The sequence below is a fragment of the Thermoanaerobaculum aquaticum genome, from assembly GCF_000687145.1.
Classification (GTDB): Bacteria; Acidobacteriota; Thermoanaerobaculia; order Thermoanaerobaculales; family Thermoanaerobaculaceae; genus Thermoanaerobaculum; species Thermoanaerobaculum aquaticum.
Window position 1 is genome coordinate 1 of sequence record NZ_JMFG01000016.1, and the last position, 110,095, is coordinate 110,095.

Sequence of the window (110,095 nt, forward strand, 5' to 3'; positions counted from 1 at the left end):
CCCAGTCCCACCAGCAAGGATGCGGAAAAGCCCACCAGCGGCCTTTCCTCCCGCTGAACGTCGAGCTCTCGCAAAGCATTTTGAAGCAGCTTCGGGAAAACCAGCCCCTTGAGAGTGGCGGAAGCCAGTGCCAGCNNCGCCCAAACCCGCCAGGGGGAAGCAAAAAGGCCGCCGGTGGTGAGCACCAAAAAGCCCAAAAGCCAGCCCTGTATAGCGACCAAGCGGATCAGCGCGCGAAAACGAGCGCTCCCTAAAACCAGGAAGTTAACCAGGCAAATGGCCAGGAGAATGGGCTCGCTTTCCAGCATGCTAGCTCCTCACCAGAAGCAAGGCCGCCAAAGCCAACACCAGGCCACCGGCTAAAAGATGGGGCACGCGAACAAGTCGCAGGCGGGCCATGATGGATTCAACGACGCCTACGGCCACAGCCACCAGCAACAAACCCACGGCAAAAACAGCCGCTTTCCAAGCCCCGGGGAGGCTGGCCCAGGGAACCACGAGGTCCACCAGCAACGTGGCAAAAAGCGCCATCTTCACCGCGACTGCCGCTTCCACCAGCGCCAGCAGGGGTCCCGAGTGGTCCAGCACCATCACCTCGTGCACCATGGTGAGCTCCAAATGGGTGGTGGGGTCATCAAAGGGAACCCGCGCGTTTTCCGCAAGCGAAAGCAAAAACAGCACCGCGGCTAGCAAGACCAACGTGCTTCCCTGTTTGGACCAGAGCTCTCCGGAAACCCCACCCGTCATGGCGGAAAGCGATGTTGCCTTGGTGCTCACCGCCATGGCCAAAAGCGAAAGGAAAAACGGGGCCTCCGACAAACTGGAAATAAACCCTTCGCGGCTTGCCCCCATGCCCTCGAAGCTGGAGCCGGTGTCCCAAGCGGCCAGCATGGTGGCCACCCGACCCACCGCCAAAAGGGCCGCAAGCAGCAAAAAATCCCCGGGGAAAGCGATGGCTGCTTTTTCGCCGGCAATGGGCACGAGAAAAAACGCTGCTATTACCGCGGACAGGGAAAAGGCAGGTCCGGCAAAGAAAAACACCGTGGTGGTTTTGCTGAGAACCAAACCCTTGCGCACGAGCTTGGCCAAATCGAAGTAACGTTGGAGAAGCGGTGCTCCCCGGCGGCGACCCATCCACGCTTTCACACGGCCTACCAAGCCCAAAAGCAAAGGGGCCACCAGCAGCACCAGCAACAGCCTGCCCAGCGAGGTCAGCGTCACCACAGAAAGACCTCCAGGAAAAGCAGCGCCACCAGCGTGAGCGCCACAAAAAGCACGTACAGCGAAACCTTCCCGGGTTTTCCCAGGGGGATGCGGGGCACCAGCTGCCAAGCCGTTTGCCGTAAGGTTGCCAAACTTTGCACCACGGGATCCCGGTAGCTCAGCGCCAAAGTGCGGGCGGTGGGGAAAAGCGTGCGGCTGGGGCGAGGGGGATCGGCGGGGACCAAAGGCTGCAAGAAGCGGAGCAAAGGTTGGCTGGAGGCGGTGGAGGTGTACTGCATCCGCGGCGAGGGCGCCAGGTAGCCGCACCCCCACGTGGCGGTCAAAACGGCCCGGCGCCGGAGGCCCAAGAACAACGCCCCAGTGGCTACGATCCCCACCAGCATGGCCGCCCCTGCCGTCAAAACCAAGGTGGAAAACAGGTGAAACAGCGAGGCGCTCACTCCTTCCACAGAAACGGATGTGGCAGCCTGCACGATGGGTGAAAACGCCTTTACCAGCCAGGGAGAGGCCAGTCCAAGAATGACCGCCAGCAACGCAAGCAGCAAAGTTGGCGCTTCCATGCTGGAGGGAAGGCTGTGGGGGCTGTGGCTCTTCTCGCTTCGCGGCTCACCGAGAAAGGTGGCGGCGTAAAGCTTGGCAAAGGCAAACGCGGCAACTCCGGCGGTGAGGGCCACCGAGCCCACCACCCACGTGCCCGAAAGCGTGCCACCGCTCAACACCGCCTGGACGCCGGCGTAAAGCAACAGGAACTCGCTGAAAAACGCCAAACTTGGCGGCAACCCGCTCATGGCCGTAGCCGCAAGCATCGCTGCCGTAGCTGTCGTCCCCAACGGTCGCCCCAGGCCTCCGAGCAGGTCGGGGTTACGGGTGCCTGTGGCGTGATCCAGGCAGCCGGCCAACAGGAAGAACGAGCCCTTGGCAAGGGCGTGGGAGAGAAGGTGGATCAAAACGGCAAAAAGTGCCATTGCGGCAATTTCGCGCTGGTCCGCCGCCGTTCCCCACACCCAAAGCCCCAACCCCAAGCTGGCCAGGCCCATGTTTTCCACCGAGGAGTAGGCCAAAGCCCGCTTCCAGTCGTCCTGGCCGTGAGCTTGGAGGATGGCAAAGAAGGCCGAAAAACCGCCTAAGGTCAGCAGTACCCAGGCCCACCAAGGGGCTGGCATTGAAAGCCAAGGGAGCGTGCGCAGCAAACCGTAGATGCCGAGCTTAATCATGAGGCCAGAAAGCAAGGCCGACCCGTGAGACGGGGCTTCTGGATGCGCTTGCGGGAGCCAAAAGTGGCCGGGCACCAGACCAGCCTTTAAGCCAAAGCCCAAAAGCGCCAGGAAGAACGCTAAATTCTTGGTTGTTTCGGGCAAGGTTTGGGAGGCCAGCAGGGCAAAATCCAAGCTGGAGGCTTCCTGGCCCACCACAAAGAAAAAGCCCACCAGCGCTGCGCCGCTCACGTGCGATGCCACCAAAAAGCTCCAGGAGGCCGCTTGGGACTTTTCGCTGCCGGTGCTGCGCACCAGGAAAAACGCCGAAAGCGACATCAGCTCCCAGCCCAGGAGGAAAAGCACGCCGTTGGCGGCCAGCATGACCAGGCCCATGGCCACCACCAACCCGGTAAAGCACGCCCAGATTTGGCGCTTTTGGGTTTCGTGCTGGTGTTGGGTGTACCCATAGCCGTACCAAGCGGCTAAAGCACTCAGGAGGAAAAGCAGTACGAGAAAAAAGCAAGCCAGTGGGTCAAGCGCCAGCGACAAAGAGGCAAACGGCAAGCCCCAGGGCCACCGCAAGGTGAGCGTTTCTCCCTCGATCCAATACCTGATGCTGACCGCCAAGCCAAAAAGCGCCGCAAGTTCGAACAAAGCTAAGCCCAAGCGCCGATTGGGCAACGCAACCATCACGGTGCCGGCGAGCAGAATCCCCAAAAGCGCGAGGAGAACCTCGCTCACGCTGCACCCCCTTGGCGGGACCGCAAGGTGGCGTCAATTTCTGCCGCTTGCGCGAGGATTTCCTGCCTGCCGGCGGCCGCCTGAATGAGCGACCGGAAGGCGTCCTGCTTGAGGGCGAAGGCAAGCTTTGCCAAGAGCTTCAGGTGTGTGGCCGAGGATGGCGCCAAGATGGCAAAAAGCGCAAACACGGGTTTGCCGTCCAAGGCCCCAAAATCCACGGGGTTTTGTAGGAAGGCCAGCGTCACCTGGGGCGGCGCTCCCGCCGCCAGGATTGGCGTTCGCGGGTGAGGTAGGGCAATGCCGTCGCCAATGCTGGTGGAAGCCAGAGCTTCCCGGGCTACCAGAACCTGGTACAGGAACTCCCGGTCAAGCCCTGGGGGAAGCGGCATGGCCGCCACCAGCTCCCGGAGCACTGCGGTTTTTTCGTGCCCCTGCAAGCGGTAGAGGATTCCGCCCTGTTGCAGCGCTTGCGCCAGCGATACTTCCTGGGCGGGAGAAGCCTCACCAAGCGCTTCCGGAGCGACCGTGAGCCGCTGGGCCTGCGCCCACTCTAAAACTTCGGCTTTGGAAAAGCGGTACTGGTCATGGAGGCGGTAGGCGGGGATTTTGCGCTCGGCAAGCCAACGGTAAATGGTCTTTTCGGAGACCCCCAAAAGCTTGGCCACATCCCGAACTTTGAGCTCCATCCCTCCGCCCGGCGGCAAGGGTAGGCCTATTGTCCAAAAATGTCAAACGATGGGTAGGGATGTCCAAAAAAAGAGGGCGGCACTGAGTGCCGCCCGGTTGTGGTCTTAGCTTGGGGACGTCAGATGACGCGGGCGTTTGCCGCCTGCAGCCCCTTGGGGCCGCGCACCACGTCGAACTCCACCCTTGCGCCTTCGCGCAACGTGCGGAACCCGTCACCCTGAATCGCCGAGTAGTGAATGAACACATCCTCGCCGCTTTCCTGGGTGATGAAACCAAAACCCTTAGACTCGTTAAACCACTTCACCGTACCTTTAGCCATGCTGCTCTCCTTGCCGGCCTTCTTCGGCCGTGCTGCTTGCTGGGGCCTCCCAGCCTTTCACCAAAACCCCGGATGCGCTTTACCACCCGCGGTGTTCTACGCGCTCCAACCAATTTTGAAGCGGGCATCGCTTTTCGGCGAGGCACACCTAGCTTGACAGGTTTTTGGGGTTTGTCAAGTCCTGGGGTTTGCGTACGGTTTTCGGCCTGGGATACGGATGGGGCCGTCTTGATAGCCTTCAACCCCTCCCGCCGGCCTTGTCCGGTACCATTTTCTGCCACGGAGGAACGGAATGCCAGGGGAGGTGAGATGACGAACAAGCCACTGCCAACTTGGATTAGTGAGGGGTTCGAGGGCTTCTATCGGCGCTTCGTGTCGGGAGAAGATTCGAGCTTCAGGGAAGCGGTCCAGCACGGGCAAAAGCCCAGGGCCATGGTGATTGCCTGCGCCGACTCGCGGGTGGATCCGGCTTTGCTCTTTTCCGCTCGCCCTGGTGAGCTCTTCGTGGTGCGGAACGTAGCCGCGCTGGTTCCGCCGCCGGAAGAGGATTCGGGTCATCACGGTGTTAGTGCCGCCCTGGAGTTCGGCATCGTGACCCTGCAAGTCCCCCAGGTGCTCGTGGTTGGCCACGGTCTTTGCGGCGGAATTCGCGGCTTCATGGCCCAAAAAGCGCCAAACGCAAGCTCATACCTTGGCCGATGGCTGGAGCTCTTGCGTCCGCTGGACGAGCAGTTCCCGGAGCTTGCCACAGCGGACGAAAAGCAGGTCGGTCGCGCCGCGGTGAGGTTGTCGCTCCAGCGCTTGGCAACGTTTCCGTTTGTGGCGGAAAGGCTAGCTTGCGGGAAGCTCTCGGTCTTCGGGCTTTACTTTGAGCTGGCACCCCCAACTCTTGAGCTGGTGGAAACACTTCCGTAACCACGGACACCCGGAAAAGCACGCTCTGGCTGGAGTTCTGCTCCTCCGGAAAGCTCTTAGGGCTCGCACTGGCTGTGGTTTTGAAAGACCGACCGGACCTCGCGCTGGCTCCAGTTATTGGGCCTGCGGCTACCCGCAGGCCCACAATTCCCCACCTGGTGTTGCCGCCCACCTGAGGGTTCCCGTGCCGTACAATGCCGCCGGGAGGCAACGATGCAGGACGCGGAAATTCGACAGCTCCCCGAGCTGGTGGGACAAGAGGTGAGGGTTCGAGGGTGGCTTTTTAACAAGCGCTCTTCGGGCAAGCTGCAGTTCCTGATCGTGCGGGATGGCACGGGCTTCTTGCAGGCCGTGGTTTTCAAACCCGAGGTACCCCAAAAGGTTTGGGAGGACGCGGAAAAGCTCGGCCAGGAGTCCTCCCTTTGGGTGGTGGGAACGGTGCGGGAAGACAAACGGGCCCCCGGGGGCGTGGAGCTCACGGTGAAAGAGCTGGAGATTTACCAGCTTTGCCAGGATTACCCCATTACCCCCAAAGAACACGGGGTGGCCTTCCTCATGGACAACCGCCACCTCTGGCTGCGCTCCCGCCGCCAGCACGCGATCATGCGGGTGCGCAACGAGCTGTGCTTTGCCATCCGCGAGTTCTTCTACAAGCGCGGTTTCGTGCTGATTGACTCGCCCATCCTCACGCCGGCCGCCTGCGAGGGCACCTCCACGCTTTTTCAAACCGACTACTTTGGGGAAAAGGCCTACCTTTCACAGTCCGGGCAGCTTTACCTGGAACCGGCTGCTGCTGCCCACGGCAAGGTGTACTGCTTTGGTCCTACTTTCCGCGCCGAGAAATCCAAGACCCGCCGCCATCTCATGGAGTTTTGGATGGTGGAGCCGGAAGTGGCATGGATGCGCTTTCCCGAGCTTCTGGATTTGGCGGAGGAGTTCGTCTCGGAGCTGGTGGCGCGGGTTTTGGATCGCTGTCAGGAGGAGCTGAAGCGCCTGGAGCGGGATACCTCCAAGCTGGAACCGGCCACCCGCAGGCCCTACCCACGTATTGACTACGCCGACGCCATCGCCAAGCTGCAGGCCAAGGGGTTTTCCGTGCAGTTTGGAGATGATTTCGGCGGCGACGAGGAAACCGCCCTGGCCGATGAGTCGGGAAAGCCGGTGATGATCACCCGTTACCCCGCGCACATCAAGGCGTTTTACATGGAGCCGGACCCCCAGGACCCCACCCGTGCCCTGGCGGTGGACATGATTGCCCCCGAAGGCTACGGCGAAATCATCGGCGGCAGCGAGCGGATTTCCTCCTACGAGCTTTTGGAGCAGCGCATCCGCGAGCACAACCTGCCCCGGGAAGCCTTCGAATGGTACCTGGACATCCGCCGCTACGGGGCCTTCCCCCATTCCGGCTTTGGCATGGGCATCGAACGGGTAGTGGCGTGGCTTTGCGGCCTGGACCACGTGCGCGAAACCATCCCCTACCCCCGCATGCTCTACCGGCTGTATCCGTAGCTTCAACAAGGAAGCGGTTGCCCGCCCTCGCTCGGTTTGCGCACCCGGGTAGCTCCCTTTGTTCGGCAGCCCCGGTCTGGCTCCGGAAGGGTTTTCGTTGATACCGGAAAAGGTGCAAGCGCAGATGCTCAAGGGGTGGCACGAAAAGCGGCCAACGGTGAGGTAAGATGAGACCGTGAAAGCACGGCCAAGCCCGGTGGCGGAAAGTTTAAAAAAGCAAAAGCAGGCAGGTGAGGACGCTATCGCCGAGCTGCTGCGGATCTGGGAGGCAGCCAAGGTGTTGGGTTTCGACGACGAACGCCTAAGGGAGGTCCGGCGCCAGAGGCAGCTGGGGCGGCGGCGGAGCCCATGTCTCGAGGCGTTGGATCGCTAGCGCTTTTGGCCGATGCTGTGGGTTGGCTTACCCGGCGCAGGGTCAAATGCGGGCTTTTCGGCGCCTTCGCTATGGCCACGTACGGGATTGCTCGGTTTACCGGCGATGCGGACCTCCTGGTGGTGGATGGGGGAATACTTTCCTCCGCTTTTTGGCGCGGTTTCCCGGGGGAGGCGCGGCTTGTTTGGGGCAACGGCGAGGACCCCTTTGCCGGTGCGGTGCAGCTTTCAAGGTCCCAGTGCATCACAGTGGACATCGTGATAGGGCGGTTTCCGTGGCAGTGCCGCCTGCTGGAGCGGGCCCAATGGCGCCAACTTGGGGGCTTGCGCCTTCAGGTCCTCCAGCTCCCCGATTTGATCTTGACCAAGCTCTTTGCCGGCGGGGTTCAGGACCGGGCGGATGTGCTGCTGCTGATGGGTGCCTTGGACGCTCGCCAGCGTCGGCAGCTGGCGGCCCGGATGCGGGTTTTACCCGAGGATGCCCGTAAGCTTTACCGGGAGCTCGTGGCGCTGGCGGCCTCCCGCCAACGGGTTTAGCGGCACTGCGGGGGGTGAGGGGGCGGTTCAGCTAGAATAGCCCGTTATGGCGGGGAGGAGCCGTCCGCTGAAAGTAGGGGTTGTTTCCCTGGGCTGCGCCAAGAATTTGGTGGACAGCGAGGTTATGCTCGGGTTTCTGGTGCAGCAGGGTGCCCAACTCACCCCCAACGCCGAAGAAGCCGATGTGGTCATTGTGAACACCTGCGGGTTTGTGGAGGATGCCAAGCGGGAGTCCATCGAAACCATCCTGGAGATGGCTCAGCTCAAGGAAACAGGACAGCTCAAGCGGCTGGTGGTGGCGGGCTGCATGGTGCAGCGGTACGCCCAGGAGCTGGCGGCGGAAATTCCGGAAATTGACGCCTTTGTGGGCTTGGACGAGCTGGAAAGAGCGCCAGAAGCGGTGTTTGGCAAGCTTTCCCGGGAGCACCTTCCCGATCAGGTGGCCTCCATGCGGCTTTACGACCACCGCGTTCCCAGACTTTTGGCCACCGGCGGGGTGTATGCCTACCTGAAGGTTGCCGAGGGCTGCAACAACCCCTGTGCTTTTTGCCACATTCCCCGGATGCGCGGGGCTTTCCGCTCCCGTCCGGTGGATTCGCTGGTGGCGGAAGCCCAGGCACTGGAGCGCAGCGGTGTGCGGGAGCTCATCCTCATCGCCCAGGACACCACCCGCTACGGTGAGGATTTGGGTTTGGGGCGCCTGGGGTTGCGCCAGCTCCTCAAGCGTTTGCTTTCGGAAACCGATTTCCCCTGGATTCGGGTCCTTTACGCCTACCCGGCCACCTTGGACGAGGGGATCTTCCAGCTCATGGCGGAAAACCCCCGGCTTGTGCCGTACCTGGACATTCCCCTCCAGCACGCCTCCCGCAAGGTGCTCAAGCTCATGAAGCGAGGGGGGGATGGGGAAAGCTACCGGAACCTCATTGCCCACGCCCGGCAGGTGGTGCCGGGCCTGGCGGTGCGCACCACGTTCATCGTGGGCTTCCCCGGGGAAGGGGAGGAGGAGTTCGCCGAGCTTTGTCGCTTTGTGGAGGAAGTGGGCTTCGACCATTTGGGGGTCTTTGCCTACTCCTTCCAGGAGGAAAACCCCGGAGCCCATTTGGGAGACCCCATCCCGCAGGAGGTCAAAGAAGCCCGGAGAGATAAGCTCCTTTCCTTGCAGCGACGGCTTTCCCGTCGGCGGCTTCGGGCTTTTGTGGGGCGCGAGGCCACGGTGCTGGTGGACGGACCCTCCCCCGAGCACCCCTGGGTGATGCAGGGGCGGCTGGCCACCCAGGCGCCGGAAGTGGACGGCGTGGTGGTGCTTTCCGGCGGCCCGGCGGCCCCCGGCGATTTCGTGCGGGTGAGGATCACCTCCAGCGCCGATTACGACCTGGTGGGCGAGGTGCTGGAGGTGGTGGAGGGCAGAGCCCAAAAGCCGAGCCCCCGCCTGCCCGTGGTGGCCCGCTAGCCTATGGAGGTCATCCGCGATCCCTCGCCGTGGACCGAGCTTCCCCAGGGCGGGGTGGTGAGCATCGGCAACTTCGATGGTGTGCACCGCGGCCACCAGTTGCTCCTGACCACCGCGGTGGCCCGCGCTAGGCAGTTGGGTGTCCCGGCTCTAGGCGTGACCTTTTGGCCCCATCCGGAAAAGGTGCTGCGCCCGGATTCCGGCATGAAGCTTTTGACCACCCGGGAGCAAAAACTACAGCTTCTCGCGCAAACCGGCCTTGATGTGCTGGTGGAGCTCACGTTCACCAGGGAGTTTGCCGCCACCTCCGCGGATCGCTTTGCGCGTGGTTTCCTTTATGACCGCCTTCACCCCCGGGAGGTCCACCTGGGCTTTAACTTCCGGTTTGGCCAGGGACGGGAAGGGGATGTGGCGTTTCTGCAAGCGGTGGGTGGAGAGTTGGGCTTTTCTGTGGTGGGGATGCCGCCGGTGGAGGATGCCAAGGGCCCCATTTCCTCTTCGCGGGTGCGCCGGGTGGTGGCGGAAGGGGCGGTGGAGGAAGCCAGGGAGCTTTTGGGGCGCTACCACTTTGTGGATGGCAAGGTCTCGGTGGGCAAGAGGCTAGGACGCAGGCTTGGGTTCCCCACCTTGAATTTGGAGCCGGAAAACGAGCTTTTGCCGGGCAAAGGGGTGTACGTCACCGCCACCTACATTGCCTCTTTTTCCCGCCTTTTCCCCGGGGTTACCAACGTGGGGGTGCGGCCCACGCTTTACGAAAACCACAGATTGATGGTTGAAACGCACCTTTTGGATTTCACCGCCGACGTTTACCGTGAACCGGTGCGGCTTTATTTTCTCAAAAGGCTTCGGGATGAGCAGCGTTTTCCCGATGTTCTGGCGTTGACCGCCCAGGTTCGTGCCGATATTGAACAGGCCCGTGCTTTTTTTGCTTCCGGTTTTGCCAAGGAGCTTTGCCTTTTGCCATGAGCCAAGGATTTTCGCTGGTTTTGCCGTTTACGATCTTCCTTTTGGTGCTTCTGCTTTGCTTTTGGGAGCGCCGAGAAGCTGGGGATTTGGGCCCGCTGTGGTTGGGTTTGGCTGCCGGAGGCGTGGCGGGGGCTGCTGCCTTAGGGGCAGGGCGGCTTGCAAGCCTTGCGCCGCTTTTTTCCCGCTGGCCCTGGGCGGGAGGGGCTTTGAGCTCGCTTTTGAGCTTAGTGGTGCTTTGGCTTTTGGCCCGCTGGCCCCGGGTGGAAACCCCTTTGGACGCGGCGTGGATGGGCCTGGCCGTGGGTTCCGGTGTGGGGATGGTGGCGGGCCTGGGTGTCCTGCGCGGGCTTGCTGAACCCTGGTTGCCGATGGCTGGGCTTACGGCCGGGGCTGTGTTGGGAAGCCTTTTGGGACTGAGGTGGCTTTGGCCGGGGTTCGGGGGAAGGCTGGCTTCTGGTGCTCTTTCCCTGGGCCTGGCGCTGCCCTGGGCCTGGGGGTGGATGGCGGTTTTTGCGCAGGTGGGTTTGCTCTGGGTGCTTTGGCTTTTGGCCACCAGCGTGGTGCTTTTGGCTTTAGCGTTAGCCTTGTGGGTGGAGCAAAAGGTTTTGCAGCCGCAGCTTACGGAAGAAGTGGGTTTTGGGCTTTTGCCCGCGTGGGTGGCCGAGGCGGGAGCGCGCTTCTGGCGGAGGTTTTCCCGGAGGTGGGCTTCTCGGCGGGATGAACGCAAGGCCATGGTGAGGCTGGTGGTGCGGCTCGCGGCGTGCAAAGCGTACCTGCAAGGAAAAGGCAAACACCGCAGCACCGCGGCGGTGGAACTGGGGCGCTTGCGGGAGCGGGCCCGCCGGCTTTTTGACGAAACCGGGTCGGGGTTAGAATCTTAGGTCCGGAAGTGAGGTTTTCCTGGAAGGAGGAACCACATGAACGCTCACGGGATTCACGTTTTCACCTCAGAGTCGGTGACCGAAGGTCACCCGGATAAGGTTTGTGATCAAATTTCCGACGCGGTTTTGGATGAGGTCTTAAAGTTCGACAACGCTTACGAAGCTGAGCATCCAGGGGAAGACCCATGGAAAACCCGCTCCCGGGTGGCCTGTGAGACCTTCATCACCGTGGGCTTGGTCATAGTCGGAGGGGAAATCACCACCAAGGCCTGGGTGGATGTGCAGGACCTGGTGCGGCAGGTGATTCGGGAAATTGGCTACACCGACGCCAAGTACGGTTTCAACTACTCAACTTGCGGCATCCTCAACGCCATTGGGCGTCAGTCTCCCGACATTGCCCAGGGGGTGGACCAGGGGGGCGCCGGGGACCAGGGCCTTATGGTGGGCTACGCCTGCGATGAAACCCCCGAGCTCATGCCCACCCCCATCGCCCTGGCCCATGCGCTCACCAAGAGGCTTGCGGAGGTGCGGCGCAAGCAAATCCTCCCGTACCTGGGGCCCGACGGCAAGACGCAGGTGACCGTGGAGTACCGGGAAGGGCGTCCCTACCGGCTGGACACCGTGGTGATTTCCTGCCAGCACACCGAGGACATCCTGGGTCCTGACGGTAAGCATATAACCGAGGAGGCAAGGCAGGAAATCATTGAAAAGGTGGGCCGGGCGGTGCTCCCCAAAGAGCTTTTAGATGTGGAAAAGCCCACCCTCTTTTACGTGAACCCCACGGGCAAGTTCGTGGTGGGCGGTCCTCAGTCCGACACCGGTATGACCGGGCGCAAGATCATCGTGGACACCTACGGAGGCTGGGCGCCCCACGGCGGTGGTGCGTTTTCGGGGAAGGACCCCACCAAGGTGGACCGTTCCGCCACCTACATGGCCCGCCACATCGCCAAGAACATCGTTGCTGCGGGTCTTGCCCGCCAGGCGCTGGTGCAGCTGGCTTACGCCATCGGAATTTGTAAGCCGGTGTCAGTCATGGTGGACACCTTCGGTAGTGGCGTGATTCCCGATGAGCAGCTGACCAAGGTCGTCAAGGAGGTTTTCGACCTTACCCCCCGCGGCATTATCAAAGAGCTGGACCTGTGGCGGCCCATTTACCGTAAGACCGCTGCGTACGGTCACTTCGGCCGCACGGAACCGGAGTTCACCTGGGAAAGCACGCACCACGTGGAGGATCTCAAAAGAGAAGCGAAGCGTTTGGCTTAGTCAGGCCAAGAAGCGAGCCTAAAGGTCCAGCGTCAGAACCGCTGCAAGCCCCCCTTTGCCTCTTGCCTGCGGCCGCAGCGCGTGAAAGGTTACCGCTTTGATCTCGAAGTGCGGGGTGGAACGGGGGCTCAAGGGGCGAAGGTGCAGCTCCGCGTCCTGGCCTTCCAGCCTCACGTCCACAGTAACCTGCCCTTTGGCAAAGAGCCAGAAGACCACCTCGTTGCCCACCCGCACAAGGCGCGCTGCTAAGTCGTCCTGGGGCAGGGGAAAATGGTGGGAGGATTTGGGTGGTCCCTGAGGGGTGCGCCCCAGCACCAGGTGGCCGATGCCCAAGGCCAGGTGGCGCATGAGCTCTTCCTCGTTTTGCCCGTAAACCGCCAGCCGCACATCGGCGGTGTGAGGTAACTGCCGGAACCGCACGGCTCCCATGCGCCTAAGTGTAAACTCAGGCCCAGAATGCGGGTGGCTCGCTGGAAGCTGGCGCTGGGGTTGGCAGTTCTCGCGGGGGTGGGGGCTTTCTTGTATACCCTCCAGGTCAACCGCCCTCACCGCCAGCCGGCCACCCTGGTGCCGCTGGCCACGCGTTTTTCGGAAGAGCTTGGCTTCCCGCCGGGTCCCGTTGGCGATACCGTGTACCAAACCAGCCAGGGCCTCCTTTGGGCTTGGGACTGGGCCACCCAGGGTCTGGAGCGCTTTCGCCCCCGGGAGCCGGTGGCCACGGTGCGCTTCCTTGGTGGCGGCGAGGTGGCCGTGGAAGGGGAAAAGCTGGTGCGGTTCCGCCGCCCGTTGCCCACGGATCCGGGTTTGGCCATCCCGCCGGCCCTGGTGGAGGAGCACCTTCGGCGAAAGCTTTCCCCGGTCATCCCGGAGTTTTACGCCTTTTCCCTGCGACGTTTGGCCTCCCGAGTGGACGCTGGAATCACCTGGCACCGGGCGCACTGGGTAGTGCGTGGGGAGCCTCTACCCCCGGGGTGGCAGGAGGAGCTGGAGGTGGAGGTGGCGGGAAGCACGGTGGTGGCGCTTTCCCGGAGGTTGATCCCGGATCCCGACCCCATGGGCGTGGTGGTGGGGAGGGTGGCGGAGCTCCAGCGGGCCCGGTGGCTTGCTTTTTTTGCTGCCGCGTTGAGCGTTCTGGGGCTTTTCGTGGCCACCGCCGAGGCGTTCTGGTTTCGCTTGCGTTTGCCCTGGCTTTCGGCTTTTGTGCTGGCTATCGGCTGCTGGGCTTTGGGCAGGAGCACCGCTCATTCCCTTCCCGTTTCCGGTTTTTGGGCCGTTTCGGTTTTCTTTTCGGTGTTGGTTTTGGGAGGCTTGGCGCCCAGGGCCTCCGGGGGGAGGAGGGCCTATGCAGTTTTGGGCCTCTTTCTGGCTTCCTGGAGCCTGCTGTGGCCGGAGCTGGTGCGAGCCGCCGGCGGCTGGCTTCCCAGGACCGGCACGGTCCTCAACGAGCCTTGGCCTTTGGTCCTGGCCGAAGCGGGCTTTCGGGCGCTGGGCGAAGAGCCCCTGCTGCGCGGCGGGATCCCCTGGCTTTTGCGGCCCTTTCTGGGCCCTGGAGCGGCCTATGTGCTTGCCGCAGCGGTGGGCAGCTTGCTGCACCCGTTGCCGGCCGTGCCGCTTCCCGCTGGGGTTTTGGGGGAGCTTTCCGCCCAATCGGTTTTGGGGTGGTTGGCGTGGCGTTACGGTTGGGGTTGGGCGGTGGGGAGCCGGTTGGTCTGGGAGCTGGTGCGGCTTGGCTACTTTGCCCCTCAGTTTCCCTGGGGTGAGGCTTGGAATGTGCTGTTTCTCTGGGCTTTCGGGAGCCTCTTGTGGCCTGGCAAAGGGCGGTAAAGGTCGCCGTTGTGGTTGCCCCCATGGTGGTGGCTGGTTTTGTTGTTCCCACCAGGGAACCGGCCGGGCCACCGGCCTGGGCGGTGCAGCGGGCGGAAAGCCAGGGTCCGTCTTTGGGTGTGCTGTGGGGCAAGCTGCGGGCGTTTTCCCGGGAAGCCCAGGGCTGGCGGCTTTTTTACCAACCCGCCCATGGGGCCTGGGTGGTTACCGTGCGCGTGCCGGATTTGCAAAGGCCGGAAAGGCCTTCGCTGGAGGCTGCCTCATGGCTGCCCGGGGGGCGGCTTTCGGTAAGCGCGGTCCGGCGTCTTTCCGGCGAGGAGCCGCTGGGTTTTGTGGAGGGTTTAGCCCGCCGGGACTGGTGGCTGCGGGAGGGCATGGTGGTGGGCACGCTTCTCGTGGGTAAACCCCCAGCTCGCAAGGCCCTGGCGCCGGCGGTTTCCTGGCCGCTGGAAGTGGCCGCGGGCCTGCTTTTGGCCGGGGCGGTGGCCCGCCGCATCCGCCCTCAGCCCCGGGCTTTGGGTTTGCGGCGGGCGGTGATGCTGGGCTGTGTTTTTCTGGTGTTTGCGGTTATGGGCGCCAGCCGGTGGGCCTGGCCGGTTTTTGCACCGGGGGTCCGCCCCTTTGTCAGCTTGCTGCTCTTTCAAGCCTTTGCCACCCTGGTGCTGGCCACGGTGGCTGCTTCCGCCTTTGTTCTTCCAGCTTTTGCCCACAAGCCGAGCTGGTGGTCGCTGGGCTTGGGGTTCTGCGGGGGGTGGGTGATGGGTCTTTGGACCGCTCCTCACTGGGCGGTGGTGGCCGCCGCCGTGCCTTCCCGCTGGATCCTGATGCTGGCAGCGCCGGTGGTGGCCGGCTACCTGGCCGATCTTGCGGCCGCCGGGGGCCGCCTGCTCCTTTCGCCCCTGCGAAGGCTTGCGCCCTGGATGGCGGTGGTGGCCGCCGGGGCCGGCCTGGCGGTGGGCGGCTGGGGTGCAGCGTTGGCCGCCCTGTTGCTGGTCACCGCGTGGCCGCCGGCCCAGGCTTTCTGGTTTGCCACGGCGCTGGTTTTTGGCTTTTTGCCGGGAGCGTGGTGGGGCAGCGTGGGGTGGTGGGGCCCGCTGCGGGACAGCGTGTTGCTTTCGCTTTTGGTTTGGGCTGGGCTGTTAGTTTGGGCGCTAGCCGAGCGGCGGTCAGCCAGTGCCAAGGCTACAATCGCCGGGTGCGCGTGACCTGGCTCTTGGCCTTTCGCTTTTTGCGCCGGCGGTCAAGCCCGCTTCTTGCGGCCTCTTCCCGGGCAGCGTTGGTGGCGGTGGCTTTGGGCGTGGCTGCGCTGGTGGTGGTGCTGGCGCTCATGTCCGGCTACCGGGCGGCCTTAACCCAGGGCATCTTGGCCGCCAGCGGTCATGTGCTGGTGGTTCCCGCTCCCGGTGAGTCCGAGGAGGAGCTGGCGCGCCTGTTTTCTTCGCGCCAGGGGGTGGCGGCTGTGGGGAGGACGCTGTTCGTTCCCGGTCTTGCGGCAACCTCCCCCCAGGCCCAGGGCGAGGTGATCACGCTGAAAGCCGCTGACCAGCTGCCGCCGTTCGTACCCGAGCTTTCGCCGAGTGGCGCGGGTCCTATGCCGGTGGCGGTGGGGGAGGGGCTTTCGGCCAGGCTCAAGGTAAAGGTTGGGGACGTGGTTTTTCTGCAGCTGGCGCAGCCCTCGGGGCGGCTTGCTTACGTTCCGGCGCGGGTGGCAGCGGTTTTTTCCACGGGGTTTTCCGAGTTTCGGGACAGTTGGCTTTTCTGCCGTTTTCAGGAGATGACGAAGCACGGACGCGGGTGGGGGAGCGCCCTGGTGGAGGTTTACCTCAAAAACCCCGATGATGCCGAGCGCTTTGCCGAGGCGTGGGGGCAGGAGCTGGGCCCAAGGGCGTTGCTGCGCAGCTGGTCAGAGATGAACCGGGAGCTGTTTGCCGCGCTGCGCTGGCAAAAGATCACGCTGGCGCTGGTTTTGTCGCTCATCGTTGGGGTGGGCGCCTTTGAGGTGGCTTCGGCGTTAGTGGTGCTGATCACCGAAAAGCGCCGTGAGTTGGGCATCCTTTTGGCCATGGGCGCTTCTCCCTCCCTGGTGCGCCGCACGGTGGTCGCGGCCGGGGGGCTTTTGGGGGTTGGTGGGGTGGTGGTGGGGACCGTGTTTGGGCTCGGGCTGGTGGGGGTGCTGGCTGCCTTGGGGATTCCCCGCTTTTCCTCTGAGCTGGCCAGCATTTACATGGTCAGCCGCATCCCCTGGCAGGTGCGGCTGGGGGATGTGCTGTGGGTGGTGGCGGCCGGGGCTTTTGAGGTCCTTTTGGCGAGCGTAGCGGCGGCGCGGCCGCTGGCTTCCCGCCAGCCGGCGGAGGTGCTCCGGTGGGTGTAGGGAGCGAGCCGCTCTGGGAGGTGCAGTGGCACGGCTGGCGGGGAGGAAAAGTGCGCCGCTTTTACCTCACCCGCCGGCGCCTCTGGCAGCTCCGGGTCGTGACGGTTTTGCTTGTGCTACTGGTTCTGGCGGTGCTGGGCGCGTTGCCGGTGGGGGTGCGGGGCTACCTGGAAAAGTTCACGGTGAAGACGGCCAAGCAGGAAAACAAGCGCCTGAAACAGGCTCGCGAAAGCCTCTGGGAGCAAGCACGGGAGCTCACCCTGGAGCTTGCCGCCCGGGCCAACCGCGGCTCGCGCCTGGCCTGGATGCTGGGCGTGCCGGCAGCGTCTTTTGACCCACCCCCCGCCGCTGAAGCGGGAGCGGAAGAAACCCTCCAGTGGCTCTTGCGGGAAAGCGGGAAGCTCGTGGAGCTCGGTGGCGCTTTGGCCAACGCGCCGCAACCTCCCTGTCCTTTGGGTAACTTACCCACCGGTATGCCGTTGGATTTGCGGCAAGCGGTCCCGGTGGGGCTTTTTGGGATTCGCATTTCGCCGTTCACCGGAAGGGAGGAGCCACACCTGGGCTTGACCTGGGCTGCCCCGGCGGGGACGCGGGTGCTGGCCGCCGGCAGCGGCCTGGTGGCCTTTGCCGGCACCCCCAGGGAACGCAAAACCAACCTCTGGACCCGCCTGGGAACCATCGTGGTCTTGGATCACGGCGGAGGCGTGTGGAGCCTTTACGGGCATTTGGGCAGCGTGCAGGTGCGCCCCGGGCAGAGGGTGCTGCGGTCGCAACCCCTGGGTACCGTAGGGACCAGCGGCTGGACGCGGGTTTCCGCTCTGTACTTTGAGGTCCGCTGGCCCTACCAGGGCGTGAGTCGGCCGGTGGACCCGCTTTTGGTGCAGCTATCGCTGCTTTTGCCCGAGCTTGACCAGCGCCTGGCGAATCCTTCTGCCAGCCTCGAGGCCCACGCGGTGCCTTTGACCACGCTTGCCGGTGTCAAGGGCGGGCGGGAGGCCTTTTAGCGTGATTGTCATTTTTCCGGGAAAAGTGATAGCCTTCACAACCGGCGCCGGGAGCGCCAGGAGGAGTGTATGACACCCACTCCAGCGAAGAAAACCCCGCTTTACCCCGTGCACCTCGAGGCTGGCGCCAAGATGGTGGAGTTCGCCGGTTGGGAAATGCCGGTGCAGTACAAGGGGGTTTTGGAGGAGCACCGGGCGGTGCGCACCCGCGTGGGCCTTTTTGACGTTTCCCACATGGGAGAGCTGGAGGTCGTGGGGAAAAGGGCGCTGGATTTCGTGCAGTACGTCACCTGCAACGATGCGTCTCGCCTGACCCCGGGTCGCGCTCAGTACTCGGGGCTCATGACCCCTCGCGGCACCTTCGTGGACGATCTTTTGGTACACATGCTTTCGCCGGAGCGCTTCCTCTTGGTGGTAAACGCCGCCAACAAAGATAAGGACTACGCCTACCTCTGCGCCCAGGCCCCCGCTTTTGACGACGTGGACGTTTTCGACCGCTCAGCCCATTACGCGCAGCTGGCCATCCAGGGTCCGCTGGCGGAAAAGGTGCTGCAAAAGCTCACCGCTGAAAACCTTTCGGAGATCAAGTACTACCGGTTTGTGCAAGGAGAGGTGGCGGGAGTGCCGGCCATTATTGCCCGCACCGGCTACACCGGGGAAGACGGCTTCGAGGTGTACATCGCCCCGGATGCCGCGGGGAAGCTGTGGCGGTCCATTATGGAGGCAGGCGCCGAGTTTGAAATTCAGCCCTGCGGTCTGGGAGCCCGGGACACCCTGCGGTTTGAAGCGTGCATGCCGCTTTACGGCAACGACATTGACGACAGCACCACGCCCTTCGAGGCCGGTCTGGATTGGATTGTGAAGTTCGAAAAGGGACCCTTCCTGGGTCGCGATGCCCTGCTCCACCAGAGGGCTGCCGGCATCAAGCGCAAGCTGGTGGGGTTCGAAATGGTGGGGAAGGGGATCCCGCGCCACGGCTACCCCATCTTTGACGCCACCAGGGAGGTGGGGTTTGTGACCTCGGGGACCATGTCGCCCACCCTGGGCAAACCCTTAGGGTTGGGGTATGTCCCGGTGGAGCTTTCGGCGGAGGGCAGCGAAATTTTTGTGGACATCCGCGGCCAGAAGGTCCCGGCGCGGGTGATACCAACGCCGTTTTACCGGCGGGCGAAGTAAGAAAAAGGGAGGTAAGAATGGCACGACCGGAAAACCTTCTCTACAGCAAGACCCACGAATGGGTGCGGGTAGATGGGGACATCGCCACGGTGGGGATTACCGACTACGCCCAGGAGCAGCTGGGCGACGTGGTGATGGTGGATTTCCCCGCCGTGGGCAAGGCGGTGCAAGCCGGGCAGGAAATGGGCACGGTGGAGTCGGTAAAGGCGGTTTCCGAGGTGTTTTCGCCGGTTTCGGGGGAAGTGGTGGAGGTCAACGGCGAACTGGAAGCGCACCCCGAGCTGGTCAACCAGGACCCCTTTGGCTCCGGATGGCTGGTCAAGATTAAGGTGAGCCAGGTCCCTTCGGACCTCATGGATGCCAAAGCCTACGAGCAGTTTGTCCAGGAGGAAGGGGGTCATTGATGCACCGGTACCAGCCGGGGGCGGGGGATCGCCAGCGCATCCTTCAGTTTCTTGGCTTGAAATCCCCGGAAGAGCTCTTCGCGGCCATTCCCCAGGAGGTCAGAGTTGGCGAGCTGCCCTTGCCTTTGGGCATGGCGGAGGAGGAAGTCCGCAGGGTTTTCCGGGAGTGGGCGGCAGCCAACGTCACCGCCGAAGAGAAGGTGAGCTTCCTGGGCGCCGGGGTTTACCGGCACGTGGTGCCGGCGGTGATGGACGCGGTGCTTTCCCGGGCTGAGTTCTTCACGGCGTACACCCCTTACCAGCCCGAGGTCAGCCAGGGCACGCTGCAGGCCATTTTCGAGTTTCAAACCTACGTGTGTTTGCTCACCGAAATGCCGGTGGCCAACGCTTCCCTTTACGACGGTGCCACCGCCGTGGTGGAAGCCGTGCTCATGGCCGCCCGCCTGCGGCCGGAAAAGCGCAAGGTTTTTGTTTCCCGGCTTATCCACCCCGATTACCTGGCCACCCTGCGCACCTACGCGGAAGCGGCGGAGCTGGAGCTTTTAGAGCTTCCCTGGGATGGGGCCGGTCGCACTGACCTGAGCCAGATTCATCCTGAAGAAGCGGTGGCGGTGGTGGTGCAGTCCCCCAACGTTTTGGGGGTCGTTGAGGATCTGGCGGCGGTGAAGAAGGCTTCCGGTGAGGCGCTTTCGGTGCAGGTGGTGGCGGAAGCCACCTCCCTGGGGCTTTTGGCCCCCGGCGGCCGCTTTGGTTTTGACGTGGTTTGTGGGGACATGCAGGCCTTTGGGCTGCCTCCCTCCTTTGGTGGCCCCCATGTGGGCTTTTTTGCCACCCGTAAAGAGTACCTCCGGCAAATGCCGGGAAGGCTGGTAGGGCAGACCGTGGACGCCGACGGACAGAGGGCGTTTGTGCTCACGCTTTCCACCCGCGAGCAACACATCCGCCGCGCCAAGGCCACCTCAAACATCTGCACGAACCATTCCCTCATGGCCCTGGGGGTTACGGTGGTGCTTTCGCTTCTGGGCAAAAAGGGGGTCCGCGAGCTGGCGTTGGCCTCCCACGCCAAGGCCGAGTACCTGAAGAAGCGCCTGGCCTCGCTGGCCCCCAAGGTGCAGCTGGCCTTCCCTGAAAGCCCCACGTACAACGAGTTTTTGCTCCTCCATGGGGAGCCGGAAAAGCTTTTGGCGCGGCTTTCCGAGGAAGGGATCCTGGGGGGCGTGGCCACCAGCCGGCTGGCTTCCTACCTGCCCCCGGGTGTCTTGGTGGCCGTCACCGAAAAGAACACCAGGGAGGAGTGCGATCGTTTGGTGGACGCATTGGGGAGGCTGGCATGAAGGGGAAATCCTTGCGGGCCCGGGAAGCCCTGATCTTTGAGCGTTCCACGCCGGGAACCGTGGGTTACCAGCTTCCGGCCTTCGACGTGGAGCCGGTGGACCCCGCCAAGACGCTAGGTGCCGAGCTGGTGCGCGGGGAAATTGCAGACCTCCCCGAAGTTTCGGAGGTGGAGGTGGTCCGTCACTTCCACCGCCTCTCCCAGTGGAACTACGCCGTGGATGAGGGACTTTACCCCCTGGGCTCCTGCACCATGAAGTACAACCCCCGCATCAACGAGGAGCTGGCCCGGCTTTCCGGCTTTGCCCAGGTGCACCCCCTGCAACCGGAAAGCGAGGTGCAGGGTGCCTTGCGGCTCATGTGGGAGCTGGAGCAGGCGCTCATTGGCATAACCGGCATGGCCCGGGTCACCCTGCAGCCAGCAGCCGGTGCTCACGGTGAGCTCGCCGGCATGCTCATGATCCGCAAGGCGCTGGAAGACCGGGGTGAGGGCCGGCGCACGGTGCTGATCCCCGACTCCGCCCACGGCACCAACCCCGCTTCGGCGGTTTTTGCCGGGTTCAAGGTCAAAGAAATTGCCTCCACTTCAGCGGGAACTCTGGATGTGGACGCCCTGAGGCGGGAGCTGGAAAGCGGGGACGTAGCGGCGCTCATGATTACGGTGCCCAACACGTTGGGGGTTTTTGAGCCGGAAATTGCCAAAGCTGCCGCCATGCTGCACGAAAAGGGCGCCTTTCTTTACATGGATGGTGCCAACCTCAACGCCTTCGTGGGGGTTGCTTCCCCAGGGAAAATGGGCGCTGACGCCCTGCACATTAATCTGCACAAGACCTTTTCCACCCCTCACGGTGGAGGGGGGCCGGGAGCGGGACCGGTGGCGGTTTCCCGCCTTTTGGAGCCGTACCTGCCGGTACCGGTGGTGGAAAAGCGCCAGGGCGTGTTCACCCTGGACTACGACCGCCCCAAGAGCATTGGCAAGGTTCGCTCCTTTTACGGCAACTTCGGCATCATGGTGCGGGCCCTGGCCTATATCCTCTCCCTGGGGCGGAACGGGCTTAAGGCCATGACCGAAGCGGCGGTCCTGAACGCCAACTACCTGCGGCGGGCCCTTGCGGAGCACTACCACCTGCCCTACCAAAGCCCCACCTTGCACGAAGTGGTGTTTGACGACTCCCGGCAAAAGCCCTTCGGTGTTTCCAACATTGACATTGCTAAAAGGCTTCTGGACTACGGTTTCCACGCACCCACCGTGTCCTTCCCGCTCATCGTGCACGGGGCGCTGATGATCGAACCCACCGACAGCGAAAGCTTGGCCGAGCTGGAGGCTTTTGTGGAAGCCATGAAGGCCATTGCCCAGGAAGCCAGGGAAAACCCCGAGCTTTTGAAAACCGCGCCCCACACCACGCCGGTGCGCCGCTTGGACGAGGTCCGGGCCGCCCGGCAACCGATCCTGCGCTGGTACCCCCAGGGCGCGGAAAGCCCCTAACGGGCTGGTTTCGCGCCGGGGTGCCAAGGGGTTGTTTTCTTAAAAGGGGTTTCGGCGGGGCCGGCAAAAAAACGGCGCGGTGATCGTGTGCGCTGAAGCGGTTCGCTACACTGAGGAACGGAGAGGCTATGGGAAGCTTTCGGGTTGCCAAGCAGTTCACCTTTGACGCCGGGCATCGGCTCGTTTCCCACCCCGAGCTTTGCCGCCACCTGCACGGCCACACCTATCGGGTGGAGGTGGTGCTGGAGGCGCCCTCTTTGGACCCCAACGCCATGGTTTGCGACTACAAGGCCCTTTCGCTATTGGTGCGTTCGGTCCTGGCCCCCCTGGATCACGCCATGATCCTTTGGCGGGAGGACCCCCTTCGCGGGGTTCTGGAGCAAGCCGGGGAAAGGGTGGTTGTCCTGGATGCGGAGCCCAGCGCCGAGGTTTTAGCTCAGCACCTCTTTTCCGAGATCAAAAAGGTGCTGGCCCAGGCTGCCGCCGAGCCGCAGCGGGTGGCCCCCTACCGCTGGCGCCCGGAAATCCGACTGGTTTCGGTTCGCCTTTGGGAAACCCCCACCACCTGGGCGGAGTACAGCGAAGCATGAGCGCAAGCCTGGAAAAAAGCCTTCCCCCTCCGCTGGACGTGCAGGACCTGACGGCCCTTTGCGCGGCCATCCCTCAGCCCATTGGCGTCACGGGTGCTACAGGGTTCGTGGGTAGCCACCTTCTTGAAGCGCTGGTGGCCGGCGGTGCAGCGGTACGGCTTTTGGTGCGGGACCCCAAGAAGCTGCCCACGGCTTTGGCTTCCCAGGTGGAAGTGGTGGTGGGCGATTTGGGCGATGACGCTGCTTTGCAGCAGTTTGCGGCGGGTTTGGGGACGGTGCTGCACCTGGCCGGGCTGGTGCGTGCCCGGCGGGAGGAGCAGTTCGTTGCGGCCAACGCGGTGGGGACAGCCAAGTTAGTGGCTGCTCTCGAAAAAACCGCAGCAAAACCCCGCTTTGTTTACGTTTCCTCGCTGGCCGCTGCCGGTCCTTCGCCAAATCCTGAGGGTCGCGCCCCGGAAGACCCGCCGGCCCCCATTTCCGCTTACGGGCGCTCCAAGCTTGCGGGGGAAAGGGCGGTGGCCGGGTATGGGGGGAGCTGGGTCATCCTGCGCCCTCCGGCCATTTACGGGCCCCGCGACCGCGATGTTTTGCAGTTTTTCAAGATGGCCAGCCAGGGTTGGCTCTTTTACCCGCGGGGGGAACGCTACATTACGGTGGCCTTTGTGGGGGACGTGGTCCTGGCGGTGCTGCGGGCGGCGGCAAGCTCACGTTCCGGCAGCATCTTCCACCTGGGTGAGCCCACACCGTACCCCATGGGGGTTTTGCTGCAAACCTTGGTGGAAGCGGGCAAGGTGCGGGCCAGGGTGGTGCCTCTTCCGGGCCTCATTTTCCGCGTGGCGGGTCTGGTGGGCGACGGGCTTCACCTATTAGGCTTTCGCGATGTACCCATGACGTCGGATAAAGCCAGCGAGCTGCTGGCCCGCCACTGGACGGCGCAGACCCGTTCTTCCCTTTCGGCCCTTGAGCTCCCGGAGCCGGTACCCTTCCGTCAAGGTGCCGTGCTGACCTGGGCCTGGTACCGGAGGGAAGGATGGTTACCGCATGGTAAGATTTGACACGATGACGGACGGAGCGCGCGAAAGGGGTAAAAGCGTGGACATTTTTCAAAAGTGCTACGACTTCCGCGATGCCGATGAGGTAAAACAGGCCGGGCTTTACAGCTACTTTCGCATGATCTCCTCGGCCCAGGAACCGGTGGTGATGATGAACGGCCGGGAGGTGGTAATGCTGGGCTCCAACAACTACCTGGGGCTCACCAACCACCCGGAGGTGAAAAAGGCGGCTCAGGAAGCCGTGGCCAAGTACGGCACGGGTTGTGCCGGGTCACGGTTTTTGAACGGCACCCTGGATATTCACGTGCAGCTGGAGGAAAAGCTGGCGCAGTTCATGCGCAAGGAAGCAGCTTTGACCTTTTCCACCGGCTTTCAGGTGAATCTCGGCACGGTTTCCTGCCTGGTGGAGCGGGGGGACATCGTTTACCTCGACAAGCTGGACCACGCCTGCATCATTGACGGGGCGCGGCTGGGTTTTGGCACCGTGGTGAAGTACGAGCACAACGACGTGGCCGATTTGGACCGCCGCTTGTCCCTCAAGGACCCTTCCCGCGGCGCTCTGGTGGTGGTGGATGGTGTTTTCTCCATGGAGGGCGACATCGTCAACCTCCCGGGCCTGGTAGAGGTTTGCCAAAAGCACGGCGCCCGCCTCATGGTGGACAACGCCCACGGCATTGGCGTTTTGGGGGAGCACGGGCGCGGCACCGCCGAGCACTTTGGCCTTGAGGACAAGGTGGACCTCATCATGGGCACCTTCTCCAAGTCGCTGGCTTCGGTGGGAGGGTTCATTGCCGGCGAGGAGAGGGTCATCAACTGGATCAAGCACCGCGCCCGCTCGTTGATCTTTTCGGCGGCTCCCCCACCGGCCTCGGTGGCGGCGGTGCTCAAAGCCGTGGAGATCATCGAGCGCGAGCCGGAACGCCGGGCCAAGCTGTGGGAAAACACCGCCTTCATGAAGCGTGAGCTGGCCAACTTGGGTTTTGACACCGGCGACTCCCAAACCCCGGTGATTCCGGTGGTGGTGGGTGAAGACCGCCTGGCGTTCTTCATGGCCAAACGCCTGGAGGAGGAAGGGGTGTTTGTGAACCCCGTGATTTCCCCGGCGGTGCCTCCCGGCCGCGCGTTGCTCCGCACCTCCTACATGGCCACCCACACCCGGGAGCATTTGGAAAGAGCGTTGGCGGCGTTTGCCAAAGTGGGCCGCGAGGTGGGCTTGATCCCATGAGCGTACTGCCCCTCCGCCTGGAGCCGGTCCAAAGCCGCGAGCAGTGGCGGCACTTCCTGGACCTGCCCTGGCGGATTTATCGTGGCGACCCTTGCTGGGTGCCACCGCTCAAAAAGCAAGTCAGGGGTTACCTGGACCTCAGCCACCCGTTTTACGCTTACGGACGGGCGGAACGCGAGGTCTTCCTGGCCTACCGCGGGAGCCGGCCGGTGGGGCGCATTGCCGCCATCCTCAACCGCGCCCACAACCAGTTCCACGGGGATCGCTGGGGCTTTTTTGGCTTTTTTGAGTGCGAGGACGACCCCGAAGCCGCCGGTGAGTTGCTGGCGGCAGCGGCCCGCTGGCTTAAGGAAAAGGGTTGCGAGGCCATGGTGGGGCCGGTCAACCCCTCCACCAACTACGAGTGTGGTTTGCTGGTGGAGGGCTTTGACACCCCGCCCACGGTGATGATGACCTACAACCCGCCGTACTACGCTTCGCTTTTGGAAAGCTGGGGGCTCGTCAAAGCCAAAGACCTTTACGCCTACTGGTCCCCGGTGCATCCCGGCTCGTTGGATCGGCTCCGCCGCTTTTCGGAGCGCACCCAGGAGCGGGAGCCCAGCCTCACCGTTCGTGCCGTCAACCTCAAGGACTTTGCCAACGAGGTGCGGATCATCCAGGACATTTACAACAAGGCCTGGGAAAAGAACTGGGGGTTTGTGCCTACCTCCGACGAGGAGTTCGCCTGGCTGGCCCGGGAGCTGAAGCCTTTAGTGGACCCCAAGCTGCTCTACATTGCCTTTTACGACGGGGACCCTGCGGGCTTTTTGCTTGCCCTCCCCGATGTCAACCCCGCCCTGGCCGAGCTCAACGGCAGCATGGCTAACCCCTTCCGGCTCTTGCGGGCCTACTGGGTGGGGCGCAAACCAGTGGGCTTGCGCCTCATCACCATGGGGGTCAAGCAGCAGTACCGCTTGCGGGGCATTGAGGGCGTGATGTTCTACCACGGGCTGCAAGCCGCTTTGGATCGCGGCTACCGCTGGTGCGAGTACTCCTGGATTCTGGAGGACAACGAGCTGGCCAAGCGCACGGTGCGGCTCATGGATGCCAAGCTCACCAAGGTGTACCGGCTTTACAGCAAGCCGCTGGCGTAAGCTCCAAGGGGCCCAAAGGAGCAAAAAAGATGCGGGACCGAAGTCCCGCATTGCGGTGGGTTCCCCGGAGTGGTGCACCGGGTCTCCTCACCGCGCTGGGGGGAGCAAGCGCAAACGAGCGCCAGGTGCGCTCTAAGAAAAATATGTGACTGAAAACGCTCTGTGTCAACAGAGTGTCGAGCAAGCGTAAGCGCCGGCTTGCTTCCCGGCTCCTACGCACCCGGGGGCTTGGTAAGCACCAGAAGCCGAAGCTCAGTCATTTCTTCAAAGGCCCAAGCCGGGCCCTCCCGCCCAAACCCCGATTGCTTCACGCCGCCGTAGGGCATGGGGTCGGTACGCCAGGAGGGGATGTCGTTGGCAATGACCGCCCCCACCTCGATGCCCTCCCAAGCTTGCTGGATCTTGCCCCAATCGCGGGTGAACACCCCGCACTGTAAGCCAAAGCGCGAGTCGTTTACCTTGGCAATGGCTTCCGCAAAGTCCTCAAAAGGCTCCAGGACCGCCACCGGCGCGAACGCTTCCTCGCACCAAAGGGGGTGGTCGTGGGGCACGTTTTCCAGAAGCGCGGGCCAAACCACCGAGCCTTCCCGTCGAAAGCGGGTTAAAAGCGTGGCGCCACGGGTGCGGGCGCTTTCAATCCAGTCCACGATGCGTTGGGCATCGTAAGCGGAAATCATGGGTCCGCAGAGGACCTGGCTGTCGGTGGGGTTGCCGGTGGGAAAGCGTTCGGCGGCGGCCACCAGGGCCTCTCGCATGGTTTGGTAAAGCTCTTTGGCCACCAGCACCCGCTGCACGGAAATGCAGGACTGCCCGGCGTAGGCAAAGGCCCCCAGGGCAATGCGGTGGGCGATGACCTCGGGATCACCGGCGTCCTTTTCCACGATCACCGCCGCATTGCCCCCCAGCTCCAGAGTGACCCGCTTGTCCCAGCACTGCTTCTTGAGGTTCCATCCCACCGCTGCCGAGCCGGTGAAGGTTAAAAGTCGCACCTCGGGCGCTTCCAGCAGCTGCTGAACCGCGTCCCCGGCACAAGGAAGCACGGAAATCGCCTCCGGCGGAAGCCCCGCCTCCACCAAGATGCGGCCCAGGTGCAAAGCCGGCGAGGGCGTTTGCGAAGCTGGCTTGAGGATGATGGGGCAGCCCGCCGCCACCGCCGGCGCCATCTTGTGGGCCACCAGGTTCAGGGGAAAGTTGAACGGGGTAATGCCCACCACCACCCCAACGGGCACCCGGCGAAGCAAGCCCCAGCGGCCCTCCCCGGAGGGGAACCCGGAAAGGTCCAAGAGCCTGGCTTGCGCACTGCGGGCCACCCGCGCCGACTCCAGCAGGGTTTCCACGCAGCGGTCAGCTTCAATGCGGGCCAGCGCCAGCGGCTTTCCCGCTTCCTCCACCAGAAGCTGGGCCAAAAACTCCCGCTCTTGCTGCACCCGCGCTGCGGCGTTTTCCAGAATCGCCGCCCGCCGGTGGGGGGGGAGGCTGGCGATGGAGGTGCGGGCGTCTTTGGCCGCCTCCAGCGCCAGGCGCAACTGCTCGCCTTCGGCCTGCGCCACCTCCGCCACCACGGCCCCATCGAAAGGGGAGAGGATTTTCCTTGCGGTTTTGCCCTTCGTCACTGTGCCGGCCAGGAGCAAACCTTCTTTGCGCATGGTCCCTCCACTGCCATGGTAGCCAAAAAAAACCGGGCCGCTTCCCCCCCGAAAAGCGGCCCGCCCGAGCGGAAGCTCGGGGGAGGCAAAGCCTCCGCTTCCTCAAAACCATCCCAGCGGCCGGATTTGTTCCCTCCTGGGCGCTCCCGCTACATCGCGACGCAGTAACGCTACCGTCGCGCGGTTCGGGTGATGATGACGCCGGTGAGCACCAGGACCGCACCCACCAGCTGCCCCGGGCTCCACCGCTCACCCAGGGTAAGCCAGGCAGTAACCGCGGCCACCACCGGGGTGGCGTTGGAGTACACGGCGGTGCGCGTGGATCCCAGCTGGCGAAGGGCGAAGTTCCATCCCAAGTAGCCCAGCCCAATGGCAAGCACTCCGGAAAAGGCCAGGGCTCCCCAGGCCGGAAGCGGGAGCTCCTGCCACGGCTGGGAGGTGAGCTCGGGGAGAGCCACCAGCACCAGCGGTGGAGCCCCCGCGAGAAACCCAACGGCAGTGGCTTTCATGGCGGGGACGCGGGCCAGCAGGGGATCGGCGTAAAGCGTGTAGCACGCCCAGGTAAAGGCCCCCGCCAACATCAGCCCGTCCCCTCCCAGGTGGCGAAGGTCCAGGCTCACCCCCTGGCGGAGGACGATGAGCATGGCGAGCCCGCCGGTGGCTAGAGCCACCCCGAACCAGGCTCGCAGCGAAAGCCGTTCCCGCCCCAAAAGGTGGCTTAAGACCGCTACCTGCATGGGCATGGTGGCCTGGATCAGGGCGGCGTTGCCGGCGGTGGTGCGAGCCAAACCCAGGATGAAGAAGAGCTGATACACGGTATTGGCCAAAAGGCCGGCAATGACGGCCTGTTTGCGCTCTTGCGGTGGTAGCCGCAGGCTTTGCCCGGAAAGCTTGACCAGCACCAACACCGTGAGGGTAGCCAAGGTGAAACGGGCTGCGTTAAAGGCCAGAGGGGAGAAGAAGCGAAAAGAGGCTTTGATGACCGAGTAGTTGGCACCCCAGATGACGATAAGCGTGGCCAGCACCAGATCGGCCACGCCAAAGGGGGAACGCGGGCGGGGCGGCATGGTCATGCTTTCCCGCCAATGCTTTCCAAAAAAGCCCGCACCAACGCCACCGCCTGGGTAGGGCTGGAGTAGCGGGCCAAGGTCAGGCCCGGAAGCCCCGCCAGTAACCGCGAAACCCGCACCTCTTCCCGGGCCATGGCCAAAACCGGCTTGCCCACGCTTACGGCTGCCATGACCTCGATTCCCACGCCGTGGGAAGGGGTGGAGACCTCCGCCACCAGGCAGTCCGCTTGGGAAAGCCACGCCAGGTCCCGCTGGGCCAGCTCCCGGTCGGACAGCAGGTGGTCCGATGCTTGTTCCACCTCGCCAACCACGTGGGGTGTGAGCACCTCATGGCCCGAGGCGGTCAAGGCCCGCAACACCTCTTCCACGGCCGTGGTGTCCCTGTGGGGGTTGGTCATGGCGCAGGCCAGGTACACGCGCATGCGGTAAGTCTAGCCGGCTGCTGGTAAACTCCAAGCCCGTGGCGGAAGAACCTTTGGTGATTGCCATTGATGGCCCGGCAGGGGCCGGAAAGTCAGCAGCGGCAAGGCTTTTGGCCGCGCGCTTGGGTCTTCCCTACGTGGATACCGGTGCCATGTACCGGGCCGTAGCGCTTTTGGCCCTGGAGCAAGGGATTGCCCTGCCTCCCGATGAGCAGGGCAAGGCCCGTTTGGTTTTGCTCGCCCGGCATTTGGACGTGCGGTTTGGCGGAACGCCAGCGTCGCCTAGGGTCTTCCTGGGCGCCAGAGAGGTGACCTCCGCCCTGCGGCGGGAGGAGGTTTCCCGGGCCGCATCGCTGGTTTCGGCTGTGCCTGAGGTGCGGGAAGAGCTGGTGAGGCGTCAGCGGGCCCTGGGTCAGGCGGGTGCGGTGATGGAGGGACGGGACATTGGCACCGTGGTTTTTCCCCAGGCCAGGGTGAAGTTTTTCCTCACCGCTCGCCCGGAAGTGCGAGGAAAGCGGCGCTACGACGAGCTGGCAAAACAAGGGGTGAAGGCTGATTTGGAAGCTATTGTCAGCGAAATCCGCGAGCGAGACTTGCGTGATTCCACCCGGAAGGTTTCGCCCTTGCGGCCGGCCGATGATGCCATGGTGGTGGATACTTCCGACCTGAACCTGGAGCAGGTGGTGGAAGAGCTTTTGAAGCTCACCCACCAGCGGCTGCGCGGCTCCGCGCGCCCTGACTTACCAGCAAACAAAACTTGACAGCAAAAGCCAGAAACCGCTAACCTTACGCGCTTGTGGAGCAAGCATCGCGGTGCCGGCCGGCATCGCTCGAAGGAGGCATGAGTGGGCACCATCAGCAACGACGAAGCCAAGACGGGGCGAGGGCCTGTCAAGGAGGAAGCGAGCAAGCTGAACCGGGAAACCCTGCAAGAGCTCATGGCGGAGTCCTTTGGTCACCTGCAAGCCGGTGACGTGGTTACCGGCGTGGTGGTGGCCATCACGGACGACGACGTGGTGGTGGACGTTTCCTTTAAAACCGAAGGCGTAATCCCACGCTCGGAGTTTTTGGATCGGGACGGCAACCTCACGGTAAAGGTGGGCGACGAGGTGGATGTGCTCGTGGAGAAGTTCGACCCTACCACCGGTGAGATCAAGCTTTCCCGGGAGCGGGCGGCGCGCATCCGCATTTGGGAGGTCTTGGAAACCGCCTATCGGGAAAAGACCCCGGTGCGCGGGCGGGTGGTGGAGCGGGTGAAGGGCGGCCTGTCCGTGGACATTGGGGTGCGGGCGTTTTTGCCCGGCTCTCTGGTGGACGTGCGCCCCATCCGGCGGCTGGAGGATTACATCGGCCAGGATGTGGAGGCCCGCATCATCAACTTTGACCGTCGGCGCAACAACGTGGTGATTTCCCGTAAGGCCATTTTGGAAGAGCAGTTGGCCGCCCAGCGGGAAGAGACCCTGGCCAAGCTGGAAGAGGGGATGATCGTCACCGGCACCGTCAAGAACGTGACCGATTACGGCGTGTTCATTGACGTGGGCGGTATTGACGGGCTTTTGCACGTCACCGACATCTCCTGGGGCCGGGTGGGGCACCCCAGCGAGTACTTCAAGGTGGGCGACGAGGCCAAGGTGGTGGTGCTCAAGGTGGACCGCGAAAAGGGCCGGGTTTCTTTGGGCTACCGCCAGCGCTTCGAAGACCCCTGGACCCATGTGGAAGCCAAGTACCCCGTGGGGAAAAAGGTGCGGGGGAAGGTCACTTCCCTTGCTGATTACGGTGCTTTCGTGGAGCTGGAAGAAGGGGTCGAGGGCTTGGTGCACGTTTCCGAGCTTTCTTGGACCAAGAAGGTGAAGAGCCCCAAGGGCTTTTTGCACGTTGGTCAAGAGGTGGAAGTGGTGGTAACGGAAGTGGACGTGGAGAGAAGACGCTTGTCGCTTTCGCTGCGCCAAGCTGAGCCCAACCCGTGGGAGGACTTCGCCGCCACCCACCGGGTGGGGCAAAAGGTCACCGGCAAGGTGCGCAACCTCACGGAGTTTGGAGCGTTTGTGGAGCTGGCCCCGGGGGTGGATGGTCTGGTGCACATTTCCGATATGAGTTGGAGCCGCCGCATTTCCCATCCTTCCGAGATCCTGCAAAAAGGCCAGGAGGTGGAAGCCATCATCACCGCGCTGGACGTGGTGAACCAGCGGATTTCCCTGTCCATGAAGGAGCTGCTGCCCAACGAGTGGGATTCCTTTGCGTCCGCGCACCAAGTGGGCGACGAGGTGGACGGGTACATCACTAACGTCACGGATTTTGGTTTGTTTGTGGAGCTGGCGCCGGGCGTGGAGGGTTTGTGCCACGTCTCGGAGGTGGAGAGGCTGTCTTCGGGACCGCTGGCGGAGGAGTTTCCCAAGGGGCGCAAGGTGCGCTGCCGGTTGATCCGGCTGGATTTCGCTGAGCGGCGCATCGGGCTTTCGCTGCGCGGTATCACTCAGCCGGACGGAAGCGAGGAGTCAGCTGCCGCGCCGGAGGCGCAAGCGGAAGAGGTGCAGGAAGCGGCAACCCCAGAGCTGGGCGAGGAGCCTGAAGACCTGGTGGCACCAGGGGAGGAATCGGTTGTCCCTGAGGCCGAAGGTAAGGAGGAGGCATGACCCGCGCGGAAATCGTGGAGGCCCTCACCAACCATTTGGGTTTGCCGCTCAAAAGCGCCAACGAAGCGGTGAACGTGGTGCTGGAAGCCATGGTGCAAGCGTTGCGACGGGGGGAGGAAATCGAGCTGCGGGGGTTTGGGTGCTTCCGTTTCCGGCAGCGGAAACCCCGCACCGGGCGTAACCCCCGCACCGGAGAAAAGGTGGCCGTGGCGGCAAAAAAGGTCGTTTACTTCAAGCCCGGAAAGGAGCTGAAGGAGCAACTGGGTTGAGTTCGGGGCGGCTCGCTCACCTCTTTGCTCCTTGGCGTTTCGCGTACGTGTCCAAGGCCAGTGAAGTACCCGGTACCTGCATCTTTTGCGCTGCCATCTCCGGCGGGCGCGAAACCCTCACGGTGGCGGTGGGGGAAAGGGTCTTTGCCCTCCTCAACCGCTACCCCTACACCGCCGGCCACGTGATGGTGGCCCCCAAGGCGCACACCGGCGACCTCACCGCGCTGGATCGCGAAACCCTGGCGGAGCTCATGGAGCTAGGGCAAAAGCTGGTGCGGGCCTTAGACCGCGTGTACCACCCCCACGGCTACAACCTGGGCTTCAATCTTGGTGAGGCAGCGGGAGCCGGCATTGCCGACCACCTGCACCTGCACATCGTTCCCCGCTTTCGGGGGGACACCAACTTCATGACCACCAACGCTGCCGTGAGGGTGGTTCCCGAAGATCTGGAGGTCACCTGGGAAAAACTCACCCGCGCTTTGGAGGGTAACGATGCCGGCCGCTAGCGAACGCCCAACGCCTGTGTCTCCCACTTTGGCCGTGGTGGCGGCCTGGCTGGTGCCGGGGCTGGCCCATCTGCTTCTGGGTCGCAAGCAGCGCGCCGCGGTTTTTGCTCTGGTGGTGGTGGTGAGCTTCGTGGTGGGGATCCTCTGCCAGGGGGAGCTGATCCTGCCCAAGCCCGGTGATCCCCTTTCCTACTTTGCCACGCTAGCCACCCTGGGCAACGGCGTTTTGTTTTTTGTTGCCAAGTTTTTGGGCCTGGGGGATGGAGTGCCCACGGCGGTGACCTACGAGTACGGCAACGCGTTCCTGCTCACCGCTGGGGTGATGAACCTGCTTTTGATGCTGGACGCTTACGATATTGCGGTGGGCAAAAAGGAGTGGTGATGGCTGACCACTTCACGCTCATGACCCTGCACGCTTTGCTGTTGGCGGCGTTTTTTTCCTTCCTCTGGAAGCGGGATGCCGCCGAGCGACGCCGCTACTTCCTGAAGGTCTTTTTGATTTTGCTCTTGGGTGCGGTGGGGGTGGGTTGGCTCATGTACCCGTTTCCCCGCCCTTCCTAGCGTGGGCCTCAAGGTGGTCACAAAACGCCAATACCTGGTGCTTTCGCTGGTTTTAGCGGCCGTTTACCTGTGGGTCGGCACGCGCCCGCGGCTTCCCCATGCCCTGGGAGTTTTCCCCGATTGGCTGGGCCACGGGTTGGCTTACGGGGTGCTGGCGTGGGTGCTGCGGCGGGGCATGGACGCTTTTGTTCCGGCGGCTATTGGTGCCACGGGCCACGGGATGCTCCTCGAATGGCTTCAGAGGAGCGTCCCCGGCCGCTCGGCGGAAGTTACGGACGTGCTGGCTGATGCTTTGGGCGCCATCCTGGGCGCATGGCTTGTACGTCGCCCATGGTGAGGGTTTTCCTTTCCGCTGCTGAGGCTTCCGCCGATCAGCACGGCGCCCATCTCCTCCGGGAGCTGCAAGCGTTGACGACCGTGGAGGCCTGTGGGGTGGGCGGCCAGCGCCTCCGGGAGCAAGGCTTAAAGCCCCTGGCCACCGCTGAGGAGCTCTCGGTGATGGGGCTTTTCGAGGTGCTGCAGCACCTCCCGCGCTTATGGCGGCTGGCCCGCTACGTGCGGCGGGAGGCTCTGAGGTTTCGCCCGGATGTGGCGGTGCTCATTGACTCCCCGGACTTCCACTTGCCCCTGGCCCGCCATTTGTCCCGGGCCGGCATCCCGGTGGTGCTTTACGTTTCCCCGCAGCTTTGGGCTTGGCGTTCCGGGCGGGTGAAGCTCATCCGCCGGGTGGTGCGCAAGGTCCTCTGCATTCTGCCCTTTGAGGTTGACTTTTACCGCCAGCACGGGGTGAACGCCAGCTTCGTGGGCCACCCTCTGGTGGACGAGTTGGCGTCTATCCCCCCTGTGGTGGGCCAGGAGCGCAAGCACGCCCTGGCGCTTTTGCCTGGCTCCCGGCGGCACGAGGTGGAAGCGCTTTTGCCGGTGATGCTGGAAGCTTTTCACCGCCTGCGTGATGAAGATCCGCAGCTTGCGGGCAAGGTCATCGTGGCCCCCGGTCTTTCTACTGGAGATTTGCAGGCCCTGGCCGGCCCTGACGGCTCCGGCCTGGAGTTCGTGGAAAACCACCGCTACCAGGAGCTGGCCCAATGTGAGGCAGCCTTCGTGGCTTCCGGAACGGCCACCCTGGTGTGCGCGCTCTTGGGGGTCCCCATGGTGGTGACCTACCGTCTTCACCCGTTGTCCTTTGCCCTGGCCTCCTTGCTGGTGAAGGTTCCCCACGTGGGTTTGGTGAACCTGGTAGCCGGGGAGCGGGTGGCTCCGGAGCTGGTGCAGGATGCGCTGGATGCCACCTCGCTGGCGGCCGCGGGGCGGGCCCTGCTTGGCGAGGAAGGGGAAATCCAGCGGCGTAAACTGTCGCTGGTGAGGGAAAAGCTGGGTGGTCCTGGTGCCTCTCGCCGGGCTGCCGAAGAAGTCCTCGAGGTGGCTGGCCGGTGAAGGTCCTTTTGCGTCTTTTGCGCTACACGCGGCCGCATATGGGGTGGGCGGCAGTGGCGGTGGTGGGCATGGCTGGGGTGGCGCTGGCCACGGTTTTCCTCATGTACCTGGTGGTGCCGCTTTTTGACAACATGCTGGGGGCAGGGGCAGCCCAGCAGATCCTGGGCAAGACCGTGGCCGGACAAGCTTCGGCAGCGCCCAAGAAGGCGCCTAACCCCGTCGTGCGCGCGCTCCAGCACCAGTTTGAGCGAGCGAGGGACCTGCTTTCCGCCCATTTGCCCTCCGACCGCTGGTCGCTGGCGGTGCTGGTGTTGCTCACGGTTTTTGTAAAGAACGCCCTCACCTACTTTGGGCATTACGCCTTTTACCGAACGGGTCTGGCCACCGTCAAGGACTTGCGGGACCAGCTGGTGGATGCCCTGTTGCGGCAATCCCCGGCGTACTTTCAAAAGCAACCCACAGCGGTGCTCATGTCCCGCGTCACCAACGACGTGGAGCAAATCACCGCGGCGATTTCTGATCGCTTCGGGGATCTCTTCCAGGATTCCTTCACGGTGGTGGGGCTTTTGGTGTACGCCTTTTCGTTGAACTTCCGCTTTGCCCTGGCGGCGCTGGTGGTGGCCCCGCTGCTCATTGCCCCCATTTGGCACTTTTCCCGCAAGCTCCGCAAGCGCTCCCACCAAAGCCAGCAGCGCTTGGGGGAGATGAACACCGTTTTGGACGAGGTGTTCAAGGGCCATCGGGTGGTGCAAGCCTTTGGCATGGAGCGCTTCGAATCGGCCCGTTTCCGCGAGGCCACCCGCCGCCACTTCAAGGCCAACCTCAAAGCCCGCAAGGTGCAAGCGCTTAACGCGCCGGTGATGGAGGTGCTGGGGGTGGCCGGCGCCATGGCCCTCATTGGATACGCTTCGCACCTGATTTCCCGCGGGGAGATGACCGTAGGGCTCTTCACCTCGTTTTTGTTTGCCCTCTACGGGATGTACAACCCCATCAAGCGGCTGAACAAGCTCAACCTGGCGATGCAAATGGCCATTGCCGCCGGCGAGCGGGTCTTTGCGGTGGTGGACGCGCCGGTGCTCATTGCTGACAAACCCGGCGCCAGGCCGTTTACGGGTTTGCGAGAGGCTATCCGCTTCGAGGGCGTTTCCTTTGCCTACGAGCCGGAAAAACCGGTGCTGCGGGACTTCAACCTGGTGATTCCCGCCGGCAAGGTGGTGGCCCTGGTGGGCCCTTCGGGGGCGGGAAAGTCCACCGTGGCCCAGCTTTTGCCGCGGTTTTGGGATGTGGATTCAGGCGTGATCACCGCCGATGGTGTGGACATCCGCGAGTTTACGCTGGCCTCCTGGCGGGCGGCTATCGGCTTGGTTACGCAAGAGACGGTGCTCTTCAACACCACCATTCGCGCCAACATCGCCTACGGTCAGGAGCGCGTTGACGAAGAAAGGCTTCGGGCCTGCGCTCGCGCGGCTTTTGCCGAGGAGTTCATCCTGGAGTTCCCCGAGGGCTACGACACGGTGGTGGGGGAAGCGGGGGTCAAGCTCTCCGGCGGCCAGCGGCAGCGCATTGCCGTGGCCCGGGCGCTCTACAAGGACCCACCGATCCTCATCCTCGACGAGGCCACCTCGGCTTTGGATGCGGAAGCCGAGGCGGTGGTGCAAAAGGCGTTGGAGAACCTCATGCGCGGCCGCACCACGCTGGTCATCGCCCACCGCTTGGCCACCGTCCGCAACGCCGATTGGATTGCGGTGATGGATCAAGGCAAGGTGGTGGAGGAAGGCACACACGGGGAGCTTATGGCCCGGGGCGGGCTTTACGCCCGCTTGGCGGAGCTGCAGGGGCTTTCCGAATGAGCGGGCGGCTTTACTCCATGACCGGCCTGGGGGAAGCGGCAGGTGCCGTTTCCCCGCGGCTTTCCGCGCGGGTGCGGGTGTGGTCGGTGAACTCCAGGGGCTTGGAGATCAACCTGCGCTTTCTGCCCCGGGGCGATTACCCCGAGCTGGAGCTGGCCTGCCGGCGGGAGGTCGGCACCCGGATCAGCCGCGGCCGGGTGAGCCTGGTCTTGGAGCTTAAGCGCACCGACTGGCAGCAGGCTCTGCGGTTGAACTGGGAGGTGGCGAAGGCCTTGGCCCAGCAGCTGCAGGCTAAGCCTGCCGAGCTGGAGCTGGCGCCCCTGCACTTTGGGGAGCTTTTGGCGGTTCCCGGTTTTGTGGAGGCGAGCGAGGAGGCACTGACCCCCGAAGAGCAGGAGGGGGTGCTGGGCCTGTTGGGCGAAGCGCTTGAGGCGCTTGCCGCCGCCCGCGCCCGGGAAGCGGAGCTTTTGCTTCCCTCCTTGCAAAGGGAGCTGGCGGTGGTGGAGGGGTTTGCGGAGTTTCTGGCCAGGGAAGGGGAGGGTCTGCGCCAGGCCCTGTACCGGCGGCTTTTGGAGCGGGTTTCAGGTTTGCGTTCGGAAGGGGTGGACGAGCTGCGGCTGGCGCAGGAAGCGGCGCTGTTGGCGGAGCGCAGCGATGTGGCCGAGGAGCAGAGCAGGCTTCTGGCCCATGTGGCGCACTTTCGCGGGCTTCTGGCGGAAGGAGGCGCGGTGGGCCGCAAGCTGGATTTTTTGGTGCAGGAAATGCTGCGGGAGCTGAACACCGCCGGCTCCAAGCTGCGGGAAGTGGGAGTGGGCGAAAGGCTGGTGGAGGCCAAGGCGGCGGTGGAGCGCCTGCGGGAGCAGTGCGCCAACCTCGAGTAGGGGCGACCGGCAGGTCGCCCACAACGATAAGGGGTACAGCGTGGGGGCGACTGGCGGGTCGCCCCTTTCTCCCATCAAAAAACCAGCTGGTACCGCACCGACACGTTGCGCCCGGGTAGCGGGCTTTTTTCTTTGAAAAACGAGGTGTGGTTGAGGGCCTTGGCGTCGGTGAGGTTAGCCCCCTGCAGCCAGAGGATGTGGGCGGTGCGTTGGCCGGCCAGGCGAAAGCCCACGGCGGCATCCACAAGGGTGTAGCCGGGCGTTAGTGTTTCCCACTGGGAAATGCGCGTGGCCGCCAGCACCCTTTGCAGGCCCAACCGCAGGTTCCAGGGATCGACGTGCCACTCCAGGCGGGCAAACAGGCGCGCCGGAGGTATCCTCGGCAGGTTTCCACCCCTTCCTTGCAGCTCGCCGCGGACCATATCGCCACCGTAGGTGAGCTCCAGGTGGGATGCGGGGTCGGTGAGGAGGTCCCAATGGCCGGAAAGCTCCGCACCCCAGAAACGGGCATCGGCCTGGCGGAAGACAGCTACCGGAAGGTCCTCTACAACTTCACCGGTGAGGTTCTGGAACGTGAAGTTGGCCACCTCAGCGCGGAACAGGTTGAGCTGCAGGGAATGGCGGGCGATGGACCAGCGCACCCCCACTTCCCCGTGCCGGTTTCGTTCCAACTGCAAGCGGTCATCGCCCACCTCAAAAAGGCCGGTAGCGGCATGGGGGCCGTGGGAGTAAAGCTCTTCCGGATTGGGGGCCTTGCCGGTGTAACCTAGCGAGGCGTAAAGCTTGAGGTTGTCCGAAAGCTTGAAAGTGGCCGAGGTGGTGAGGCTGGCAAAATCAAAACCGCGACGGGGGTTTTCTCCCCGGGGGTCGTGGCGCACGTGATCCCACCGGGCTCCCAGCTCCCAGTGAACCCGCCCCGCATCGCCGTGTTCCCAGAGGAAAACCGCGGCTTTCTGGGATTGGGTGTGAGGCAGATAGCTCTCCTCGCCTTTAACCTGTAAATCCCGGCTTTGCCCTTCCCACCCGAGGATGCCGGAAAAGCCGAAAATAGCGTCATGGTGCAGCTCCAGACGAGCGGAGGTTTGCTGGTTTTGCACGCGGGTTCCCACCTCGTCCCCTTCGTACTCCTGGTGGTGGTAGTCCACCTGTGCCACACCGAAGCGCACGCGGGTTAGCGCTCCCCAGGATAACGGCAGCTCCCCCCGCGCTTCCCACCTTTGCCGGAAAAGCGCCACGTGGACGTTTTCTTCCACGGGGCTGCCGTAGGTGCTCTGGTGGCGATCGAAGCCTACGCCTAAAAACCCGCCGTCCGTGAAGCGGGCAAGGCCGATGCTGGCATCGTCGCTGTCGGCAAAGCTGTTTTTGACCTTTCCCCAGGCGCTGCGGTAATCGTTTTGACGTTGGCTGCTGCCGGTGGCTTGCCAGCTCCATGCTCCTCGCTGGCCCTGGAGGTTGGCCGCGAGCGCCCTTTGCCAGCCGTTGGAGCCCACCGACCACCAGGTTTGCCCCAAAAGCGGGGCATCGGCGGGGGATTGCGGTACCGGGCCACCCACGGTGTTCACCACGCCACCCAGGGTTTCGGTGCCGTAAAGCAGGGCGGCGGGACCCCGCAGCACCTCCACCCGGTCGAGACCGAAGGGGGTGAGTGCCACGCCGTGATCCGGGCTGGTGTCGGAAGCATCGCCCACGTCCAGCCCCGACTGCAGGATGCGCACCCGGTCACCCCCTTGCCCGCGCAAAAGCGGGCGGCTGGCCCCGGGGGCGTAGAAGCTTGCGGTCACCCCTGGCTGCTCCCGTAACGTCTCGCCCAGGCTGGGCTGGGCTGCCAAAAGCAGCGTATCGCCGGTCAAGACCGAAACCGGCCTTGCGGTTTCCGTCATCTTTTCGGGATGGGCGGCGGAAACCAAAACCTCCTCGTGGAAGGTGGCCGGCTGTACCTGCAGGACCAAGAAAAGCTCGCCACCCGGCGTGACTGCTTGCTCTTGGGAGGCGGTTTCCCCGGTGGGTGTGGTTGCCTGCACCAGGTAGCGCCCGGGCTTGAGACCCTCAAGCCGCGCTTGGCCCTGGGAGTTGGTACGGGCGCGGAAAGGCATTCCCACGATGGTGACTTCCGCGTCGGCCACCGCTTGCTTTTGAGCGGTGACCACCGTGACCACCAGCGTGGCGGTTTCTCTGGCGGTAGGGTTCGCCACCGCGTGGCTCTCGCTGACAACGAACATCAACAAACATGCCAAGAGGCATGAAATCAAAGGCTTTCGTTTCATGGCTTGCTCCTTATCTGCTTAGCAAAAGCGGCTTTTTCGTGCGTTAGGAGTGAAAAAAGCTAGAGGCTAAGCAGGAGGAGCACGGGGTTGGCCGGGAAAGCGGAAGGCCGCCGGAGCTGGCGTGAAGCTTTCCCCATGGAAGGGCGAAACCAGCGGTGGAAGCCCGAGGGAGAAGGTGCTTTCGGGCGCCAGAGCCTGGCCGTGGGGTATGGAGCAGTGAAAACAGCGATGCACCGGCGAGGAGGAAGAGGGCGTGGCCTTGAAAGAGCAGCTACTGGCTTGGGCGTGAATATGGGGCAGCGCCTGCACGCTCCCGTACAGCAGGAAAAGCGCGGCCAAACCGAGCCGGAAGCGGCGCAACGCGACCTGCATCACGATCTCAAGTTTAACACCTGCCCTCGGTTGTCCAGCCCCAACGGGGCAGTATGGCGACCCTGGCGACCCCCGAGGCCGGCTGGCGGGAGAAAGAAGGCGAGCGGTCGATGGTGTTGCAGAAATATCGAAAACAGGATCGTTACGACCATTGGTGTCTCATTTCGATTTTTCCCTAAATGTGATTTTGCGACTCGAAACCATTGACAACAATTTTCCGTCTCGCTAGCATGCGCGATCGTGAGCGAACACGGGCGGTCTCGGTGGGTTTTCCCCTCTTGGACAAACCAGCTGCGGGTGGTGGTGGGCGTGGCTCTGGTGGTGGTCCCGGTGTACCTGGTGGTGCTGGTGGGCTACGGGGCTTCCCCGCGTACCACCGATGTGGGCTATGCCCCGGAGCAACCGGTTCCCTACAGCCACGCCTTGCACGTGGGTCAGCTGGGTTTGGATTGCAGGTACTGCCACAACACCGTGGAGGTGGCGGCCAAAGCCGCCATCCCTCCCACCCAAACCTGCATGAACTGCCATGCGCGGGTGCGGGCCACCAGCCCCAAGCTGATTTCGGTGCGGGAGAGCTACGCCACCGGTATGCCCATCCCCTGGGTGCGGGTCCACGACTTGCCGGACTACGTGTACTTTGACCATTCGGCCCACGTGCGACGGGGTGTGGGGTGTGTGTCCTGCCACGGGCGGGTGGACACCATGGAGGTGGTGCGGCAGGTGGAGCCGCTCTCCATGGGCTGGTGTTTGGATTGCCACCGCAACCCTGAACCCCACCTGCGGCCACCGGAGCTGGTCACCAGCATGGATTGGGTTCCCCCTGAAAAGCCGGAGGTTTACGGACGGCGCTTACGGGAGCAGCTGGGCGTTCGCCCCTCCACCGACTGCTGGACCTGTCACCGCTAGGAGGAAACGGCGTGAGCAAGGCGTACTGGCGCAGCTTAAGCGAACTGGAAGATAGCCCGGAGTTTCGGGAAAAGGTAGCGCAAGAGTTCCCGCTCCTGGCCGAAGCGTTGACCGATCCCCGCACCCGCCGGGATTTCCTGAAGCTGGCGGGGGCTTCTCTGGGCCTTTTGGGCCTGGCTTCCTGCCGCTGGCCTAAGGAAACCATCCTCCCCTTTGCCGGGCAGCCTGAGGGGCGAATCCCCGGAGTGCCGCAGTACTTTGCCACCGCCATGTCGCTGTTTGGCAACGCCCTGGGGTTGCTGGTGACCAGCTACGACGGGCGCCCCATCAAGGTGGAAGGCAACCCCCTGCACCCGGAAAGCCTGGGAGCGACGCATCTGTGGGCGCAGGCTGCGGTGCTGGAGCTGTACGATCCCGACCGCTCCCGGGTGGTGGTGGAAAGGCAGGCGGGGCAGCGGGTGGTTTCCAGCTGGGAGAACTTCCGGCAAGCTTTGGCTTCCTCGTTGGCCCGGCCACAGGCGCGAGGAGGTCGCGGGTTGTGGGTGCTGGCCGATGGCACGCCCTCGCCCACCCGGGAGCGTTTGCGCCAGGCGCTTTCCCAGCGTTTCCCTCAGGCCTCCTGGGTGGACTGGGACCCCTTGCTTAACGTGCGGGAAGCCGAAGGTTTGGCGCTGGCCACGGGGGTGCGGGCGGCCGGCAAGCCCAGGCTGGAAAACGCCGGCGTTATTGCCAGCTTCGGCGCTGACATTCTCCTCCGCCATCCCTCGGCGGTGGCCAACGCCCGGGGGTTTGCCCAGAGGCGGCGGGAGGGGAAAAACCGCCTTTACGTGGCCGAACCGCTGCCCACGGTCACCGGAGCGGCGGCGGATTATCGTTTGGCGGCCCGGCCCGAGCGGCTTTTGCCTTTGCTTCTGGCTTTGGCCCGCGAGCTGGCGAGCTCCGGGCTTGCCCTTTCCTTGCCCTTGCCGGCCGCGGGCGAGCTTGCTCCTGAAGAGAGGGAGTTTGTAAGCCGGCTGGCCCGAGACTTGCGGCAGGCCGGCAGGGAAGCTCTGGTGTTAGCTGGGGAAAGCCTTCCTGCGGCGGCCCACGCTATGGTGTTTGCCTTGAACCGTGCCCTGGGGGCCGAAGGGCACACGGTGCTTTACTTTTCAGCCCCGCCGGTGCAGGGGAGTCTTGCCCAGTTGCAACAGGCTCTGGAAGCCGGGGAGGTGGAGCTTTTGCTCATCCTCGGCGGCAATCCCGTAGTTACCGCACCCCACGTGCCCTGGTCTTCGCTTTTTTCCAGGGCCGAAGTGGTGCGGCTGGGGCTTTTTGAGGACGAAACCTCGCGCCTCTCTCGCTGGCACCTGCCTCAGGCTCACTTTTTGGAAGCCTGGGGGGACTTGCAAGCCCTCACCGGCGAGTACTCGGTGGTGCAGCCGCTCATTGCCCCTCTGTACGAGGGGAAAACCGCCGAGGAGGTGCTGGCCCTGGTCCTGGGCTACGACAGCGCAGGCTATCACCTGGTGCGGGAAACCTTTGCAAAGCTTACCGGCGGGGTTTTCCAGGAGGAGCTCTGGCGTCAGACCCTCCACGATGGGCTCTGGAAGGGCGAGGGGGCTTCGCCTTTAACCTTGCCGGCCAAAGACGCCCGCTGGGTCAACGAGCTCGGGCACGCTCCTGCCGGCGATGGTCTTACCGCCTGCCTCACCTGCGACACCAAGGTGCTGGACGGGCGGTTTGCCAACAACCCCTGGCTGCAGGAGCTTCCCGAGCCCTTGACCAAGCTCACCTGGGGGAACGCTGCGCTTCTGGCTCCAAAAACGGCGTCCCAGCTGGGGGTGCGACACGGCGAGCTGGTGCGGGTCACGGCTTCCGGCAAGGAGGTGCTGCTGCCCTGCTTTGTGCTGCCGGGGACCGCGGAAAACACCGTGGGTCTGGTGGCCGGGTACGGCCGGAAGGCCGCCGGGCGGGTGGCGGACAACGTGGGGGTGGATGTGCTCCCGCTCTTTGCTGGAAGCTGGACCACCTCGGTGCGCCTGGAACCCACCGGCAAGCGCGGGGACCTGGCCTCCACCCAGGACCAGCAGGCCATTGACCGTATTGGCCTGGAAGCGCTGGGCCATCGGGTGGGAGAGCTCGTCCGGGAGGTGTCGGCTTCGTCACTGGCTGCAGGCTTGGAACCGGTGGCCAAGGGGGAGGAGCTTCGTCCGCCCATGCCCTGGAAGGAGCGAGGGTTTACCGGCGAGTACCAGTGGGGGATGGTGGTGGATTTGGCCTCCTGCATTGGCTGCGGCGCCTGCGTGGTGGCGTGCCAGGCGGAAAACAACATCCCGGTGGTGGGCAAAAAGCAGGTGCAAAAGGGTCGGCAAATGCACTGGATCCGGGTGGACCGCTACTTTGCCGGCAAACCCGAAAACCCCAAGTTTGCCTTTCAGCCCATGCTTTGCCAGCACTGTGAAAACGCCCCCTGCGAGCAGGTGTGCCCGGTGGCGGCCACCGTGCACAGCGAGGAAGGGCTCAACGAAATGGTTTACAACCGCTGTGTGGGCACCCGTTACTGCTCCAATAACTGCCCCTACAAGGTGCGCCGCTTTAACTTCTTCAACTACTTCAAGGACGTGACCCCCACCCGCAAGATGCAGTTCAACCCCGAGGTAACTGTGCGCGGGCGAGGGGTCATGGAAAAGTGCACCTTTTGCATTCAGCGCATTGAAAAAGCCAAGATTGCCGCGCACAACGAGCACCGGCCCCTCAAGGACGGCGATGTGGTGCCCGCGTGCGCGCAGGTTTGCCCCACGCAGGCCATCGTTTTCGGCAACTTGAACGACAGCTCAAGCCGCGTGGCCAAGCTCTTCCAGGACCCCCGGGCCTACGGTGTTCTGACCGAGCTGAATACCCGGCCCCGGGTGCTTTACCTGGCCAAGGTTACTAACTCCGAGGAGGCGAGCTGATGTCGCAGCCGGCCATTTGGGACAACTCCCACGACCAACCGGGCCAGCGGGCCCCTTTGGTGCTGGGGGACGATAGCTTCGCGGCCATCACCGAACGGGTGGCAAGCATTGCCGAACGGCCTAAACCGCCGCGGTGGTGGACCGTCACCTTTTCCATTTCGCTAGCCCTCACCGTGGTGCTTTTGGCCATGCTTGCCTACCTCTTCACGGTGGGCGTGGGGGTTTGGGGCTTGAACGTCCCGGTGGCCTGGGGCTTTGACATCACCAACTTTGTGTTTTGGGTGGGTATTGGCCACGCCGGGACGCTCATTTCGGCGATTCTCTTTCTTTTCCGGCAAAAGTGGCGGACATCCATTAACCGCTTTGCCGAAGGCATGACGATTTTTGCGGTGATTTGCGCTGGGATTTTTCCAGCCATTCACACCGGTCGTCCCTGGTTTGATTACTGGCTTTTCCCGTACCCCAACCAGATGCAAATGTGGCCGAACTTCCGCTCGCCGTTGATGTGGGACGTTTTTGCGGTGAGCACCTACTTCACGGTTTCGCTGATGTTTTGGTACGTGGGCATGATTCCCGACCTGGCCACCTTGCGGGATCGCGCCAAGACCAAGCTGCGGCAAATTGTTTACGGGGTCCTAGCGCTGGGCTGGCGGGGTTCAGCGCGGCACTGGCATCGCTACGAGAGGGTTTACCTGCTTTTGGCAGCCCTGGCTACGCCGCTGGTGCTCTCCGTGCACTCGGTGGTGAGCTTTGACTTTGCCGTTTCGCAGCTGCCCGGCTGGCACGCCACGATTTTCCCACCTTACTTCGTGGCCGGCGCCATCTTTTCGGGCTTTGCCATGGTGCTTACGCTGCTCATCCCCATCCGCAAGGCCTTCCATTTGGAAGAGCTGGTGACCACCCGTCATCTGGACAACATGGCCAAGATCCTGCTGGCCACCAGCCTTATGGTGGGCTACGCGTACGGCATTGAGTTTTTCACCGCCTGGTATTCGGGAAACCACTTTGAGGCCTTTACCTTTTACAACCGCGCCCTGGGACCTTACGCCTGGGCTTACTGGATCATGGTGTTCTGCAACGTGGTGGTTCCGCAGATCTTTTGGTTTAAGAAGGCGCGGACCACGCCGTGGATTTTGCTGGTGGGCTCGCTTCTGGTGAACGTGGGCATGTGGTTTGAGCGCTTTGTGATCGTGGTGACCACGCTATCCCGGGACTTCCTGCCGGGGAACTGGGGGATTTACAAGCCCACCTGGGTGGAGCTGTTGACGCTTGCCGGTAGCTTCGGGCTTTTCCTCACGTTGTTCCTGCTGTTCCTGCGGTTCTTGCCCATGGTGGCCATGGCCGAGGTGAAAAGCGTGGTGCCGCGGGCGGGGCTGGAGCGGGGACCGCACCGCGGGCACGGGCAGTACTGGGGCGAAATCCCGCACCAGCACGAGGAAATCTTGGGAGGGGAAAACCATGACCGGCGGTGAGTTGCGGGTGGTTTCCGAGCCCAAGCTGTGGGGCCTGGCGGCGGAGTTTTCCACCGTGGAGGCCTTTCTGTCGGCGGTGGAGGCGTGCCGTAAGGCCGGCTACACCCACTTCGATGCCCACGCCCCCATCCCCGTCCATGGGTTGGACGAGGCCATGGAAATTAAGCCCAGTCGGCTGCCCAAGCTGGTGTTTCTCGGTGGGCTTTCCGGTTGCGCCCTGGGCCTGGCTTTGCAGTGGTGGACCAACGCCGTGGACTACCCGTTTCGCATTTCCGGAAAGCCGCTCTTTGCTTTGCCCCCGGCCATTCCGGTGGTCTTTGAGCTTACCGTGCTGCTTTCTGCTGTCACCGCCGTGATCGGGCTTTTGGTGGCCAACCGGCAACCGGAGTTTTACCACCCGCTCTTTGAGCTTCCCGCCTTTGCCAAGGGCAGCGACGACCGCTTTTTCGTGGTGGTGGAAGCCCGCGATCCCCGCTTTGACCCCCGGGGTACGAGGGAGTTCCTCCAGGGGCTGGGGGCGGAGGCGGTACACCCGGTGGAGGTGAGCTGATGCCCCGCGCCCTCAAGTACGCGTTGATCATCCTGGCAACCCTTGCGCTGGTGCCGCTGGCCCTGGTGGTGCGGGCCCGGGTCACCACCTCCACCTCTCCCCGTGTGCACTTGATCTTCGACATGGACAACCAGCCCAAGTTCAAAGCCCAGGCGGCAAACCCCATCTTTGCCGACGGGCGGGCCATGCGGCTGCCGGTCCCTGGAACGGTTCCCCGGGGAAGCCTTCTGCCTCCGGAAGTGGCCACCGGCCGTAAGGGCAACCAGTGGCTGGAGGTCATCCCGGTGCCGGTGACCCGCTCGCTTTTGCTGCGGGGGCAGGAGCGCTACAACATCTTCTGCTCACCGTGCCATGGGTATTCCGGCTACGGGGATGGCGTGGTGAACCGCCGGGCGGAGCGGCTGGAAGAGGGGACCTGGACACCGGTGGCTTCCTTCCATACCGAAACCGCCAGGTCCCGGCCGGTGGGCTACATCTTCAACGCCATTACCAACGGCGTGCGAACGATGCCGCCTTACGGTGCGCAAATTCCCGTGGAAGACCGGTGGGCCATCGTGGCCTACGTGAAGGCCCTCCAGCGATCGCAGTTTGCCACGCTGGCGGACGTCCCACCGGAGGTAAGGCCACAGCTGGAAGCGAGGATTACGGGTCATGACGGCAATCGTTGAGCTGATGTTGGACCGCCGCAGTCTGGGCGAGGTGGGAGCCAAGCTGGCGCGGGCTTCCCTGGGGTTTGGCGGGGTCTGTGTGGCCCTGGCAGCAATTGGGGCTTGGCTCTGGGAGCCCTGGCGGGAGCGCTTTTTCCCCGCCTACCTTACGGCTTTTTCCTGGGTTTTGTCGCTGACCTTAGGTGCGCTTTTCTTTGTGATCCTTCAGCACCTGGTGCGGGCGGGGTGGAGCGTGGTGGTTCGGCGTTTGGCCGAGTTTTTTGCGGCCCAGGGGCCGCTGCTGGTGGTTTTGGCGCTGCCTTTGCTTCTGGGCTTGCACGAGCTTTACCACTGGACTCACCCCGAAGTCGTAGCGGCGGACCCCGTGCTTTTGGGCAAAAAGCCCTACTTGAACCTTCCGTTTTTCCTGCTGCGTCTGGTTTTTTACTTTGCCTTTTGGAGCTGGGCTGGCCGCTATTACTATCGGACTTCGGTGCAGCAGGATGAAACCGGCGATGTGGCGCTCACCGAAACCATGCAGAGGCGCGCCGCTCCGGTGATGTTGCTGTACGCCTTGACCGTCACTTTTGCTGCTTTTGATTTGCTCATGAGCCTGAACCCCCACTGGTACAGCACGATTTTTGGCGTTTACTACTTTTCCGGGGCAGTGGTGGGTGCTTTTGCGCTGCTGATTTCCGCTGGGGTTTTGTTGCAACGGGCGGGGTATTTGCGGCGCACCGTTACCCGCGAGCACTACCACGACCTGGGTAAACTGCTCTTCGCTTTTGTGGTGTTCTGGGCCTACATTGCCTTTTCCCAGTTCATGCTCATCTGGTACGGCAACATCCCCGAGGAAACCACCTGGATCCTCAAGCGCACCGCTGGGGGCTATGGGATCATTGGCTTGATCTTGCTGTTCGGCCATTTCATTGTGCCGTTTGCGGTGCTTCTTCCCAGGTCGGTCAAGCGAGCTCCCGGAACGTTGTTTTACCCGGCGCTCTGGCTCCTGGTGGTTCATTACCTCGATCTTTACTGGCTGGTGATGCCGGAGTTTGGCAGCGCCACCCCGCACCTGGTGGATGTGCTGCTGGCCCTAGGTTTGGGCGGGCTGTGGCTTTCCGGGGCGGCTCGCTTGAGCAGTCGCCACGCCCTGGCCCCGCAAAAGGATCCACGTCTGGTGGAGTCCTTAACCTTTGAAAACGCGTGAGGTGTCCATGGAATCCTACGAGCCGAAAAGCGGTTTAGTAGCAATGGTGGGGGTGGTGAGCGCGGTATTCTTGGTAGCCGTCATCATCCTCCTCCAGGCCCTTTACTACCGCGCAGCGGCCAAGGAAGACCTGACCAAGGCGGTGATGGTTCGCCCGGAAGCCAAAGCGGTGTTTGCGGAGCAGATGGGGCAGCTGGAAGGCTACCGCGTCGTGGATCCCCAAAAGGGCGTCGTCACCATCCCCATTAGCCGCGCCATGGAGCTGGTGGTGGCGGAGCAGGGAGGGCGGCCATGAGGGTTTCGGTTTTGGCGGTTTTGACGTTGGCGCTGGCGGTCCCGGCGGGGGCCCAGCGGGCCGAACCTCTGCCCAAGGAGTTAGAAGGCGTGGGCATTGAGGAACGGCCGGGGGCGCAGGTGCCTCTTGATGCGGTTTTCCTGGACGAGGACGGCAGGGAAGTCAGGCTGGGCGAGCTCTTGAACGGAAAACCGACGATTCTGACCTTGGTTTACTACCGTTGCCCCATGCTCTGCGGTTTGGTGCTGCAGGGGGTTCTGGAGGGGCTGAAGGGGCTTCCGGCCACGGTGGGGGATGAGTTCAACGTGGTGACCATTTCCATAGACCCCCTGGAAACCCCAACTTTGGCCAAGCTGAAAAAGCAAACGTATCTCGCGGAATACGGGCGTTCCGGGGCAGCCGCTGGCTGGCATTTTCTCACCGGAAAGCAGGAGCAAATTCAGCGGGTGACCAACAGCGTGGGCTTCTTTTATAAGTGGAACGAGGAGCGGCAGGAATACGCTCACGGCGCCGGCATTTTCGTCCTCACCCCCCAAGGCAAGGTCGCGCGCACGCTTTACGGGGTCCTTTACGAGCCGAGAACCTTGAAGCTGGCGCTTTCCGAGGCCAGGGAGGGGAAAAGCTCCCTGGGCGAAAAGATCATCCTTTACTGCTTCCATTACGACGCTAACGAGGGGCGTTACGTGATGGCCGCCTCCCGCATCATGAGGGCGGGCGGGGCGCTTACGGCATTGACCCTGGGAGGGTGGCTTTTGGTTTCCTGGCGGCGGTCGCGGCGGGAGGCATCGTGATGGTGGGGCTTTTGCTTACGGAAAACGGGGTCATGCTGCCGCCCCAGGCGTCCTCAGTGGCGCCGGCGGTGGACTCTCTCTTTAAGTTCATCTTCTGGATTTCCGCCTTTTTCTTCCTGCTAATTGTGGGGCTGATGCTGGCCTTTGTCATCCGCTTTCGCAAACGCCCAGGTCATCAAAAGGCGGCGCATCCCCCTACCCACAACACGCTTTTAGAGCTCACCTGGAGCGGTATCCCCCTGATTTTGGTGATGATTATGGGGGTGTGGGGCTTTAAGGTCTTTTTGGACATCAATACGCCCCCGGCCAACGCCTACGAGGTGCAGGTCACCGGACAAAAGTGGAAGTGGCTTTTTACCTATCCCAACGGCTACGTGGATGAGGTCTTGCACGTGCCTGTGGATCAGCCGGTGCGCCTGGTCATGACCTCCGAAGACGTGATTCATAGCTTTTTTGTGCCGGCCTTTCGCATCAAAAGGGACGTGGTTCCCGGTCGCTACACCAAACTTTGGTTTCGCGCCACCAAGACCGGCAAATTCCAGGTTTTTTGCGCGGAGTACTGCGGCACCAGCCATTCCGACATGCTGACCTTTGTGGAGGTCCATGAGCCGGGAGGCTTTGAGCGCTGGTTGGAGGCGGCTTCCAACCTGCTCAACACCTTGCCGCCGGCGGAGGCGGGGCGGCGGCTCTATCAATCCAGAGGCTGCTCCCAGTGCCACTCGGTGGATGGCAGCGGGGGCATTGGGCCCACGTTCCAAAAGCTCTTTGGGCACGAGGTAGTGCTTAAGGGCGGCGCGCGCACCACGGCGGATGAGAACTACATCCGCGAATCAATTTTGGAGCCCATGGCCAAGATCGTGGCCGGCTTCGAACCAGTCATGCCCACCTACAAAGGCAGGCTGAAGGACCAGGAAATCACCGCGCTGGTGGCCTACATTAAGTCCTTGAGCGGTGAGGCGCAGCCTGAAGGTGGGCAGCAGGGAGGAAACCATGGCAGTACCGGTCGGTAACGCGCTTTTCGGCGATAACTACTTATCCCACGCCAAGGGATGGAAGTCGTGGCTTTTTACGCTGGATCACAAGCGCATTGGGGTGATGTATCTGGTTTCTATCCTGGCCTCTTTTCTTCTGGGCGGGGTTTTTGCGCTTTTGATCCGAATGGAGCTGTGGACGCCCCAGCGCACCATCATGGACGCCAACACCTACAACCAGATGTTCACGCTGCACGGGGCCGCCATGATTTTCCTCTTCATTATTCCCGGTATTCCCGCGGCGTTAGGAAACTTCGTGCTGCCGTTGATGCTTGGCGCCAAAGACGTGGCGTTTCCGCGCTTGAACCTGCTTTCGTACTACCTCTGGGTGGCGGGAGCGGTGCTGGCTCTGGTTTCCATCGTCACCGGGGCGGTGGACACCGGTTGGACGTTTTACACCCCGTACTCCACCACCACCAACACCTCGGTCATTTCCATGACCCTGGGTGCTTTTATCCTGGGTTTTTCCTCGATTTTCACCGGGCTTAACTTCATCGTCAGCATTCACAAACTGCGGCCGCCCACCATGACCTGGTTCAAGATGCCGCTTTTCCTCTGGGGGCTTTACGGCACCGCCATCATTCAAATCCTCGCCACTCCCGTGCTCGGCATCACGCTTTTGCTGCTCATTGCCGAAAGGGCTCTGGGCGTGGGGATTTTTGACCCCGCGTTGGGTGGTGATCCCGTGCTCTTCCAGCATTTCTTCTGGTTTTACTCGCACCCTGCGGTGTACATCATGATCCTGCCGGCCATGGGGGTCATTTCGGAGCTGGTTTCTACTTTTTCTCATCGCCACATCTTCGGCTACCGCTTTATTGCCATGAGCTCCATTGCCATTGCGGTGATTTCCTTTTTGGTATGGGGCCACCATATGTTCGTGTCAGGTCAGTCGAACCTGGCCAGCCTCATTTTTTCCATTTTGACCTTTTTGGTGGCCATTCCTTCGGCGGTGAAGGTGTTTAACTGGGTGGCCACCATGTACAAAGGTGAGGTGGAGCTGGCCACCCCCATGCTTTACGCGTTATCGTTTCTCTTCCTTTTTGGCATTGGTGGGCTGACCGGGCTGTTCCTGGGGGCTCTGGCCACCGACGTGCATTTGACCGACACGTACTTTGTGGTGGCGCACTTCCATTACACGATGTTTGGTGGCACAGCCATCGCCTTTTTTGGTGGCCTGTTTTACTGGTGGCCCAAGATCACTGGCCGGATGTACCGGGAAGCGTGGGCCAAATTAGGGGCTTTTCTCATCTTCATTGGCTTTAACACCACGTTTTTGGCGCAGTTCATCATGGGTGCTCAAGGCATGCCGCGTCGTTATTACAACTACCTGCCGGAGTTTGCGCCCTATCACAAGGTTTCCACCATTGGGGCTTTTATCCTGGCCATTGGCTTTGTGATTGCAGCGGGTGTTCTCCTGCATTCTCTCTTTGCCGGTGAACCGGCCCCGGCGAACCCCTGGGGCGCGGCGACGCTGGAATGGCAAACCACCTCACCGCCTCCCCACGACAACTTCGAGACCCAGCCGATCCCCGGCGATCCCTACGATGTGGACCGGTGGGTGTTTGACCGCGAAGCAGGCGGGTATGTGTTAGCCCCCAGCGGTGCAGCCGGTGGCAGAGTTTGAGGAGGTCAAGGTGCACGGCGCTGAATCCCACGTTGCTCATCACTTCCCCGATGCCAAAGCCCAGGTGGAGGCCGGTAAGCTGGGGATGTGGATTTTCCTGGCCACGGAAATCCTGCTTTTTGGCGGCCTCTTTTGCGCGTACGCGGTGTACCGGGCCAACCACCCGGAGATTTTCGTGTATGCCCATCACTTTTTGAACAAGATCCTGGGCGGTATCAACACCGTGGTGCTGATCTTTTCCAGCTTTACCATGGCCTGGGCGGTAAGGGCGGCCCAGCTTTCCCAGCAGAAAAAGCTCGTGCGTTTGCTGGCGGCGACCATTTTCTGCGGCTTCGTTTTCCTGGGCATCAAGTACGTGGAGTACGAGCACAAGTGGAAGGAGGGCTTGCTGTGGGGCAAGCGCTACAAGCCCGCCCATGCCGAAGTGAGCAAGCCCAAGGACGTGCCTCCCCCCAAGCCTTTGATTTCGGTGAACCCCGAGGAGCGGAGCACCCTGCCACCACCGGCGGTGCCTCCCCAGGGCTTAAGCTGGGAGGTTCGGGCAGCTTCGCAGGAAACGGTGGTTCCCCAAAACGTGCAGCTGTTCTTCAGCGTTTACTTCGTGATGACCGGCTTGCACGGCCTCCACGTGGTGGCGGGGATGGTGGTGCTGTTTTGGATTTTGCTTCGGGCCCGTCGCGGCGAGTTTTCCTCCGCGTACTTTACGCCGGTGGATTTGGCGGGTCTTTACTGGCACTTGGTGGACTTGATTTGGATTTACCTTTTCCCGCTTTTGTATTTGATTCACTGAGGGGAGCGAGCATGGAAGAACACGGCAACGCAAGCGCAGTCCATGTGGTACCCATGAAGGTATTGGTGGCCGTGTGGCTTTCGCTGATGGTTTTAACCGTGATTACCGTGGCCGCCACCTGGGTGGATTTGGGTTCTTTGAACCTGTGGCTGGCTCTGGCCATTGCCACGCTTAAGGCAAGCTTGGTGTTGCTTTACTTCATGCACATGCGCTATGACCATCCCTTTAACGCCATCGTGTTTATCGGTGCGCTTTTGTTCGTGATGCTCTTTGTGGTGCTGGCGCTGATGGACACCAGGGCCTACCAGCCGGAGCTCATTCCGGGCTATGCTCCGGGGATGGGGGTTAAGCCTTGAACGAAGAGAAAAGCTCAGCGGCTGGCCGGTTGGGCATGCGGCTTTTTTTGCTTTCGTTGAGCGTGCTTTTTACCGCCAGCATGGTGGGGATCTTGGTGGTACGCGCTAAAGCTGCCACCTGGCCACCGGAGGGAGCGCCGCCGCTGCCCGCGGGTTTGTGGTTGTCCACGGGGCTCATCCTTTTGAGCTCCTGGACGTTGAGCGCCGGTTCCAGGCGTTTTTCCCAGGGGGCGGGTAAGGTTGCGGCCAACTACCTGCTGGTGACCAACGTTTTGGCGCTGGTGTTTCTGGCCAACCAGGTGCTCAACTGGCAAGCGCTGTGGCCGGCGTTTGCCGCCCGCGCTACCGCCCTTTACGCTTTTAGCTTTTTCCTTTTGACGGTCCTTCACGCTCTGCACGTGCTTGGCGGGGTTGTGAGCTTGGCCGTGGTGACCGTCAAGGCCCGCCGCGCCCGTCTGACCCTCCAGGGGCTTTCCTACGCCGCCACCTACTGGCACTTTTTGACCGTGGTCTGGCTGGTTATCTTCGCCCTGCTGCAGGTTCTCTTTTAAGCTCTTCGCGCTTTTTCCCGCTCGTTCTTTCGAGAAAACCCCAGCCTTCCTCTCGCCTGTAGAATGAGTCGGCGGGAAAGGCGGAAAGCGCAGTGGTGGTAAGCGTGCTGTTCGCAGATGAACAGGTGGTGGTGGTGAACAAACCACCGGGGGTTTCGGTGGTGTTCGATCGCCACCGTCGGCAAGAGGCCAGCTTCTGGCAGGAGGTTTGGGAGCAATTGGGTCCGGTTTTTGTGGTGCACCGCTTGGACCGTGACACCACCGGGACGTTGCTCTTTGCCCGTACCTCCGAAACGCAAAAAGTCCTGTCGCAGGCGTTTTCAAAGCATCGGGTGCGCAAGGTTTACCACGCTGTGGTGAGCGGGGTTCCGTCCTGGGAGCATATGACCGTGGAGCACCCTCTACGGGAAAACGGTGACCGCCTCCACCGCACGGTGGTGGATTGGGAGCGGGGAAAGCCAGCCCGCACCGAGTTGCGGCTTCTCCGGGTTTTTTCGCCGGAAAAAGCCCTGGTGGAGGCCTGTCCGGTGACCGGCCGCCGCCACCAGATACGGGCCCATTTGGCGGCTTTGGGTTTGCCTCTTTTAGGCGACACGCTTTACGGCGGAAACCCCGCTGCCCCCCGCCCCCTGCTGCATGCCCGCCTTTTGGTTTTTCCCCACCCCTGGCATGGGCACTTTGTGGAGGTGGAGGCCCCGTATCCGGAGGATTGGGAAAGCCTTTTAAACCCGGCAACCGCAGGCGCTGCCACCCAGCAATAGCTGGAAACTCGAAGGAATCTGGATGAAGGCTCCGAGCCGGTGAGGCTTTTCGCGGACTGGCTAACGCGGCGCCAAAACGCTGAGGGCCCGGGGCAGCACCGACACCTCGATCCCGGGTGGGTCGCAGCGGAATGGGTTGCCATCCAGGTGCACATCGAGGGGTTGTTGGCAGGAAAGGCGCAAGCGCTGGAAGCGCAAAAAGTGGGATTTGGGCCAGCGGTGCAGGCTGCCCCGGAGAGCTGCGAGCAAACGGGGAAAGCGCCCCGCGATCCCCACACCTTCCACCAGACAAGCCTCCAGCTGGCCGTCGTCGGGCACCGCTCCGGGGGCGAGCCGGAAGCCGCCACCGGTGGTGGGTCCGTTGTGAATGGCCAGGATCGTCATGGCTCCGCGGTAGCGGAAGCCCTCACTTTCCAGCTCCACGGTGGGCGGTCGGTAACGGAAAAGCGTGTGCACGGCTGCCAAAAGGTAGGCCGTAAGGCCTCGCACCTTTTTGAGGCCGGCGGCTTTCACGTTGATGGCTCCCAACATCCCCATCCCCACGGCGTTGACCACCACCCGGGAGCCCACCCGCATGAGGTCCACCTCCCGCAGCTGCGGCTGGTGCAGGGTGGCAATGGCGGCTTTGAGCTTGCGGGGGATTCCCAAAGTTCGCGCGGTGTCGTTGCCGGTGCCCAGGGGAAGAATACCCAAAACGCCGCCGCCCGCTTGATGCAGACCCTCCACCACCTCGCAAATGGTGCCGTCTCCTCCCACCGCCACCACCGCCTCGGTACCCTTGGCCACCGCTTCGGCGGCCAGCTCGGTGGCGTGGCCTGGGGCGCGGGTAAACGCCTGGGGGACCTTCAACCCAACGCTTTCCAACAAGCTACGCACCCGCGGCCACTGTTTGCCCAACCTGCCTCCTGCCGCCGCTGGGTTCACGATCAAAAGCACGGGGAAACTCTACCAGCTTTGCTGGTGGTTCTGTAGGCTTTTCCGTGTAGACTCGGCCCGAGGAGGATGACCACATGTCGCACGGAAGGGGAAAGATGATTGTGTCTTTGGCGCTAACGACTGCCGCCTTGAGCGTTTTTGCTGTGTCGGTGGTGGCCCAGTCTTCACAGCAGGAGATGATGGAAGCGTGGCTGAAGCTGGCTCGCCCCGGTGAGCAGCACAAGCTTTTGGAGCCGCTGGTGGGGACCTTTTCCGCGGAGGTGACCACCTGGGAGGCCCCTGGAGCCGCCCCGGTGAAGTCCACGGCTACCTCGGAAAACCGGTGGGTGCTGGGTGGGCGCTTTGTTTACCAGGTGGTTAAGGGAACTTTTGCCGGCGAACCGTTTGAAGGCATCGGCTATTTGGGCTACGACAACGCCAAAAAAACCTACGTGGGCGTGTGGATGGACTCTCTGGGGACCGGTTTTATGACCAGTGAGGGAACGGTGGACAGCACCGGCAAGCTTTTCACCTTTACGTCCGAGGTGGATGATCCCGTCAGTGGCAAAAAGCTCAAGTTCAGGGAAACGCTTCGGGTGTTGGAAGGCGGAAAGCTGGTTTCGGAGATGTTCCTCACCGGTCCCGACGGCAAGGAATTCAAGAACATGGAGATTCACTACACCCGCCGGTAAAGTGCCGGCTGCTAGCCGGCAAACAAGCGACGGCCGGCATCCACGGTGAGGACCTCACCGGTGACCGTGGGGGCTTCAAACAGCAAGAAACGCACGGCCCGGGCGATTTCCTCGGGACTGCCCGCTTTTTTGAGCAGCGTGCGGGCGATAAGCCGTTCGCGTGTTTCCTGGTCGTAGCTTTCGGGAAAGGCGGCAATGCCCGGGGCCACGGCGTTCACCCGTACCTCCGGGGCCAGCTCCACCGCCAGCTGGCGGGTGGTTGCCACCAGGGCTGCCTTGGAAACGACGTAAGCGGTGAAGTTTTTCAAAGGCAAGAAAGCGTAAACGTCCGCGACGTTGACGATGGCGCCTTGGCCTCGACGCAAGGCATCGGCAAGGTCGCGGGAGAGAAAAAGGGGTGCCTCCAGGTTCACGGCCAGGGTTTGGCGGAAGCTCTCTACCGTGAGCTCTGCCAGCGGAGTGCGGGGAAACACCGCCGCGTTGTGGACCAGCGCCGAAAGGTGGGGGAAAAGCTCTTGCACCCGGGCTACCAGCTGCGCCCGAGCTTCGGGCTCTTCCAGCGGGCAACGCAGGGCAATAGCCTGGCCAGGGTGGGCTGCCTCCAGCGCCCTGGCTTCCGCTTCCGAGTGCCAGTAGGTAAAGGCCACGGTGGCCCCGTGGGCAATCAACTCCTGGACGATGGCCTTTCCCACGCGGCGGGCGCCACCGGTGACCAGGGCGGTGAGTGCTTTAGGCACGGGCTTCCTCCGGAAGCGGCTCAATGCCTTCGGCCTTGAGGCTAGCTGCTAATTCGGCCAGTGGTTTTTTCAGTACTGGATGGAGCCATTGGGGAGCCACTTCGGCGGCGGGCACCAGCACGAACGCCTCCCGGGAAAGTAGCGGGGAGGGGAGCTGCAACGAACCGAAGAGCCCTACTTCCTGGTTGTAAAGCAAGAGGTCCAGGTCCAGGGTGCGGGGGCCGCAGGGACGAGCGGGGTCCCGCACCCTTCCGTGCCGGGTTTCCAGGAGGGCCAGCTGGTGCTGCAGTTCCTCCACGGAAAGGGGGGTTTTCCCTTTGGCGGCTAAGTTCCAAAACGGAGGCTGATGGGGGTCTCCCACCGGCGCGGTGAGGTAGGTACGCGAAAAGACGCAATCCGCAAGAAGCTGCTGGAGCTCTGCCTTGGCCTGAGGGATGTGCCGTTCCGGCTCAATGTTGGAGCCCAAAAGCACCAGAACCGGTTTCACTGTGGCTTTTCCCTTTCCCGCCGAATGCGCACGCCCACCTCCTGGGCAAAGCGCACCGCCCCGGGCTTGGACACCGTGACGGTCACCGCCTGAACCCTGGGCTGCACCTCGAGGATCAACTTGGCTACCGCCTCAGCGAGCGCTTCCACCAGGTAAAAACGGGAGTTCGTGACCAAATCCAACACGGCTTTGGCCACCGCGCGGTAGTCCACGGCTTTGGCCATATCGTCATCGGCGGCCGCTTCCCGAGTGGAGCAGTCCATGACGATGTCCAGGCAAACCTTTTGCTGAACCTCCCGCTCCCAGGGGTTGACGCCCACGATGCAGTAGGTTTCCAAGCGGTGGATGAAGACATGGTCCAAGGTGCCCTCCGTGGCCATTTTACCGGCCGGCGGACGGGTTTACACTCACGCCATGGCCTTATGGGTTTCGCTGGTGGCGCAGGTGGTGTTCTACGCCGGCGGCCGCGGTCATGAAAAACCGCGCTGGCTTATCTTTGGCCAAACGCGCTGGCCTCTGGAGGTGCTGCAGGAGGTGGAGGTGGGTGGCACCAGAGCGGACAGGCCCGTGGAGAGGTTTTGGCTGGTGCGTGCGGAGGCCGGTTTTTTCCGGGTGCGGGCCAGCGGCGAAAGGGTGATGGTGGAGCGGTGGGATGGTGAGGAGCCGCCCGCCAGCCTGGCCGATCTGTTAGCATGAGCCCGTTATGGAGACCTTTTTCCTGCGTTTGCCTGAAATCGTCATTCAGCTGGTGGCTTTAGGTTTTGCCATTGCCATCCACGAGTCCGCCCACGCCTGGACCGCCGATCGCCTGGGGGATCCCACCGGCCGCTGGCTGGGACGGGTGTCGCTAAACCCCTTGCGTCACGTGGATCCCATTGGCACCGTGATTTTCCCGTTGCTTTTGGCCATCATGGGGGCGCCGGTGCTGGGTTGGGCCAAACCCGTGCCTTACGTGCCCCGCAACCTCCGCAACCCTCGTCGGGACCCCATGCTGGTGGCGCTGGCAGGCCCTGCCTCCAACGTGCTTTTGGCCACCGGCGCGGTGCTGGTTTTGCTGGTGATCCGGGCGTTTGTCCCTGACTTCCGGCAGCTGCTGGTGGCGGTGGTGAACGCTGGGGCGCTGGGGGCTTCGGGAGTTCTGGCGCCGATCCTTTACCTGTTGTTTTCCCTGGCCATGATCAACACGGTTTTGGCGGTTTTTAACCTGATCCCCATTCCGCCGTTGGATGGCTCCCACGTGTTGGAGTTCCTCCTCCCCCGGCGGTGGGCATGGCACTTTGTGCAGCTCCGCCAGTACGGCATGATTTTGCTGTTCGCGTTGCTGTGGACAGGGTTTTTCAGCCTCATCCTAAGGCCGTTTATTCGGGTCCTGTCGTGGGTGCTGCTGCACTGACCGAACCCCAGGGTCCGGCGGTGGTGTTGCCGGTTTTCCAGGGTCCCCTGGACCTCCTCCTGTACCTGGTGCGGGAAAACCGGGTTTCCATTTGGGACATCCCGGTGGCCACCATTTGCGACCAGTACCAGGCTTGGCTGCGGGCCATGGAGGAGCTGGACCTGGCGGTAGCGGGGGAGTACCTGGTGTGCGCAGCCTGGCTTTTGGCCATCAAGTCGCGGATGCTGCTGCCCCGCCGGGAAAAGGGCGAGGAGGACCCGCGCGCCGAGCTGGTGGAAAGGCTTTTGGCCTACGAAAAGGTCAAGAGGCAGGCGGCGGAGCTTTCAGGCCTGCTTTCCCTTCGCGACGGCATTTGGCCGGTGCGGGTGAGCTACGGTGAGGCGGTAGCTGAAGCCGACGTGGCCGTGGAGGATGTGGATTTGGCAGCGCTAGGTCGGGCCATGCGGGACGTCTTAGAGCGGTTTCGCCGGGAACACCCTCCCGGCTTGGTGCTTGCCCCCTTGCGTCACACGGTTGAGGAGAAGATGAAGGAGCTTTTGACCTTCTTAACCGAACATCGCAGCTTTCCGCTTTTGAGCCACATGCTCACGCGGCCCGACCGCCTGGAGGCCGTAACCTGTTTTCTGGCAGCGCTGGAGCTGGTTTGGCTGAAGGCCGCCCGGGTCCACCAGCGCTTGCCGTTTGCTGAGATTTACCTCACCCCTACGGGACAGAGGCCCGCTCTTGAGGGTGTCGCCCATGCCTGATCGCGAGCTTTTAGCTGCAGCGTGCGAGGCCATTTTGGCGGTGGCCGGGGAGCCGGTGAGCGAGGCTTCGCTGGTGAAGGCTTTGGGCCCCGAGGTTACCGAAGCTGAGGTGCGGGAGGCGCTTTCCCTGGTGCAGTCGCGCCACGAAGCGGCCACTTCCGGCATGAGGTTGGAAAAGGTGGCGGGGGGGTACCGTTTGGCCACCAAACCCGAGCTTGCGGAGTTTGTGGCTTCCTTTCTCGGCGTTCGCGCGCAAACCCGCCTCTCCCAGGCGGCGCTGGAGACCCTGGCCATCATTGCCTACCGTCAGCCGGTGACGCTTCCTGAGATTAACTTCTTGCGGGGTGTAAACTCTTCGGGGGTGGTGCGGACGCTTCTGGAGCGCAAGCTGATCCGGGTGGCCGGCCGCAAGCAGGTGGTGGGCACGCCGCTTCTCTACCGCACGACCAAGGAGTTTCTGGTGCTTTTGGGACTGCATAGCTTGTCGGAGCTCCCCTCTTTGGAGGAGCTGGGGGAAACGGAGGCACCCGTTGGCTCTTGAACGGGTTCAAAAGATTTTGGCCCGCGCCGGCCTGGCTTCCCGCCGGGAGGCGGAGGAGTGGATCCGCGAGGGCCGGGTGACCGTGAACGGCCAGGTGGTTTCGCTGGGCGCCAAAGCCGATCCTGAAAAGGACGCCATTAAGGTTGATGGCAAAAGGGTCAAGCTCGACAGCCGCTTGCGCTACGTGCTGCTTTACAAACCCACCGGTGTGGTCACCACCAGCGAAGACCCCGAGGGGCGGACCACGGTTCTCGATTTGGTGAGGACCAAGGTGAGCGAGCGGGTGTTTCCGGTGGGAAGGCTGGATTACCACTCCGAGGGGCTGTTGCTGCTCACCAACGACGGGGAGCTGGCGTACCGCCTGGGCCACCCCCGCTATGGGATCCTCCGGGAGTACCTGGTAAAGGTGAAGGGCCTCCCTGACGAAAAGGACGTGGCCAAGCTGAAAAAGGGAACCGTGATCGAAGGGAAAAGGGTGGTTCCCAAAGAGGTGCAGCTGGTGCGGACGACACCCAAGCAGCTCAACTCCTGGTGGCGGGTGGTGGTGGGGGAGGGGAAAACCCACGAGGTGCGCGAGTTCTTTCTGCGGATTGGCCATCCGGTGCAGCGGCTGATCCGGGTAGGCATCGGACCCCTCCGCGACGAAAAGCTCAAAGCGGGCGCTTTCCGCGAGCTCGCCGCGGAGGAAGTGGAGGCGCTGTACAGGGCCGTGGGCTTAAAGCCGGCAAAGGAGGCGCGCCATGGGCGGACCACAGGTACCGGACTACATCAGAAGGCTGGCGGTGTACGTGCCGGGAAAACCTATCGAGGAAGTGCAGCGGGAGCTGGGCGTTCGGGACATCGTCAAGCTGGCCTCAAACGAAAACCCTCTGGGCACCTCGCCTAAGGCCCTGGAGGCCATTCGCCAGGCGCTTCCGGAGCTGAACCGCTACCCGGACGGCAGCGGCTACAAGCTCCGCAAGGCCTTGGCCCAACGCTTGGCGGTGGATATGGACCAAATCATCCTGGGAAACGGCTCCTGCGAGCTCATCGAGATGCTGGCCCGCGCCTACCTTGCCGATGGGGATGAGGCCGTTATTTCGCAGCAGTCCTTCGTGATGTACGAGCTGGCGGTTAACCAGGTGAACGGTCGAGCCATTGCCGTGCCCACAGCCCCGGGGCGTCGCCACGATGTGGTGGCCATGGCGAAAGCCGTGGGCGAGCGCACCAAGCTCGTGTACATTGCCAACCCCTGCAACCCCACGGGCACCTATGTCACCCGCCGGGAGCTGGACGAGTACTTCGAAATCGTGGGGGACCGGGTTTTAACCGTCTTGGACCAGGCCTACCAGGAGTACGTGGACCGAGCGGACTACCCGGATGGTTTGGACGACCTTCGGAAAGGGCGCAACGTCATCGTCTTGCGCACGTTTTCAAAGATTTACGGTCTGGCCGGGATTCGCATTGGTTACGCCGTTTCCTCGCCCGAGGTGATTGCCACCCTCAACCGTGTGCGTTCACCCTTCAACACCTCTTCCTTGGCGCAAGCGGCGGCCCTGGCAGCCTTAGACGACGAGGAGTGGGCCACGGCATCCCGCACCCACAATTTGCAGGAGCTTAAGTTTTTGGAAGCGGAGCTTTCCCGGCGGGGCGTGAAGTTTACCCCTTCGGTGACCAACTTCGTGCTCATCGAGTTTGACGAGGACGTGCAAAAGCTCTTCCTGGAATTTCAAAAGCGTGGGGTGATCATCCGTCCGGTGGGTGGGCCGGGTTTGGTGAACTGCGCCCGGGTTTCGGTGGGCACCCGCAAGGAAAACCTCCGTTTCCTGCAGGCCCTGGATTCCCTGGTGCTGGCAGCCACCGCCGGCTAGCGTACAATTTCGCCAGGAGGAGCTGATCATGGCAAAAAAGGGCCTTTTGGCGGTAGCTTGCGGTGTTCTTCTGGCCACCGGGCTGTGGGCGGCGGAGCCTCAAGCCACGGCGGTGGTTGGCACCGGCGTGGAAAACCGCCAACCGCAGGGGGTGGGGGAGGAGTTTCCCAGCCAGGTTGGTGCGCTTTTTTGCTTTTCCGAGGTGAAAAACTACGAGGGGACTCTCCTCCACGTGTGGTTTCACGGTGAAAAGGAGGTTGCCCGCATTGAGCTTCCAGTAAAGGGCGAGCGCTTCCGCACGTGGTCTAAAAAACGCATCCCTGCCTCCTGGACCGGCCCCTGGCGGGTGGAGGTGCAAACTGCTGACGGAAAGGTGCTGGCCGAGGCCAAATTCACCGTGAAGGACTAGCGTCGCAAAGCCTTTTTGAACAACCAACAGGGGGCAACTGAGCAGCGGGCCAGGGCCTCGACCACAAGCGCCCTTAGCTTTTGGGGTACACGGGAAGCAAGTTGGTCCGTGGGCTTGGCCGGCGCTCCAGCTGCACCGTTGAGTGGTGAATATCGAACTTCTCAGCCAGCAGCTTGCGTACCTGCCAAAGCAAAGAATCGTCGGCGGAATCGCTGACCTCAAGGTGAACCGAAGCCGCCACAAAATCGGAGGCAATGAGCCACACGTGCAGGTCGTGGACCCCCACCACCCCTTCCACCGCCAGCAAGCTCTGCCGCAGCTGGTCGAGGTCAATTTGGGCGGGTGTGCCTTCCATGAGGATGAAGACGGTTTCCCGAAGTACGCGGTAGCCGGAAAACATCACCAAACCGGAAAGCAACATCGAGGCTACCGGGTCCGCCCAGGCCCAGCCAAACCACATCATGGCCAGCGCCGCCAGGATGACCTGCACCGATCCCAGGGTGTCCGTGAGTACGTGGAAGAAGGCCGCCCGCACGTTGAGGTTTTTTTGCCCACCACCGTGAAGTACCGCTGCCATGGCCAAGTTCACCACCAGCCCCGGCACCGCCACCGCCAGCATCACCCCTGAAGCCACCTGGGGTGGGTGGGCCAGTCGGCGGAAGGCTTCCACCAGGATGGAAAGCCCCACGGCCAGCAGCGTGGCGGCGTTGAGGGTGGCGGCCAGAATTTCCGCCCGGTGATAGCCGTAGGTGAGCTTCTTGCTGGGGGGCCTGAGGGAAAGCCTGGCCGCAAAAAGCGCAAGACCAATGGAGCCGGCGTCAGCCAGCATGTGCCCGGCGTCGGCCAAAAGCGCCAGGGAGTTTGCCAAGAATCCCCCCACCAGCTCCACGGTCATGTACGCCAAGCACAGGCCGAAAGCCAGCTTCAACCGGCGGGAGGCTACCGAGGGATCGGGCGTGGGGTGAGCAGCGCCCATGGCGTGAGCCTAGCACGGATCGTGGGGGAGGCGGGGTACCATTGGCATGGAGGTAGGCGATGGCAAGGCGTTTTTTAGGCCCGTGGCTGGTTTTGGTTTGGTTTGCTGGCAGCACCGCGTGGGCGCAGGCAGACGCGGCTTCGGCGGGCAAGGTGGAGCAGGCGGTTTCCCAGGCACTGGAAAAAGCCCGCGCCGCCGCAACCGCGCTCACCCAGGCGCTCATGGGTGAGCTTATGAAGCATATGCGGGAAGGGGGGCCGGAGGCAGCCGTTTCGGTTTGCTCCGCCAAGGCCCAGGAAATCACCAAAGCTCAGCAACAGGAAGGGGTTCTGGTGCGGCGGGTGACGGCCCGTCCCAGGAACCCGCAAAACCGCCCGGATGACTACGAGCAAGCCATGCTGGTCCTGATGGAGCACCGGTACCGGAAAGACAAAACCGCCAGCGAGGTTTCCGATTGGTACCTGGAGGGGGAAACGCTCACGGTGCGCTACCTTCGGCCCATCGTCATTGGCGAGATGTGCCTGGCCTGCCATGGGGATCGGCAGCGCATGAAGCCGGCGGTCCGGGAGTTCTTGACCCAGCACTATCCGGAGGATCAAGCGGTGGGTTACCAGGCCGGGGATTTTCGCGGGGCGGTGTCGGTCACCGTAAAGACCACCCTGCCACCTGAACCCCAGAAGCCATGAGCGGGGTGCAGGTGGGCTTGGGGAGGCTGGCGGAAAACCCCGCCTTAGTGCGGGGCCGCCGGGTGGCTCTCCTGTGCAACCAGGCGGCGGTGACCGAGCAGCTCGAACCGGCGTGGGAGCTTCTTCCCCGCTTGGGGGCCCAGCTGGTGCGCATCTTTGCCCCGGAACACGGTTTGTTTGGCCTGGCCCAGGACATGGAAGCGGTGGGATCGGAGAGCTTTGCCGGCGTTCCAGTGGTTTCGCTTTACGGCCAAAGCCCCGAAAGCTTGCACCCGGCGCCGGAGGCTCTGGCGGATCTCGAGGCGCTGGTGGTGGATCTCCCCGACATTGGGTGCCGCTACTACACCTTTGCCGCCACCATGGCGTACTGCTTGGGCGCCTGCCAGCAGGCGGGGGTGGAGGTCATCGTGTGTGACCGGCCCAACCCCCTGGGCGGTGAGCTCTTGGAAGGGGGGCCGGTGGAAGAGGGGTACCGCTCCTTCGTTTCTGAGCTGCCGGTGCCGGTGCGGCACGGCATGACCCTCGGGGAGCTTTCGCTTTTGTTGCAGCGGGAGCGCTACCCCAACGCCGCGGTGACGGTGCTGACCTGTCAGGGTTGGCAGCGGCACCAGTGGTGGGATGAAACCGGTCTTCCCTGGGTGGCGCCCTCCCCGAATATGCCCACCCTGGCAACGGCCACCGTGTACCCGGGGGCTTGCCTGGTGGAGGCCACCAACCTCTCCGAGGGCCGGGGAACCACCCGCCCCTTCCTGCTCACCGGAGCACCGTGGCTGGATGGACAAGCTCTGGCCCGGCGCTTGAACGCCCTGGAGCTTCCGGGGGTGCGGTTTCGCTTCACGATGTTCCGGCCGGAGTTTCAAAAGTACGCCGGGCAGGTGTGTTCGGGGGTGGAATGGCACGTCACCCACCGCCTTGGCTTCCGCCCGTTAGCTTGCGGGTTGGTAGTGCTGCGGGAAATCCGCAAGCTCCATCCCGAGCATTTTGCATGGCGCAGCGAGCCTTATGAATTCGTGGCCGATGTGCCGGCCATTGACCTGCTCACCGGCTCGCCCCAGGCTCGGCTGGTGGTGGAAGGAAAGTTGTCCCTGGAGGAAGTCATCAGCGGTTGGGAAACGTACTCCCGGGAGTTTGAGCTTTTGAGACGGCCTTTTCTCCTCGCCTAAACCGGTGCGGGCAACCCAAAAATAGGGTAAAGTTCGCGGCAAAGCCGGGGTATCCGGCGGCGGGGGAAAGGTGGAAAAACTGCGTCCGGCAGCACTGATTTTCGACATGGACGGCACGCTGGCCGACTCCTTTGCGGCCATTACGGCAAGCCTCAACCATGCCCTCACGAGCCTGGGCTTTCCCGCCAAAGACCTGCACTGGGTCAAGTACCACGTGGGCCACGGGGCGGTGCAACTGGTCCGCGCCGCCCTGGGACCGGATGCCCCGGAGGAGACTCTGCATGAGGTGGGGCGGGTGTTTGGGGAGCACTACCGCGCCACCTTTTTGGAGGCCACACCGCCTATGCCGGGAGCTCGCGAGGTCCTCGCCTTCGTGTGGGAAAAGACCGGGGGCAAGGTGGCGGTGGCTTCCAACAAGTACGCCACGCTTTCCCAGCAGTGGCTGGAGCACTGGGGGTTGAGGTCGTGGGTGCGGGTGGTGGTTGGACCGGACACCACGGGAACACGAAAGCCCGATGGCGCTTTTTTGCAGGCGGCCCTGCAGGCGCTTGCGGTGGCCCCTGAGGACGCCCTTTACGTGGGTGACATGGAGGTGGATGTGGAAGCGGGGAGGGCAGCGGAAGTCCCGGTAGTAGGGCTTGCCGGGCCTTCTCGCACTGCCAACGAGCTGTGGGCGGCGGGGGCGTTGTTTGTGATTGAAGATTTACGTCAGCTTCCCGGCCTTCTGCGCGAGGAAGGCTGGGGCTGGGATGAAAATCAGGGTTGAAAACGGGGGGCGTATGCTGCAGAAACCGTCGGAAAAAGAACAAGAGTACTTTTTGCAACAGGAGTTGGCGCGTCTTCGGGAGTTGCGGGAGCAGTACCGTCGCCAACTGGAAGAGGAGGAAAAGCGCAAGCTCAAGGAGCTGCATTTCATGCACTGCCCCAAATGCGGGCAAAAGATGGAAATGACGCACCTCCAGGGTGTGGAGGTGGAAGTTTGCCCGGGGTGCGGGGGCATCTACCTGGACGCCGGCGAGCTGGACAAGGTCCTGGAAGAAAACCGCCGGGGCCCCTTTGCCCAGGCCCTGGCGGCGGTGCGGAAGGTTTTCGGTGGCTGAGGTGAGCGGCAAGCTACGGGTAGCTTTGGTGTTTGGCGGCCGCTCGGGCGAACACGAGGTTTCCGTGGTTTCTGCCCGCTCGGTGGCTCGGGCCTTGGACCCCGCCAAGTACCAAATCGTTCCCATGGCCATTGATCGGCAGGGGCTGTGGGCGGCGCCCGAGGTGGCGCAAAAGGTGCTGGAAGCTTCCGGGGATCGGGCGGACCAGGTGCTGGCGTTTACCGGTGCGCACCGCCTGGACCCGCGTTTGCTGGAGGGGGCTGTGGACGTGGTCATGCCCATCCTCCACGGACCCTTTGGCGAGGATGGCACCATCCAGGGCCTTTGCGAGATGTTGGACCTCCCCTACACCGGGTGCAACGTGGCGGCCAGCGCCGTCACCATGGACAAGGTCCTGACCAAGCGCTTGCTGCGGGATGCCGGCTTGCCGGTGGTGCCGTTTGTGGTGGTCACGAGGGAACAATGGTCGGGGGCCGTTCCCGAGCCTGTGCGGGGGCTTTCCCTGCCGCTTTTTGTCAAGCCGGCAAGGCTGGGGTCCTCGGTGGGGATCTCCAAGGTCAAAAGCTGGGAAACGCTTCCGGCAGCCCTGGAGCTGGCCTTTCAATTTGATGACCTGGTGCTGGTGGAGCAAGGTGTAGATGCCCGGGAAATCGAAGTGGCGGTGTTGGACGGAGACCCACCGGTGGTGTCGGTACCCGGTGAGGTGGTTCCCGGCCACGAGTTTTACGACTACGCCGATAAGTACCTGGATGACGCCTGCAAGCTCCTGGCGCCAGCCCCGCTTGCCGACCCCCAGGTGGGGAAGGTCCGGGAGCTGGCTTTGGCGGCGTTTCGGGCTTGCGGGTGTGATGCCATGGCCCGCGTGGATTTCCTCTTGGAAAAGCCTTCGGGGGTCTTTTACGTGAACGAGCTCAACAGCATCCCTGGGTTCACGCCCATTTCCATGTACCCGAAGCTTTTGGGCTTAACAGGAGTTCCTTACCCTGAGCTTTTGGACAGGCTCATTCAACTGGCATTGATTCGCCACGAGAGGCGGCGGGAGTTGGCGGCGGCAGCCCTCAAGCCGCTGGGGGAAAGGGCAGCCACGGGCAGTTGACCACCAGGTTTGACGGGCGTAACATGTACTTGTGCGCTTTTTCTCAAGCGCCGGGAGGTGCTCATGAGCAACGGTAAGATCACCCGCGAAGAGGCCTTGGCCTACCATTCCGGGAAAAGGAAGGGCAAGCTTTCGGTGGTTCCCACCAAGCCTTGTCTCACCCAACGGGACCTTTCCATGGCTTATACCCCCGGGGTGGCCGAGCCTTGCCGGGAAATCGCCAAAAACCCCGAGCTGGTGTACGAATACACCAACAAAGGGAACCTGGTGGGGGTGATTTCTAACGGTACGGCAGTGTTGGGCCTGGGCAACATTGGCCCCCTGGCGGGGAAGCCAGTGATGGAGGGCAAGGGTGTCCTCTTCAAGCGCTTTGCGGACATTGACGTTTTTGACATTGAAGTGGCCAGCGAGGACCCCGATGAGGTGATTCGCTTCTGCCAGCTCATCGAGCCCACCCTGGGCGGCATTAATTTGGAGGACATCAAAGCCCCCGAGTGCTTTTACATCGAGGAAACCCTCAAGAAAACCCTCTCGATTCCGGTCTTCCACGACGACCAGCACGGTACCGCCATCATTTCCGGGGCGGCCTTTCTCAATGCACTGGAAATCGCTGGGAAACGAATTGACGAGGTGAAGGTGGTGTTTTGCGGTGCCGGCGCGGCCGGCATTGCCTGCGCCAAGCTTTACCTGGCCCTGGGCGTGAAGAAGGAAAACCTCATTCTGGTGGACACCAAAGGGGTGGTCTACAAGGGCCGCACCGAGGGTATGAACCCGTACAAGGAGGAGTTTGCCGCCGATACCGACGCCCGCACGCTGGCGGATGCCCTTCGGGGTGCCGATGCCTTCATTGGCGTTTCCGGGCCCAACCTGGTGACCCCGGAAATGCTGCTGTCCATGGCGGAAAACCCCATCGTCTTTGCCATGGCTAACCCCGATCCGGAAATCCCCTACGAAGTGGCCGTAGCTACCAGGCCCGACGTCATCATGGCTACCGGGCGCTCGGACTACCCCAACCAGGTGAACAACGTGCTGGGGTTCCCCTTCATCTTCCGCGGGGCCTTGGACGTGGCGGCCCGGGAGATTAACGAAGAAATGAAGATGGCGGCGGTGCAGGCCTTGGCCAACCTGGCTAAGGAGGACGTGCCCGATTCGGTGATCCGCGCTTACGGCGGAAAACCCATCAAGTTCGGACGTGAGTACCTGATCCCCAAGCCCTTCGATTACCGGGTGCTGTTGTGGGAAGCGCCGGCGGTGGCGGAAGCTGCCATCCGCACGGGCGTGGCGCGCAAGCCGTTTTCATCGAAGGAGGACTACGTGCGGGAGCTGGAATCCCGGCTTTCCCGCACCCGCCAGGTGATGCACTTCGTTTTCGACCGGGCCAAGCAGGATCCCAAGCGCATCGTTTTTGCCGAAGGGGAGCACCCGAAGATCGTGCGGGCGGCCAAGGTTCTGGTGGAGGAAGGCATCTGCCGGCCGGTGCTTTTGGGCAAAAAGGAAAACGTCGAACAGCTTCTGGCCGAGTACGAGGTGCCCAGGGAGAAGGTGGAGGTGGTGGACCCGGCAACGCACCCCCGCTTCGAGGAGTACGTGAAGAAGTTCCACCAGATGCGGTGGCGGCGGGGTGTGGCTGAAGACGATGCCCGCAAGCTCATGAAGGACCCGGTGTACTTTGGCAACATGATGGTCCACGAGGGGGAAGCCGACGGGCTCATTTCCGGTCTCACCATGCACTACCCCGACACCATCCGTCCGGCGCTGCAAATTCACCATACCCAGCCGGGCGTCACCCGGGTGGCCGGTGTGTACCTGTTGCTTTTCGAGGACCGCATGGTCTTTATCGCCGATACCACCGTCAACCAGGATCCCACGGCCGAAGAGCTGGCAGAAATTGCCTTCATGGCCGCGCGGGTGGCCCGCAACTACTTCGGTGTGGAGCCGCGGGTGGCCATGCTCTCCTACTCCAACTTCGGGTCGAATACCGATGAGCGTTCGCTGAAGGTGCGAAAAGCCGTGGAGATTGCCCGCCAGCGCTGGCCGGAGCTGGCCATTGATGGGGAAATGCAGGCCGATGTGGCGGTGGAGCCCCAGGTGGCGCGAGAGATCTATCCCTTTTCGACGATCCAGGGCGATGCCAACGTGCTCGTTTGCCCGGATTTGGAAGCCGCCAACATCGCCTACAAGCTGCTCTGGCGGTTGGGCAAGGGGGAAGCCATTGGCCCCATCCTCACCGGCGTCAACGCCGCGGTGCACGTGCTGCAGCGCGGGGTGGAGGTGGGGGACATCGTCAACATGGCGGCCATGTGCGTGCTGAAGGCCCAGCGCCTCCAGGATCACTGAGCCTCTGGGGATTGATCGGAGAAGCGGGTTTTACATCATCCGGTTAGAAAGGCTTTCAGCACCGCTACCTTGGTGCCGTTAGCCCGGTCTGTACCTCTCCCAGCGCTGGCAACGCTGGGAGCGGGCTTCTTTTCGGTGGCTGACCGCAAAACCCGCATTCCTCGCCGGCGCAAGCCAAGAGGTCTGCTGCCCGCATCGCCCTTGCCATCCTGCGCGCTGCCCTTGCGGGAGTGGCGAGCGGGCCAGCTGGCCAGGATGAGGGTTGGGAAACCTTCTCCCCACTCTTCCCCTTGTGGTCTATAATGAATCGCGGAAAAAGAAAGGGGGAACTATGAAAAAGTTGGTGTTTGGCTTGCTGGTTTGTTTCCTGGCCGGTCCCTTGGCCGCCGAGAAGCCTCGGGTGGCGGTTTTGGAGTTCGGGCACAAGGCGTTGGAAGCCCACTGGAGCCGAGCCGGAGAAGCCGCCCAGGACATGTTCATCACCGAGCTGGTGAAGTCGGGGAGGTTTACGGTCATTGATCGCGAGCGCTTGGACGCCATCATGCGCGAGAAAAACCTGTCGCTGGCGGGTGATATTGACCCTCGAACCGCTGTCCAAGCCGGCAAGCTCCTTGGGGTGGAGTACATCCTCTTTGGCAACGTCACGGAGTTTGGAGAGGAAACGGCGGGGGCGAAGGTTGGCTGGGGCATTGGCGTGGACGTGCGGCGCAAGAAGTTTGTGGCGGCCCTGGATGCGCGGCTGGTGAACACCACCACTGGTGAGATCGTTTGGGCCGACAAGGCACGGAAAGAGGAGTCCAACGTCAAAGTGTTCGTCATGGGCTCCGGTGGTGGGGTGGACGATCGCCGGATGTTTGACAAGGTGCTTTTGCCCTGCGTGGAAGAGCTAGCGAAAAAGCTCACCACCCTAGAGCTGGCCACCTCTGCCACGGTGGTGGGCAGAGTAAGCGGCAAGATCGCTCGTATTGATGGCGGCAAGATCTTTATCAATTTGGGTGCCGAGCATGGGCTTAAAGAGGGCGACACCTTCGATGTTTACAAGACCGGCGCGGTCATCAAGGATCCGGACACCGGCGAAGTTTTAGGTGCGGAAGAGGAAAAAATCGGCACCATCCGTGTGGTGGCGGTGAAGGGGCCCAAGTATGCCGAATGCGCCGTGGTGAGCGGGGGGGGCTTTGCGGTAGGAAATGTGGTGAAATAGAAAAGCCGGGAATTCCCGGGTGGCGAGGAGGGGCGTATGCGGGGAGTCGTCATGTTGGCGGTTTTCGCTTCAAGCGCTCTTTTCGGATGGGCACAGGAGGAACCTCAGTACAAACCGGGCGAAAATCCCTACCAGGACGAGTTTGTGCTCAAGCTGGGTGAGCCTATTGCGTTGTACGTGGAAATTGATGGCACGCGGTTCGCCGAGCTCACCATCACCCCCCAGGGCAACGTGGAGCCCGGAAAAAACGTGAAGTGCCAGGTGGTGATGACGGGTGCGCGGGTGGCTTCCGGGCGAGTGGAGGTTTTGCCGGTGCTGCTTTTAGAGGATCAAAACGGGAAAAGCCTCGACCGGCTGACGCCCGCTCCGTTTAAGGTGCGTGGTGAGCGCCCCTTCGAGTACAAGGACACGATTACCGCCAGCGGTGATAGCCTGGCCGCTGCGACCAAGGTTTGGGTGTACTTGGAGATTCGGTAAAGGAGCGCCCCCTTCCTTTACCACTTTTGGCTGCGGTTCAAAAAGCCCAGGAATTCCTCCCGCACCTTGGCGTTTTCAAACGCTCCGCGAATGGCCGAGGTGACGGTGAGGGTTCCGGGCTTTTTCACACCTCGCATCTCCATGCAGAGGTGACGCGCTTCGATGACCACCATCACCCCCAGGGGCTCCAGCCGCTGCCACAGGTAGTCGGCCACCTGCTCGGTGAGCCGCTCCTGAATTTGCGGCCGTTTGGCGTAAAACTCCAGAATGCGTGGGATTTTGGAAAGGCCCACAATGTGCTTGCCGGGGATATAGGCAATATGGGCGTGACCGTAAAAGGGCACCAGGTGATGGGCGCACATGGAGTAAAAGGGGATGTCGCGCTCCATGACCATGGCCGAGTACCGTTCTTCGTTGGGGAACACCGTCACCGAGGGCTCGGCGCCTTCCTTAAGGCCGTGAAACATCTCCAGAAACATGGCGGCCACCCGGCGAGGGGTGTCCTGGAGGTTGGGATCGCTTCGATCCACACCGAGCTGGTCAAGGATGGCTTCCACATGGGGAGCAAGCCGCTTGATAAGCTCCTCCTCGCTTGCCGGTGCACTGGCTTTTGATTTCCGCAAAAGCTCGGGACGCATGGTACCTCCCAGCCAGCAAACCCTGGCCCTAGGCTAGTGTATTCCTATTTGGCGGAAAGGTGCAGGTACAATGGCGCCGGGAGGCGGCATGAAGGGTTTGATCTTGGCAGGGGGCTACGGGACGCGCTTGCGGCCGCTCACCTACACGTCTGCTAAGCAGCTCGTCCCGGTGGCCAATAAGCCCGTGCTTTTTTACGGTTTGGAAGCGTTGGCGGAAGCGGGCATCCGCGACATCGGCATCGTCGTGGGGCACACGGCCCAGGAAATCATGGAAGCGGTGGGCGACGGCTCCCGGTGGGGGGTACGGGTGACCTACATCCCGCAGGATGCCCCCCGGGGCCTAGCCCACGCCGTGCTTATCGCCGAGGAATTCATGGCCGGTGAGCCGTTCGTCATGTACCTGGGGGACAACCTGGTAAAGGACGGCATCGTGCCCTTTGTCCGGGAGTTTGCCCAGGGGGGTTGCAACGCCCAAATCCTCCTGGCCCACGTGCCCAACCCTTCGCAATTTGGGGTGGCGGAGCTGGGGGAAAACGGCCACGTGGTGCGGCTGGAGGAAAAACCGGCCAACCCCAAGAGCGACCTGGCGCTGGTGGGGGTTTACCTCTTCGATCACCACGTGTTTGAAGCGGTCAAGGCCATCAAGCCGTCAGCCCGGGGTGAGCTGGAAATCACCGATGCCATTCAGTACCTGGTGGACGCCGGCTACGTGGTGCGCCCCCACATCATCACCGGCTGGTGGAAGGACACCGGCAAGGTGGAGGACATGCTGGAGGCCAACCGCATCGTGCTGGACGGCAAGGAGCGGCTGGTGGCTGGGGCTGTGGACGGGGAAAGCCGGGTGGAGGGGAAGGCAGTCATCGAAGCCGGGGCCACCGTTGTTCGCTCGGTGGTTCGTGGTCCCTGCATTATCGGTGCGGACGCGGTGGTGGAAGATTCGTTTATCGGCCCTTACACCGCGGTGGGGCCTCGCTGCCGGATCGTGTCCTGCGAGGTGGAGAACTCCATCGTTTTGGAGGGCTCCACCCTCGTACAGCTCCCCCAGCGGCTGGAGGGCTGCCTCATTGGCAAGGGAGTTACAGTCGTGCGAGGCAACGGACGACCGCAAGCGCTGCGGCTGGTGGTGGGCGATCACTCGCGGGTGGAGATTCCATGAGCGTGCGTATTTTGGTTACCGGTGGTTGTGGCTTCATCGGCTCTAACTTTGTGCGCTTGATCCTTTCGGAGCGTCCCGATTGGGAAGTGGTGAACCTGGACAAGCTCACCTACGCGGGGCGGCTGGAAAACCTCCAGGATATGGCGGACAACCCCAGGTACCGCTTTATCCATGGCGACATTTGCGATCCCCAGGCGGTGGCCGAAGCCATGAGGGGGTGCCAGTTTGCCGTGAACTTTGCGGCCGAAACCCACGTGGATCGCTCGCTGTTGGGGGCCTCTCACTTCATTGATACCGATGTAAAAGGCGTTCTGGTGTTGCTGGAGGAAGCCCGTCGGGTGGGGCTTGCGCGCTTTATCCAGATTTCCACCGATGAGGTGTACGGCTCCATTGAGCAAGGCTCTTTTACCGAAGAAAGCGTGCTCAACCCCCGCAACCCTTACGCCGCCTCCAAGGCCGGTGGGGACCGCATGGCTTACGCGTACTGGGCCACCTACGGTGTGCCGGTGATCATTACCCGGGCTTCCAACAACTACGGACCTTACCAGTACCCGGAAAAGCTCATCCCGCTTTTCGTCACCAACGCCCTGCGGGACGAGCCCTTGCCCCTTTACGGCGATGGCCGCAACGTGCGCGATTGGCTCTTTGTGGAAGACCACTGCCGCGCCCTTCTGTTTCTCCTGGAGCACGGCCAGCCCGGCGAGGTTTACAACATTGCCGGCGGCAACGAGCGGGAAAACATCGAGGTGACCCGCGCCGTTTTGCGGCTTTTAGGCAAGCCGGAATCGCTCATTCGCTTTGTGGCCGACCGCCCCGGCCACGACCGCCGCTATTCCCTGGACGCCAGCAAGCTGCACCGCCTCGGTTGGCAACCGCAGGTGCCCTTTGAGGTGGGGCTTGAGCGCACCGTGCGGTGGTACGTGGACAACCGCTGGTGGTGGGAGCCGATCAAGGACCACGACGGGGAGTTTCGCCGCTACTACGAGCTGCAGTACGGAGCCCGGCTGGCATGAGGGTGCTGATCACCGGCGCTCGCGGTCAGCTGGGCCGGGCCCTGGTGGACTTGGGGCGGGGGCAGGGTTGGCAGCTTTGGGCTTACGACTTGCCCGAGTTTGACCTTACCGATGTGGGTGCAGTACAAGAAGCCGTACGCACCGCCCAGCCTGAGGTCATCTTTAACGCTGCCGCTTTCACCGCTGTGGACCGCGCCGAAGAAGAGCCGGAAGCGGCCTTTGCCGTGAACGCCCGGGCGGTGGCGACGCTGGCCAGCGTGGCCGACGAGGTGGGTGCGCTTCTGGTGCACCTTTCCACCGATTACGTGTTTGACGGGCAAAACTCGCGCCCTTACCGGGAAGATGACCCCCCCAACCCGCTTTCCGTGTACGGCCGCTCGAAATTGGAAGGCGAAAAGGCGGCGGCCAGGGCCTCAAAGCACCTCATCGTGCGTACCTCATGGCTTTTTGGCCGGGGCTGGAACTTCGTGGAGGCCATCCGCAAGCAGCTTTTAGGTGGTGCCCGGCAATTGCGGGTGGTGGCGGATCAGTTCGGCAGGCCCACCTACGCCGAAGATTTAGCTGAAGCCTTAGTGCGGTTGGTCAATGCGGGAGCTTACGGCCTCTTCCACGTGGCCAACACCGGCGAAACCAACTGGGCGGGTTTTGCCCGGGAAATTGCCGCGCAGCTGGGGTTTTCCGTGCCGGTGGTGGATATTTCCACGGAAGAGGCGGGCCGGCCTGCCCCTCGCCCCCGCTACTCGGTGCTGGATACCGCAAAGTTTGACTCCCTCGGTCAGCCGCTTCCTCCCTGGCAGGAGGCTTTGGCCCGCTACCTACGGGCCACCAGCCGCTAGTTTCTTCCAAAAACCTCCCGGCCGAGATTTCGTAGGAAAGCGGGGTGCGCTGGGCGCGCACGGGGAGGACCAAATGCGCAAGCTGCTCTTGGTAGTGGGCGTTGTTGCTGGCGTTGCCAGTGCGCAAGAGCGTGTGGACTGGGAAACCGTTGGGCGGATCCGCCTGGAGGCCACCAGAAACTCGCAGGTGATGGAAACGGTCCAGATCATGACGGACCTCCTGGGGCCGCGGCTTACCAACTCGCCCAACATGCGCCGGGCCGAGCTGTGGGCCAAAGAAACCCTGGAAAAGTGGGGTCTTGCCAACGTTCATCTGGAGGGCTTCGAGTTTGGCCGGGGCTGGACCTTTTCCCGTTGTGCCGTGGAAATGACCAAGCCCACCGAGGCGGTGCTCATTGCCTTCCCCGAAGCGTGGTCGCCGGGAACCAACGGGCGCAAGCTTGGCGAGGTGGTTCGCGTGAGCCTGGAAAGCGAAGCGGACCTGGAGCAACAAAAGGGAAAGCTGGCAGGTAAGATCGTGCTTTTGAGCAAAGCCGCCGACATCAAGCCGCCGGAGGAGCCGCTTTTCAAGCGGTACAAGGAGGAAGACCTGGAGGAGCTGGAGCAGTTTCCCATTCGCCCGCCCAGGGACGAGGAGTGGCGCCGCCAGGCCAGAAAGGAGTGGACCTTTGGCCGTAAGCGGGCGGAGTTCCTGATGGCCGAAGGGGTCATTGCCACCGTGGAGGTGAGCTCCCGCGATGGCGGTCCGGTGCGGGTGATGGGCACCCCCGCTTACCGCATCGGGTTCCCCGAAGGTGTGCCTGCTTTGGTGATGGCCGCCGAGCACTACAACCGGCTGGTGAGGCTAGTGGAAAAGGGCGAAAAAGTGGAGCTGGCGGTGGAGGTGGACGCCCGTTTTCTCGACGGTGACACCAAAGCGTACAACGTTATTGCCGAAATTCCCGGAACCGATTTGAAGGACCAGGTGGTGATGGCCGGAGCCCATTTTGACTCCTGGCACACCGGCACCGGGGCTACCGACAACGCCGCCTCCTGCGCGGTGGTAATGGAAGCAGCCCGCATCCTCAAAAGCCTCGGCATCAAGCCCCGGCGCACCATCCGCATTGCCCTGTGGAACAGCGAAGAGCAAGGCCTCAACGGCTCCCGGGCCTACGTCTGCCAGCACTTTGCTTGCTGGGAGCCCCAAGAAAAACCCAAAGACGACCTGCCGGAAAGCCTTCAGGAGGGGGAACGGAGGCTGGTGCGCAAGAAGGACTTCGAAAAGCTGGCGGCGTATTTCAACCTGGACTTTGGCGCCGGCGCCATTCGCGGCATTTACACCCAGGAAAACCTGGCGGTAAAGCCCATTTTCAGTGCCTGGCTGGCGGCGGTGGAGGATTTGGGTGCCAAAACCGTGGCGGTGCGGGCGGTGGGAGGCACCGACCACCTGTCCTTTGACCGCGTGGGGCTTCCGGGCTTCCAGTTCATTCAAGACGGCTTGGACTACATGACCCGCACCCACCACACACACTTGGACACCTACGACCGGTTGCAGCGGGAAGACCTGGTGAAAAACTCGGCGATCCTCGCCACCTTCCTGTACCAGGCGGCCATGCGCGACGAGCCCCTGCCCCGCAAACCGATCCCCTCGCCGTCCACGAGCCCACGGTAACTGTTCTTTGTCCTCTTTCCCTGTGGGGCCGCCGCTCCGTCTGTGGGGCCTCGCTCCTGCGCCGGCTAGAAAAGAAGCGACCCGCGACGGAGCGCGGGTCCCACATTTCTTTGCGCGAGTCCAGCTTTTTTTCTTCTTGTTGTGGGGCCGGCGCTCCTGCGCCGGCNNGGGGCTAAGCGAGCGGAAGGGTGGGCGGAGCGCGAGCGGCCCCCCGCGTCGAATGTGGGGCCTGCGCTCCTGCTGTGGGGCCGCCGCTCCGCGGCGGCTAAGAAAAGAAGCGACCCGCAGGTCTTGCATTTTTTGCGGATCACGCAGGGAGCGACTAGCTCAAGCTCCGACGAAAGCGCATTCGCGCCACCAGCAGAATCACCCCATCCACCACCACCAGCGCCAGCACCTGGGGCCAAAGGACCTCCAGCCCCACGCCTTTGAGGAAAACCCCCCGGAGGATCGTGACGAAGTAGCGCAGCGGCACCGCGTAGGTGAGCATCTGGAAAAACCGCGGCATGTTTTCAATGGGGAAGATAAAGCCCGAAAGGTAAATTTGCGGCAGCATGAACACGAAAGCGGCGAGCATCATGGCTTGCTGCTGGGTCTCGGCAAGCGTGGAAACCAAAAGCCCCAACCCCAAAGTGGCCAGCACAAAGGGCACGCAAAGCAGCAGCAACAGCCACACCGAGCTGCGCAGGGGAACGTGAAAGTAAAAGACAACCACCGGCAGCGCGGTGAGGATTTCCACAAAACCCACCAGCGCGTAAGGCACGAGCTTGCCCAGGATGATTTGGCGCGGCAAAAGCGGCGTGACCAAAAGCTGTTCCCAGCTTCCCAGCTCCCGTTCCTTCACCAGCGCCATGGAAGCCAGCATCATGGTGGTGACCATGATGATCATGGCCAAAACCCCCGGCACCATGAAGTTGCGGGAAAGCAAGTCGGGGTTGTACAAAACCTTGGGGCGCACCTCGATGATTGGCTGCAACCTGGCTTCGCGGTTGACCTGGAGCAGCACCCCCTGGGCGTAGGCCAGCCCCACCGTGCCGGTGGTGGCGTCGGAACCATCCACCAGGAGCTGCACGGCCACCGGCTCGCCCCGCAGCCGGGCTGCCCCGTAGCCTTCGGGGATCGTTAGCGCCAGCTTGACCTTCCCCGCCGCCACCAAACCGTCCAGCTGCCGCTGGTCTGAAACCACCGCCACCAGGGCAAAGTAGCGGGAGGCTGTGAAGCGCTCCAGCAGGGCGCGCGATTCGCTGCTGCGGTCCAAGTCGCAAAGCCCCAGCTCCACCAGCTTCACGTCGGTGGTGGCGGCGTAGCCCAAGATGATGAGCTGGAAAATGGGCGCCAGAAAAAGGATCGGCAGGATCTTTCGGTCCCTTTTCAGCTGCAAAAGCTCCTTCCTCATGAGGGCGAGAATTGCCCGCATGTTAGAGGGTCCTCCTGCTGCGCAGCACCGCTACCGTGAGCACGACCAGCGCAAAAACCGCCAGCGCCAGCGCTTGGTCCCACCAAACTGCCACCGGGTTAGCCTTCAGGACGATGCCCCGCAGCGCCACCAGAAAGTAGCGGGCGGGAACCAGGGTGGTCACCAGCTGAATGGCCCGGGGCATGGAGGAAATGGGAAAGATAAAGCCCGAGAGCAACAGCGTGGGCAGCATGGTGGAAAGCAAGCCCAACTGAAAGGCAACCTGCTGGGTGTCGGCCACGGTGGAAATCAAAAGCCCCCAGCCCAGGCCGCCCAAGAGAAAAAGCACGGTGATGAGAAAAAGCCAGACGAGAGAGCCGCGCACCGGCACCTGGAAAAGCCCGTGGGCCACGGCCAGTGCCAAAGCCGCCGCCAAAAGACCCAGGATCAGGTAAGGCAAAGTTTTGCCCAGCACCAGCTCCAGGGGGCGCAGGGGTGTGGCCCGGAGGCATTCCACGGTGCCCCGCTCTTTTTCCCGCACTACGGCCAGGGCGGTGGCTACGACCGAGGTAATCATGAGGATGAAGGCCAACAAGCCCGGTACCAGGAAGATCGAAGAGCGCAAGTTGGGGTTGTACCAGACCAGCGGTTTGGCTGCCACCGGGCCTTTTCCCTGGTACCAAACAACCTTGGGGGACACGACGTTGGCGAGGAGTTCGCCGTACGCCAAAACCGCGGTGGCGGTGCGCGCATCGGAACCGTCCACCACAAACTGCACCGGAGCCTTGCGGCGGGCCTGGAGGTTGGCGCCAAAATCCGCGGGGATCACCAGCGCGGCCTGCACGGTAAAAGAATCGAACCAGCGATCCAGCTCCCGGATGTCCCGGGAAAAGGCCACCAAGTCAAAGGTGGTGCCGGCGGCAAAGCTTTGGATGAGCTGGCGGGAGGCTGGGGTTTGGTCCTGGTCCACGACGCCCAGGCGCAGGTGCTCCACGTCGAAGGAAAGGGCATACCCGTACATGAGCAGCAACACTCCGGGCATGATCAAAAGCGCCGCCAAGCTGCGGAAATCCCGAAGCAAATGGAGGGTTTCCTTATAAGCCAACGCGCGAATACGGCGGATCAAGGCTCTTTTCCTCCCTCCTGTTCGGCTTTCTGGATCACAAACACGAAAACGTCCTCCAACGACGGCTCTGCCGGTCTGGCCCAGTGGACCCCTACCCCACGGGCTGGCAACTCAACGAGCAGCTGCTGCAGGTCATGCGGCTGGCGAAGCAAGCAGTGGATGGTGGTGCCAAAAAGGGCGGCGTCTTCCACGTGCGGGAGGGAGCCAAGCACCTTGAGGGCCAGCCCCGGATCGGAAGCCTCGAGGGCCACCAGAGACCGGGAGGGGATTAGAGCTTTGAGGTTGGCCACGGTGTCCAGGGCCAGAAGCTTTCCGGCGTGCATGAGCGCCACCCGGTGACAGCGCTCCGCCTCGTCCATGGCGTGGGTGGTGACAAAAACCGTTACGCCTTGCACGGAAAGCGCGTCAATGATTTCCCAAAAATCCCTGCGGGCTTCGGGGTCCACACCGGAGGTGGGCTCGTCCAAAAACACCAGCTTGGGCTGGTGCAACAGCGTGGCGGCCAGCGCCAGCCGCTGGCGAAAGCCCAGGGGGAGCTCCCGCACCAGCAGGTGCTGGTGGTCCCAGAGCTGCGATTGGTCAAGCCCGTTCTCCACCGCCTTTCGCAGGCGGGGGCCGGCGAGACCGTAAGCAGAACCCCAGAACTCCAGGTTTTCCACCACCGTGAGGTCGGTGTAAAGGGAAAACTTTTGGGACATGTAGCCCAGTTGCCGCCGGAGGTGGAGGGCCTGGGTGGTGATGTCGAACCCCAGGGCGGTAGCCCGGCCGGAGGAAGGGGGGAGCAAGCCACAGAGCATGCGGATGGTGGTGGTTTTACCGGCACCGTTGGAGCCCAGGAAGCCAAAGATCTCGCCGGGAGCTACCGAGAAGCTCACCCGGTTCACGGCCACAAAGGCGCCAAAGGCCCGGGTCAGCTCCCGCGCTTCCACAGCCCAGGGGTTCACTGCCCAAGGCTCCTTTCCAGCCGTGCTTGCGCCATCCATGCCCGCACCCGGCTTTGCTCCAGCTCGAACTCCGCCCGGGCCAAGGCGCTTTCGGCCGCCAGGAGGTCCTCCACCCGGGCAAGCCCTGCCAGGTAGGTTTCCCGCACCGCGCGTTCCCGCTCCTGAGCCGCGGCCAAGGCTGTGGAGGCCGCGGGTATCAAAGCCAGGGCATCTTCCAGCTGCTGGCGGGCCCGCTCCACCTCCAGGGCAACGATCCGCTTGGCTTCTTCCAGTTGGGCCAAGGCCGCGTCACGCTGGGCGGCTGCGGCTGCAGCTTTGGCCTGGGCCTCGAAGCTGTCCCAGGCTTTGAAGTTGGCCAACAAACCCACGGACCAGCTTCCGTGCCAGCGGTTTTCCAGCGGGAAGTACCGGGGGTTGGGGCGGGAGTAGTCGTACTGGGCAAGCAAGGAAAAACGAGGCTTTTTCTCGGCGCGTTCGGCGTCTGCTTGAAGACCCAAGGCTTCCACCTGGTGGGATAGCGCTGCCAGCTCCGGGCGTTGCTGCAGCGCTGCCGCTAAAAGCTCGCTTAACGCCGGCGGTTCCGGGGGTGGGGTGGAATTGGGTTGCAGCTGCAGGGGTTGCTCGGGAGGCAAATGCAAGAGGGAGCGCAGGGTGGCCAGCTCTAAGGCGGCGGCGCTGCGAGCGGAAACCAGCGCCACCCGAGCCTGCTCGCGGTGGGCTTGGGCGGTAAGCACCGCCGCGCGGGTGGCAAGCCCCGCCTCTTCCAGGAGCCTGGTATCGGCGAGGTTTTGCTCCGCCCTCTGCAGGTCTTTTTCGGCCACCGCAACGAAAGAGCTGGCCAAAACCGCTTGCCAAAAGGCAAGGCGGGCTTGCAGCGCTACATCCAGGCGGGTTTGGGCTGTCTGGATGCTGGCTTGCTGGGACCGGCTTTGGGCGGCGCGGGTGCGGTAGCTGAGGCTTGCATCCAGCGGTTGGCTGACGGTGAGTGTCGCTCCCGCAACGCTTTCGATGGAGCTGTAAAGGGTTTGGCCCCCGAAGACTGCGGGCAAGCGAAACTCCGGGACCGAGCTGCGCTGGATCAGGTTGGCCTGCACATCCATCTGGGGCTTCTTCTTGCTGGCAACGGCAGCCGCCTGGGCTTGGCTGGCGGCAGCCAAAGCTTGGCTTTCCTGCAAGGAGTAGGACACGGCCAGGGCCAGCTCTCGGGCTTTGTCTTCCGTGAGGACCAAAGTATCTTGGCCCCAAGAAAAAGCGGGAAAAGCCAGAAAAGCGAGGAAAAGCGTGGTTTTTTTCATGGTTTTGGTTCTCCTGCGGCCCGGGAAAGCTCAAAGAGAAAGACGTCCTCTAGGGTTGGGGGTATTTCCTCAAACCGATGGAGGCGAATGCCACGGTTTTGGAAAACTTGGGGCTCTGGCGGTGGAGCTTTTTCGGCCAGCGTGACGTGGAACCCCAAGCCGAACGGCTGCACGTCCGCCACACCGGGTAGGTCGGCCAAAACCGCCGCCAGCTCCGCCCGTGGCTCGCCTTCCACGGCGAGGAGCCGGCCCTTAAGCGCTTGAGTGAGCTCCCGGGGCGAACCCTGGGCCAAAACCTCCCCGCGGTGGAACAATACCACGCGGCTGGCCCGCTGGGCTTCGTCCAAGTAAGGCGTAGCCACCATGAGGGTAAGGCCTTCCGCCACGAACTCCCCCAGAAGGCGCCAGAAATCCCGGCGGCTAATGGGGTCAACGCCGGTGGTGGGCTCGTCCAGGATCAAAAGCCTGGGGTCGTGCATGAGGCTGGCGGCTAGCGCCAGCTTCCGCTTCATGCCTCCGGAAAGGGCCTGGGCGCGGCGGTCCTGAAAGTTGGCCAATCCCAGGCGTTGCAAAAGCAAGCTCCGTCGTTCTTGCCAGTGCTGCAGGCCCATCAGGTGGCCAATAAAGGCCAGGTTTTCGGCAACGCTTAAGTCGTCGTAAAGGGCAAAGTGCTGAGGCAGGTAGCCCAGCTGGTGGTGGAGCTCGCGGCGGTGCTTCCAGGCCTCCAGCCCAAAGACCTCCACCTTCCCGGCGCTCACCGGCTGAAGGCCAGCTGTGGCGCGAAGCAGGGAGGTTTTTCCGGCCCCGTCAGGGCCAATTAACGCCACCACCTCGCCGGCGGAAACACTCAAGGAAACCGAGGACACCGCCGTCACCGTCCCGTAGCGGATCGTGACCTCCTGGAGCACCACCACCGCAGGGGAGGATCGTTTCATGAGGCCCCCTCAGGGCGCCGAAAAGAACGCATCGGCGGGCATGCCGGGCTTGAAAACGCCGCCGGGGTTTTCCAGCGCCACTTTGACCTTGAACACCAGTTTGGCCCGCTCGTCGGGGGTTTGCACGTTTTTGGGTGTGAACTCCGGCTGCGGCGCAATGAAGGAGACAACGCCTTCAAAGGTGTCGGTTCGGCCGTCCACTTTTACCTTAACGGTTTGACCGAGGCGGAGGTGGGCTAAGTGCGGCTCGTCCACGTACACTTCAAGCCACGGGTTGGCGAGGTCGGCTACCACCAGCACGGGGGTCCCGGCCGGGAGGAACTCGCCAGGCTCGGCCAGCTTCTCGATGACGGTGCCGGCAATGGGGGAAACGATGACGCTGTCGGCCAGCACTTGCTCCAAAACCTTCACCTGCGCTTCGGCGGCAGCCAGGCGAGCGCGGGCAGCGGCTTTTTCTTCACTTCGAGCACCGGCCCGGAGAAGCTGCAGCCGGGCTTCCAGGGCCTTGACCTGTTGAGCAGCGGTGAGGGCTTTGGTTTCGGCGTCCTCCAGAAGCTTGCGGTTGGCGGCGCCCTTTTGCGCCAGCGGCTGATAGCGGGCCACATCCGCTTGCGCCGCGGCTAGCTCCGCCTGGGCTGCTTTTAACCGCGCTTGCGCCTCGGCAATTTCCTCCCGGCGGGCGCCGGCTTCCAGCAAGGCCAGCTCGGCGGCAGCGGCGTCTTTTTGCGCTTTGGCTTTTTCCAGTTCCCTTTGCAGTTGCGCTGTATCCAACCGGGCCACCACGTCTCCGGCGTTGAGCGTTTCGCCTTCCTGGAAGCGCACCTCCAGGAGGGTTCCGGAGACCTTGCCGGCCAGGCGAACTTGCGTGGCCTCCACGTGACCTGAGGCGGAAAAGCCGCCCGAGCTGGGGCTGCGCTGGCAAGCAAGAAGCGGGAGAGAAACCGCGAGAAAAATAGCGGCTTTGTTGTTCATGGCTGGCTCCCTTCTTTGGCGATTCCGTAAAGCAGGATTTGCGATAGCTCGGCGGCCAAGCTTTCCCTTGGGAGGGCTGGAAGCGGTTCCTCCACAAGGCCCAGTTGCTTGAGCCGATCCAGGAGCTTTCCCGCTTCCCAGGCAAGACCCAGGGTGCCGATGAGCGAAAGGTGCACCAGTGCGGGATTGGCAGCTTTGAGGCTCCCTGCGGCCACGCCCTCGGTCACCAACCGGCGGGTCACACCAAAGATGCGGGCCATGACCTGCAGCACTTCCGCCGGGATGTGCTCCAGCTCGGTGACCAGCATGCGAAGCACCAGGCGGGGAAGGTGCGGATGGGTGGTAAAGACACGGGCAAACGCCGCTTGAAGCGTGATCAGCCGCGTGGCTGCCGGTCCCCTCAGCTCCGCCACCTCGCTGGCCGCCTGCTGCACGGGAGCCAGGGCATCCAGTACCGCTTGGGAAAACAGGGTTTGCTTGTCCCCCACGTGGTAGTAAAGCAACGCCTTGTTGACCCCAGCCCGGGCGGCAATTTCATCCATGGTGGCACCCACAAAGCCCTTCTCTGCAAAAACTTCCAGCGCCGCCGTCAGGATGTTCTTCGCGGCAGTTTTGCTGGGCTTCCCCCTTGGCATTGCACCTCCTCGAAATCGCGGTTAACCGTTTGGTTTAACCATACAGTCAACATAACGTCCCCCGATCGCCCTGTCAAGCGTCGGCTGTTGGCACGTGCGGTGAAAGAGAGGGCGCTGCCGTTGGTCTTCGGAGCATTCTGAAACTCAAATGCACCTTTTTGTTGCCAAAGTGAAAAACATCACTTATCGTGTCAGGGGGGAGGGGTCATGCGGGAGCTCAGAATCCACGGCCGGGGAGGGCAGGGCGCCGTTATTGCCTCGGAAATCCTGGCGGAAGCGGCCTTTCTTGCTGGAGCCTACGTGCAAGCCTTTCCTTCTTTTGGTTCCGAGCGGAGGGGGGCACCGGTGGCGGCGTTCTTCCGCATGGACGATAAGCCCATCCTGGTGCGCACTGAGGTTTACCAGCCCGATGGCGTGGTGGTGCTGGATGAAAGCCTGGTGACGCTGGGTTTGGCCAACGTCACGCAGGGGCTGAAAGTGGGTGGCTTTGTGCTTTTGAACTCCTCCAAGGAACCCGAGGCCTTTGCCCATCTGGGGTCTTTTACCGTGGCCACCGTGGACGCGTCCCGCATTGCCGTGGAGCACCATCTGGGTTCGCTTACCGCTCCCATCGTCAACACCGCCATTCTTGGAGCCTTAGCGGCGCTCACCGGCTGGGTTTCGCTTTCGCACCTAGAAGAGGCCATCCGCCACCACGTGCCGGTGAAGCCGGAGGAAAACGTGGCCGCGGCCCGCAAGGCTTTCGAGATGGTGAAGGTGCTGGAAGCCGCGCGGGCAGGGAGGTAGCATGGCCAGCGAGCTGAGACTGGAAGACCTGAGTTACATCCCGTTTTCCGAAAAGCCCACCACCGCCATCAAAACCGGGACCTGGAAGTACGTGGAGCCGGTGTACCGCAATGCGCTCCCGCCCTGTGCCGCCACCTGTCCCGCCGGCAACGATATTTCCTACGGCTTGTTGCTGCTTGCAAAGGGACAGGTGCTGGACGCTGCCCGCTGGTGGCGGCGTCGCAACCCAATTCCCGCGACTCTGGGGCGGGTATGCCCTCACCCATGCGAAGGCCCCTGTAACCGGGAGCACCTGGGCGGTGCCATTGCCATCCACATGGTGGAGCGGTTTTTGGGGGACGTGGAAGGGGACGTGCTGCCGCCACCGGCCCCTGCCACCGGCAAGAAGGTGGCGGTGGTGGGTTCCGGGCCCGCTGGTCTCGCGGCCGCTTACAACCTGCGTCTTTCCGGTCACGAGGTGCACGTTTTTGACGACAAGCCCGCTCCAGGCGGGTACCTCCGCACGGGCATCCCGGAGTACCGGTTGCCCCGCCCGGTGCTGGACCGAGAGGTGGGGATGATTGAAAGCCTGGGTGTGGTCTTCCATCAGGGTGTTCGGGTGGGCCGCGATATTTCGTTCGATGCCCTTCGGTCTTCTCACGATGCGGTCATCCTGGCCCTGGGCCTGCACCGCAGCCGGGCTCTGGGGATCCCCGGAGAGGATCACCCCCGGGTGTACAACGGAGTGAAGCTCTTGGAGCAGCTGTTGGCCGGGGAGCGGCCGCCCCTGCCCCGCCGTATGGCGGTGGTGGGGGGTGGCAACACCGCCATGGACGTGGCCCGGAGTCTGCTGCGGGTGGGGGTGGAGCCGGTGGTGGTGTACCGGCGGACTCGGGCGGAAATGCCGGCCATTGCCTCGGAAGTGGAGGATGCCCTCGCGGAAGGCATTCCCTTCGAGTTTTTAGCAGCGCCGGTGCGGGTTCTGATTGAAAATGACGCCATTGTCGGCCTGGAATGCCAGCGCATGCAGTTGGGGGAGCCCGACGCTTCCGGCCGAAGGCGTCCGCTGCCCATCCCCGGCAGCGAGTTCGTGGTTCCCTGCCAGGGGGTGGTCACTGCCCTGGGGGAAGAGGTGGACCTGGAGGGCTTGCCGTCCAACTTAGGGGCCGGCGACGCCCGCCAAGCCGCGGCCCTGCCGGGGGTTTTTGTGGCGGGCGACATGGCCGATGGGGCGGGAACGGTGACCGCCGCGGTGGGTTCGGGGATCCGCGTGGCGGCGGTGGTGCACGCGTACCTTCAGAGCGGGAATTTGCCGGAAAAGGCTCCCGCTGTGCCGGAGCTTTGGCCCCGGGAGGTGGCGCAAGACCGCAAGGTGGAATTTGCCAACCTCAACACCGCGTACCTCCGTCCGGCTCCGCGACCGGCTGTGAGCCATTTGCCGCCGGATCAGCGTCGCACAAGCTTTTCGGAAGTGGTTCAGGGCTGGAGTGAGGAAGCGGCGGTGCAGGAAGCGCGGCGGTGTTTTGCCTGCGGGACCTGCAACGAGTGCTCGAACTGCCTGTACTTTTGCCCGGATGTGGCCATCCACCGGGTAAACGGCGGCTTCTCCATTGATAGGGAGCACTGCAAGGGGTGCGGGATTTGCGTGCAGGAATGCCCGCGCTCGGCGTTGGAGCTGCGCGAGGTGACGCGATGAAAACCGTAATCAAGGGAAACAGCGCGGTGGCTCATGGGGTGAGGTTGGCTCGGGCCCAGGTCATTGCTGCCTACCCCATCACCCCCCAAACCTCCATCATTGAGGATTTAGCTTCCTTTGTGGCCCAGGGGCAGCTGAAAGCCACCTTTGTCAAGGTGGAATCCGAGCATTCGGCGCTGGCCGCGTGCATTGGCGCGGCGTCGGCGGGGGCGCGGGTGTTCACCGCTACCTCCGCCCAAGGCCTGGCCCTCATGCACGAGCTGATCCACTGGGCGGCGGGGGCCCGCTTGCCCATCGTGCTGGCCGATGTGAACCGTGCCATGGCCCCGGGGTGGTCCATTTGGACCGATCAAAACGACAGCTTGTCCCAAAGGGACACCGGTTGGATGCAGGTGTACTGCGCCTCTTCCCAGGAGGTTCTGGATTCGGTGGTGCAGGCCTACAAGGTTTCGGAAAAGGTCCTGCTGCCCACCATGATCGTGCTGGACGCCTTTTTCCTCTCCCACACCCACGAGGTGGTGGATGTTCCTGAGCAGGAGCTGGTGGACCGCTTCTTACCGCCGCTTTCTTTGCCCTTGAAGCTGGACGTGGAGCGTCCCGGCGCCTTTGGCAACTTGGTGTTTCCCGATCGCTACATGGAGTTCCGCTACAAGATCGAGCTGGCCCACCGCGAGGCGCTGGAGGTTTGGCGGCAGGTGGACCAGGAGTGGGGCCGCCTCACCGGCCGTTCCTACGGGCTGGTGGAGGGCTACCGGCTGGAAGACGCCGACACCGTGCTGCTCACCGCCGGCACGCCAGCATCTACGGCCCGGGTGGCGGTGGACCAGCTGCGGGCGGAAGGCGTTGCGGCCGGCGTTTTGCGGTTGCGGGTTTTCCGGCCGTTTCCGGCGGAAGAGCTGGCCCGGCATCTGGCAGGACGCCGGCGGGTGGTGGTTTTGGACCGCAACTGCTCCTACGGTCACCACGGGATCTTTCATCAGGAAACCAAATCCGCCCTTTACGAGCTGCCCGAGCGCCGGCGCCCGCAGCTTTTCGGGGTAATTGCCGGGCTGGGTGGTCGGGACATTACGGTGAGCGACCTTGCGGAAATACTTCGCAAAGCCTCCCGCAGTGAGCTGGCCCCCGTCTCCTGGTGGAACGTTCTGCAGCCCGAGGAGGAGCTGGAAGCCGCGGTGGCTTCCAAGTGAGGTGCCTATGAGCGCTCAACTGGAAAGCTACGATCCCAGAAACCTGCACCTCCCCGAGGAGGACCTCCTGCGTTCCGGCCATCTGGCCTGCCCGGGGTGCGGGGCTGCGTTGGGGATGCGTTTGGCCCTCAAAGCGCTGGGCCCGAAAACCATCGTGGTGATCCCCGCGTGCTGTTGGGCGGTGATCAACGGACCGTACCCCTTCCACGCCTTGGGGGTTCCGGTTTTGCAGGTGGCGTTTGAAACCGCCGCGGTTTCCGCCGCCGGGATTCGGGCCGCGCTAGCGGTGCAAGGGCGGGACGACATTGCGGTTTTAGCGTGGGCCGGAGACGGTGGCACCTTTGACATCGGTTTTCAGTCGCTTTCGGGGGCAGTGGAGCGCAACGAGGACATCATTTACGTGTGCTACGACAACGAGGCCTACATGAACACCGGCATCCAGCGCTCCTCGGCCACGCCCTTTGGCGCCTGGACCACCACCACCCCTGAGCCCGACATCAAACCCGAGCCCAAGAAAAACATGGTGGAGATCCTGGCGGAGCACCGCATCCCTTACGCCGCGACGGCCTCCATTGCGTTTCCCGAAGATTTCGTGCGCAAACTGCAAAAGGCCCGCTCCATCAAGGGCACCAAGTTCATCCACCTGTGGATTTCCTGCCCGGCCGGCCACAAGTCCGAAGAGCGCCTTTCCGTGCACATCGCCCGTCTGGCAGTGGAAACTGGTGTTTTCCCGCTTTACGAGGTGGAGTACGGCAGCAAGTACACCATCAACCACGAGCCGGCTTTTCTTGATGTGACCGAGTACCTGAAGCTGCAAGGGCGCTTCCGCTACCTCACACCGGAGGATGTGGATTTCATCCGCCGATCGGTAGCCTGGGAGTGGCAGCGCTTAAGGGCCAAGGCGGCCATGGGGAGCTCGCTACCGCCACCGCCGGCACCGTCACGGCGGATCATGCCGGTAGCTAGCTCGTCAGAAGGTTAAGCCCCGACCGGTACTCCTCGGGGGCGGTGACGGTTCGGCCAATAAGCGTGTAAACCCGCTGCATGGCCGCAAAGGCGGCCACTTCGTCGCTAATGTGGTTACCGGCTGCCACCGGGATTACAGTTTCCACGGCAATCTTGCGGAGGGCCACAGACCACGCCGCCACGTTGCGGTAGTATCACAACCATGACCGGAGCGCGGGGCACGGGGTTGGTGGGCAAATCAAACGCAAGGGAACCGAAAAACCGTCGGCTGCCGCAAGGGGAGGCCAGCCGCAAGCTGGTGCACGCCAGCATGGGGCTGTTTGCTCTGCTCTTGCCGTTTTTGACCTACCCGCAGGCGGCTGCCTGTGCGGTGGCCGCGTTTTTGTTCAACTGGCAGGTTTTGCCCCGGCTTTTGGGGCACCGTTTCCGCACGGCGCGGGAGGGCAGCGGCGATGTGGGGGTGCTGCTTTATCCGCTGGTGGTCCTGGTGTTGATTTTGATCTTTCGCCACCGCATGGAGCTGGCGGCCTTCGGCTGGGGGGTGCTGGCCTTTGGCGACTCCCTGGCCGGTGTGGTGGGGCAAAAGTGGGGGAAGAGGCCCCTGCCGTGGAACCCTCAAAAAAGCTGGGAGGGTTTTGCCGGCTTTCTGGTGGGAAGCTTGGCAGGTGGGTCGCTTTTGGCCTTATGGTTTTTGGCCGCGAGGACACCCGAAGCACGGGAGCTTCCTTCTCTGCTTGCGGGCTTTGCCTTTTGGTGCGCTTGGGGCCTGATCCCTTGCGTTTTGGCGGCGGTTTTGGAGAGCTTACCCCACGGTTTGGACGACAACGTGCTGCCCCCTTTGGCGGTACCGGTTTTGGGGTCTTTGGGCAGCGAGGGAACGCTGGCAGCGGTGGTTACTGACGCGGGGCTGCCGGTGGTGGTGAACACCGCGTGTGCGGTTTTGGCTCTGGCCACCAAAACGCTGCGGCCCGGTGGGGTAGCGGTGGCTTGGATTCTGGGGGTGAGCACCTGGATGGCGGCGGGCTGGCAGGGCTTTGTGCTGCTCTTGGCCTTCCTGCTGGCAGGGCTGGGGGCCACGTTTTTGGGATTTGCGGCCAAGGCGCAGCGGGGCGTGGCGGAGCGTCGCCGGGGGCAGCGGGGTGCGGCTGAGGTGCTGGCCAAAGGGGGAGTGCTTCTGGTTTTGGTGTTGCAAGGTTTTGGGGCGCGACTCACCGAAGGGGCCGTGGTGAGCTGGGCGGTGGCCGCGACGCTCGCTGCGGCCTGGGCCGATACTTGGGGGAGCGAGCTGGGCGGGCTTTGGGGCCGGAGGGTTTTCCGTCTTCCCGATGGCGTTGCCGTACCCGCGGGGACGCCCGGTGGGGTTTCGGCGGTGGGGTTGCTGGCTTCCCTGGTGGGCGCTTTGTTCGCTGCCGGGCTTGGGGCGGCCTTGGGGCTGGTACCTGTCCGCCCGTGGGTGGGCTTGGTGGCTTTCGCCGGTTTTTTGGCCACTCTCGTGGAAAGTCTTTTGGCCCGCTCACCTTCCGCCACCCACGCGGGGCGAAACCTGGCGGTGACGTTACTTCCGCTGGTTTTTCTGGTGGCCATTGGTGGTGGGAGCCTCCAGTGAGGTGGCGGGACCTTCGCGACCTGGCCCGACCTTTCACGCTGTTCCCACCGGCCCTGGGGATTGTGTCGGGGGGCCTGTGCGCCTTCGGTTCGGCGCATAACCCCGATCCGGCACGGGTTTTCTCGTGGTCCGTGGCTTTCACCATGCTTTTGGGGGCAGCCTGTGCTTCGCTTTTGAACGCCGCCTCCAACGTGCTCAACCAAATTGCCGATTTGGAGGCCGACCGCATTAACAAGCCCCAGCGCCCCCTTCCCTCCGGGAGGGTGAGCGAAGCGCAAGCGTGGCGCTTGGCCTGGCTCCTGTACGCGGTAAGCGTGTTGCCGTCATGGCTTTTGGTGCCCTACCCCTACACCTCGCTGGAAGCAAAGCTTTTGGCGCCGTTCAAGGAACACGGCGTTTTCCTGCTTTACCTGGGGGCGGCGGTGGCCACGTGGGTGTACTCGCTGCCGGCGCTGGGGCGTACCAAGCGCTTCGGGATTTGGGCCAACGTCACCATTGCCGTGCCTCGGGGGGTATGGCTGAAGGTGGCGGGGTGGGGCACGGTGGCCGCGGTGACCGAACCGGAGGCATGGTGGATCGGGCTGATTTTTGGCGCGTTCCTGCTGGGAGCCAGCAGCACCAAGGACTTTTCCGATATGGCTGGAGATCGCGCCAGCGGGGTCTTCACGCTTCCCGTGAAGTACGGCGAGCGCAGGGCGGCGTGGATGATTGCCCCTTCTTTTGTGGTTCCTTGGCTGCTCATCCCCTGGGGCGTGCGCTGGCAGGTCAACGGCACCCCGCTTCTTTCCGGCAACCCGTTGCTGTTGGACGGCCTGGCGGTGATCCTGACCGCCTGGGGGCTTTACACCTGCGGTCTTTTGCTCCGGGACCCCGAAGCTCTATCCCGCACGGAAAACCACCCCTCCTGGACCCACATGTACCTCATGATGATGACCGCGCAGGTGGGTTTTGCTTTGGCGTACCTGCTTTAGCTTCCCGGCTCTACGGTAAAGCCGTGCTCGTGCATCCACTGGTCGTTGTAAATGGTGCTGGCGTAACGGAAACCGGAGTCGGGGAAGAGCGTGACGATACGGGTACCTGGCGGAAGCTCCCGGGCCAGCTTGAGGACCACGGCTAAAACCGCCCCGCTGGAGCCCCCGGCTACGATCCCTTCCTCCCGCGCCAAACGTCGGGCGGTGAGGAACGCTTCCCCATCCGAAACCTGAACGACGTCGTCCAGCGGCTCGAAATCGGCGGTGCCGATGATGAACTCGTCGCCCAGCCCCTCCATCAGGTACCGCTTGGGCTGGGGACGGCGGCCGGTGCGGAAGTACTCAGCAAAAACCGAGCCCTCAGGTTCCACAGCAATGACCTTGATGTGCGGGTTTCGCTCCTTGAGGTAGCGACCCACGCCCGCCACGGTGCCACCGGTGCCCATGCCGGCTACAAAGTAATCAATGCGCCCTTCCATTTGCTCCCAGATTTCCGGACCGGTGGTGAGGTAGTGGGTTTCGTTGTTCTCGCGGTTGTTGTGCTGATCGGGGAAAAAGCAGCCGGAAAGCCCCCGGGCCAGACGAGGCGCTTTGTTGTTGTAGCTGTCTGGGTGTTCGGGAGGTAGGCTGGCATCCACAAACTCGATGTCCACCCCTAAGGCGCGCAAAAGCGCAATTTTCTCGGGAGAGGTGGAGTCCCGCACCACCACCTTTAGCTTGTAACCTTTTTGAATGGCCACCAGCGCCAAACCCAGGGCGGTGTTGCCCGAGGAGGCCTCAAGGATGAGCCCATCGGGCTGCAACCTGCCGTCAGCTTCGGCCTTTTCGATCATATGGCGGGCAATGCGGTCCTTCACGCTGCCCATGGGGTTGAGGAACTCGAGTTTAGCCCAGACTTCTGCGGGAAGGCCGGCGGTAATTCGGTTGAGGCGCACGATCGGTGTCCAACCGATGGCGTCGAGAATGCTGTCGTAACGGTGTAACCCCCGCACCAGCGTGACCTCCGTGCAAAGGCTACACGCGCGCCAACGCCTGGTCTAGATCGGCAAGCAACTCTTCCCGAAGGCTGGCAGCAAAAGCCCCGGGTTTTCGAGCCTTCTATACGCCCAGGGCGGCTTCGGGAGTTTCCAGGTCTTCAACCTCAGGGGGAGCGGGTGGCGCCAGCCTCCCGGGACCCAGGGCAATTTCGATGGTTCCGGCGTGCAGCCGCACGTGCCGGACCTCCACCTCCAGGCCCAGGGGGAGGCGACCCCGGAGGTCCACCAGCACAACCCCGCTTTCCCTGTCCAGCTCTACGGGAAGCGGCAAGCGGCGGGAAAGGAGGTCAAGGACAACGCGGGGAACCCCCAGACCCAGGGGGCCCTTGATGGCCCGCAGGTGGAAGCCCAAAAGCCCGCCCTTCACGCGGATTTCTTCAACCTCCACGGCAATGCCCAGGGCCACCCCTGCGACCCGGACTTTGGATTTCAGCCGCAAGCGCTCACCTTCACCCTCGAGGGCGAGGTCTTCCACCTGCGGAGCCTGGCCCCGCAAAAGGCGGAGCGCAAAAAGCAGCAGCACGTCCCGGTCCAACCGCAAGGTGAAGGCATTCCAGCTAGCCAGGGGGCGAACGGCAAGGTCTCGACCCATGCTGGGAGTATACCCAAGCTGCAAAGGAACAGGCAGGGAGAAAGCCGGTTGATATTGAGGGAAAGGCGAAACGGGCGCCAGGGACCGGGAAAAAGCTGTTCCTATAAGAATCGAACCTTCGGGTCTTGACTTTTTGAGGGCGGGTTTTAAACTGAACAAGTCGTTCGGATGTTCAGTCCGAACGGAGGCGCGATGACCAAGGCGCAAATCCTCGACGAGGCTTTGGTGCTGCTGCTCCAGCGGGGGCTCAAGCGGTTCTCGGTTTCCGAGCTGGCCGAGCGCTTGGGAGTGGTGAAGAGCGCCCTGTACTTTCATTTCCCGGGTGGGAAGAGCGCCATCATCGAGGGGGTGTTTGGCCGCGAGGAGGAGCGGGTGCTTGCGGCCATGGAGCAGGCGGTGGCTGGCGCAGGAACGTGCAAGGAAAAGCTGCACGCTTTAATCACCGCCAAACTCGACTCGGTGGTGACGCTGGCGCGGCTTTACGGGGTTTCCGCATCGGTCACCGGTGAGCTGGCCGCTCATTTCCGGACCAGCCGGCGAAACTTCTTGGAGCGGGAGCGAAAGCTTTTGCGGCGGGTCTTGGCGGAGGGGATGGCGGCGGGGGAAATCCGGCAGCTGGACGTGGAGCTTTTGGCCTCCGGACTGCAGGCATGGCTTTTTGAGGTAGCGGAAAAGGCCGCTTTGGAGCAAAACGCATCGGCCAAAGATTTGGCCGGGCTTTTTGTGGACGTGCTGTTTTCCGGCATTGGGCAGGGAGGTGGGCCATGAAGAGCCGTGTTTTTTGGTTTGGGATGTTGCTGGCGGTGCGCACTGCCGCTGGCCAAGAGCTGACCCTGGGGCGGGCGCTGGAGCTCGCCACCCAGGGCCCCGCCGTGCAGGCCGCCGAGCGGGCGGCACAGGAAAGCCAGGCCAAGATAGGGGAGGTGGCCGCGCCGCGGTTGCCGCAGGTGGAGCTGGAAGCGCAGGCGCGGGGCCTGCGCAAGGATCCCGGTTTTCTGGTGCCCCGAGGTGCCTTTGGCAACCCCATCCCCCTGGCTTTGGTCACCGGTGAGCGGGAAATCCAAACCGGCCGTCTGACGGTTTCCCAGCTCCTTTGGGACTGGCGGCGTACGGGTTTGGCGGTGGCTGCCGCCGAAGCTCAGGCGCAGGCTTACGAAAGCCAACGGGAGGCGGTTCGTCTGCAGGTGGCTAAAGCTACCGTGGAGGCGTTTGCCCGCGCCTGGGAAGCGCAAGGGGATTGGGCAGCTTGTCAGCAGGCCAAAGCAGCTGCCGTCGAGACCCTGCGGGTGGTGCAGGCCATGGTGGCGCAGGGCCTCCTGCCAAAATCGGACCAGCTGGCGGCGGAGTTTGTGGTGGCCAGGAGGGAGGCGGAGCTGGCCGCGGCCGAGGCAGCCCTGACGGGGGCTTTAGCTGTGCTCCGGGAGCTCACGGGGGTGGAGGTAAAAAGCGTGGTGCTGGAGGCGGAAAAGCTCGAAAAAACCAGCGCCAAAGTTCAAGGCACCGTCCGCCGGCCGGAGCTGCAAGCGCTGCGTTTCCAAAAGGACGCTTTAGCAAACGCGGCGCAGGCTTCCCGTCGGGAAAGCTGGCCGCTGCTGGTGGCGGTGGGTGGGGTGGAGCACGTGCGCGACCGTTTTTACCTTCACCAAACCAACAGCTTTGCGGCGGTGGTGCTGAAGGCCCAGCTTTTCGATGGGGGGCAAGCGGCGTCGCGCAGCAAGGCGCTGAGGCTGCAGGCGGAAACCATCGGCTTCCAGTTGGAGGCCACCTCCCGGGCGGTAGAGCGGGAAATCAGCGTGGCTGAAGCCAAGGAGATGGCGGCCAAAAAGGCGCTTTCGGCAGCGGTGCAAGCTGCAGCTTTTGCCGAGGAGGAGGTAAGGCTGGAAAGCTTGCGCCATGCCCAGGGTCTGGCCACCACCCGCGATTTGCTTTCGGCCCAGGAGCACCTGGCGCAGGCCCGGGCAGCCATTGCTAAGGCGCAAGCGGCCTGGCTTTCGGCGTTGGGGGAAAAAGCCGCAGCGTACGGCGAGGACTTTTTGCGTGTTTTTGGAGGCGAGGTATGAACGGGAACAACACGAGCGGTTTGGCAAAACGAGCGGTGGTGGTGTTGGGCGTAGTGCTGTTGCTTGTGGGAAGCGTTCTTTCCGGGCGCTGGCTTTACTTTCGCTTCACCCACGTGAGCACCGAGGCCGCTTACGTGAAGGCCGACATGGCGGAGGTGGCACCGGAGGTCCCCGGGCGCGTAGCTGAAGTGCTGGTGGTAGAAGGCCAGCGCGTCCAGCAAGGCGAGCTTTTGGTGCGGCTGGAGCGGGACAACCTCACCGCCGGAAAGGCCCAGGCCGAAGCAGCGGTGAAGCAGCTGGAGGACACGGTGAAACGACAGGAGGCGCTGCTGGCCCGGACCAGGAAAACCGTGGCTGCCGCCCAAGCCGCGGCGCAAGCCGCAGTTGAAGCCGCCAGGGCCCAGGTGAAGAAGGCGGAAGCGCAAGTGGAGTATCTGGAAAAGCAGGAGGCGCGCCTGGAGGCGCTGCTGCGGGAGGAAGCTGTTCCCAAGTCCCGCTACGACGAGGTGCACGCCGGAGCGGAAGCGGCCCGGGCGGACCTGCGGGCGGCAACGGAGGCGTTGCATTTGGCGGAGGCCAAGCTCAAGGAAGCGTTGGCGGGGGAGATGGCGGTGGCTGAAGCCGAAGCGGGACTGGCGGAGGCCCGATCCGGTTTGGAGCAAGCCAAGGCGGCCCTGGCCCAGGCCCGGTGGGCCGAGGATAGGGCGGAAGTCCGCGCGCCCATTTCGGGAGTGGTAGCCCGCATCTTCCTGCGGCCCGGGGACTTTGCTGCTCCCGGCCGGCCGGTGCTGGCCATGTACGACCCGGCCACGCGCTACGTGGAAGCGCGGTTTGAGGAAACCAAAGTTCGGCACTTGCAGGTGGGGCAGGAGGCGCAAATTACCGTTGATGCCCTGCCGGGAACCAAGCTTTCCGGCACCATCCGCCGCATCACCCCGGCGGCCGCCCAGGAGTTCGCGTTGATCCCCAGGGATGTGACCGCGGGGGAGTTTACCAAGGTGACCCAGCGGGTTCCGGTGGAGCTGACCATCAAGGACCTGGACAACCATCCGGAGGTTGTTCCCGGGCTTTCGGTGGTGGTTTCGGTGCGCAAGCCGAGGTGAGGCGCGACCATGGGGCAGTCTCCCGGCGTTAGCAAATGGGTGGTGGCGGCGCTGGTTTCCGCCGGCATTTTCATTGCGCTTCTGGACACCACCATCGTGGATATCGTGCTCCCCAAGATGATGGCCACCCTGGAGGCCGACCTTTACGGCATTCAGTGGGTGATCATCGCCTACTTTATGGGAGCGGCAGTTTCCATGACCATCGTAGGTTGGATGGCCGAAGCGTTCGGCCATCGCAACACCTACCTTTTGGGCATCGTGCTGTTCGTGGGGACTTCCGCTCTCTGTGGGGTGGCGCCCTCGTTGGAGCTCATGCTGGTTTCCCGCTTTGTGCAGGGCGTGGCGGAAGGCATGATGCTGCCGGTGGGGGCCCTTATCCTCATGGACGCTTTTCCACCGGAAGAACGCGGCCTGGCGCTGGGCGTTTACGGCCTGGGGGCTTCTTTCGCGCCGGCGGTGGGTCCATCCCTGGGCGGTTTCATCACCGAGCACCTCACCTGGCGGTGGGTCTTTTGGGTGAACGTGCCCATCGGCTTAGCTGATGCTCTCTTGGTCTTTTTGCTACTTGCCAACGTTCGGGGAAGGCAGGTTCGCCGCCTGGACATCGTGGGTTTGTGCTTGTTGGCCACCTCCCTCATGAGCTTCATCGTTTTTATCTCCAAAGGGCAGGAGAAGGGCTGGTTGGACTCCGATTTCATCCTGCGGGCGTTTCTGGTGTTTGTGGTGACGCTGGTGGCTTTTGTGGTCTGGGAGGTCAAAGCCGCTTCCCCACTGTTGCCGCGCAGGCTCTTCACCAACCCCAACGTGATCCTGTCGCTGGTGGCCATGGCGTTTGTGTCCATGGCTGCTTATGGCGTTTTCCTCATGCTGCCGGTGTATCTGCAAAAGCTCAAGGGGTTCACGACCCTGCAGGCGGGTCTGATCATGCTTCCCGGCTCGCTGGCTGCGGCAGTGACCACGCTTCTGTCGGGCGTGCTTTCGGACAGGCTGCCGCCCAAGTGGGTGGGGAGCTTTTTCTTGCTCTGTATGTTCATCACCACCTGGCAGTTTCGCACTGGTTTTTACGAGCCGCGCTCGGCGGCGGTGTGGGACAACTTCTTTTGGGGCCTGGCAATGGGGGGCGTTTTTACACCGCTTTTCGTGATCATGCTGGCCTCCCTTCCCCAGGCGGAGTTTTCCGACGCGTCCATGGTGATGAACGTGGTGCGGCTGGTTTTTGGTTCGGTAGGGACCGCTTACGCCACCAACGTCTTCACCAACCGCTCAGCAAGCTTTTACGATGCCCTGGCTTCCCGGGTGGAGGTGAGCTCGCCGGCGGCCACCGAGCTTTTGCTTCGTCTGGGTGGAAGTACGGGAGGGCAGGGCTTTTTTGTGCCCGAAGCGGAAACCCGCGTCAAGGCCTCAATTCAAACGCTGTTGCAGGCGCTGGCCAGCGGGGAGGCGTTCCAGGCCACCTGGCGGCACCTGGCCCTCTGGAGCCTCCTGGCCCTGGGGGCCACGCTTTTCCTGCGCAGCGTTCGCGGGCAGGGCCAGGCTCCGCTTCATTAGTTGCTGCCAAGCGCTTGCGCCACTTTGGTGGCGGCGTCCTCCGCTTCGCTCCACAACGTCTTGGCGAGCACTAGTCGCTCTTCCAATCCCGCACCAGGCCCTGCAAGCCCTTGCCGGGCCGTGGCGCCGTCCTTCCTTCGCCTTTGTCTGACCTCCAGGCCAAACAGCCCAGCTGAGCCATGGCCTCTTGCAAAAGAACCGTCACGAATTTATATTCCTAGTGAGCTAGTGAATGTATTCACTAGCTCAAAGGCGGCCGCTGCTGGGGGAAGTCACGGAGGGAAGGAGGCAAAGGCAATGAAGGAGGCGCGATGCAAACGCTACGCATGAAGGACGGGCTTTTTGGGGAGTTCCTGGAGGTGCTTCGAGGCTTCGGAAGGCTCGTGGCGCCGGTAGAAAAGGCACCGGGGGTCTTCACACTGGAGATCGTGGAGGACATCACGAAGGTAAGGCCCGAAGCCCTGCGCACGATTCTTCCAATCAAGAAGTTTCTTCTCAAGCCCAAGTTTTGCATGCTGCACGGGAAACTGGGCAACGGCGCCGAGGCTTGCCAGGATAACGCTTACGGCCCGCTGGTCTACGTGGGCGCCCATGCCTGTGATATTCACGCCCTACGCATACTGGATCAGCTTTTCCTCGGGGGCTACCCGGACCCCTACTACGAGATGAACCGAAAGCAGCTGACGGTGGTGGGTTACGGCTGCATGCCTGACGAAAAGTGCTTTTGCCAGTCGCTGGGTTGCTCCACGGTGGACACCGGGTTTGACCTGTTTTTCACTCCGCTCCCGGGCCGCTTCCTGGTGACGGTGGGGTCAGCCCGCGGCGACGACATCGTGAGGGCCAAGCCCAGCCTCTTCGAGCCGGCGGGCAAGAGGGATATTCAGGATTACCTGGAGCGCCTGCGGCAGCGAGAGGCGGCCTTCCAGCTGCATTTAGATGTGAGCGATTTGCCGTACGTTCTAGAGCTCAAAAAGGACGACCCCGTTTGGGATGAGCTAGCCAAGAAGTGCCTGTGCTGTGGCTCCTGTTCCATGGTGTGTCCTACCTGCACGTGTTTTAACGTGCGGGACGAACTCACCGCCGACGGCGCCCAGCGGGTGAGAACCTGGGACGCCTGCCTTTACCGGGACTACGCGCTGGTGGCCGGCGGTCACAACTTCCGCGCCGAACGGGCAGACCGCGTGCGCAACCGGTACTACCACAAGCAAGAGGCCTTCGTCCGACAGTACGGGATGCCCTCCTGCGTGGGGTGCGGGCGGTGCATTGAGAACTGCCCCACGGGCATACACGTGGTGGAGGTTTTCGAAGCGGTGCGGGGTGAACTGGGACGGCAGCAGCGGGCTTTGGCGAAGGGGAAAGGGGTGCAAGCATGAGCGAGCGTTTCTATCCGGGAATTCATCAGCAGCGCTTGCGCGGGTTGGCTACGGGCACGAACGTGTACCAGCCGCAGCCGGCGCGCATTATGAAGGTGACCGAGCTTACCGCAGACGTGCGTTTGTTCGATTTGCGGTTTGTGGACCCCGCGTTGGCCCAGAGCTTTGAGTTTCGTCCCGGGCAATTTGTGGAGCTTTCCATTTTGGGGGTTGGGGAGGGACCGTTTTCCCTTCCCTCGCCGCCTACGCGCAAGGGTTTCTTCCAGTTGGGGATTCGCCGGGCCGGGGTGCTCACCAGCTACCTCTTCGATCACGTGCGGGAGGGGGACGTGGTGGGCATCCGTGGGCCCTTGGGCAACGGCTTTCCTGTGGAGCTGTTTGGCGGTCAAGACGTTTTGCTGCTGGCCGGAGGGTTGGGGATGGTCCCGCTGCGGGGGCTTTTGCTGTACCTCATGGACCAGCGCGAGCTGTTTGGCCGCGTCATCCTGCTGGCAGGGTTTCGCAACCCCGACCAGGTGCTCTTTGCCGATGAGATCTTTTCCTTAGCTCGCCGCGGCGATGCGGAAATTCATCTTTCCGTGGACGATACCCTGGGAAAGCCGTGGACAGGGCGAGTAGGGGTGGTCACCGAGCTTCTGGACCAGGTGCGCATTGATCCCAGCCGGACCTACGCCGTGGCTTGTGGTCCCCCGGTGTTTTACAAGTTCATGCTGGAAAAAGTGGTGGCCATGGGTCTCGGACGTGATCGCATCTTCCTCTCCCTGGAACGGCGTATGGAGTGCGGGGTGGGCAAGTGTGGGCATTGCGGTGTGGGGTATACGTTTACCTGCCTGCACGGTCCGGTGTTTTCCTACTGGGACGCCCTTAACTTGCCCGAACTCATTTACAGCTAGGAGGCGGCCATGGAAAACGGAAAGAAGCCGAAAGTAGGCATCTTTGGGTTGACAGGGTGTGCCGGTGACCAGCTGCAGATCCTCAACTGCGAGGATGAGCTGTTGTGGCTTGCGGAAAACCTGGAGATCGTGGACTGGGTGATGGCCAAGGCGGACAACGACCATTTGTGCCGCCTGGATTTGGCGTTTGTGGAAGGCGTGGTGGCAACGCAACGCGACCTGGAGGACCTCAAGGCCATTCGGGCCCGGGCCAAGCGCCTGGTGGGCATCGGCACCTGCGCGGTATGGGGCGGCTTACCCGCCATGCAAAACGCCCTCTCCCGGGAAGTTTTGCAGCGCGAGGTGTACGGGGCGGACCCTTCCTTTTTGGATTCGGTGGAGGCACTGCCGCCTTCCGCCTTTGTTCCCTTTGATTTGCTGATTCCCGGTTGTCCTATTGAGAAGCACGAGTTTATCCAGGCGGTGCGGTCGCTGCTGGTGGGGGCGTTGCCGGAGCTTCCCAAGGTCCCCGTGTGCTGGGAGTGCAAGACCAAGGAAAACCTCTGCCGGGTCATCTACTTTCGGGAGGTTTGCTGTGGCGCCATGACCCGAGGGGGGTGCGGGGCCCGCTGCCCGTCGCACGGCGTGGCCTGTGCGGGGTGTCGGGGGCCGGTGGAGGAGCCCAACTACGATTCCAACATCACCATGTTTGCCGATCGCGGGATTTCGTGGATGGATATTGCCCAGCGGCTGAAGAACTTCTCCACGCCTTTGTGGATCAAGCAGGGACTGGAAAAGGAGGTGCAGCGTGAGCGCCGGTAGGACCGTAGTGATCCCTCACCTGGGTCGGGTGGAGGGCCACGGGGGCATCTTTGTGCGCGTGGAAGGGAACCGCGTTTCCCAGGTGCAGATGGACATTTTCGAAGGCAGCCGCTATTACGAAGCGCTGCTTAAGGGCAAGCACTTTGCCGAGGTGCAGGGGATCATCACCCGCATTTGCGCCATTTGCTCGGCCTCTCACACGGTGACGGCCCTCCAGGCCCTGGAAAACGCCCTGGGCGTCACGGTGTCCGAGCGGGTCCACGACTTGCGGGGCCTGTTGCTGTTGGGGGCCACCATCGAATCTCACGCTTTGCACGTTTTTGCCCTGGCCCTCCCCGATTTTTTGGGTTTTGAATCGGTGCTGGCCATGGCCCAGGAATTTCGGGAGGAGGTGGTTTTCGCCCTCAGGCTCAAACAGCTCGGTAACCAAATTCAGGAGCTTATTGGCGGACGGGCCGTCCATCCCATCAACACGCTGGTGGGTGGGTTTGGCAAGCTGCCACGCCATCGCGATTTAGAGCTTTTGCGGGGTCAACTGGAAGCCTCGTTGCCGGTGCTGGATAGGTTTGTGGACCTGGCGGCATCCCTCAAGCTCCCTGAGCTACCGCAGGCGCCCACGGTTTACGTGGCGTTGCGGCCCTACCAGGAGGCCTTCCGTTTCCGGGGGGTGTCCATTTGCACCTCGCGGGGGGAGGAGTTCCCGCTGGAGAGCTACCGGGAGGTGATTCGGGAGTTTACCGTGGAGCACTCCCACGCCAAACATGCGGCGCTGGGCGCGGGCCACACCTACATGGTGGGGTCTCTGGCACGGATCAAGCTGTGGGGGCATTACCTGAAAGGCCGCGCTGAAAAGGCCCTGGCCAGGTTGATTCCCGACCCTGAGAGCAACAACCCGCTGCTCAACAACTGGGCGCAGCTGGTGGAGCTCGTCCACTCCGTGGAAAGGAGCATTGAGATTTGCGAGGAGCTCTTGGGCCAACCTGAAGAGCCCCAGGACCTGGCTTCCTACACCGTGAGGGCCGGTCGCGGTGTGGGGGCCATTGAGGTTCCCCGCGGCACGCTTTTCCACGAGTACGAGCTGGACGACCAGGGGCGGGTGGTGGCGGCCAACGTCATTACCCCTACGGCCCAGAACCTGGCTAACCTGGAGCGAGACCTGCGGGAGGCGGTGGAGCACACGCTTTCCTCTAACCCGCAAGCCAGCGATCGCGAGCTGAAGCTCCAGCTGGAGATGGTCGCCAGGGCCTACGATCCCTGTATTTCCTGCTCGGTGCACGTGGTGCGGGCGTGAGGTTTTATGGCCCCCAGCGTGCTGGTGGTGGGGTTTGGCAACCCGCTCATGGGTGATGACGGTGTAGGGCTTTTGGTAATCGAGCTTTTGAAGGAGCTGGGGGTGGCCCCCCACGTGCGGCTGGCCGAAGGGGGTACCGACGCCACGGTTTTGGCCGGTCTGTGGCAGGGTGAAGAGCGGGTGGTGCTGGTGGATGCCCTGGTTCGGGGATCCCCGCCAGGGACCATTCACAGGTTGAGCGCCGAAGAGGTCTTGCAGCTGCCCCAGCCGCATCGCGGTGTGCACGCCCTTTCCCTGCCGGAGTGTTTGCGCTGGGTACTTTTGGCCAAGCCCGAGCTGGCAAAGGCCACCGTTGAGCTTTTTGGTGTGGAGCCCCGGCAGCTGGAGCCGGGGCAAGGCCTAACGCCCGAGGTGAAAGCGGCGGCTCAACAGTTGGCCCGCCAGCTTTTGCAGGAATTGGCACCTGCTCCCTAAACCCTGTCGCAATTGCGGTGGTAAGCTCCACTTGAGCTTGCGACAGGTAACGGCAACGAGCGGGAAGTTCAAAAAGGCAAGCGCCTTTTGGGCAATTTTTCCGTAGCGTGGCCAACAGCGTGCCTTTCTCGCTCCCGGGCTTTTTGCTAGCCTTAAAACGCTATGAGCGAAGGCATGTACTCCAAACGGGAAGAAATTGCCCACAGCGTGATTCACGGTGTGGGTGTGGTGCTTTCCATTGCCGCTTTGGCGGTGCTGGTGGGCTTTGCGGCGAGGTACGGCAGTGCCAGACACATCGTTTCTGCGGCTATCTTTGGTGCGTCGTTGGTTCTGGCCTATACGGCCTCCACCATTTACCACGCCATTCCACCGTTTTTTCCACGCTTGAAGCGGGCCATGCGCATGGTGGATCACGCCATGATTTTCCTGCTCATTGCCGGCACGTACACCCCCTTTTGCCTGGTCACGCTTCAGGGCCCCTGGGGCGTGGCTTTGCTGGTGGTGGTGTGGGTGTTGGCGGCGTTGGGCATCGTTTACGAAACCGTGCTTTTGGGGCGGTTTAAGGTGCTTTCCGTGGTGATTTACCTGTCGCTAGGGTGGCTGGTGGTGGTGGCCGCCAAACCGCTGATGGCAGCCTTGCCCTTTGGTGGGCTGGTCTTGCTGGTGGCAGGGGGCCTGGCGTACACGCTGGGGGTAGCCTTTTACGCGGCCAAGCCGCTGCCGTTCCACCATGCCGTCTGGCATTTGTTCGTGCTGGCCGGCAGCGTTTTGCACTTCTTTGCGGTTTTGCTTTACGTGATGCGGCCGCAAGGCACGGGCCCAGCACCCACAGCGGCAGCTTTTCTGGTTGGGCCTGACTTGCTGGGAGATTGCATCTTGGCAGCTATCGGTGCAGCATGAACGGGGGAGGCGCAAGTGCCGCCGTTTCCGGTTTCGCCGCAGGCTTGGCAGCTTCTGTTGGTGCTGGGACTGGCGTTTCTTCTGGGCCTGGAGCGGGAGGGGCGCAAGGCCACCGCGGGGCACTACATCTTTGGGGGGGTTAGAACCTTCCCGTTAATTGGTTTTCTAGGCTACGGGATTGCGCTTTTGGCCGGTTCCCAGGTGCTCCCCGTGCTGTTGGGCTTTCTGGGTGTGGCGGCGTTTCTGGCCATTTCCTACTGGCACAAAATCACCCACGTGGGGGAAGCGGGGGTCACCACCGAGGTCACCGGGCTTTTGACCTACGTGCTGGGCAGCCTGGTGGCTTTTGGTTGGTACTGGCTGGCCACGGCGTTGGTGGTGCTGAGCCTGCTGCTTTTGGAGCTCAAGGCCGGGTTGGAGAACCTGGCAGAACGCATCCCCTCCTCGGAGATCCTGACGCTTACCAAGTTCTTGCTGCTCACCGCGGTGATCTTGCCGCTGGTGCCCAACCGTTCCTTCACCGAGTTTGGCATCAACCCCTTCCGCCTCTGGTTGGTGGTGGTGGCGGTGAGTGGCCTTTCGTACCTTTCCTACTTGATTCAGTGGCGGTTGGGGGAAAGGGCCAGCATTGCCTCTTCTGCCATTTTGGGCGGGATTTACTCCTCCACGCTGGCCACCGTCATCCTGGCTCGCCGTTCCCGGGAGCTGGCCGGCGGGTCCAGCTATGCGGCGGCGGTGGTGCTGGCCAGCTCGGTGATGTACCTGCGGGTGCTGGTGTTGCTGCAGCTTTTTCAACCTGCCCTGGCTTCGGCCTTGGCCGTGCCGCTTTTGGGCTTGGCTCTCGTAGGCTCGGCCCTGGCCTTGGTTTGGCTTTCCCGGGCTTCCGGACGGCAGGTGCAGCCGGAAAACCCTCGGGCTACCGTCAACCCCCTGGAGCTTTCCACGGCTTTCCTGTTTGCCGGTGTGTTTCTCGTGCTCACGGTAGGCACCTGGTGGGTCACAAGGCTTTGGGGTGATGTGGGGGTTTACGCGTTTTCGCTTTTGGCCGGTGCGGTGGATGTGGATCCTTACGTGATGAGCCTGGCCCAGCAAGCGGGTTTGGGCGTTGCTCTGCCCACGGCTGCCCGCGCGGTGCTGCTGGCCCTTTCGGGAAACCAGCTGGCCAAGGGGATTTACGCGCTGGTTTTGGGCCACCGGCCCATGGGGCGGGCGGCCTTAGGCGGGTTAGTTTTTCTTTCGCTTTTGGGTCTTTTGCCGCTCCTGTGGCTTTAGCCTGCGGGGCTCACCGCTTGCCGGCCCAACTGAAAAGCCTTGCGGTTGAGCTCCAAAAACTTCGCCGGGATGCGGCGCTCCAAACAGGCCCACCACACCTCCTCGGGAAGCGGCAAGAGCTTAGAAACCGCCCCCAAAAGCACGACGTTGGCGGCCTTCACGTTACCCGCTTGTTTGGCCAGGGCTTCCCCGGGGATGCGCAGCAACCTGGCGTTTAAAGCCGCCATGGCTTGCTCCAGCGCCCCATCCTCAGGGTAGGGCACACCCCCTACCGTGACGGTAATGGGCAAAAGCTCCATGTCGTTAACCAGGGCCGTGCCGCCGGCGCGCAGGTACTCGGCAAAGCGCAGGGCCTCCAGCTTTTCGAAGGCAATGAGCAGGTCGGCCTCTTGCAGGCCCACCAGCGGGGAAAAGACCTGCTGGGCGTTCCAGCGCACGTGGGAAATCACGCTCCCACCGCGCTGGGACATACCGTGAACTTCTGCCTTCTTCACGTCGAAGCCGGCCTCCATCCCCACCTCCGCCAGAATGTGCGAGGCGAGGATGGTGCCTTGCCCACCCACCCCAACCAACACGAAGTTAAAAGCTTTTTGGCCGCTCATCACCGTGTCTCCAGAGCCACCTGCTCACGGGTGAGGATGGCTTCATGAGGACAGAGCTGGGCGCACACCTCGCAGCCGGTGCAGAGGTCGGGATCAATAAGCGCCAGCGGCTTGTGGGTCTTGGGATCCAGCTCGTCGCTCTTGAGAAGGGCCGGACAGCCAATGCGGAAGCACACCCCGCAGCCGGTGCATTTCTCCTCCACCACTTCCAGGGGAACCCACGTCTTGCGTTCCTCGGGAAGCAAGGCGCAGGCGTGGCGGGCCACCAGCACCGCCGGTTCGTTGGTGGCCATGAGCGCTTTGAACGCCTCTTCCAAGGCTTCGGTGTCGTAGGCTTCCACGGTGGCCACCTTTTGAATGCCGAAAGCCCGGGCAATGGCTTCAAAGTCCAACGCTGGCGCCGGCTCTCCTTGCAAGGTCAAGCCCGTTCCCGGGTTAGGCTGGTGGCCGGTCATGCCGGTGGTGCGGTTGTCGAGGATGATGGTGAGCACGTTGGAGCGGTTGTAGGCCACGTTGGCCAACGCCGGAAGGCCGGTGTGGAAAAAGGTGGAATCGCCCAGCACCGCCACCATCCTTTCGGAAATCCCGGCTTTGGCTGCCCCGTGGGCTACGCCAATGGAGGCCCCCATGCATCCGCAGAAGTGCAGGGCCGAGAGGGGAGGGAGGTAGCCCAGGGTGTAGCAGCCAATATCCCCCGAAACCGGAACTTTCTTTTTCGCCAAAAGCGCAAACACGCTACGGTGCGGGCACCCAGGGCAAAGCACCGGTGGCCTGGCCGGGAGCTGGGGTTTTTCTAGCTGCGGGGGAGGAAGCGGCTGGCGGTCCACCGGCAAGCCGGCTTCGGCACCCCTTTCCCGCACCACGGTGGGGTCCAGCTCACCACAAAGCGGGAAGATGCTTTTCCCGTCGCAGGGGATCCCCAGGAGCTTGACCTGCTCCTCGATGACCGGGTCCAGCTCCTCAAGGACCACCAGCCGCTTTACCCGCGAGGCAAAGGCCTTGATGCCTTGCGCCGGTACCGGGTAGGTGAGGCCCAGCTTCAAAATGGAAGCGCTAGGGAAAACCTCCCGGGCGTACTGGTAGGCAACACCGGAGGTGATGATCCCCACGCTTTCATCACGCCACTCCATCACCGTGGGGCTTTCCTCGCTGTCAGCCCACGCCGCGATTTGCTTAGTGCGTTCTTCCACCACGGGGTGGCGGTGGCGGGCGTTAGCCGGCACCATCACGTACTTTTCCGGGCGACGGGGAAACTTGTCGCGCCTGGGCGGCAGCTCGACGCGCTCCCCCAGGCTCACGATGCTGGAGGAATGGTTGATGCGGGTGGTGGTTCGCACCATGACCGGCGTGTCAAAGCGCTCGGAGAGCTCAAAGGCCAAGCGCATGAAGTCCTTGCACTCCTGGGAAGAGCTGGGCTCCAAACAGGGGATGCGGGCGAAGGCCGCGAGGCGCCGGTTGTCCTGCTCGTTTTGAGAGGAGTGCATGGCCGGGTCATCGGCGGAAACCAGCACCAGCCCTGCTTCCAGGCCGGTGTACGAAGCGTACATGAGGGCGTCCATGGCCACGTTAACCCCCACGTGCTTCATGGCCGCCAGGGCCCGCCGGCCGGCCAGTGCTGCCCCCACCGCCACATCCAGCGCTACCTTTTCGTTGGTGGACCACTCGGCGTAGACCCCAGGAAGGCGGGCCAGCTCTTCCAAAAGCTCGGTGGAGGGGGTTCCGGGGTATGCGGCAGCCACCTGCACCCCGGCTTCCCAAGCTCCCCGCGCCAGTGCCTCGTTGCCAGAAAGAATGCGCCGCATTGCGCTTCTCCTCCCGCGGGATGGTACCAGGCCTTTTAAGCCCGGGTTAGCTTTCCGCCGGTGACAGGAAGGCGGAAAAAGAAAAGGCCCCGACGGGGAGGGCTTTTTGGCTTTCAGGAGGTCTTGGGGGGAGGACCAACGCCTGGAAGCCCGGAAGGACCCCGTCGGGGGGGCTTGCGTTCGCGTTTGTGTCAAAGTTCCAGCAATAATACGTGACTCTCTTCACAAGCACAGTATAAGACCCAGGGGGATTTCTGACAAGCCTTTCTCCCTCGCTTGTGACCGCGTCCTGGCCCCGATACAATGGGGGAACGAGGTGGGGCATGGTGCGAATCCTGGAAGGCCAACTGAACGCTTCGGGTCTGCGGTTTGGGGTGGTGGTGAGCAGGTTTAACAGCGCCGTGGCGGAAAGGCTCGTGGAAGGGGCCTTGGACTGCCTGACGCGTCACGGTGCCAGGGAGGAGGACATCACGATCCTCAAGGTGCCCGGGGCCTGGGAGCTGCCCGTGGCTGCGGCTCGCCTGGCGAGCGGCGGGCAGTTCCACGCGATCATTGCTTTGGGGGCCTTGATCCGTGGGGAAACGCCGCACTTCGACGTTATTGCCGCGGAGTGCGCCAAGGGCCTGGCGCAGGTGAGCCTGGAGCGCAAGCTGCCGGTGGCTTTTGGCGTGCTCACCTGTGACACCATGGACCAGGCTCTGGACCGGTCCGGCGGTAAGGCCGGCAACAAGGGCTGGGATGCGGCCCTGGCTGCCATCGAAATGGCGCAGCTTTGGCGGGTTACGGAGTAAGCCATGGGGGTTCGCCGGCGGGGGCGTGAGCTTGCCCTGCAAATGCTGTACCAGCACGAGCTTTCCGGGGCCAGCCTGGAGGAAATGACGGCGAGGTTTGAGGATTTGGAGCAGGCGCCGCCGGCGGTGCGGGAGTTTGCCGTGAGCCTGGTGCGGGGGGTGATAGCCCACCGTCCGGACATTGACCGTTTTGTGGCGGAACAGGCCGAGCACTGGCGCCTGGAGCGCATGGCCGCGGTGGACCGCAACATCCTGCGGCTGGCCATTTACGAGCTGCTGTTCCACCCCGATACCCCCCCGGCGGTGGTCATTGACGAAGCCGTGGAGCTGGCCAAGCGGTACGGCAGCGAGCAGTCCGGACCCTTTGTGAACGGGGTCCTGGATGGCTTCGTGCACCGCCAGATCATGCCCTCGAGGGGCACATGATCTTTTTTGCGGTCCTTTTTGCTTTCATTACCGGATCTGCATTTGCAGACCAACTTCAGCTGGAGATGCCGGTGGGGCTTGCCGCCAGGGTCATTGCCGGACCTACCTGGGACGGTGCGGTAACCCTGGAGCCCAAGGATGCGCTGTCGGTGAGGGTCACGGTGGAGGCTCGCCTCCGCGGTGGCTCTTGGCAAACCGCCAGCCCCTCGCAGGGAGACAAGCCGTTCCCGGAGGCCACCAGCGTGGAGCGTTTGCTGCCCTTGCCCAGGGAACTTGCCGGTTTTGAAAAGGCCTCGCCCTGGGAAAAACTGGTGGGCACGGTGCTTTGGGTTTCCCGCCACGTGCGGCTCGTGGAAGACGACCGGGGCTTGCAGGACGCGGCCTCGGTCCTCGCCCGGCGGGTGGGGCGTTGCTCGGGTCGCGCGAACCTCGCGGTGGCGCTGCTTCGGCAAATGGGCGTGCCGGCACGGGTGGTCCACGGGCTTTTGCTGCGCCCCGACGGGGCGGTATGGCACCGCTGGGGGGAAGCGTGTCTTCCCAACGCAGGCTGGCGGCCCTTCGATCCCGGCGTAGCCGTGGGGGCGGTGGGGGTTCGATACCTGCCCATCGTGGGGGCCGACGAGAGTGTGCCGCTGGCGGGCCTGAAGGTGGTGTCGGTAGCCGAATGGGAGTTTGCCCACCTCCCGCGGGTCCAGGGCTTGCGTGTGGCGTTGCCCCGTTGGGTGCCGCCATTCTTGGCGGCCTGGGGAAAGGAGGGGCTATGAGGGCCATCGTCGGCAGGCTTTCGGATTTGAGCCTTCCGGAGCTCCTGCGCTTGCTGGCCGCCGCTTCCGCTTCCGGGGAGCTTGCCCTGCGCAACGGCCAGGGGGAATGCCAGCTACGGGTGGCCTCGGGGATGGTGGAAGGGGTTTTTGCGCCGCCGGTGCTGGCGGCTTTTCACCGCCGGGAGGGAAGCTTCAGCTTTCGGCCAGGACCGGTCCCAAGCGAATTGGAATGGCAGCCCATGGAGGAGTTCCTGGTGCGTCTGGCCCGTTTGCCCTGGGAGGCCTCCCAACAAGCAAGGGACGAGCTATCGGAGCTGCGGGAAACCCTCAGCGAGGTGGCACCGGTGCCGGCCACCCGCAGGGTGCTGGTGGTGGCCGGGGATCCCCGCCCGTACCGGGGCCTGGAGGTGGAGTGGGGCAAGCGCGGGTGGGAGCTGGTGGTCACCGGCAACCCCACATGGCCTACGGAGGAAAGCTTCGATGCCGTGGTGGTGCACCTTCCGGGCTCCGCCACCCTGGCCGGTCAGGGGGACCTCTGGCTTGCGATCCTGCGCCACGCTCAGGAGCAGGAGCCGCCGGTGCCGGTGGTGTGGGTCGGGGGGTTGGCGGACGCCCGGCTGCGCCATGAGGCGGTGCAGGCGGGTGCGGCGTTTCTCCTGCCGGCGCCGGCTGGCGAGGTGGGGGAGGCGGCCCGCTGGTTCCGGGAGGACCTCACCACGGTGCTGGAGCGGGTTTTGCAAAAGCCAGCTACCGCCGCTGGGGAGGGTTGGGCTTTTCGCGAGTTTTTCCTGGCGCTCCATGCGGAAACCACACCCGAAGAAACCCGGGCTTCCCTCCTGCGGCTAGCGGCCCACAGTTTTTCCCGGGGTTTGCTGGTGGGGGTGGCGGAGGCACACCTGGAGGTGCTGGGGGGCTTTGGTTTTTCGCCGATCCCCAAGCGCCTGCCCCGGGGGGTTGAGGTGCTGGAAAAGGTCATTGCCGAGGGCATCCGCCTGGAAGGGCAAAGCGTTTCCGAAGGGCTGGGGGGCCTGGTGGTGGGTGGAGATGGGTTATGGGCGTTTCCCCTGCGCCGGCGGGAAGGCACCGTGGGCTTGCTTTTGGCTTCTGGAAAACGGCCCGGCGCTGACCTCCGGGAGCTGGCCAACGTGCTTCCGGGAGCCACAGCGCTTTTGGGGCTGTAGTCACGCCCCATTGCAAAGAGGCGGTCAGATATCGTGCGCCGATTGACGGGGCAGCTGAACCCAGGTTTGTGGGTCCTGCTCGGGGTGAAGGGCATACCACGCAAAGGCAAAGGCGTAGAGAAGCGGCGGCTGCTTTTCGGGGTGGGGAAGCGAAACCTCCCACACCGGAGGGTGCCCGACGGGCACGAGCTCCACCGGCGTTTCCAAAGGCCCGGGAAGGGAGAGAACGGCCCGTCCAACGTCGGCGGTTTCTGCTGAAACCACATAGGGCCGGGTCCCGGGGTTGAACACCAGCAAGGGGGCTTTCCGGCGATAACCGGCGGGGAGCTGGGGTCTTACCGGAAAGCGCAGGAGATCCGAGCCCAGGTAGCTGCTGTAGGGGTCTCTCTTGTACTGGGCCAGGCGGGAAAGGTCCGGTTGAACAAGGGTGGTTTCGGGGTGCGTTTGTTGCCACCGCTCCCAGGTGGTGAGCGTGAAGGGCAGAAATTCCAGTTTTTGCGAGACGGCGGGGCCGGCAACCGCCGTTCCGGCTAAGGGGAACCACAGACTTTGGCTTTCCCGATCGTAAAAAAGCCCGCAGGAGTTCCACAGCAAGCCGCTGTGGCCAAAGGTAAGGGTGCGGGCCGAAAGCCTTCGGGAAAGCACCGCGGTCAACCCGCACAGGGGTTGGTGGACCACGAGGATGGGCTCCTCTCCCAGCCGGTCGCTGACAAGCTCGTGGAAGACCAAAACCCGCAAGGGGTAAGCGCGGGCTTGCCCGTGGATGACCACACCCGCCACCGGGTCGGAGGGCAAAAGGAAACGGCGCCCCAGGGTGGGTAAAGCTTCCGGCGAAAGGGGTGCGGGGTCCACCAGCGCAGGGATGCCGTCGCGGGGAAGGCCGGAAGCCACCAGGCTGCCGCGGTCCAGGGAAAAGTTCCCCAAGGCAAAGCCGTAGCTTTCCGGGTGGCGCCCGTCGCCCTGCCGGTAGGGGTGGGTGCCGGCCAGGTGAAGCATCCACCAGGCTACCGCCAGCGCTGACGCCACCAGGGCAAAGCCCAGCACCCAAAAAGCGGGGGAAAAACCCGGCCTGCGCTTACCGTTCACGAACCCAGATGAGCGCGGCCGCAGGG

At 63.0% G+C, this 110,095-nt stretch carries 114 protein-coding genes (1 of these 114 cut by a window edge); 84 read left to right on the forward strand and 30 right to left on the reverse strand.

The genetic code is table 11. From position 1 onward, the window contains the following. Positions 1 to 309: 309 nt before the first annotated feature. The 4 genes from EG19_RS06235 to EG19_RS06250 form a co-directional block, all read right to left on the reverse strand. Complete coding sequence (locus tag EG19_RS06235) at positions 310 to 1,224, reverse strand: respiratory chain complex I subunit 1 family protein (protein WP_053334990.1); 915 nt, start codon at positions 1,222 to 1,224, stop codon at positions 310 to 312. Then, positions 1,218 to 3,161: a proton-conducting transporter transmembrane domain-containing protein gene (locus EG19_RS06240; protein ID WP_053334991.1), complete on the reverse strand. Its 1,944-nt coding sequence runs from the start codon at positions 3,159 to 3,161 to the stop codon at positions 1,218 to 1,220. The genes EG19_RS06235 and EG19_RS06240 overlap by 7 nt, the downstream gene beginning before the upstream one ends. Beyond that, positions 3,158 to 3,847: a PTS sugar transporter subunit IIA gene (locus EG19_RS06245; RefSeq protein ID WP_038048732.1), complete on the reverse strand. Its 690-nt coding sequence runs from the start codon at positions 3,845 to 3,847 to the stop codon at positions 3,158 to 3,160. The genes EG19_RS06240 and EG19_RS06245 overlap by 4 nt, the downstream gene beginning before the upstream one ends. Positions 3,848 to 3,966: 119 nt before the next feature. Next, positions 3,967 to 4,167 (reverse strand): cold-shock protein, encoded by a 201-nt coding sequence (locus tag EG19_RS06250; RefSeq protein ID WP_038048734.1) that lies wholly within the window; start codon positions 4,165 to 4,167, stop codon positions 3,967 to 3,969. Between the two features lie 309 nt (positions 4,168 to 4,476). Between EG19_RS06250 and EG19_RS13095 the strand changes: the two genes are divergently transcribed. The 7 genes from EG19_RS13095 (at position 4,477) to metK (ending at position 12,060) form a co-directional block, all read left to right on the forward strand. Beyond that, positions 4,477 to 5,082 (forward strand): carbonic anhydrase, encoded by a 606-nt coding sequence (locus tag EG19_RS13095; protein ID WP_161685457.1) that lies wholly within the window; start codon positions 4,477 to 4,479, stop codon positions 5,080 to 5,082. A 213-nt stretch (positions 5,083 to 5,295) separates the two neighbouring features. Further along, positions 5,296 to 6,591 (forward strand): asparagine--tRNA ligase, encoded by a 1,296-nt coding sequence (gene asnS, locus EG19_RS06260; protein ID WP_038048736.1) that lies wholly within the window; start codon positions 5,296 to 5,298, stop codon positions 6,589 to 6,591. A 348-nt stretch (positions 6,592 to 6,939) separates the two neighbouring features. Continuing rightward, positions 6,940 to 7,500: a hypothetical protein gene (locus EG19_RS06265; RefSeq protein ID WP_152543953.1), complete on the forward strand. Its 561-nt coding sequence runs from the start codon at positions 6,940 to 6,942 to the stop codon at positions 7,498 to 7,500. Between the two features lie 46 nt (positions 7,501 to 7,546). After that, positions 7,547 to 8,950, forward strand: a complete 1,404-nt coding sequence (gene rimO / locus EG19_RS06270; protein ID WP_038048740.1) for a 30S ribosomal protein S12 methylthiotransferase RimO — start codon at positions 7,547 to 7,549, stop codon at positions 8,948 to 8,950. Between the two features lie 3 nt (positions 8,951 to 8,953). Then, positions 8,954 to 9,916 (forward strand): bifunctional riboflavin kinase/FAD synthetase, encoded by a 963-nt coding sequence (locus EG19_RS06275; RefSeq protein WP_038048742.1) that lies wholly within the window; start codon positions 8,954 to 8,956, stop codon positions 9,914 to 9,916. Next, complete coding sequence (locus tag EG19_RS06280; protein ID WP_038048744.1) at positions 9,913 to 10,797, forward strand: hypothetical protein; 885 nt, start codon at positions 9,913 to 9,915, stop codon at positions 10,795 to 10,797. Before EG19_RS06275 ends, EG19_RS06280 begins: the two co-directional genes overlap by 4 nt. Positions 10,798 to 10,833: 36 nt before the next feature. Further along, entirely contained in the window at positions 10,834 to 12,060 is a 1,227-nt protein-coding gene (metK, locus tag EG19_RS06285; RefSeq protein ID WP_038048746.1) for a methionine adenosyltransferase, read from the forward strand. A gap of 18 nt (positions 12,061 to 12,078) precedes the next feature. On the opposite strand, the gene EG19_RS06290 is transcribed toward metK, so the two are convergent. After that, positions 12,079 to 12,489 carry an archease gene (locus EG19_RS06290; RefSeq protein ID WP_081799982.1) on the reverse strand — a complete coding sequence of 137 codons (411 nt, stop codon included), beginning with the start codon at positions 12,487 to 12,489 and terminating at the stop codon, positions 12,079 to 12,081. Positions 12,490 to 12,516: 27 nt separating this feature from the next. Between EG19_RS06290 and EG19_RS06295 the strand changes: the two genes are divergently transcribed. The 12 genes from EG19_RS06295 (at position 12,517) to EG19_RS06350 (ending at position 25,657) form a co-directional block, all read left to right on the forward strand. Further along, complete coding sequence (locus EG19_RS06295) at positions 12,517 to 13,884, forward strand: hypothetical protein (RefSeq protein ID WP_038048750.1); 1,368 nt, start codon at positions 12,517 to 12,519, stop codon at positions 13,882 to 13,884. Next, complete coding sequence (locus EG19_RS13670; protein WP_038048752.1) at positions 13,863 to 15,089, forward strand: hypothetical protein; 1,227 nt, start codon at positions 13,863 to 13,865, stop codon at positions 15,087 to 15,089. The genes EG19_RS06295 and EG19_RS13670 overlap by 22 nt, the downstream gene beginning before the upstream one ends. Then, positions 15,080 to 16,255: an ABC transporter permease gene (locus EG19_RS06305; RefSeq protein WP_038048754.1), complete on the forward strand. Its 1,176-nt coding sequence runs from the start codon at positions 15,080 to 15,082 to the stop codon at positions 16,253 to 16,255. Before EG19_RS13670 ends, EG19_RS06305 begins: the two co-directional genes overlap by 10 nt. Then, entirely contained in the window at positions 16,246 to 17,259 is a 1,014-nt protein-coding gene (locus EG19_RS12570; protein WP_053334993.1) for a M23 family metallopeptidase, read from the forward strand. Before EG19_RS06305 ends, EG19_RS12570 begins: the two co-directional genes overlap by 10 nt. A 69-nt stretch (positions 17,260 to 17,328) precedes the next feature. After that, the gene (gene gcvT / locus EG19_RS06315) at positions 17,329 to 18,435 is read left to right on the forward strand and encodes a glycine cleavage system aminomethyltransferase GcvT (protein ID WP_038048756.1); all 1,107 of its coding nucleotides are present in this window, start codon (positions 17,329 to 17,331) and stop codon (positions 18,433 to 18,435) included. 17 nt (positions 18,436 to 18,452) lie between these two features. Further along, positions 18,453 to 18,839: a glycine cleavage system protein GcvH gene (gene gcvH / locus EG19_RS06320; RefSeq protein ID WP_038048758.1), complete on the forward strand. Its 387-nt coding sequence runs from the start codon at positions 18,453 to 18,455 to the stop codon at positions 18,837 to 18,839. Beyond that, the gene (gcvPA, locus tag EG19_RS06325) at positions 18,839 to 20,173 is read left to right on the forward strand and encodes an aminomethyl-transferring glycine dehydrogenase subunit GcvPA (protein WP_200867122.1); all 1,335 of its coding nucleotides are present in this window, start codon (positions 18,839 to 18,841) and stop codon (positions 20,171 to 20,173) included. Before gcvH ends, gcvPA begins: the two co-directional genes overlap by 1 nt. Then, positions 20,170 to 21,657 (forward strand): aminomethyl-transferring glycine dehydrogenase subunit GcvPB, encoded by a 1,488-nt coding sequence (gene gcvPB / locus EG19_RS06330; protein WP_038048762.1) that lies wholly within the window; start codon positions 20,170 to 20,172, stop codon positions 21,655 to 21,657. Before gcvPA ends, gcvPB begins: the two co-directional genes overlap by 4 nt. 128 nt (positions 21,658 to 21,785) lie before the next feature. Further along, positions 21,786 to 22,247 carry a 6-pyruvoyl trahydropterin synthase family protein gene (locus tag EG19_RS06335; RefSeq protein WP_038048765.1) on the forward strand — a complete coding sequence of 154 codons (462 nt, stop codon included), beginning with the start codon at positions 21,786 to 21,788 and terminating at the stop codon, positions 22,245 to 22,247. Further along, positions 22,244 to 23,302: an NAD-dependent epimerase/dehydratase family protein gene (locus EG19_RS12575; protein ID WP_053334994.1), complete on the forward strand. Its 1,059-nt coding sequence runs from the start codon at positions 22,244 to 22,246 to the stop codon at positions 23,300 to 23,302. The genes EG19_RS06335 and EG19_RS12575 overlap by 4 nt, the downstream gene beginning before the upstream one ends. A gap of 37 nt (positions 23,303 to 23,339) precedes the next feature. Further along, positions 23,340 to 24,524 carry an aminotransferase class I/II-fold pyridoxal phosphate-dependent enzyme gene (locus EG19_RS06345; protein ID WP_038048909.1) on the forward strand — a complete coding sequence of 395 codons (1,185 nt, stop codon included), beginning with the start codon at positions 23,340 to 23,342 and terminating at the stop codon, positions 24,522 to 24,524. Next, positions 24,521 to 25,657, forward strand: coding sequence for a GNAT family N-acetyltransferase (locus tag EG19_RS06350; protein ID WP_038048767.1), 1,137 nt, complete (start codon positions 24,521 to 24,523; stop codon positions 25,655 to 25,657). Before EG19_RS06345 ends, EG19_RS06350 begins: the two co-directional genes overlap by 4 nt. A 212-nt stretch (positions 25,658 to 25,869) precedes the next feature. Here the strand turns inward: EG19_RS06350 and EG19_RS06355 are convergent, their stop codons facing one another. The 3 genes from EG19_RS06355 to EG19_RS06365 all read right to left on the reverse strand — a co-directional run bounded on the left by EG19_RS06355 (position 25,870) and on the right by EG19_RS06365 (position 28,795). Then, positions 25,870 to 27,303: an aldehyde dehydrogenase family protein gene (locus EG19_RS06355; protein ID WP_038048769.1), complete on the reverse strand. Its 1,434-nt coding sequence runs from the start codon at positions 27,301 to 27,303 to the stop codon at positions 25,870 to 25,872. Positions 27,304 to 27,473: 170 nt separating this feature from the next. Continuing rightward, the gene (locus EG19_RS06360) at positions 27,474 to 28,376 is read right to left on the reverse strand and encodes a DMT family transporter (RefSeq protein WP_081799984.1); all 903 of its coding nucleotides are present in this window, start codon (positions 28,374 to 28,376) and stop codon (positions 27,474 to 27,476) included. Further along, on the reverse strand, positions 28,373 to 28,795 hold the full coding sequence (locus EG19_RS06365; RefSeq protein ID WP_038048773.1) for a nucleoside 2-deoxyribosyltransferase: 423 nt from the start codon (positions 28,793 to 28,795) through the stop codon (positions 28,373 to 28,375). The genes EG19_RS06360 and EG19_RS06365 overlap by 4 nt, the downstream gene beginning before the upstream one ends. A 38-nt stretch (positions 28,796 to 28,833) precedes the next feature. Between EG19_RS06365 and cmk the strand changes: the two genes are divergently transcribed. The 10 genes from cmk to EG19_RS06415 all read left to right on the forward strand — a co-directional run bounded on the left by cmk (position 28,834) and on the right by EG19_RS06415 (position 36,929). Continuing rightward, a complete protein-coding gene (cmk, locus tag EG19_RS06370) occupies positions 28,834 to 29,556 on the forward strand; it encodes a (d)CMP kinase (RefSeq protein WP_053334995.1) in 723 nt (240 codons plus the stop codon). 84 nt (positions 29,557 to 29,640) lie between these two features. Then, positions 29,641 to 31,428: a 30S ribosomal protein S1 gene (locus tag EG19_RS06375; protein ID WP_053334996.1), complete on the forward strand. Its 1,788-nt coding sequence runs from the start codon at positions 29,641 to 29,643 to the stop codon at positions 31,426 to 31,428. Continuing rightward, positions 31,425 to 31,697, forward strand: a complete 273-nt coding sequence (locus EG19_RS06380; protein ID WP_038048775.1) for an HU family DNA-binding protein — start codon at positions 31,425 to 31,427, stop codon at positions 31,695 to 31,697. Before EG19_RS06375 ends, EG19_RS06380 begins: the two co-directional genes overlap by 4 nt. After that, positions 31,694 to 32,203, forward strand: coding sequence for an HIT family protein (locus tag EG19_RS06385; protein WP_038048777.1), 510 nt, complete (start codon positions 31,694 to 31,696; stop codon positions 32,201 to 32,203). The genes EG19_RS06380 and EG19_RS06385 overlap by 4 nt, the downstream gene beginning before the upstream one ends. Further along, the gene (locus EG19_RS06390; RefSeq protein WP_038048779.1) at positions 32,190 to 32,585 is read left to right on the forward strand and encodes a DUF6677 family protein; all 396 of its coding nucleotides are present in this window, start codon (positions 32,190 to 32,192) and stop codon (positions 32,583 to 32,585) included. The genes EG19_RS06385 and EG19_RS06390 overlap by 14 nt, the downstream gene beginning before the upstream one ends. Beyond that, entirely contained in the window at positions 32,585 to 32,764 is a 180-nt protein-coding gene (locus tag EG19_RS06395; RefSeq protein WP_152543955.1) for a hypothetical protein, read from the forward strand. Before EG19_RS06390 ends, EG19_RS06395 begins: the two co-directional genes overlap by 1 nt. A gap of 13 nt (positions 32,765 to 32,777) precedes the next feature. Next, on the forward strand, positions 32,778 to 33,101 hold the full coding sequence (locus tag EG19_RS06400) for a VanZ family protein (protein WP_038048917.1): 324 nt from the start codon (positions 32,778 to 32,780) through the stop codon (positions 33,099 to 33,101). Then, on the forward strand, positions 33,077 to 34,198 hold the full coding sequence (lpxB, locus tag EG19_RS06405; RefSeq protein WP_038048783.1) for a lipid-A-disaccharide synthase: 1,122 nt from the start codon (positions 33,077 to 33,079) through the stop codon (positions 34,196 to 34,198). The genes EG19_RS06400 and lpxB overlap by 25 nt, the downstream gene beginning before the upstream one ends. Next, positions 34,195 to 36,048 (forward strand): ABC transporter ATP-binding protein, encoded by a 1,854-nt coding sequence (locus tag EG19_RS06410; RefSeq protein ID WP_038048785.1) that lies wholly within the window; start codon positions 34,195 to 34,197, stop codon positions 36,046 to 36,048. The genes lpxB and EG19_RS06410 overlap by 4 nt, the downstream gene beginning before the upstream one ends. Continuing rightward, a complete protein-coding gene (locus EG19_RS06415; protein ID WP_038048787.1) occupies positions 36,045 to 36,929 on the forward strand; it encodes a YicC/YloC family endoribonuclease in 885 nt (294 codons plus the stop codon). The genes EG19_RS06410 and EG19_RS06415 overlap by 4 nt, the downstream gene beginning before the upstream one ends. Positions 36,930 to 37,003: 74 nt before the next feature. Here the strand turns inward: EG19_RS06415 and EG19_RS06420 are convergent, their stop codons facing one another. Together EG19_RS06420 and EG19_RS06425 are read right to left on the reverse strand one after the other, a co-directional pair. Beyond that, positions 37,004 to 39,193 carry a TonB-dependent receptor gene (locus EG19_RS06420; protein ID WP_081799985.1) on the reverse strand — a complete coding sequence of 730 codons (2,190 nt, stop codon included), beginning with the start codon at positions 39,191 to 39,193 and terminating at the stop codon, positions 37,004 to 37,006. Positions 39,194 to 39,259: 66 nt separating this feature from the next. Continuing rightward, positions 39,260 to 39,568 (reverse strand): hypothetical protein, encoded by a 309-nt coding sequence (locus tag EG19_RS06425; RefSeq protein WP_152543956.1) that lies wholly within the window; start codon positions 39,566 to 39,568, stop codon positions 39,260 to 39,262. Positions 39,569 to 39,805: 237 nt separating this feature from the next. Between EG19_RS06425 and EG19_RS06430 the strand changes: the two genes are divergently transcribed. The 14 genes from EG19_RS06430 to EG19_RS06495 all read left to right on the forward strand — a co-directional run bounded on the left by EG19_RS06430 (position 39,806) and on the right by EG19_RS06495 (position 53,479). Next, positions 39,806 to 40,471 carry a cytochrome c3 family protein gene (locus EG19_RS06430; protein WP_081799986.1) on the forward strand — a complete coding sequence of 222 codons (666 nt, stop codon included), beginning with the start codon at positions 39,806 to 39,808 and terminating at the stop codon, positions 40,469 to 40,471. Between the two features lie 11 nt (positions 40,472 to 40,482). Then, on the forward strand, positions 40,483 to 43,404 hold the full coding sequence (locus EG19_RS06435) for a TAT-variant-translocated molybdopterin oxidoreductase (protein ID WP_053334999.1): 2,922 nt from the start codon (positions 40,483 to 40,485) through the stop codon (positions 43,402 to 43,404). Beyond that, entirely contained in the window at positions 43,404 to 44,876 is a 1,473-nt protein-coding gene (nrfD, locus tag EG19_RS06440) for an NrfD/PsrC family molybdoenzyme membrane anchor subunit (RefSeq protein ID WP_081799987.1), read from the forward strand. The genes EG19_RS06435 and nrfD overlap by 1 nt, the downstream gene beginning before the upstream one ends. Further along, positions 44,863 to 45,426 carry a DUF3341 domain-containing protein gene (locus EG19_RS06445; RefSeq protein ID WP_038048796.1) on the forward strand — a complete coding sequence of 188 codons (564 nt, stop codon included), beginning with the start codon at positions 44,863 to 44,865 and terminating at the stop codon, positions 45,424 to 45,426. The genes nrfD and EG19_RS06445 overlap by 14 nt, the downstream gene beginning before the upstream one ends. Continuing rightward, complete coding sequence (locus EG19_RS06450) at positions 45,426 to 46,094, forward strand: c-type cytochrome (RefSeq protein WP_081799988.1); 669 nt, start codon at positions 45,426 to 45,428, stop codon at positions 46,092 to 46,094. The genes EG19_RS06445 and EG19_RS06450 overlap by 1 nt, the downstream gene beginning before the upstream one ends. Continuing rightward, the gene (locus EG19_RS06455) at positions 46,078 to 47,280 is read left to right on the forward strand and encodes a hypothetical protein (RefSeq protein ID WP_038048798.1); all 1,203 of its coding nucleotides are present in this window, start codon (positions 46,078 to 46,080) and stop codon (positions 47,278 to 47,280) included. The genes EG19_RS06450 and EG19_RS06455 overlap by 17 nt, the downstream gene beginning before the upstream one ends. 7 nt (positions 47,281 to 47,287) lie before the next feature. Then, entirely contained in the window at positions 47,288 to 47,575 is a 288-nt protein-coding gene (locus tag EG19_RS06460) for a hypothetical protein (protein WP_152543957.1), read from the forward strand. Further along, complete coding sequence (locus tag EG19_RS06465) at positions 47,572 to 48,366, forward strand: SCO family protein (protein ID WP_053335000.1); 795 nt, start codon at positions 47,572 to 47,574, stop codon at positions 48,364 to 48,366. Before EG19_RS06460 ends, EG19_RS06465 begins: the two co-directional genes overlap by 4 nt. Further along, a complete protein-coding gene (gene coxB / locus EG19_RS06470; protein ID WP_200867123.1) occupies positions 48,321 to 49,376 on the forward strand; it encodes a cytochrome c oxidase subunit II in 1,056 nt (351 codons plus the stop codon). Before EG19_RS06465 ends, coxB begins: the two co-directional genes overlap by 46 nt. Continuing rightward, complete coding sequence (gene ctaD / locus EG19_RS06475; RefSeq protein ID WP_053335001.1) at positions 49,357 to 51,021, forward strand: cytochrome c oxidase subunit I; 1,665 nt, start codon at positions 49,357 to 49,359, stop codon at positions 51,019 to 51,021. The genes coxB and ctaD overlap by 20 nt, the downstream gene beginning before the upstream one ends. Next, on the forward strand, positions 50,999 to 51,811 hold the full coding sequence (locus tag EG19_RS06480; protein ID WP_053335002.1) for a cytochrome c oxidase subunit 3 family protein: 813 nt from the start codon (positions 50,999 to 51,001) through the stop codon (positions 51,809 to 51,811). The genes ctaD and EG19_RS06480 overlap by 23 nt, the downstream gene beginning before the upstream one ends. Before the next feature lie 53 nt (positions 51,812 to 51,864). After that, positions 51,865 to 52,167, forward strand: coding sequence for a cytochrome C oxidase subunit IV family protein (locus tag EG19_RS06485; RefSeq protein WP_053335003.1), 303 nt, complete (start codon positions 51,865 to 51,867; stop codon positions 52,165 to 52,167). Beyond that, positions 52,164 to 52,718, forward strand: a complete 555-nt coding sequence (locus EG19_RS06490; protein WP_053335004.1) for a cytochrome c oxidase subunit 3 — start codon at positions 52,164 to 52,166, stop codon at positions 52,716 to 52,718. The genes EG19_RS06485 and EG19_RS06490 overlap by 4 nt, the downstream gene beginning before the upstream one ends. Before the next feature lie 104 nt (positions 52,719 to 52,822). Continuing rightward, positions 52,823 to 53,479 (forward strand): RluA family pseudouridine synthase, encoded by a 657-nt coding sequence (locus EG19_RS06495; RefSeq protein WP_161685460.1) that lies wholly within the window; start codon positions 52,823 to 52,825, stop codon positions 53,477 to 53,479. Positions 53,480 to 53,539: 60 nt separating this feature from the next. On the opposite strand, the gene EG19_RS06500 is transcribed toward EG19_RS06495, so the two are convergent. Then, entirely contained in the window at positions 53,540 to 54,415 is an 876-nt protein-coding gene (locus EG19_RS06500) for a diacylglycerol/lipid kinase family protein (protein WP_038048802.1), read from the reverse strand. A gap of 74 nt (positions 54,416 to 54,489) precedes the next feature. On the opposite strand from EG19_RS06500, the gene EG19_RS06505 reads away from it, so the two are divergent. Continuing rightward, a complete protein-coding gene (locus tag EG19_RS06505; RefSeq protein WP_081799990.1) occupies positions 54,490 to 55,086 on the forward strand; it encodes a DUF1579 domain-containing protein in 597 nt (198 codons plus the stop codon). 11 nt (positions 55,087 to 55,097) lie between these two features. Here EG19_RS06505 and EG19_RS06510 read toward each other — a convergent pair whose 3' ends face one another. Genes EG19_RS06510 through folB form a run of 3 tightly spaced genes read right to left on the reverse strand, consistent with a single transcriptional unit; the run spans position 55,098 to position 56,672 of the window. Beyond that, positions 55,098 to 55,823 carry an SDR family oxidoreductase gene (locus tag EG19_RS06510; RefSeq protein ID WP_053335007.1) on the reverse strand — a complete coding sequence of 242 codons (726 nt, stop codon included), beginning with the start codon at positions 55,821 to 55,823 and terminating at the stop codon, positions 55,098 to 55,100. Then, on the reverse strand, positions 55,816 to 56,310 hold the full coding sequence (gene folK / locus EG19_RS06515) for a 2-amino-4-hydroxy-6-hydroxymethyldihydropteridine diphosphokinase (RefSeq protein WP_038048804.1): 495 nt from the start codon (positions 56,308 to 56,310) through the stop codon (positions 55,816 to 55,818). The genes EG19_RS06510 and folK overlap by 8 nt, the downstream gene beginning before the upstream one ends. Then, a complete protein-coding gene (gene folB / locus EG19_RS06520; protein WP_038048805.1) occupies positions 56,307 to 56,672 on the reverse strand; it encodes a dihydroneopterin aldolase in 366 nt (121 codons plus the stop codon). Before folB ends, folK begins: the two co-directional genes overlap by 4 nt. A gap of 10 nt (positions 56,673 to 56,682) precedes the next feature. On the opposite strand from folB, the gene EG19_RS06525 reads away from it, so the two are divergent. Genes EG19_RS06525 through EG19_RS12580 form a run of 7 tightly spaced genes read left to right on the forward strand, consistent with a single transcriptional unit; the run spans position 56,683 to position 61,249 of the window. Next, on the forward strand, positions 56,683 to 57,006 hold the full coding sequence (locus EG19_RS06525) for a hypothetical protein (RefSeq protein ID WP_235208711.1): 324 nt from the start codon (positions 56,683 to 56,685) through the stop codon (positions 57,004 to 57,006). Positions 57,007 to 57,013: 7 nt separating this feature from the next. Continuing rightward, positions 57,014 to 57,703, forward strand: coding sequence for a site-2 protease family protein (locus tag EG19_RS06530; RefSeq protein WP_038048809.1), 690 nt, complete (start codon positions 57,014 to 57,016; stop codon positions 57,701 to 57,703). After that, positions 57,685 to 58,449, forward strand: coding sequence for a segregation and condensation protein A (locus EG19_RS06535; protein ID WP_053335008.1), 765 nt, complete (start codon positions 57,685 to 57,687; stop codon positions 58,447 to 58,449). The genes EG19_RS06530 and EG19_RS06535 overlap by 19 nt, the downstream gene beginning before the upstream one ends. Next, the gene (gene scpB / locus EG19_RS06540; protein WP_038048811.1) at positions 58,442 to 58,990 is read left to right on the forward strand and encodes an SMC-Scp complex subunit ScpB; all 549 of its coding nucleotides are present in this window, start codon (positions 58,442 to 58,444) and stop codon (positions 58,988 to 58,990) included. Before EG19_RS06535 ends, scpB begins: the two co-directional genes overlap by 8 nt. After that, positions 58,980 to 59,876 (forward strand): pseudouridine synthase, encoded by an 897-nt coding sequence (locus tag EG19_RS06545; RefSeq protein ID WP_200867124.1) that lies wholly within the window; start codon positions 58,980 to 58,982, stop codon positions 59,874 to 59,876. The genes scpB and EG19_RS06545 overlap by 11 nt, the downstream gene beginning before the upstream one ends. Then, positions 59,779 to 60,840, forward strand: coding sequence for a histidinol-phosphate transaminase (hisC, locus tag EG19_RS14085; RefSeq protein WP_407702148.1), 1,062 nt, complete (start codon positions 59,779 to 59,781; stop codon positions 60,838 to 60,840). The genes EG19_RS06545 and hisC overlap by 98 nt, the downstream gene beginning before the upstream one ends. Positions 60,841 to 60,868: 28 nt before the next feature. After that, positions 60,869 to 61,249 (forward strand): DUF2914 domain-containing protein, encoded by a 381-nt coding sequence (locus EG19_RS12580; protein ID WP_053335009.1) that lies wholly within the window; start codon positions 60,869 to 60,871, stop codon positions 61,247 to 61,249. 73 nt (positions 61,250 to 61,322) lie between these two features. On the opposite strand, the gene EG19_RS06560 is transcribed toward EG19_RS12580, so the two are convergent. After that, entirely contained in the window at positions 61,323 to 62,225 is a 903-nt protein-coding gene (locus EG19_RS06560; RefSeq protein ID WP_053335010.1) for a cation diffusion facilitator family transporter, read from the reverse strand. A 59-nt stretch (positions 62,226 to 62,284) separates the two neighbouring features. On the opposite strand from EG19_RS06560, the gene EG19_RS06570 reads away from it, so the two are divergent. The 8 genes from EG19_RS06570 (at position 62,285) to EG19_RS06605 (ending at position 70,285) form a co-directional block, all read left to right on the forward strand. After that, on the forward strand, positions 62,285 to 62,911 hold the full coding sequence (locus tag EG19_RS06570) for a Tll0287-like domain-containing protein (RefSeq protein WP_053335011.1): 627 nt from the start codon (positions 62,285 to 62,287) through the stop codon (positions 62,909 to 62,911). After that, positions 62,908 to 64,074 (forward strand): exo-beta-N-acetylmuramidase NamZ family protein, encoded by a 1,167-nt coding sequence (locus EG19_RS06575; RefSeq protein WP_038048819.1) that lies wholly within the window; start codon positions 62,908 to 62,910, stop codon positions 64,072 to 64,074. The genes EG19_RS06570 and EG19_RS06575 overlap by 4 nt, the downstream gene beginning before the upstream one ends. A gap of 70 nt (positions 64,075 to 64,144) precedes the next feature. Then, complete coding sequence (locus tag EG19_RS06580) at positions 64,145 to 64,840, forward strand: HAD family hydrolase (RefSeq protein ID WP_053335012.1); 696 nt, start codon at positions 64,145 to 64,147, stop codon at positions 64,838 to 64,840. Positions 64,841 to 64,853: 13 nt separating this feature from the next. Continuing rightward, positions 64,854 to 65,174 (forward strand): TFIIB-type zinc ribbon-containing protein, encoded by a 321-nt coding sequence (locus EG19_RS06585; protein WP_038048968.1) that lies wholly within the window; start codon positions 64,854 to 64,856, stop codon positions 65,172 to 65,174. Beyond that, a complete protein-coding gene (locus tag EG19_RS06590) occupies positions 65,167 to 66,270 on the forward strand; it encodes a D-alanine--D-alanine ligase family protein (RefSeq protein ID WP_200867125.1) in 1,104 nt (367 codons plus the stop codon). Before EG19_RS06585 ends, EG19_RS06590 begins: the two co-directional genes overlap by 8 nt. A gap of 63 nt (positions 66,271 to 66,333) precedes the next feature. Then, complete coding sequence (locus tag EG19_RS06595) at positions 66,334 to 68,607, forward strand: NADP-dependent malic enzyme (protein WP_038048821.1); 2,274 nt, start codon at positions 66,334 to 66,336, stop codon at positions 68,605 to 68,607. Between the two features lie 331 nt (positions 68,608 to 68,938). After that, entirely contained in the window at positions 68,939 to 69,808 is an 870-nt protein-coding gene (locus EG19_RS06600) for a CsgG/HfaB family protein (protein WP_038048823.1), read from the forward strand. A gap of 36 nt (positions 69,809 to 69,844) precedes the next feature. Next, entirely contained in the window at positions 69,845 to 70,285 is a 441-nt protein-coding gene (locus EG19_RS06605; protein WP_152543960.1) for a hypothetical protein, read from the forward strand. A gap of 17 nt (positions 70,286 to 70,302) precedes the next feature. Here the strand turns inward: EG19_RS06605 and folE are convergent, their stop codons facing one another. Beyond that, entirely contained in the window at positions 70,303 to 70,923 is a 621-nt protein-coding gene (gene folE / locus EG19_RS06610) for a GTP cyclohydrolase I FolE (protein ID WP_081799992.1), read from the reverse strand. Between the two features lie 88 nt (positions 70,924 to 71,011). Between folE and EG19_RS06615 the strand changes: the two genes are divergently transcribed. The 4 genes from EG19_RS06615 to EG19_RS06630 all read left to right on the forward strand — a co-directional run bounded on the left by EG19_RS06615 (position 71,012) and on the right by EG19_RS06630 (position 75,579). Beyond that, the gene (locus EG19_RS06615; protein ID WP_038048826.1) at positions 71,012 to 72,079 is read left to right on the forward strand and encodes a glucose-1-phosphate thymidylyltransferase; all 1,068 of its coding nucleotides are present in this window, start codon (positions 71,012 to 71,014) and stop codon (positions 72,077 to 72,079) included. After that, positions 72,076 to 73,092, forward strand: coding sequence for a dTDP-glucose 4,6-dehydratase (gene rfbB, locus EG19_RS06620; protein ID WP_038048828.1), 1,017 nt, complete (start codon positions 72,076 to 72,078; stop codon positions 73,090 to 73,092). The genes EG19_RS06615 and rfbB overlap by 4 nt, the downstream gene beginning before the upstream one ends. Beyond that, a complete protein-coding gene (gene rfbD / locus EG19_RS06625) occupies positions 73,089 to 73,928 on the forward strand; it encodes a dTDP-4-dehydrorhamnose reductase (RefSeq protein WP_038048830.1) in 840 nt (279 codons plus the stop codon). The genes rfbB and rfbD overlap by 4 nt, the downstream gene beginning before the upstream one ends. 133 nt (positions 73,929 to 74,061) lie before the next feature. Continuing rightward, entirely contained in the window at positions 74,062 to 75,579 is a 1,518-nt protein-coding gene (locus EG19_RS06630; RefSeq protein WP_407702149.1) for a M20/M25/M40 family metallo-hydrolase, read from the forward strand. 322 nt (positions 75,580 to 75,901) lie between these two features. Here EG19_RS06630 and EG19_RS06635 read toward each other — a convergent pair whose 3' ends face one another. Genes EG19_RS06635 through EG19_RS06665 form a run of 7 tightly spaced genes read right to left on the reverse strand, consistent with a single transcriptional unit; the run spans position 75,902 to position 82,882 of the window. Continuing rightward, on the reverse strand, positions 75,902 to 76,996 hold the full coding sequence (locus tag EG19_RS06635; protein ID WP_038048834.1) for an ABC transporter permease: 1,095 nt from the start codon (positions 76,994 to 76,996) through the stop codon (positions 75,902 to 75,904). 1 nt (position 76,997) lies between these two features. Continuing rightward, a complete protein-coding gene (locus tag EG19_RS06640; RefSeq protein WP_038048836.1) occupies positions 76,998 to 78,101 on the reverse strand; it encodes an ABC transporter permease in 1,104 nt (367 codons plus the stop codon). Further along, positions 78,098 to 79,045 carry an ABC transporter ATP-binding protein gene (locus tag EG19_RS06645; RefSeq protein ID WP_038048838.1) on the reverse strand — a complete coding sequence of 316 codons (948 nt, stop codon included), beginning with the start codon at positions 79,043 to 79,045 and terminating at the stop codon, positions 78,098 to 78,100. The genes EG19_RS06640 and EG19_RS06645 overlap by 4 nt, the downstream gene beginning before the upstream one ends. Further along, the gene (locus tag EG19_RS06650) at positions 79,042 to 80,340 is read right to left on the reverse strand and encodes a TolC family protein (RefSeq protein ID WP_038048840.1); all 1,299 of its coding nucleotides are present in this window, start codon (positions 80,338 to 80,340) and stop codon (positions 79,042 to 79,044) included. Before EG19_RS06650 ends, EG19_RS06645 begins: the two co-directional genes overlap by 4 nt. Further along, positions 80,337 to 81,275, reverse strand: coding sequence for an ABC transporter ATP-binding protein (locus tag EG19_RS06655; protein ID WP_038048843.1), 939 nt, complete (start codon positions 81,273 to 81,275; stop codon positions 80,337 to 80,339). The genes EG19_RS06650 and EG19_RS06655 overlap by 4 nt, the downstream gene beginning before the upstream one ends. Positions 81,276 to 81,284: 9 nt before the next feature. After that, positions 81,285 to 82,247, reverse strand: a complete 963-nt coding sequence (locus EG19_RS06660; protein ID WP_038048846.1) for an HlyD family secretion protein — start codon at positions 82,245 to 82,247, stop codon at positions 81,285 to 81,287. After that, positions 82,244 to 82,882 (reverse strand): TetR/AcrR family transcriptional regulator, encoded by a 639-nt coding sequence (locus EG19_RS06665; RefSeq protein WP_038048849.1) that lies wholly within the window; start codon positions 82,880 to 82,882, stop codon positions 82,244 to 82,246. The genes EG19_RS06660 and EG19_RS06665 overlap by 4 nt, the downstream gene beginning before the upstream one ends. Before the next feature lie 207 nt (positions 82,883 to 83,089). On the opposite strand from EG19_RS06665, the gene EG19_RS06670 reads away from it, so the two are divergent. From EG19_RS06670 to EG19_RS06685, 4 genes are read left to right on the forward strand one after another with little or no spacing between them, the layout of a single operon-like run. Continuing rightward, positions 83,090 to 83,668, forward strand: coding sequence for a 2-oxoacid:acceptor oxidoreductase family protein (locus EG19_RS06670; RefSeq protein WP_038048852.1), 579 nt, complete (start codon positions 83,090 to 83,092; stop codon positions 83,666 to 83,668). A 1-nt stretch (position 83,669) separates the two neighbouring features. Continuing rightward, positions 83,670 to 85,343 (forward strand): NAD(P)-binding protein, encoded by a 1,674-nt coding sequence (locus EG19_RS06675; protein WP_053335015.1) that lies wholly within the window; start codon positions 83,670 to 83,672, stop codon positions 85,341 to 85,343. Next, on the forward strand, positions 85,340 to 86,530 hold the full coding sequence (locus EG19_RS06680) for a transketolase C-terminal domain-containing protein (protein WP_081799994.1): 1,191 nt from the start codon (positions 85,340 to 85,342) through the stop codon (positions 86,528 to 86,530). The genes EG19_RS06675 and EG19_RS06680 overlap by 4 nt, the downstream gene beginning before the upstream one ends. A 7-nt stretch (positions 86,531 to 86,537) precedes the next feature. Beyond that, entirely contained in the window at positions 86,538 to 87,512 is a 975-nt protein-coding gene (locus EG19_RS06685; RefSeq protein ID WP_081799995.1) for a thiamine pyrophosphate-dependent enzyme, read from the forward strand. Here EG19_RS06685 and EG19_RS13395 read toward each other — a convergent pair. After that, entirely contained in the window at positions 87,493 to 87,678 is a 186-nt protein-coding gene (locus tag EG19_RS13395) for a hypothetical protein (protein ID WP_152543961.1), read from the reverse strand. The two genes, EG19_RS06685 and EG19_RS13395, sit on opposite strands and share 20 nt — an antisense overlap. Before the next feature lie 20 nt (positions 87,679 to 87,698). Here EG19_RS13395 and EG19_RS12585 point away from each other — a divergent pair, with 20 nt between their 5' ends. Next, on the forward strand, positions 87,699 to 89,102 hold the full coding sequence (locus EG19_RS12585) for a DUF92 domain-containing protein (protein WP_053335017.1): 1,404 nt from the start codon (positions 87,699 to 87,701) through the stop codon (positions 89,100 to 89,102). Beyond that, positions 89,099 to 90,073 (forward strand): UbiA family prenyltransferase, encoded by a 975-nt coding sequence (locus EG19_RS06695; RefSeq protein ID WP_038048855.1) that lies wholly within the window; start codon positions 89,099 to 89,101, stop codon positions 90,071 to 90,073. The genes EG19_RS12585 and EG19_RS06695 overlap by 4 nt, the downstream gene beginning before the upstream one ends. On the opposite strand, the gene EG19_RS06700 is transcribed toward EG19_RS06695, so the two are convergent. Further along, positions 90,070 to 91,065 carry a PLP-dependent cysteine synthase family protein gene (locus EG19_RS06700; protein ID WP_038048857.1) on the reverse strand — a complete coding sequence of 332 codons (996 nt, stop codon included), beginning with the start codon at positions 91,063 to 91,065 and terminating at the stop codon, positions 90,070 to 90,072. The genes EG19_RS06695 and EG19_RS06700 overlap by 4 nt on opposite strands. A 106-nt stretch (positions 91,066 to 91,171) precedes the next feature. After that, the gene (locus tag EG19_RS06705; protein ID WP_038048859.1) at positions 91,172 to 91,702 is read right to left on the reverse strand and encodes a hypothetical protein; all 531 of its coding nucleotides are present in this window, start codon (positions 91,700 to 91,702) and stop codon (positions 91,172 to 91,174) included. A gap of 192 nt (positions 91,703 to 91,894) precedes the next feature. On the opposite strand from EG19_RS06705, the gene EG19_RS06710 reads away from it, so the two are divergent. The 11 genes from EG19_RS06710 (at position 91,895) to EG19_RS06760 (ending at position 103,417) form a co-directional block, all read left to right on the forward strand. After that, positions 91,895 to 92,470 (forward strand): TetR/AcrR family transcriptional regulator, encoded by a 576-nt coding sequence (locus tag EG19_RS06710; protein WP_038048862.1) that lies wholly within the window; start codon positions 91,895 to 91,897, stop codon positions 92,468 to 92,470. Next, complete coding sequence (locus tag EG19_RS06715) at positions 92,467 to 93,762, forward strand: TolC family protein (RefSeq protein WP_038048864.1); 1,296 nt, start codon at positions 92,467 to 92,469, stop codon at positions 93,760 to 93,762. Before EG19_RS06710 ends, EG19_RS06715 begins: the two co-directional genes overlap by 4 nt. Then, a complete protein-coding gene (locus EG19_RS14265) occupies positions 93,759 to 94,865 on the forward strand; it encodes an HlyD family secretion protein (protein WP_038048867.1) in 1,107 nt (368 codons plus the stop codon). The genes EG19_RS06715 and EG19_RS14265 overlap by 4 nt, the downstream gene beginning before the upstream one ends. Before the next feature lie 9 nt (positions 94,866 to 94,874). Further along, positions 94,875 to 96,413 (forward strand): DHA2 family efflux MFS transporter permease subunit, encoded by a 1,539-nt coding sequence (locus tag EG19_RS06725; protein WP_053335018.1) that lies wholly within the window; start codon positions 94,875 to 94,877, stop codon positions 96,411 to 96,413. Positions 96,414 to 96,724: 311 nt separating this feature from the next. Next, entirely contained in the window at positions 96,725 to 97,786 is a 1,062-nt protein-coding gene (locus EG19_RS06730) for a 4Fe-4S dicluster domain-containing protein (RefSeq protein ID WP_081799997.1), read from the forward strand. Further along, a complete protein-coding gene (locus tag EG19_RS06735; protein WP_053335020.1) occupies positions 97,783 to 98,679 on the forward strand; it encodes an FAD/NAD(P)-binding protein in 897 nt (298 codons plus the stop codon). The genes EG19_RS06730 and EG19_RS06735 overlap by 4 nt, the downstream gene beginning before the upstream one ends. A gap of 9 nt (positions 98,680 to 98,688) precedes the next feature. Next, the gene (locus tag EG19_RS06740; protein WP_038048870.1) at positions 98,689 to 99,480 is read left to right on the forward strand and encodes an NADH-quinone oxidoreductase subunit B family protein; all 792 of its coding nucleotides are present in this window, start codon (positions 98,689 to 98,691) and stop codon (positions 99,478 to 99,480) included. Then, positions 99,467 to 100,771: a Ni/Fe hydrogenase subunit alpha gene (locus tag EG19_RS06745; protein WP_038048872.1), complete on the forward strand. Its 1,305-nt coding sequence runs from the start codon at positions 99,467 to 99,469 to the stop codon at positions 100,769 to 100,771. The genes EG19_RS06740 and EG19_RS06745 overlap by 14 nt, the downstream gene beginning before the upstream one ends. A gap of 6 nt (positions 100,772 to 100,777) precedes the next feature. Continuing rightward, the gene (locus tag EG19_RS06750) at positions 100,778 to 101,245 is read left to right on the forward strand and encodes a hydrogenase maturation protease (protein ID WP_038048874.1); all 468 of its coding nucleotides are present in this window, start codon (positions 100,778 to 100,780) and stop codon (positions 101,243 to 101,245) included. A 162-nt stretch (positions 101,246 to 101,407) separates the two neighbouring features. Continuing rightward, positions 101,408 to 102,145, forward strand: a complete 738-nt coding sequence (gene trhA / locus EG19_RS06755) for a PAQR family membrane homeostasis protein TrhA (protein WP_081799998.1) — start codon at positions 101,408 to 101,410, stop codon at positions 102,143 to 102,145. A 15-nt stretch (positions 102,146 to 102,160) separates the two neighbouring features. Continuing rightward, positions 102,161 to 103,417, forward strand: coding sequence for an MgtC/SapB family protein (locus tag EG19_RS06760; RefSeq protein WP_038048876.1), 1,257 nt, complete (start codon positions 102,161 to 102,163; stop codon positions 103,415 to 103,417). Here EG19_RS06760 and EG19_RS06765 read toward each other — a convergent pair. Together EG19_RS06765 and iorA are read right to left on the reverse strand one after the other, a co-directional pair. Further along, positions 103,414 to 104,019 carry an indolepyruvate oxidoreductase subunit beta gene (locus tag EG19_RS06765; protein ID WP_038048879.1) on the reverse strand — a complete coding sequence of 202 codons (606 nt, stop codon included), beginning with the start codon at positions 104,017 to 104,019 and terminating at the stop codon, positions 103,414 to 103,416. The two genes, EG19_RS06760 and EG19_RS06765, sit on opposite strands and share 4 nt — an antisense overlap. Next, on the reverse strand, positions 104,019 to 105,821 hold the full coding sequence (gene iorA / locus EG19_RS06770) for an indolepyruvate ferredoxin oxidoreductase subunit alpha (protein ID WP_038048882.1): 1,803 nt from the start codon (positions 105,819 to 105,821) through the stop codon (positions 104,019 to 104,021). Before iorA ends, EG19_RS06765 begins: the two co-directional genes overlap by 1 nt. 323 nt (positions 105,822 to 106,144) lie before the next feature. On the opposite strand from iorA, the gene ribH reads away from it, so the two are divergent. From ribH to EG19_RS14270, 4 genes are read left to right on the forward strand one after another with little or no spacing between them, the layout of a single operon-like run. Beyond that, positions 106,145 to 106,612 carry a 6,7-dimethyl-8-ribityllumazine synthase gene (gene ribH / locus EG19_RS06775; protein ID WP_081799999.1) on the forward strand — a complete coding sequence of 156 codons (468 nt, stop codon included), beginning with the start codon at positions 106,145 to 106,147 and terminating at the stop codon, positions 106,610 to 106,612. A gap of 3 nt (positions 106,613 to 106,615) precedes the next feature. After that, complete coding sequence (gene nusB, locus EG19_RS06780) at positions 106,616 to 107,038, forward strand: transcription antitermination factor NusB (protein ID WP_038048884.1); 423 nt, start codon at positions 106,616 to 106,618, stop codon at positions 107,036 to 107,038. Further along, the gene (locus tag EG19_RS12590) at positions 107,035 to 107,802 is read left to right on the forward strand and encodes a transglutaminase-like domain-containing protein (RefSeq protein WP_053335022.1); all 768 of its coding nucleotides are present in this window, start codon (positions 107,035 to 107,037) and stop codon (positions 107,800 to 107,802) included. Before nusB ends, EG19_RS12590 begins: the two co-directional genes overlap by 4 nt. Continuing rightward, entirely contained in the window at positions 107,799 to 108,983 is a 1,185-nt protein-coding gene (locus EG19_RS14270; RefSeq protein WP_038048887.1) for a DUF4388 domain-containing protein, read from the forward strand. The genes EG19_RS12590 and EG19_RS14270 overlap by 4 nt, the downstream gene beginning before the upstream one ends. Before the next feature lie 24 nt (positions 108,984 to 109,007). Here the strand turns inward: EG19_RS14270 and EG19_RS12595 are convergent, their stop codons facing one another. Beyond that, entirely contained in the window at positions 109,008 to 110,069 is a 1,062-nt protein-coding gene (locus tag EG19_RS12595; protein WP_053335023.1) for a DUF3179 domain-containing (seleno)protein, read from the reverse strand. Continuing rightward, positions 110,059 to 110,095 carry the 3' portion of a heme o synthase gene (cyoE, locus tag EG19_RS06800; protein ID WP_053335024.1) on the reverse strand. It continues 920 nt past the right edge of the window, so only the last 37 of its 957 coding nucleotides appear in the window; the start codon falls outside the window, past its right edge; the stop codon is at positions 110,059 to 110,061. Before cyoE ends, EG19_RS12595 begins: the two co-directional genes overlap by 11 nt.

Excerpts from the sequence above, each read along its gene's own strand:
- EG19_RS06245 (WP_038048732.1), bottom strand. The coding sequence starts at position 3,847 with ATGGAGCTCAAAGTTCGGGATGTGGCCAAGCTTTTGGGGGTCTCCGAA.
- EG19_RS06250 (WP_038048734.1), bottom strand. The coding sequence starts at position 4,167 with ATGGCTAAAGGTACGGTGAAGTGGTTTAACGAGTCTAAGGGTTTTGGT.
- EG19_RS13095 (WP_161685457.1), top strand. The coding sequence starts at position 4,477 with ATGACGAACAAGCCACTGCCAACTTGGATTAGTGAGGGGTTCGAGGGC.
- asnS (WP_038048736.1), top strand. The coding sequence starts at position 5,296 with ATGCAGGACGCGGAAATTCGACAGCTCCCCGAGCTGGTGGGACAAGAG.
- EG19_RS06265 (WP_152543953.1), top strand. The coding sequence starts at position 6,940 with ATGTCTCGAGGCGTTGGATCGCTAGCGCTTTTGGCCGATGCTGTGGGT.
- rimO (WP_038048740.1), top strand. The coding sequence starts at position 7,547 with ATGGCGGGGAGGAGCCGTCCGCTGAAAGTAGGGGTTGTTTCCCTGGGC.
- EG19_RS06275 (WP_038048742.1), top strand. The coding sequence starts at position 8,954 with ATGGAGGTCATCCGCGATCCCTCGCCGTGGACCGAGCTTCCCCAGGGC.
- EG19_RS06280 (WP_038048744.1), top strand. The coding sequence starts at position 9,913 with ATGAGCCAAGGATTTTCGCTGGTTTTGCCGTTTACGATCTTCCTTTTG.
- metK (WP_038048746.1), top strand. The coding sequence starts at position 10,834 with ATGAACGCTCACGGGATTCACGTTTTCACCTCAGAGTCGGTGACCGAA.
- EG19_RS06290 (WP_081799982.1), bottom strand. The coding sequence starts at position 12,489 with ATGGGAGCCGTGCGGTTCCGGCAGTTACCTCACACCGCCGATGTGCGG.
- EG19_RS06295 (WP_038048750.1), top strand. The coding sequence starts at position 12,517 with ATGCGGGTGGCTCGCTGGAAGCTGGCGCTGGGGTTGGCAGTTCTCGCG.
- gcvT (WP_038048756.1), top strand. The coding sequence starts at position 17,329 with ATGACACCCACTCCAGCGAAGAAAACCCCGCTTTACCCCGTGCACCTC.
- gcvH (WP_038048758.1), top strand. The coding sequence starts at position 18,453 with ATGGCACGACCGGAAAACCTTCTCTACAGCAAGACCCACGAATGGGTG.
- gcvPA (WP_200867122.1), top strand. The coding sequence starts at position 18,839 with ATGCACCGGTACCAGCCGGGGGCGGGGGATCGCCAGCGCATCCTTCAG.
- gcvPB (WP_038048762.1), top strand. The coding sequence starts at position 20,170 with ATGAAGGGGAAATCCTTGCGGGCCCGGGAAGCCCTGATCTTTGAGCGT.
- EG19_RS06335 (WP_038048765.1), top strand. The coding sequence starts at position 21,786 with ATGGGAAGCTTTCGGGTTGCCAAGCAGTTCACCTTTGACGCCGGGCAT.
- EG19_RS12575 (WP_053334994.1), top strand. The coding sequence starts at position 22,244 with ATGAGCGCAAGCCTGGAAAAAAGCCTTCCCCCTCCGCTGGACGTGCAG.
- EG19_RS06350 (WP_038048767.1), top strand. The coding sequence starts at position 24,521 with ATGAGCGTACTGCCCCTCCGCCTGGAGCCGGTCCAAAGCCGCGAGCAG.
- EG19_RS06355 (WP_038048769.1), bottom strand. The coding sequence starts at position 27,303 with ATGCGCAAAGAAGGTTTGCTCCTGGCCGGCACAGTGACGAAGGGCAAA.
- EG19_RS06360 (WP_081799984.1), bottom strand. The coding sequence starts at position 28,376 with ATGACCATGCCGCCCCGCCCGCGTTCCCCCTTTGGCGTGGCCGATCTG.
- EG19_RS06365 (WP_038048773.1), bottom strand. The coding sequence starts at position 28,795 with ATGCGCGTGTACCTGGCCTGCGCCATGACCAACCCCCACAGGGACACC.
- EG19_RS06380 (WP_038048775.1), top strand. The coding sequence starts at position 31,425 with ATGACCCGCGCGGAAATCGTGGAGGCCCTCACCAACCATTTGGGTTTG.
- EG19_RS06390 (WP_038048779.1), top strand. The coding sequence starts at position 32,190 with ATGCCGGCCGCTAGCGAACGCCCAACGCCTGTGTCTCCCACTTTGGCC.
- EG19_RS06395 (WP_152543955.1), top strand. The coding sequence starts at position 32,585 with ATGGCTGACCACTTCACGCTCATGACCCTGCACGCTTTGCTGTTGGCG.
- lpxB (WP_038048783.1), top strand. The coding sequence starts at position 33,077 with ATGGCTTGTACGTCGCCCATGGTGAGGGTTTTCCTTTCCGCTGCTGAG.
- EG19_RS06415 (WP_038048787.1), top strand. The coding sequence starts at position 36,045 with ATGAGCGGGCGGCTTTACTCCATGACCGGCCTGGGGGAAGCGGCAGGT.
- EG19_RS06420 (WP_081799985.1), bottom strand. The coding sequence starts at position 39,193 with ATGAAACGAAAGCCTTTGATTTCATGCCTCTTGGCATGTTTGTTGATG.
- nrfD (WP_081799987.1), top strand. The coding sequence starts at position 43,404 with ATGTCGCAGCCGGCCATTTGGGACAACTCCCACGACCAACCGGGCCAG.
- EG19_RS06445 (WP_038048796.1), top strand. The coding sequence starts at position 44,863 with ATGACCGGCGGTGAGTTGCGGGTGGTTTCCGAGCCCAAGCTGTGGGGC.
- EG19_RS06450 (WP_081799988.1), top strand. The coding sequence starts at position 45,426 with ATGCCCCGCGCCCTCAAGTACGCGTTGATCATCCTGGCAACCCTTGCG.
- EG19_RS06455 (WP_038048798.1), top strand. The coding sequence starts at position 46,078 with ATGACGGCAATCGTTGAGCTGATGTTGGACCGCCGCAGTCTGGGCGAG.
- EG19_RS06460 (WP_152543957.1), top strand. The coding sequence starts at position 47,288 with ATGGAATCCTACGAGCCGAAAAGCGGTTTAGTAGCAATGGTGGGGGTG.
- EG19_RS06465 (WP_053335000.1), top strand. The coding sequence starts at position 47,572 with ATGAGGGTTTCGGTTTTGGCGGTTTTGACGTTGGCGCTGGCGGTCCCG.
- ctaD (WP_053335001.1), top strand. The coding sequence starts at position 49,357 with ATGGCAGTACCGGTCGGTAACGCGCTTTTCGGCGATAACTACTTATCC.
- EG19_RS06485 (WP_053335003.1), top strand. The coding sequence starts at position 51,865 with ATGAAGGTATTGGTGGCCGTGTGGCTTTCGCTGATGGTTTTAACCGTG.
- EG19_RS06505 (WP_081799990.1), top strand. The coding sequence starts at position 54,490 with ATGTCGCACGGAAGGGGAAAGATGATTGTGTCTTTGGCGCTAACGACT.
- EG19_RS06530 (WP_038048809.1), top strand. The coding sequence starts at position 57,014 with ATGGAGACCTTTTTCCTGCGTTTGCCTGAAATCGTCATTCAGCTGGTG.
- scpB (WP_038048811.1), top strand. The coding sequence starts at position 58,442 with ATGCCTGATCGCGAGCTTTTAGCTGCAGCGTGCGAGGCCATTTTGGCG.
- EG19_RS12580 (WP_053335009.1), top strand. The coding sequence starts at position 60,869 with ATGGCAAAAAAGGGCCTTTTGGCGGTAGCTTGCGGTGTTCTTCTGGCC.
- EG19_RS06560 (WP_053335010.1), bottom strand. The coding sequence starts at position 62,225 with ATGGGCGCTGCTCACCCCACGCCCGATCCCTCGGTAGCCTCCCGCCGG.
- EG19_RS06570 (WP_053335011.1), top strand. The coding sequence starts at position 62,285 with ATGGCAAGGCGTTTTTTAGGCCCGTGGCTGGTTTTGGTTTGGTTTGCT.
- EG19_RS06575 (WP_038048819.1), top strand. The coding sequence starts at position 62,908 with ATGAGCGGGGTGCAGGTGGGCTTGGGGAGGCTGGCGGAAAACCCCGCC.
- EG19_RS06585 (WP_038048968.1), top strand. The coding sequence starts at position 64,854 with ATGCTGCAGAAACCGTCGGAAAAAGAACAAGAGTACTTTTTGCAACAG.
- EG19_RS06595 (WP_038048821.1), top strand. The coding sequence starts at position 66,334 with ATGAGCAACGGTAAGATCACCCGCGAAGAGGCCTTGGCCTACCATTCC.
- EG19_RS06600 (WP_038048823.1), top strand. The coding sequence starts at position 68,939 with ATGAAAAAGTTGGTGTTTGGCTTGCTGGTTTGTTTCCTGGCCGGTCCC.
- EG19_RS06605 (WP_152543960.1), top strand. The coding sequence starts at position 69,845 with ATGCGGGGAGTCGTCATGTTGGCGGTTTTCGCTTCAAGCGCTCTTTTC.
- folE (WP_081799992.1), bottom strand. The coding sequence starts at position 70,923 with ATGCGTCCCGAGCTTTTGCGGAAATCAAAAGCCAGTGCACCGGCAAGC.
- EG19_RS06615 (WP_038048826.1), top strand. The coding sequence starts at position 71,012 with ATGAAGGGTTTGATCTTGGCAGGGGGCTACGGGACGCGCTTGCGGCCG.
- rfbB (WP_038048828.1), top strand. The coding sequence starts at position 72,076 with ATGAGCGTGCGTATTTTGGTTACCGGTGGTTGTGGCTTCATCGGCTCT.
- rfbD (WP_038048830.1), top strand. The coding sequence starts at position 73,089 with ATGAGGGTGCTGATCACCGGCGCTCGCGGTCAGCTGGGCCGGGCCCTG.
- EG19_RS06635 (WP_038048834.1), bottom strand. The coding sequence starts at position 76,996 with ATGCGGGCAATTCTCGCCCTCATGAGGAAGGAGCTTTTGCAGCTGAAA.
- EG19_RS06650 (WP_038048840.1), bottom strand. The coding sequence starts at position 80,340 with ATGAAAAAAACCACGCTTTTCCTCGCTTTTCTGGCTTTTCCCGCTTTT.
- EG19_RS06655 (WP_038048843.1), bottom strand. The coding sequence starts at position 81,275 with ATGAAACGATCCTCCCCTGCGGTGGTGGTGCTCCAGGAGGTCACGATC.
- EG19_RS06660 (WP_038048846.1), bottom strand. The coding sequence starts at position 82,247 with ATGAACAACAAAGCCGCTATTTTTCTCGCGGTTTCTCTCCCGCTTCTT.
- EG19_RS06665 (WP_038048849.1), bottom strand. The coding sequence starts at position 82,882 with ATGCCAAGGGGGAAGCCCAGCAAAACTGCCGCGAAGAACATCCTGACG.
- EG19_RS06670 (WP_038048852.1), top strand. The coding sequence starts at position 83,090 with ATGCGGGAGCTCAGAATCCACGGCCGGGGAGGGCAGGGCGCCGTTATT.
- EG19_RS06675 (WP_053335015.1), top strand. The coding sequence starts at position 83,670 with ATGGCCAGCGAGCTGAGACTGGAAGACCTGAGTTACATCCCGTTTTCC.
- EG19_RS06680 (WP_081799994.1), top strand. The coding sequence starts at position 85,340 with ATGAAAACCGTAATCAAGGGAAACAGCGCGGTGGCTCATGGGGTGAGG.
- EG19_RS06685 (WP_081799995.1), top strand. The coding sequence starts at position 86,538 with ATGAGCGCTCAACTGGAAAGCTACGATCCCAGAAACCTGCACCTCCCC.
- EG19_RS12585 (WP_053335017.1), top strand. The coding sequence starts at position 87,699 with ATGACCGGAGCGCGGGGCACGGGGTTGGTGGGCAAATCAAACGCAAGG.
- EG19_RS06705 (WP_038048859.1), bottom strand. The coding sequence starts at position 91,702 with ATGGGTCGAGACCTTGCCGTTCGCCCCCTGGCTAGCTGGAATGCCTTC.
- EG19_RS06710 (WP_038048862.1), top strand. The coding sequence starts at position 91,895 with ATGACCAAGGCGCAAATCCTCGACGAGGCTTTGGTGCTGCTGCTCCAG.
- EG19_RS06715 (WP_038048864.1), top strand. The coding sequence starts at position 92,467 with ATGAAGAGCCGTGTTTTTTGGTTTGGGATGTTGCTGGCGGTGCGCACT.
- EG19_RS14265 (WP_038048867.1), top strand. The coding sequence starts at position 93,759 with ATGAACGGGAACAACACGAGCGGTTTGGCAAAACGAGCGGTGGTGGTG.
- EG19_RS06725 (WP_053335018.1), top strand. The coding sequence starts at position 94,875 with ATGGGGCAGTCTCCCGGCGTTAGCAAATGGGTGGTGGCGGCGCTGGTT.
- EG19_RS06730 (WP_081799997.1), top strand. The coding sequence starts at position 96,725 with ATGCAAACGCTACGCATGAAGGACGGGCTTTTTGGGGAGTTCCTGGAG.
- EG19_RS06735 (WP_053335020.1), top strand. The coding sequence starts at position 97,783 with ATGAGCGAGCGTTTCTATCCGGGAATTCATCAGCAGCGCTTGCGCGGG.
- EG19_RS06740 (WP_038048870.1), top strand. The coding sequence starts at position 98,689 with ATGGAAAACGGAAAGAAGCCGAAAGTAGGCATCTTTGGGTTGACAGGG.
- EG19_RS06750 (WP_038048874.1), top strand. The coding sequence starts at position 100,778 with ATGGCCCCCAGCGTGCTGGTGGTGGGGTTTGGCAACCCGCTCATGGGT.
- trhA (WP_081799998.1), top strand. The coding sequence starts at position 101,408 with ATGAGCGAAGGCATGTACTCCAAACGGGAAGAAATTGCCCACAGCGTG.
- EG19_RS06765 (WP_038048879.1), bottom strand. The coding sequence starts at position 104,019 with ATGAGCGGCCAAAAAGCTTTTAACTTCGTGTTGGTTGGGGTGGGTGGG.
- iorA (WP_038048882.1), bottom strand. The coding sequence starts at position 105,821 with ATGCGGCGCATTCTTTCTGGCAACGAGGCACTGGCGCGGGGAGCTTGG.
- ribH (WP_081799999.1), top strand. The coding sequence starts at position 106,145 with ATGGTGCGAATCCTGGAAGGCCAACTGAACGCTTCGGGTCTGCGGTTT.
- nusB (WP_038048884.1), top strand. The coding sequence starts at position 106,616 with ATGGGGGTTCGCCGGCGGGGGCGTGAGCTTGCCCTGCAAATGCTGTAC.
- EG19_RS12590 (WP_053335022.1), top strand. The coding sequence starts at position 107,035 with ATGATCTTTTTTGCGGTCCTTTTTGCTTTCATTACCGGATCTGCATTT.
- EG19_RS14270 (WP_038048887.1), top strand. The coding sequence starts at position 107,799 with ATGAGGGCCATCGTCGGCAGGCTTTCGGATTTGAGCCTTCCGGAGCTC.